At 58.7% G+C, this 88,891-nt stretch carries 75 protein-coding genes, 1 tRNA gene and 1 riboswitch; of the genes, 41 read left to right on the top strand and 35 right to left on the bottom strand.

The window, feature by feature from the left end; all coding sequences use genetic code 11:
• Window positions 1-136: 136 nt before the first annotated feature.
• The 5 genes from ACVWZU_RS04765 to ACVWZU_RS04745 form a co-directional block, all read right to left on the bottom strand.
• Window positions 137-1,024, bottom strand: coding sequence for an ABC transporter substrate-binding protein (locus tag ACVWZU_RS04765; protein ID WP_457443612.1), 888 nt, complete (start codon window positions 1,022-1,024; stop codon window positions 137-139).
• A gap of 32 nt (window positions 1,025-1,056) precedes the next feature.
• On the bottom strand, window positions 1,057-2,376 hold the full coding sequence (locus ACVWZU_RS04760; RefSeq protein ID WP_414408478.1) for an energy transducer TonB: 1,320 nt from the start codon (window positions 2,374-2,376) through the stop codon (window positions 1,057-1,059).
• A gap of 46 nt (window positions 2,377-2,422) precedes the next feature.
• Complete coding sequence (locus ACVWZU_RS04755) at window positions 2,423-4,843, bottom strand: TonB-dependent hemoglobin/transferrin/lactoferrin family receptor (RefSeq protein WP_457443610.1); 2,421 nt, start codon at window positions 4,841-4,843, stop codon at window positions 2,423-2,425.
• 65 nt (window positions 4,844-4,908) lie between these two features.
• A complete protein-coding gene (locus tag ACVWZU_RS04750; RefSeq protein WP_457443608.1) occupies window positions 4,909-5,742 on the bottom strand; it encodes an ABC transporter ATP-binding protein in 834 nt (277 codons plus the stop codon).
• Window positions 5,739-6,782, bottom strand: a complete 1,044-nt coding sequence (locus ACVWZU_RS04745; protein ID WP_011434271.1) for a FecCD family ABC transporter permease — start codon at window positions 6,780-6,782, stop codon at window positions 5,739-5,741. Before ACVWZU_RS04745 ends, ACVWZU_RS04750 begins: the two co-directional genes overlap by 4 nt.
• Window positions 6,783-7,264: 482 nt before the next feature.
• Here ACVWZU_RS04745 and mutS point away from each other — a divergent pair, with 482 nt between their 5' ends.
• Complete coding sequence (gene mutS / locus ACVWZU_RS04740; protein WP_457443606.1) at window positions 7,265-9,964, top strand: DNA mismatch repair protein MutS; 2,700 nt, start codon at window positions 7,265-7,267, stop codon at window positions 9,962-9,964.
• Window positions 9,965-9,976: 12 nt separating this feature from the next.
• Here mutS and ACVWZU_RS04735 read toward each other — a convergent pair whose 3' ends face one another.
• Entirely contained in the window at window positions 9,977-10,516 is a 540-nt protein-coding gene (locus ACVWZU_RS04735; protein WP_414417356.1) for a cofactor assembly of complex C subunit B, read from the bottom strand.
• A gap of 613 nt (window positions 10,517-11,129) precedes the next feature.
• Here ACVWZU_RS04735 and sigC point away from each other — a divergent pair.
• Entirely contained in the window at window positions 11,130-12,230 is a 1,101-nt protein-coding gene (gene sigC, locus ACVWZU_RS04730; RefSeq protein WP_414408483.1) for an RNA polymerase sigma factor SigC, read from the top strand.
• Here the strand turns inward: sigC and murJ are convergent.
• From murJ to ACVWZU_RS04695, 7 genes are all read right to left on the bottom strand, one after another.
• Window positions 12,227-13,873 (bottom strand): murein biosynthesis integral membrane protein MurJ, encoded by a 1,647-nt coding sequence (gene murJ, locus ACVWZU_RS04725; protein ID WP_414408484.1) that lies wholly within the window; start codon window positions 13,871-13,873, stop codon window positions 12,227-12,229. The two genes, sigC and murJ, sit on opposite strands and share 4 nt — an antisense overlap.
• Before the next feature lie 46 nt (window positions 13,874-13,919).
• On the bottom strand, window positions 13,920-15,131 hold the full coding sequence (locus ACVWZU_RS04720) for an RNA-guided endonuclease InsQ/TnpB family protein (protein WP_457443626.1): 1,212 nt from the start codon (window positions 15,129-15,131) through the stop codon (window positions 13,920-13,922).
• A 252-nt stretch (window positions 15,132-15,383) separates the two neighbouring features.
• On the bottom strand, window positions 15,384-16,214 hold the full coding sequence (locus ACVWZU_RS04715) for a HEAT repeat domain-containing protein (RefSeq protein ID WP_457443603.1): 831 nt from the start codon (window positions 16,212-16,214) through the stop codon (window positions 15,384-15,386).
• Between the two features lie 33 nt (window positions 16,215-16,247).
• Window positions 16,248-17,105, bottom strand: coding sequence for a phycobilisome rod-core linker polypeptide (locus ACVWZU_RS04710; protein WP_011434279.1), 858 nt, complete (start codon window positions 17,103-17,105; stop codon window positions 16,248-16,250).
• 469 nt (window positions 17,106-17,574) lie between these two features.
• A complete protein-coding gene (locus ACVWZU_RS04705) occupies window positions 17,575-18,057 on the bottom strand; it encodes a globin family protein (protein WP_011434281.1) in 483 nt (160 codons plus the stop codon).
• 193 nt (window positions 18,058-18,250) lie between these two features.
• Window positions 18,251-18,769, bottom strand: coding sequence for a globin family protein (locus tag ACVWZU_RS04700; protein ID WP_011434282.1), 519 nt, complete (start codon window positions 18,767-18,769; stop codon window positions 18,251-18,253).
• Window positions 18,770-19,005: 236 nt separating this feature from the next.
• Window positions 19,006-19,167: a hypothetical protein gene (locus ACVWZU_RS04695; RefSeq protein WP_187147243.1), complete on the bottom strand. Its 162-nt coding sequence runs from the start codon at window positions 19,165-19,167 to the stop codon at window positions 19,006-19,008.
• A 238-nt stretch (window positions 19,168-19,405) separates the two neighbouring features.
• On the opposite strand from ACVWZU_RS04695, the gene ACVWZU_RS04690 reads away from it, so the two are divergent.
• The 7 genes from ACVWZU_RS04690 (at window position 19,406) to ACVWZU_RS04660 (ending at window position 26,259) form a co-directional block, all read left to right on the top strand.
• Window positions 19,406-20,017 (top strand): chromophore lyase CpcT/CpeT, encoded by a 612-nt coding sequence (locus ACVWZU_RS04690; protein ID WP_041436847.1) that lies wholly within the window; start codon window positions 19,406-19,408, stop codon window positions 20,015-20,017.
• A 339-nt stretch (window positions 20,018-20,356) separates the two neighbouring features.
• Complete coding sequence (locus ACVWZU_RS04685; RefSeq protein WP_457443601.1) at window positions 20,357-21,334, top strand: hypothetical protein; 978 nt, start codon at window positions 20,357-20,359, stop codon at window positions 21,332-21,334.
• Window positions 21,335-21,398: 64 nt separating this feature from the next.
• Complete coding sequence (locus tag ACVWZU_RS04680) at window positions 21,399-21,875, top strand: hypothetical protein (RefSeq protein WP_457443599.1); 477 nt, start codon at window positions 21,399-21,401, stop codon at window positions 21,873-21,875.
• A gap of 64 nt (window positions 21,876-21,939) precedes the next feature.
• On the top strand, window positions 21,940-24,114 hold the full coding sequence (locus ACVWZU_RS04675) for an argonaute PAZ domain-containing protein (protein WP_457443597.1): 2,175 nt from the start codon (window positions 21,940-21,942) through the stop codon (window positions 24,112-24,114).
• A gap of 70 nt (window positions 24,115-24,184) precedes the next feature.
• Window positions 24,185-24,373: a hypothetical protein gene (locus tag ACVWZU_RS04670; RefSeq protein WP_414374286.1), complete on the top strand. Its 189-nt coding sequence runs from the start codon at window positions 24,185-24,187 to the stop codon at window positions 24,371-24,373.
• A gap of 67 nt (window positions 24,374-24,440) precedes the next feature.
• The gene (locus ACVWZU_RS04665; protein WP_457403896.1) at window positions 24,441-25,748 is read left to right on the top strand and encodes a hypothetical protein; all 1,308 of its coding nucleotides are present in this window, start codon (window positions 24,441-24,443) and stop codon (window positions 25,746-25,748) included.
• Window positions 25,749-25,755: 7 nt separating this feature from the next.
• Complete coding sequence (locus ACVWZU_RS04660; RefSeq protein ID WP_457403895.1) at window positions 25,756-26,259, top strand: bis(5'-nucleosyl)-tetraphosphatase; 504 nt, start codon at window positions 25,756-25,758, stop codon at window positions 26,257-26,259.
• Window position 26,260: 1 nt separating this feature from the next.
• On the opposite strand, the gene ACVWZU_RS04655 is transcribed toward ACVWZU_RS04660, so the two are convergent.
• Complete coding sequence (locus ACVWZU_RS04655; protein WP_457403893.1) at window positions 26,261-26,452, bottom strand: hypothetical protein; 192 nt, start codon at window positions 26,450-26,452, stop codon at window positions 26,261-26,263.
• Window positions 26,449-27,000 carry a hypothetical protein gene (locus ACVWZU_RS04650; RefSeq protein WP_414383228.1) on the bottom strand — a complete coding sequence of 184 codons (552 nt, stop codon included), beginning with the start codon at window positions 26,998-27,000 and terminating at the stop codon, window positions 26,449-26,451. The genes ACVWZU_RS04655 and ACVWZU_RS04650 overlap by 4 nt, the downstream gene beginning before the upstream one ends.
• A gap of 136 nt (window positions 27,001-27,136) precedes the next feature.
• On the opposite strand from ACVWZU_RS04650, the gene ACVWZU_RS04645 reads away from it, so the two are divergent.
• On the top strand, window positions 27,137-28,114 hold the full coding sequence (locus tag ACVWZU_RS04645; protein WP_414399575.1) for an acetyl-CoA carboxylase carboxyltransferase subunit alpha: 978 nt from the start codon (window positions 27,137-27,139) through the stop codon (window positions 28,112-28,114).
• 295 nt (window positions 28,115-28,409) lie between these two features.
• Here the strand turns inward: ACVWZU_RS04645 and ACVWZU_RS04640 are convergent, their stop codons facing one another.
• Complete coding sequence (locus ACVWZU_RS04640) at window positions 28,410-30,185, bottom strand: phospholipase D-like domain-containing protein (RefSeq protein WP_457443595.1); 1,776 nt, start codon at window positions 30,183-30,185, stop codon at window positions 28,410-28,412.
• A 159-nt stretch (window positions 30,186-30,344) separates the two neighbouring features.
• On the opposite strand from ACVWZU_RS04640, the gene ACVWZU_RS04635 reads away from it, so the two are divergent.
• From ACVWZU_RS04635 to ACVWZU_RS04620, 4 genes are all read left to right on the top strand, one after another.
• Window positions 30,345-30,896: a fasciclin domain-containing protein gene (locus tag ACVWZU_RS04635; RefSeq protein ID WP_011434299.1), complete on the top strand. Its 552-nt coding sequence runs from the start codon at window positions 30,345-30,347 to the stop codon at window positions 30,894-30,896.
• A 57-nt stretch (window positions 30,897-30,953) separates the two neighbouring features.
• Entirely contained in the window at window positions 30,954-31,151 is a 198-nt protein-coding gene (locus ACVWZU_RS04630) for a hypothetical protein (RefSeq protein ID WP_414356846.1), read from the top strand.
• Between the two features lie 190 nt (window positions 31,152-31,341).
• Window positions 31,342-32,844 carry a DUF697 domain-containing protein gene (locus tag ACVWZU_RS04625; protein WP_457403890.1) on the top strand — a complete coding sequence of 501 codons (1,503 nt, stop codon included), beginning with the start codon at window positions 31,342-31,344 and terminating at the stop codon, window positions 32,842-32,844.
• A 267-nt stretch (window positions 32,845-33,111) separates the two neighbouring features.
• On the top strand, window positions 33,112-33,465 hold the full coding sequence (locus ACVWZU_RS04620; protein WP_414522365.1) for a DUF6464 family protein: 354 nt from the start codon (window positions 33,112-33,114) through the stop codon (window positions 33,463-33,465).
• Here ACVWZU_RS04620 and ACVWZU_RS04615 read toward each other — a convergent pair.
• Entirely contained in the window at window positions 33,462-34,913 is a 1,452-nt protein-coding gene (locus ACVWZU_RS04615; RefSeq protein ID WP_457403888.1) for a BCD family MFS transporter, read from the bottom strand. The two genes, ACVWZU_RS04620 and ACVWZU_RS04615, sit on opposite strands and share 4 nt — an antisense overlap.
• A 169-nt stretch (window positions 34,914-35,082) precedes the next feature.
• Between ACVWZU_RS04615 and ACVWZU_RS04610 the strand changes: the two genes are divergently transcribed.
• The 3 genes from ACVWZU_RS04610 to ACVWZU_RS04600 all read left to right on the top strand — a co-directional run bounded on the left by ACVWZU_RS04610 (window position 35,083) and on the right by ACVWZU_RS04600 (window position 40,858).
• The gene (locus ACVWZU_RS04610; RefSeq protein ID WP_457403887.1) at window positions 35,083-36,426 is read left to right on the top strand and encodes a hypothetical protein; all 1,344 of its coding nucleotides are present in this window, start codon (window positions 35,083-35,085) and stop codon (window positions 36,424-36,426) included.
• A gap of 235 nt (window positions 36,427-36,661) precedes the next feature.
• Window positions 36,662-38,128, top strand: coding sequence for a hypothetical protein (locus tag ACVWZU_RS04605; protein ID WP_011434306.1), 1,467 nt, complete (start codon window positions 36,662-36,664; stop codon window positions 38,126-38,128).
• 297 nt (window positions 38,129-38,425) lie between these two features.
• Window positions 38,426-40,858 (top strand): ExeM/NucH family extracellular endonuclease, encoded by a 2,433-nt coding sequence (locus ACVWZU_RS04600; protein WP_457443593.1) that lies wholly within the window; start codon window positions 38,426-38,428, stop codon window positions 40,856-40,858.
• Window positions 40,859-41,135: 277 nt separating this feature from the next.
• On the opposite strand, the gene cbiD is transcribed toward ACVWZU_RS04600, so the two are convergent.
• The gene (gene cbiD, locus ACVWZU_RS04595) at window positions 41,136-42,242 is read right to left on the bottom strand and encodes a cobalt-precorrin-5B (C(1))-methyltransferase CbiD (protein WP_457443591.1); all 1,107 of its coding nucleotides are present in this window, start codon (window positions 42,240-42,242) and stop codon (window positions 41,136-41,138) included.
• 199 nt (window positions 42,243-42,441) lie between these two features.
• On the opposite strand from cbiD, the gene ACVWZU_RS04590 reads away from it, so the two are divergent.
• Complete coding sequence (locus ACVWZU_RS04590; protein WP_414350209.1) at window positions 42,442-42,795, top strand: hypothetical protein; 354 nt, start codon at window positions 42,442-42,444, stop codon at window positions 42,793-42,795.
• Window positions 42,796-42,831: 36 nt separating this feature from the next.
• Here the strand turns inward: ACVWZU_RS04590 and def are convergent, their stop codons facing one another.
• The 4 genes from def to ACVWZU_RS04570 all read right to left on the bottom strand — a co-directional run bounded on the left by def (window position 42,832) and on the right by ACVWZU_RS04570 (window position 44,380).
• Window positions 42,832-43,422 carry a peptide deformylase gene (def, locus tag ACVWZU_RS04585; protein WP_457443589.1) on the bottom strand — a complete coding sequence of 197 codons (591 nt, stop codon included), beginning with the start codon at window positions 43,420-43,422 and terminating at the stop codon, window positions 42,832-42,834.
• Window positions 43,423-43,559: 137 nt separating this feature from the next.
• Window positions 43,560-43,874 (bottom strand): DUF3593 domain-containing protein, encoded by a 315-nt coding sequence (locus ACVWZU_RS04580; RefSeq protein WP_011434312.1) that lies wholly within the window; start codon window positions 43,872-43,874, stop codon window positions 43,560-43,562.
• Window positions 43,875-43,877: 3 nt separating this feature from the next.
• Window positions 43,878-44,204, bottom strand: a complete 327-nt coding sequence (locus ACVWZU_RS04575; RefSeq protein WP_457443587.1) for a DUF2499 domain-containing protein — start codon at window positions 44,202-44,204, stop codon at window positions 43,878-43,880.
• Complete coding sequence (locus tag ACVWZU_RS04570; RefSeq protein ID WP_041437678.1) at window positions 44,204-44,380, bottom strand: NblA/ycf18 family protein; 177 nt, start codon at window positions 44,378-44,380, stop codon at window positions 44,204-44,206. Before ACVWZU_RS04570 ends, ACVWZU_RS04575 begins: the two co-directional genes overlap by 1 nt.
• A 119-nt stretch (window positions 44,381-44,499) precedes the next feature.
• Between ACVWZU_RS04570 and ACVWZU_RS04565 the strand changes: the two genes are divergently transcribed.
• The 6 genes from ACVWZU_RS04565 (at window position 44,500) to ACVWZU_RS04540 (ending at window position 47,918) form a co-directional block, all read left to right on the top strand.
• Complete coding sequence (locus tag ACVWZU_RS04565) at window positions 44,500-44,688, top strand: hypothetical protein (RefSeq protein WP_414350215.1); 189 nt, start codon at window positions 44,500-44,502, stop codon at window positions 44,686-44,688.
• Between the two features lie 69 nt (window positions 44,689-44,757).
• Window positions 44,758-45,009 carry an RNA recognition motif domain-containing protein gene (locus ACVWZU_RS04560; protein ID WP_011434316.1) on the top strand — a complete coding sequence of 84 codons (252 nt, stop codon included), beginning with the start codon at window positions 44,758-44,760 and terminating at the stop codon, window positions 45,007-45,009.
• A 123-nt stretch (window positions 45,010-45,132) separates the two neighbouring features.
• The gene (locus ACVWZU_RS04555) at window positions 45,133-46,437 is read left to right on the top strand and encodes a metallophosphoesterase family protein (RefSeq protein ID WP_414417917.1); all 1,305 of its coding nucleotides are present in this window, start codon (window positions 45,133-45,135) and stop codon (window positions 46,435-46,437) included.
• Window positions 46,438-46,965: 528 nt separating this feature from the next.
• Window positions 46,966-47,211, top strand: coding sequence for a GlsB/YeaQ/YmgE family stress response membrane protein (locus tag ACVWZU_RS04550; protein WP_414522358.1), 246 nt, complete (start codon window positions 46,966-46,968; stop codon window positions 47,209-47,211).
• Between the two features lie 91 nt (window positions 47,212-47,302).
• Window positions 47,303-47,677 carry a hypothetical protein gene (locus ACVWZU_RS04545; RefSeq protein WP_414522357.1) on the top strand — a complete coding sequence of 125 codons (375 nt, stop codon included), beginning with the start codon at window positions 47,303-47,305 and terminating at the stop codon, window positions 47,675-47,677.
• A 1-nt stretch (window position 47,678) separates the two neighbouring features.
• Window positions 47,679-47,918: a hypothetical protein gene (locus ACVWZU_RS04540; protein WP_414329398.1), complete on the top strand. Its 240-nt coding sequence runs from the start codon at window positions 47,679-47,681 to the stop codon at window positions 47,916-47,918.
• 113 nt (window positions 47,919-48,031) lie between these two features.
• Here the strand turns inward: ACVWZU_RS04540 and speA are convergent, their stop codons facing one another.
• A complete protein-coding gene (gene speA, locus ACVWZU_RS04535; RefSeq protein ID WP_457443584.1) occupies window positions 48,032-49,954 on the bottom strand; it encodes a biosynthetic arginine decarboxylase in 1,923 nt (640 codons plus the stop codon).
• A gap of 448 nt (window positions 49,955-50,402) precedes the next feature.
• Between speA and pstS the strand changes: the two genes are divergently transcribed.
• The 3 genes from pstS (at window position 50,403) to ACVWZU_RS04520 (ending at window position 54,854) form a co-directional block, all read left to right on the top strand.
• Window positions 50,403-51,503, top strand: a complete 1,101-nt coding sequence (gene pstS / locus ACVWZU_RS04530) for a phosphate ABC transporter substrate-binding protein PstS (RefSeq protein ID WP_457443582.1) — start codon at window positions 50,403-50,405, stop codon at window positions 51,501-51,503.
• 290 nt (window positions 51,504-51,793) lie between these two features.
• On the top strand, window positions 51,794-53,686 hold the full coding sequence (dnaK, locus tag ACVWZU_RS04525; protein ID WP_457443580.1) for a molecular chaperone DnaK: 1,893 nt from the start codon (window positions 51,794-51,796) through the stop codon (window positions 53,684-53,686).
• A 208-nt stretch (window positions 53,687-53,894) separates the two neighbouring features.
• Entirely contained in the window at window positions 53,895-54,854 is a 960-nt protein-coding gene (locus ACVWZU_RS04520) for a DnaJ C-terminal domain-containing protein (RefSeq protein ID WP_457443578.1), read from the top strand.
• 140 nt (window positions 54,855-54,994) lie between these two features.
• Here ACVWZU_RS04520 and ACVWZU_RS04515 read toward each other — a convergent pair whose 3' ends face one another.
• The gene (locus ACVWZU_RS04515) at window positions 54,995-55,825 is read right to left on the bottom strand and encodes an RNA methyltransferase (RefSeq protein WP_414349957.1); all 831 of its coding nucleotides are present in this window, start codon (window positions 55,823-55,825) and stop codon (window positions 54,995-54,997) included.
• Window positions 55,826-55,892: 67 nt separating this feature from the next.
• Between ACVWZU_RS04515 and ACVWZU_RS04510 the strand changes: the two genes are divergently transcribed.
• From ACVWZU_RS04510 to lpxB, 5 genes are all read left to right on the top strand, one after another.
• Window positions 55,893-56,480 carry a hypothetical protein gene (locus ACVWZU_RS04510; RefSeq protein ID WP_414329482.1) on the top strand — a complete coding sequence of 196 codons (588 nt, stop codon included), beginning with the start codon at window positions 55,893-55,895 and terminating at the stop codon, window positions 56,478-56,480.
• Between the two features lie 14 nt (window positions 56,481-56,494).
• Window positions 56,495-57,349: a UDP-3-O-acyl-N-acetylglucosamine deacetylase gene (lpxC, locus tag ACVWZU_RS04505; RefSeq protein WP_457393864.1), complete on the top strand. Its 855-nt coding sequence runs from the start codon at window positions 56,495-56,497 to the stop codon at window positions 57,347-57,349.
• Window positions 57,350-57,562: 213 nt separating this feature from the next.
• Window positions 57,563-58,063 (top strand): 3-hydroxyacyl-ACP dehydratase FabZ, encoded by a 501-nt coding sequence (fabZ, locus tag ACVWZU_RS04500; RefSeq protein ID WP_011434327.1) that lies wholly within the window; start codon window positions 57,563-57,565, stop codon window positions 58,061-58,063.
• A 259-nt stretch (window positions 58,064-58,322) separates the two neighbouring features.
• Window positions 58,323-59,300 carry an acyl-ACP--UDP-N-acetylglucosamine O-acyltransferase gene (gene lpxA / locus ACVWZU_RS04495; protein WP_414382304.1) on the top strand — a complete coding sequence of 326 codons (978 nt, stop codon included), beginning with the start codon at window positions 58,323-58,325 and terminating at the stop codon, window positions 59,298-59,300.
• 26 nt (window positions 59,301-59,326) lie between these two features.
• The gene (gene lpxB / locus ACVWZU_RS04490) at window positions 59,327-60,535 is read left to right on the top strand and encodes a lipid-A-disaccharide synthase (RefSeq protein ID WP_414413696.1); all 1,209 of its coding nucleotides are present in this window, start codon (window positions 59,327-59,329) and stop codon (window positions 60,533-60,535) included.
• Here lpxB and ACVWZU_RS04485 read toward each other — a convergent pair.
• Window positions 60,532-62,004, bottom strand: a complete 1,473-nt coding sequence (locus ACVWZU_RS04485) for an NAD(P)/FAD-dependent oxidoreductase (protein ID WP_457443575.1) — start codon at window positions 62,002-62,004, stop codon at window positions 60,532-60,534. The genes lpxB and ACVWZU_RS04485 overlap by 4 nt on opposite strands.
• 247 nt (window positions 62,005-62,251) lie before the next feature.
• On the opposite strand from ACVWZU_RS04485, the gene ACVWZU_RS04480 reads away from it, so the two are divergent.
• On the top strand, window positions 62,252-64,114 hold the full coding sequence (locus ACVWZU_RS04480) for a response regulator (RefSeq protein ID WP_457443624.1): 1,863 nt from the start codon (window positions 62,252-62,254) through the stop codon (window positions 64,112-64,114).
• On the opposite strand, the gene ACVWZU_RS04475 is transcribed toward ACVWZU_RS04480, so the two are convergent.
• Complete coding sequence (locus tag ACVWZU_RS04475) at window positions 64,104-64,595, bottom strand: DUF4168 domain-containing protein (RefSeq protein ID WP_414522018.1); 492 nt, start codon at window positions 64,593-64,595, stop codon at window positions 64,104-64,106. The two genes, ACVWZU_RS04480 and ACVWZU_RS04475, sit on opposite strands and share 11 nt — an antisense overlap.
• Window positions 64,596-65,413: 818 nt before the next feature.
• On the opposite strand from ACVWZU_RS04475, the gene ACVWZU_RS04470 reads away from it, so the two are divergent.
• Window positions 65,414-65,755: a DUF3155 domain-containing protein gene (locus ACVWZU_RS04470; RefSeq protein ID WP_049749658.1), complete on the top strand. Its 342-nt coding sequence runs from the start codon at window positions 65,414-65,416 to the stop codon at window positions 65,753-65,755.
• Window positions 65,756-65,988: 233 nt separating this feature from the next.
• Window positions 65,989-66,246 carry a DUF3146 family protein gene (locus tag ACVWZU_RS04465; RefSeq protein ID WP_414329773.1) on the top strand — a complete coding sequence of 86 codons (258 nt, stop codon included), beginning with the start codon at window positions 65,989-65,991 and terminating at the stop codon, window positions 66,244-66,246.
• 181 nt (window positions 66,247-66,427) lie between these two features.
• On the opposite strand, the gene ACVWZU_RS04460 is transcribed toward ACVWZU_RS04465, so the two are convergent.
• Window positions 66,428-68,371 (bottom strand): primary-amine oxidase, encoded by a 1,944-nt coding sequence (locus ACVWZU_RS04460; protein WP_457443622.1) that lies wholly within the window; start codon window positions 68,369-68,371, stop codon window positions 66,428-66,430.
• A 925-nt stretch (window positions 68,372-69,296) separates the two neighbouring features.
• Between ACVWZU_RS04460 and ACVWZU_RS04455 the strand changes: the two genes are divergently transcribed.
• The gene (locus ACVWZU_RS04455; protein WP_457443620.1) at window positions 69,297-72,038 is read left to right on the top strand and encodes a sensor histidine kinase; all 2,742 of its coding nucleotides are present in this window, start codon (window positions 69,297-69,299) and stop codon (window positions 72,036-72,038) included.
• Here the strand turns inward: ACVWZU_RS04455 and ACVWZU_RS04450 are convergent.
• Window positions 72,000-72,072: transfer RNA gene (locus ACVWZU_RS04450), tRNA-Arg, on the bottom strand. The two genes, ACVWZU_RS04455 and ACVWZU_RS04450, sit on opposite strands and share 39 nt — an antisense overlap.
• A 210-nt stretch (window positions 72,073-72,282) precedes the next feature.
• On the opposite strand from ACVWZU_RS04450, the gene ACVWZU_RS04445 reads away from it, so the two are divergent.
• On the top strand, window positions 72,283-72,720 hold the full coding sequence (locus ACVWZU_RS04445) for a hypothetical protein (protein ID WP_414329770.1): 438 nt from the start codon (window positions 72,283-72,285) through the stop codon (window positions 72,718-72,720).
• A gap of 64 nt (window positions 72,721-72,784) precedes the next feature.
• Here ACVWZU_RS04445 and ACVWZU_RS04440 read toward each other — a convergent pair whose 3' ends face one another.
• Window positions 72,785-74,044: an RNA-guided endonuclease InsQ/TnpB family protein gene (locus ACVWZU_RS04440; protein ID WP_457443618.1), complete on the bottom strand. Its 1,260-nt coding sequence runs from the start codon at window positions 74,042-74,044 to the stop codon at window positions 72,785-72,787.
• Between the two features lie 123 nt (window positions 74,045-74,167).
• Window positions 74,168-74,497 (bottom strand): 30S ribosomal protein S20, encoded by a 330-nt coding sequence (gene rpsT / locus ACVWZU_RS04435; protein ID WP_457443616.1) that lies wholly within the window; start codon window positions 74,495-74,497, stop codon window positions 74,168-74,170.
• 87 nt (window positions 74,498-74,584) lie between these two features.
• Here rpsT and ACVWZU_RS04430 point away from each other — a divergent pair, with 87 nt between their 5' ends.
• On the top strand, window positions 74,585-75,949 hold the full coding sequence (locus ACVWZU_RS04430; RefSeq protein ID WP_457443573.1) for a CRTAC1 family protein: 1,365 nt from the start codon (window positions 74,585-74,587) through the stop codon (window positions 75,947-75,949).
• Here the strand turns inward: ACVWZU_RS04430 and moaA are convergent.
• Both moaA and ACVWZU_RS04420 read right to left on the bottom strand, forming a co-directional pair.
• Complete coding sequence (moaA, locus tag ACVWZU_RS04425; RefSeq protein ID WP_457443571.1) at window positions 75,946-76,923, bottom strand: GTP 3',8-cyclase MoaA; 978 nt, start codon at window positions 76,921-76,923, stop codon at window positions 75,946-75,948. The genes ACVWZU_RS04430 and moaA overlap by 4 nt on opposite strands.
• 198 nt (window positions 76,924-77,121) lie before the next feature.
• A complete protein-coding gene (locus ACVWZU_RS04420) occupies window positions 77,122-79,029 on the bottom strand; it encodes a cation:proton antiporter (RefSeq protein ID WP_457443569.1) in 1,908 nt (635 codons plus the stop codon).
• 265 nt (window positions 79,030-79,294) lie between these two features.
• Window positions 79,295-79,390: riboswitch (Glutamine riboswitch) on the top strand.
• Window positions 79,391-79,470: 80 nt separating this feature from the next.
• Here ACVWZU_RS04420 and ACVWZU_RS04415 point away from each other — a divergent pair.
• Complete coding sequence (locus ACVWZU_RS04415; protein ID WP_414356533.1) at window positions 79,471-79,923, top strand: DUF4278 domain-containing protein; 453 nt, start codon at window positions 79,471-79,473, stop codon at window positions 79,921-79,923.
• 248 nt (window positions 79,924-80,171) lie between these two features.
• Here the strand turns inward: ACVWZU_RS04415 and glnA are convergent, their stop codons facing one another.
• On the bottom strand, window positions 80,172-81,596 hold the full coding sequence (gene glnA / locus ACVWZU_RS04410; protein WP_457383959.1) for a type I glutamate--ammonia ligase: 1,425 nt from the start codon (window positions 81,594-81,596) through the stop codon (window positions 80,172-80,174).
• Between the two features lie 187 nt (window positions 81,597-81,783).
• Between glnA and ACVWZU_RS04405 the strand changes: the two genes are divergently transcribed.
• Together ACVWZU_RS04405 and trxB are read left to right on the top strand one after the other, a co-directional pair.
• On the top strand, window positions 81,784-81,963 hold the full coding sequence (locus ACVWZU_RS04405) for a hypothetical protein (protein ID WP_414356529.1): 180 nt from the start codon (window positions 81,784-81,786) through the stop codon (window positions 81,961-81,963).
• A gap of 120 nt (window positions 81,964-82,083) precedes the next feature.
• Window positions 82,084-83,514 (top strand): thioredoxin-disulfide reductase, encoded by a 1,431-nt coding sequence (gene trxB, locus ACVWZU_RS04400; protein ID WP_011434346.1) that lies wholly within the window; start codon window positions 82,084-82,086, stop codon window positions 83,512-83,514.
• Between the two features lie 86 nt (window positions 83,515-83,600).
• Here trxB and purL read toward each other — a convergent pair whose 3' ends face one another.
• Window positions 83,601-85,907 carry a phosphoribosylformylglycinamidine synthase subunit PurL gene (purL, locus tag ACVWZU_RS04395; protein ID WP_011434347.1) on the bottom strand — a complete coding sequence of 769 codons (2,307 nt, stop codon included), beginning with the start codon at window positions 85,905-85,907 and terminating at the stop codon, window positions 83,601-83,603.
• Window positions 85,908-86,207: 300 nt separating this feature from the next.
• Window positions 86,208-88,721: an ATP-dependent DNA helicase RecG gene (gene recG / locus ACVWZU_RS04390; protein WP_457443614.1), complete on the bottom strand. Its 2,514-nt coding sequence runs from the start codon at window positions 88,719-88,721 to the stop codon at window positions 86,208-86,210.
• Window positions 88,722-88,891: the final 170 nt, after the last annotated feature.

Here is an 88,891-nt window from a genome sequence, read left to right as displayed (position 1 = left end):
TTTGCGGGATACCGCCATTCTGTTTGGACTCCGTCCCGCTAACGCGAATGGAAACAAACAGAATGCTATCGCTGCATAGTTGAACAGTGATGTTCGGCAGTGTTCAGCGTAAATGTATCAGACACTCCAAGTCCGTTCAAAAAATGCGGGCTAACTGCTCGCAGGCAACTCTAATTTTCTCCAAGCTACCGGGATTGACCAAGCCGTAGTAGTCAAATCCATAAACTTTCCCAGTTTGGACGGCTTGCAACCGATTCCAAAAGGGGCGGGAACGGAAAAACGCCAAGGGATCCGCCGCCTCCGGGTTGACCACCAGCAGAACTTCTGGGTTGGCTTCCAGGATGCGCTCTGCCGAAAGGGTGACGTAGCCCCGAAAAGGCCCTTGGCTTTGCAAGGTAGCGGTGAGATTGTCCGCGCCAAAGCGTTCCAGCAGATCCCCGGCCCAGCTTTGCCGGTTGGGAGAAAGAATCGGCTGGGTGCCCACCAAGAGCAAGGTTTTGGGTCGAACGCGGGGCAGTTCCTGGGGCAAAAGGGATCCATACTGCCGCAGCAAGGGATCGGGATCCGCCCCCAAAGCAGCAGCCAGGGTGGCAATCGTCTCTTCCAAAGCAGCCCAACTGTCCACGCGGGTGAGGTAGGTGGGGATCCCCAGCTCCTGCAGCCGTTCTGCCAGAGCCTCGTGAAAGCCACTGGCCCCCACCACCCAGTCCGGTTGTAGGGCCACAAGCTGCTCCAGGTTGGGTTGGTTGCCCAGCCCCAGGCGGGTCAAGCCTTGGAAGCGGGGATCCTCCTCCAACAAAGGACCGGCAGGGATCCCCACCAACCTATCGGGGGCCAAGCGATAGAGGATATCGGCAGTCAAGGTGGTGAGGCTGGCTACCCGACGAAAAGGACTCTGTCTCGCTGACAGGAGTGGCTTCTGAGGGATCCGACCTTGGGCTTGGGCCAAACGCCCCATTCCCCAGGCCCCCACGCTGGCCAGACCAAAGGCGAACAGTTGACGGCGAGAAAGACGAGACAGCATAGACAATCTCCAAAACAATTCCCAAACAGCAATCAATTGAGGGTGAACTGGATGGGCACCACCACCCAAGACTCGATAGGGGCGTTGTTTCTCAAGGCCGGGCTGAATTCCCACCGCTGCACCGCCTCCTGCGCTGCCCTATCCAGGGCGGGAAACCCACTGGAAGAGGCGATCTCCACCTGCTGCACCTGCCCCTGGGCATTGACCTTGGCCCGCAGCAGCACCTGCCCCTGTTGGCCGAGACGGCGAGCTTGAGGAGGGTAGGGGGGCGGAGGATTGCGACCGGGGATCGGGCGGGCCAGGATGTCCGGCTGGGGGTTGGCAGCCACTGTCGGTGGGGAGGAACTGGGGGTGGCAGGTGTTGGGGCAGAGGAATGGGGTTGGGCTGCACCTATACCGCCAGGTGTCCCAGTTTCAGGATCCCTTGGCCCCAATCTGCTCTCGCTGCCGGGGGAAGGCGGAGCGGCGGCAGTCTTTACGCTGGAACGGATCCCTTGGATCAAGGGGGTAAAGCGGGGCAGAGGGGTGCTTGAGGTAACCGGGGCGGAGGTGAGTGGAGTCGCTGTAGAGGTGGGGGTAACCGCCGGAGTTGGGGTGGGCTGTTGTGGCGGAGGAGTGGGTTGCGGGGTAGCTGTCGGTAATGGGGTCAGTGGAGGAGTAGGGGTGGGTTCTGGCTTTGCCGTGGGAATGGGTGTAGGGGTCGGTGGAGGCGTAGGGGTCGGAGTTTGCAGGGCCAGCAAAGATTCAGCCTCCGGGATGGCTGGCATCTCGATCTCTTGGGGCACAGGCTCCGGTGGGGATAGATCGTCTGCAGGGGGCGATTCCGGGGCCGGGCCGGGCGGCTCTGCTGTTGGCTCTGGTGGGAGAGATTCTATGGATTCTGAATCCGGTTCGAGCAACTGTGGCTCGGGATCCTCCAGCAAAAGCGTGACTGGGATCCGGAGTTCTGCGTCTGATAAAGGCCGGGATCCCCACCAAGCCAGCCCCAGCAGCGCCATCAGGTGCAAGAGGAGGGAAATCAACCCCTCCCGGCGCAGCGGTCGGGGATCCCTGGCTCGCAGGTGGAGGACGGTCCCCGGCGGATCTTCCCCCTCCTGGCAAGCTGTCCAGAGGGCAGCCCAGCTATAGCCGGCCACCCAAGCCTCTTGCAGCAGCTCCTCGGCACACTCCAGCCAGCCGCTCTCTCTTGCGCCAGCCCAAAGCCACAACGCCAACCAAGCCAGCCCCGCCTCCCAGGCCATGCCCGCCTGCTGCCAATACCACCCCTGCAGTCGCCACAAAAGCTGGGGACAGGACTTCCGAAGAAGAGAGAGGGATCCCTTGGGGGTGCGGGCAGGTGGCTCGGCAAGCATCGGTTAGAGCAGGATCCAGAGTAAACACGGCCTCAGGTCTTGGCCCCTAAAACCGGGTGGAAAAACTGAGCGCAGCATGCCGTCCCGGCTGGGCCCGCCGTTCCACTTCAGGGCCGACAAAGAGAGAGCGGGTTTCGGAGTAGAGAAAATACTTTTCATCAAAGAGATTGAACACCCCGAAATTCAATTGCCAGTTGTCGTCCAGGTTGTAGTAGCCCAGCAGATCCACCACGGTGTAGCCCTTGGGCACAAACGGAATTTGAGGTGGAGCGTTGGGGTTCGGTTGCACTACCTCCCGTTGCGGGTCGCGGGGATCCGCCACCAGCGTGGCCACCAACCTGGCTCCCCAGATCTGGCTGGGATCGTCGTAGTGCAGTCCCAGTACTGCCGTCAGTGGCTCAATGGAAAGGAGGGGTTTGTTTTCGGTGAGGTTGTCCCCCACCGCCCAGGCAAAGCTGCCATTGAGGCTCCAGCCGGTCAAATCGGGGCTGAAGAAGTACTGCCCGGTGGCTTCTACACCATAGATGCGGGCCCGACTGACGTTCTGGCTCTGAAAGAGAGTCACCGGTGGAGGTGGCGGGCTCCCTGGCGGGCCGGGGGGTGAAGGCTCGGATCCCACCTCCCGGAAAGCCTCGATAAAGTCGTTGTAGGTGTTGTAGTAGGCGGCCAAGCTAAAGCTGGCCTGGGGGTAGATCCCCCGCAACCCCACTTCAAAGCCTTGGCTGGTTTCCGGTCGCAAGTTGGGATTGGAAAGGGTGCGGTAGCGGAAGAAGGGGCTGACCAGGTTGGTGAAGCCGCTGTTGATTTCGTTGTACTGAGGGGCCCGAAAACCGGTGTTGTACTGGGCCGTAAAGGTGAGGTTGGGATTAATCCTCCACACCAGGCCCACCTTGGGAGAAATGGCATCGGCAAACAGGCTGGCGGCTTCTGCCCCACTTTTCAAGAAGGCTTCGTCAGGGCTGGGGGTGAGGCGGTAGGTGTCGTAGCGGATGCCGGGGATGAGGGTAAAGTTGCCGCCCCCAAAGTCGATCTCATCTTGCAAATACAGCCCAAAGCGCACGGTATCGGAGTCGGGAAAATCTTTGGTGGGAAAAGTGTCCGGGGGGATGTTTTGGGTGACTGCCCCGGTCAGCAGGTTGGTTTGGAAGCGGTTGCGGGGACGTTCGTTGCGGGTGGTGGAGATCTCCATTCCATACACCAAGCGGTGGGAGAGATCCCCGGTTTGGAAGCGGCTCTGGGCCTGTACGCTGGCTCCCAGAATGTTGCTGACCAGCTCGTTGAAGGTATCCCGACGCACAGGCACGGGCCGACCTTGTACCGTGAGGGTGCGTTCTTCCACGCTGGGCTCCTGGGTGCGGGCCGGCTGGTAGTAGATCTGGACGGTGGCCAGCTCAAAAGCGGGGGTATCGGGGTTGGCGTAGCGATATTCCAAACTGAGGCGGCTGCGCTCGGTCTCAATGGTCTCCCTGAAAAAGCGGATGCCGGGATCCAGGTTGCGGGGCGAAAAGGTGGTGGTGGTGCGGTTGTTGAAGTATTCCGCCGTCAGGGTGAGGCTGTCAAAGGGACTGAAGCGATAGACCAGCTTGGCCAGAACATTGTCTCCCTCCACCGTCTGCCGATCCTTGAAACTGGGATCCGCCTGGATATCCGGCTCTCTGGCGTCGCGGCGAGTGTAGATGAGCAGGGCCTCTAAGTTATCCTGCCGACCCGCCAAGCTGAGGGTGTTGACGTACCCTTGGTTTTTGCTGTCGTACTGGCTGGACAGGCCCACATGGCTGTCCCGTTCCCCCAGCAGATCGGCTGGATCCAGGGTGGTATAGGTCACCACACCCCCCAGCGCGTCGCTGCCGTAGAGGGTGGAGGCGGGGCCGCGGATAATTTCTACAGTTTTCAGGGTCTCCAGCTCAAAGGTATCCCGGCCAATGGTGAAGGGGCCGAAGGAAAATCGCTCCGGCTGGCGGATCCCATCCACCTGGATCAGCACCCGGTTGGCGTCGAGGCCGCGGATGTTGAAGTCCTGCAGGCCGTAGCGAACGCTGCGCCGCACGCTCACCCCCGGCTCGTAGCGCACCAGATCCTGGATGTTCTGGATAAGCTCCTGCCGCAGGCGCTCCCGGTCGATGACGGTGATGGTGGCCGGGGAGTCGGCCAGGGTGCGCTCGGTGCGGGTGCCGGTGACCGTAACCTGCTGCAGGTTGAAGACGGGGGTGCCCTGCCGCAGCACTTGCAGATCCGCTTGCAGCCGCTCCACCTCCGCCTGATCCCCCCGCCGGCGGGCAGCTTCGATCTGGGCTTCTAGCTCGCGAATCTGCTCCTGGATGGTGGTGGCTCCCCGAGGGGTGGCCTGGGCCAGCAAAGGAGTCTCAGGGATCCGGGCATTGGGCTGAGCCTGGGACAGGGATCCCCAGCCCACTCCCAAACTCAACCCCAAACTCACCACCCCCCACCAACGACCGTTCACGCGCATAACCTCTCATGCTCCTCGAAATCCACAACAGGGAAAATTCACTGCAAAACCGGACAAACCCTCCCTCAGCACCCTGACACCGGCAGGGAGAGGAGCCTTGCTGCCGCTGGAGCTGTGCTGCGCAGGGGGCAAAGCTGTGGCCCTACCGGAGTCGAGATCCACTCCACCTCCAGGCCAAACACCTGTCGCACCTGGCTGGGGGTCAACACCGCCAAGGGAGACCCCAGGGCCTGCATCTGGCCGGATCCCAGCAAGGCAATCTGCTCGCTGTAGCGAATGGCCAAATTCAGGTCGTGCAGCACCGTAACTACCGTCAGGCCCTGCTCCTGCTTCAGCCGTTGCAACAGCTCCAGCAGCTCCAGTTGGTGGCGCAGATCCAAAAAGGTGGTGGGCTCATCCAACAGCAACACCTGCGGCTCCTGCACCAAAGCCAACGCCAGAAAAGCCCGTTGCCGCTCGCCCCCCGAAAGGGTTTCCACCCGCCGCAGCGCCAGGGATCCCAGTCCTGCTTGCTCCAGAGCCCACTCCACCCGCTGCCGATCCGCCGGCGTCAACTGCCACGCCCACCAGGGCTGGTGGGGAGAACGCCCCAGACTCACCAATTGCCGCACCGTCAGCCCTGCCGGGATCCTCGGCTGCTGGGGCAAAAGAGCCAACTGCCGGGCCACCTGCTGGGGAGTGAGTTGAGTGTGCAGATCCCGACCGTCCAGGTACACGCGCCCAGCTTGGGGAATCAGAACCCGACTCAACAGCCGCAGCACCGTCGATTTGCCCGAACCATTGGGGCCGACAATGCTTAGCCATTCCCCCTTTTGCACGCTGAAGCTCACTTGTCGCACCACCGTCCGGGATCCGTAGCCCCCGCTCAAATCCTCGACCTGCAGGATGGGCTCTCTCATCGCCCTGCCCCCTGCTGCCGCAGCAGCCAGCCGAAAAAGGGAGCCCCCATCACAGCGGTGACAATCCCCACCGGCAGCTCTATCGGGCCCAAACGGCTCAGGATATCGGCACCGCTCAGCAGGGTCGCCCCTGCCAAGGCAGAAAGGGGCAACAGCCAGCGGTAATCGGATCCCACCCCCTGCCGCACCATGTGGGGCACCACCAAACCGACAAAGCCGATCAACCCCCCCACACTGACGGCGGTTGCCGCCAGCCAAGCCGCCACCAGACCAATCACCACCCGCGTCCGCGCCAGAGGGATCCCCAAGCTCACCGCCATCTCTTCCCCCAAGCTCAGCAGGTTTAAAGCCCGCGCCTGCCCCCATCCCAATCCCAAGCCGACCAGGATATACGCCCCGGCCACCTGCACCTCTGGCCAGCCCCGCCCGCTCAAGCTGCCGATCAACCAGGTGAGAGCCACCTGCACCCGGTCATCTGCCATCAACAACAAGGTGGAGCTAATGGCCCCAAACAGGGCGCTGACGGCCACCCCCGCCAAGATCAGCCGCTCCACCGCCAGTCCCGAGGGAGTACGCGCCAACCCGTACACCAACACGGTAGTCAGCACCCCGCCCACCCAAGCGGCCAGGGGCACCCAAGCCGTCCACTCTCCCAAGGTGAGCAACCCCACCGCCGCCAGGCCCGCCCCCGCCGAAATGCCCAGCAGGTAGGGATCCGCCAGCCCATTGCCCAGCATCCCCTGCAACAGGGCCCCTGCCATCCCCAGAGCCGCCCCCAGCAACTGGGCCAAGAGCGCCCGCGGCAGCCGCAACTGCCAAACAATCGTCTGCCGAATGGGATCCCCCTGCCCCCACAGGGCTTGCCAGAGTTCTGGGAAAGTCATGGGAACGGATCCCAAAGCAATCGAGACCAAAAGTACTAGGAAAATGAAACTCAATAGCAAACAGGTCAAACCGATTGGCGAGAGCAGCCGCTTTCTTTGCCCCCAGCCTCTGCCCCCCTCAACCTCTGTATACGGACACTCGCGATCGACCAGCACCGGGAAAACCTCTCGAGCTTTGCCCAGGAAGAGAGCCTTCTGAGGCCAAGAAACCCCCTCCGCCCGCAAGGGCGGGATGGAAAACTCAGCCAAGTTGGCCAGGCCTCCCTCCCGAGCTTTATTGAAAGTCAAACTCAACAAAACGTAGTCGCTAGAATAGCAAGGCTTCTTGGATGTTGCAAGTTAGTTTCAATAGCTTGTGCCTAAATTTCTCCCTCTTGCGCTTCAGGGCTTTTGGACAAGACCGGGCAGCGCCTCTGCCCAGCCATTCAGACTTACCTCAGGGGGGATCCAACTACCCTGAGCGAGGTCTACCCTGAGTGAGGTCATGGCAACCAACCGCGAAATGGGAATCAGGGGAGAAGGGCTGGGGAAACGTCTCAAACTTCATCTAGACCTGGATCTAGAATGGCCCAAGCTGGTCGGCCCGAGTTGGCTAGACTCCGAACCTTCAGCCCATTGCTTGCCCACGTTTTGATGCCATGAGTTCTTCCGCCGAGCCTACTTGGGATGCCTTAGAGGTAGATCCCGCCCTGCTCACCCCCATGATGCAGCACTATGTGGAGCTGAAGCGGCAGTATCCCCACGCCATCTTGCTCTACCGCCTGGGGGATTTCTACGAGATGTTCTTCCAGGACGCCCAGCGGGTGTCGCGGGAGCTGGAGCTGGTGCTCACCGGGCGGGAAGCAGGGGCCATAGGGCGGGTGCCCATGTGCGGGATCCCTTACCATGCTTTCGACCGCTACGCTGCCCAGTTGGTGGCCAAAGGCTATGCCCTGGCCGTCTGCGACCAGATGGAGCCGGCAGATCAGGCCAAGGGCTTGGTGCGGCGGGAAGTGACGCGGGTGATCACCCCTGGCACCGTCCTCGAAGAGGAGCTGCTGCAGGCGCGGCAAAACAACTACCTGGCAGCCGTCGTGCGGCTCAAAGGATCGAAGCAGGCTCCCTGCCGCTGGGGCCTAGCCTATGCGGATATCTCCACCGGCGAGTTCTGGGTGTGTCAGAGCGAGGGGCAAGAGCAACTGGAGCAGGAACTGGCCCGGCTGCAGCCGGCAGAGGTTTTGCTGCCCACCGAGGAGGGGCTGGGACTAGGCCTCATCCGTCCAGGGGATCCCCAGAAGCCCCTGGGTCTCCCCAACCAATACGCCTATACCCTGCGCCCAGCCGAACCTTTTGAACTGGCGGTGGCGCGGGAGAACCTCATGCAGACCTACGGCCTGCGCTCTCTGGAAGGATTGGGCTGTGAGGGATTGCCTCTGGCGGTGCGAGCAGCGGGAGGGCTTTTGCACTACTTAGAAGAAACCCATTCGCCTCAGCGGTGCGTAGCACCAAAGACCCTGCTGCAGCCTTCTCCCCAGGGAGGCCACCCGCTCCTGCCTCCCCCGCGCACCTACCAGCTCACGGACTACCTCATCTTGGATCCCCAAACCCGGCGTAACTTGGAGCTCACCCAGACCATCCGAGAGGGGGCTTTTGTGGGATCCCTGCTCTGGGTGCTGGATCACAGCCGTACAGCCATGGGGGGGCGCACTTTGCGGCGCTGGCTAATGCAGCCTTTGCGGGATTCGGAGCAAATCCGCCTTCGCCAAGACACCATCCAAGAGCTTTTGGAAAACCCTTCTCTGCGGGCCCGCCTGGGATCCCTTCTGGACTCTCTGTACGACCTGGAGCGGCTGGCCAACCGCGTCGGATCGGGCACCGCCAACCCGCGCGAGATGGTGGCCTTGGGATCCTCCTTGGGCAAACTGCCCCAGTTGGCCGAGCTGGTGGGGGAAGCCAAGACTCCCCTCTTGCAAAGCCTGCAACAGGTGGATCCCGCCCTGGTTGAGCTGGGCCAACGCATCGAGCACACCCTCCTGCCCTCCCCTCCCCCTGTGCTCACCGAGGGGGGCCTCATCCGAGCCGGCGTGGATCCCGAGCTGGACAGGCTGCGGCAGCAGGTGGAGCAAGACCGCCAGTGGGTTGCCCAGTTGGAAAAAAGCGAGCGCGACCGCACTGGGATCCCCACTCTCAAGGTGGGCTTCAACAAGGCCTTCGGCTACTACCTCAGCATCAGCCGCGCCAAGGCCCACCAAGTCCCCAAAGAGTACATCCGCAAGCAAACCCTGACCAACGAAGAGCGGTTCATTACCCCCGAGCTCAAAGAAAAAGAGGCCCGCATCCTCACAGCCCAAACCGACATCAACCAGCGGGAATACGAGCTGTTTGTGCAGTTGCGCCAAGAGGCAGGATCCCGGGCCGAAGCCATCCGCCAAGTGGCCCAGACCCTGGCTGCCGTCGATGCTCTGTTTGGCCTGGCGGAAGTGGCAGTGCAGCAGGGATACACCCGTCCCCTCCTCACAACAGACCGCCGGCTCATGATCGAGGAGGGTCGCCACCCGGTGGTGGAAAAATCCCTGCCCCAGGGCCTCTTCGTGCCCAATTCGGTGCAGCTGGGATCCCCCCACGGCCCCGATTTGATCGTCCTCACCGGGCCCAACATGTCCGGCAAGTCCACTTACCTGCGGCAAATTGGGCTCATCCAAATCCTGGCCCAGATGGGCAGCTTTGTCCCCGCGCGGCGGGCAGAGTTGGGCCTCTGCGACCGCGTATTTACCCGCATTGGTGCTGTGGACGATCTGGCTACCGGCCAGTCCACCTTCATGGTGGAAATGAACGAGACCGCCAACATCCTCAACCACGCCGGCGAGCGCTCCTTGGTGCTGCTGGACGAGATTGGCCGAGGCACCGCTACCTTCGATGGCCTTTCCATTGCCTGGGCGGTGGCGGAATACCTGGCCACTCAGGTGCGCGCCCGTACGGTCTTTGCCACCCACTACCACGAGCTCAACCAGCTGGAGACCTTGCTGCCCAACGTGGCCAACTTTCAGGTGGTGGTCAAGGAATTGCAAGATCGCATCATCTTCTTGCACCAGGTACAGCCGGGGGGGGCAGATCGCTCCTATGGCATCGAGGTGGGACGCATGGCTGGCCTGCCGCAGCCGGTAATCCAGCGGGCCGAACAGGTGCTGGCCTTGGTGGAAAAACACAGCCGCATCGGCCTGGGCCTGCGCAACCAAGGAAAAAGCCAACCTGCCCAGAAGAACTGCAAAAAAGAGCCCGCTCCCAATCGCAGCCCCGATTCCGCCGTTGGGGATCAACTGTCTTTGATCCCAGCACCTCTCTCTCCCGATTGGCCTTAGACTCCCCTACCCCTAATCCAGATCCCGTTCTTGCAACCCCAGGGCTGCAGCCAGCCCATCCAGCTCATCCCGATGCCCCTCCACCCACAGGTGGGATCCAGAAGCCGTTGGCGTTCGTTCCCAGGACGAGAGCGGGACAGAGTCCTCGTCGGCTTCCTGCAGTTTCAGGCGGATTTGTTCCGGGCGTTGGTTGCGCTGCCGGTAGTACCAACCCGCCCAAGGAGAAGCCAGCACCACCATCCAGGGCCAAGCTCCCCACCCCGGCTCAAGGGTCTGCAGCACCAAGGCCAAACAGGCCAGTCCCGTCCCCGCCAGCCCCGTCAAAAAAAGGGCCAGCCCCACGCTAGCCTGACCCTGCCCTGCAAAGGTGGCGATCCCCTCGGCATCGGCGGACTGGAGACGATAGCCACGCCTTTCCAAGTGCTCCCGTAGAGCGGATCCCATTTCTTCCAGGCTGCGACTGCTAAAGTAGAGGCGACTCTCCACGCGATCCTTGCCCGCAGCTCGCAGAAAAAAGAATAGACCGATGGCCAATAGAGTCGTCAACGCCAAGGTTGAAACCTTTTCCCCCGTCAGCGGCGCTATGGCCAACCCAAGTGCCTGAGCAGAGCCCAGTCCGCCCAGAGGAAGGGGGTTGACCTGTTCGGGGAGTCTGGCTCCCCCACAGCTGGGTGGGATAGGTGAATGGGAACAGTTCATCGAATAGAATCGAATAGATTGGAATAGGCAAAGCAATTTACACGCTACCTTTGAAGTTTAGACCCTCTAGGATGGATGGGTTACTTCCCCCAAGGACGAGCTGCTGGGTTCACCCTGAGGGCAATACGCTTTTTCGCAGTGGCGGTGACGGTTGAACTGGGGGGATCCTACGCTGGCTCTCATGTCTCTGGGCTGAGAAATGCAACTATAATTAAGTTATGATAAGGGGCTCACGCTCTCCGTGTGACCCCTTCGCTGCTACTTCAGCCTTTCCCTATGGGGCATGGGCAGGAGGTCCGGTTGAGGAAGAGGTCAATGTATGATTTCCTCTGACTGCTGTAAGGCGTTGAGCAGGCGCGAAGTTACCGTTGGGGAACACTTAAGCTTAACTTGCTCCACATCACTGACCATTCCTCTCTCAGCCCACTGAACTGCTACCTCTGTCGCTACATCAGCAACACCCTACATGTCTAACTACGAACCTGAACTCAACGACATTTTGTTGGATAGCTCCGCCGATCTCCTCGAGGCCGCCGAAGAAGCAGAGGTGGATCTGGCCGATGGCGAGCTACTGGAAGAGGAGCCAACCCGCCGCTCCACCGATCTGGTGCGTCTCTATTTACAAGAGATCGGTCGTGTTCCTCTGTTGGGGCGCGATGAAGAGGTGGCCCTGGCCCAAAAAGTCCAAGACTACATGAAGCTCTTGGATTTGCGTCTGCGTTTGCAGAAAGAGTTGGGACGGGATCCCACTCTTGCGGAATGGGTGGCTAAGGCCAACCAGTACCCCGAGTGGGCGCAACTGACCCCTGAAAAGCTGCAGCAGGTTCAGCGGATTGGCAAGCGTGCCAAAGAGCACATGATCAAGGCCAACCTGCGCCTGGTGGTGTCGGTGGCGAAAAAATACCAAAACCGCGGCTTGGAGCTGCTGGATCTGATCCAAGAGGGTACGCTGGGCCTAGAGCGGGCGGTGGAAAAGTTCGACCCAAAAAAGGGCTACCGCTTCAGCACCTACGCCTACTGGTGGATCCGGCAGGGCATTACCCGCGCCATTGCCACCCAAAGCCGCACCATCCGCCTGCCCGTCCACATCACCGAGAAGCTGAACAAGATCAAAAAAGCGCAGCGCAAGCTCTCCCAGGAAAAGGGCCGTACCCCCACCATCGAAGACATCGCCTCCGAGTTGGAGATGACGCCGCCTCAAGTACGCGAGCTGTTGGTGCGGGTGCCCCGCTCGGTTTCTCTAGAAACCAAGGTGGGCAAAGACAAGGACACCGAACTGGGGGATTTGCTGGAAACTGACGACATTTCCCCAGAAGAGACCATGATGCGGGAAGCCCTGCACCGGGATCTGCAGCAGTTGCTCTCGGATCTCACCAGCCGCGAGCGGGATGTGATCCGCATGCGTTTCGGCTTGGGGGATGGGCGCACCTATTCGCTGGCGGAAATCGGTCGCGCCTTGGATCTGTCGCGAGAGCGGGTGCGGCAAATTGAGGCCAAAGCCCTGCAGAAGCTGCGTCAGCCGAAGCGGCGCAACCGCGTGCGAGATTACCTGGAAGCTATCAGCTAGTTCCGGCTTGCCCACTGGCTCCCCCAGCGTCCTACCCGTTTCCGCAGTCGGGCTGCTGCCCACTCCACTTCTGGGATCCGCAGGTAGAGAGCTCCGGCGGCGAACAAGCTTAGACCTAAACCCGCGGCCAGCCCGGCCCAAATGATGGCGGTGAGCAGGGGAGACCCCACAATCTCGTAGGAGCGCATTTGCCTCCACAGCCAATGGCTCAGTCCCCCGGCCAAGACGGTGCTCCCCAGCAACGGCAGCAGGGCTTGTCCCATCTCCCGCCAAGGGATCCCTGGCAGGCGCTGGTGGAGGCGGATCCCCAGTCCGATCACGGCTATCAGGTTGACGCCGGCGGTGGCCAGGGCAATGCCCGGCGCTCCAAAAGCCTGCAAAAATAGAAAGTCCAGTAGGGCATTCAGGCCAATGGCCATGCTGCTGATGCGCAGAGGCGTAGCCCCATCCTCCAGGGCATAGAAGATCCGCACCAGCACATCCCGCAGCAGGTAACCGGTCATCCCCAGACCATAGGCCATGAGCAGGGCTGCCACCTCTTGTGTCACCTCCGGCGTAAAGCGCCCCCGCTGGTAGGCCACTTGGACAATGGGCTCGGCCAAAGCCACCAACAGCATCGACAGGGGCAGGGTCACAATTGCCGTAAGCATCAGCCCTTGGCGGATACGCTGGCGCAGCTCCGGCCAACGGGATCCATCCCCTGCCAACTGGGCATAGAGAGGCATCAAGGGCACCAGCACCATGTTGGAGAGGATCCCCAGCGGCGTTTGTACCAGAAGCTGGGCATATCCCAAGTTGCCGATGGTGCGATCCCCAGGTACGAAAGAGGCAAAAAACAGATCCACATAAACATTGATGTGGATCATCCCGGAGGAGATCACCGCCGGCAACATCAGCAAGCCCACCGCCCGTACCTGCGGGGATCCCCACTCAAAGCGCAGGCGCGGTCGCCCCAGCCCTAACCGCATCTGGAGCGGAACTTGGGCCAACCATTGGGCAATGGCCCCGATGAGCACGCCCCAGGCCAGCAAAGTTGGGATCCCCGTCCATCCCAGCGTGACCAGGATCCCGATCACCGCCAAGCTGGAGATCAGCGGGCTAAGGGCAGGCAAGGCGTAGTGTTCGGCAGCATTCAGCGCTCCAAAGCCGATGCCAATCCACCCCGAGAGCAAGGCCAAAGGGGCCATGATCCGCAGTTGCGCAGCGGCCAGAGCATGGACTTCGGGGCTGGCTCCCGGCGCATTCAGGCGCACCACCCAGTCCGCTCCCCACCAAAGGCCCAAGCTGACCAGCAGGAGCAGGCAGCCTACCAAGGTGGAAATGGATTCCAGCCAGGCAGCCGCATCCTCCCTGTCCCGATCCCGCTGCTTTTTGAGGACACTGACGATGGCGCTGTGAAAAGGGCCGTTGATCCCTCCCAGCAGAATCAACAGAAAACCGGGCAGGATGTAGGCTACCCCGAAGGCGCTGTACTCCGGCCCCGAGCCATACACTGCTGCAATCAAAGCTTGGCGAATAAAGCCTATGCCCTTACTGAGCAAGGTCGCCCCGGCCACCAAGCCCGCCACCGACATCAACGAACGGGATGGCCCTGCTGAAGGAGATCCCCCAGGGATCTCTTCCTGAGTGGCAGACTCCTCCATTACCTTGTGTCCTGCACCCCAACCACTGCCTCAACAACAAAGTAAACTACCCGACTCCGACCGCTAAAGCGGTACGGAGCGGGCTTTCAGTAGCCCTGAGCCTGCTCTGCTCTACCAGAGAACAAAACAGGCCCGAACCTCTAGGCCGGTTTACGGCAGCCCCCAAGAGCGCAATTACGTTTGCACCATTCAAATCCGCATCCCCTTCCCATCCACAGTGCCCACACTTGAACGACTTACCACTGCGGTAGGATTGCGCAGGATCGGGATGGATGTGTAAACACTTGTGACAGGTCTGCGAGGTGTAGGCGGGCGGCACAAGAACCAGAGAAACCCCTGCAACCCTCGCCTTGTATTCCAGAAATTGACGTAGTTGGTAGAACGCCCAACTGTTGGTCCTACGCCGTTCGGCCTTGTTGCGCGGCTGTTGATTGACCCTTTCCCGGATCCCTGTCAGGTCTTCCAGAGCGATAGCACTGTTTGTGGCTTTTGCCCTGGAGACAATAGCTTTGGAGATGCGATGATTGACCCACACTTGAAAGCGTCTCTCCTTGCCAGACAGCCGTTGCAGCAGTTGACGGCATCTGCGCCGCGAACTGCGTGTGCCCTTACTGGCTTTGCGTTGGAGTGCCGCCCTCAACCGGGAGTAGTGGTCGCGGACTCTGTTCAGCTGCTGTCCATTCCAGTTGTTCCCCTCTGACGTATGGGCAATATCTGTCCTTCCCAAGTCCACCCCGATCACCTTGTCGGTATCTTGTTGCTTGGGTGGTTTTTTCTCTACGCAAATCTGGATGTAGTAGGAGCCATCTTTCCGCTGGACTAGGGTGGCCGATTTGGGGTTAGAGCCAGCCAGCATTCCCCTCTGGTAGTTACCAATGGCTAGCTCAAAGCGTTCTCTCCCTTCAACCGTGGTGAGCGACACCGTCCAGTCTTTTTGACGGAACGAAAAGATACGGGCGTCGTAGGTAACAAAGCCGCTCTTAAACTCCTTGACGGGACGCTTTTTCTGCTTAGCCACTTTGCGGGAACCCGCTACCCGTCTGCACACCTGTTGAGCCAAGTTACTGGACAAGCCGAACCGGGCTCGAATCTCGTAGTAGCAAAGGGATTGGAGTTTGACTGCGTTGACTACTTTTTCTGGTGTGTTTTGGTTGACCCAGTTCAATGCCTGTACAAAAGCATCCATCGTCGCGTCCAATTTGGCGGCTTGCGACGGGGACACCTTGAGCTTACAGGATATGGTCAGGACTTGGCTCATAAGTTCATTGTACTTCATCAAAGCGCATTCCTCCCGGCACTGACTCTACGGGTACAGTGCGGGGCTCCTGCGATTTCTAGCTGAGGCAGTGCTACAGCCACGGAGCCCAACCGTGGTGCCGAGCGGACAGATTCTGACGGCTTTGAATCGCTGCAGAGGGATGCACAAACTCATGGGCAATGCCTTGATAGGTCAGTTGCAAAGGACTCTGTCCCGCTAATGTGAACAGCAAGAGCCCAGAAGCACCACCGCTCACAGCAGCTCGTCGATCAGCCGGAGCACCTGCTGCAGCTCAGCACCGGGGATCCTTTGATGTTGTTCCAGGTTGATCTCCACCAACTGTTTGAGGGCAAGAAGCTTAAGGTTGGCCTCCACCGCCGCCACCGCAATGGCCTGTGCTGCCGGCAAATAGCCACTGGCCCCCAAATCCAAAAGGGCAGCCCGCCGCAGATGGATGTTGTGGTGATTCAACACCGACAGCAGAGGCTGGGCAAAGGCCGGATCCCCGGTGAGACGATAGCAGGCCCGTGCCGCCGCACATTGCAAACGGATGGAAGTGTGCTCTAGGTAGGGACAGATTGGCTCCAGAGCAGCGGTCACTTGCAGTTGTCCAAGAGCCTCGACAATGGCTTCTAGGGCGGCTTGGGCTTCTGTTTGCAGTCCTCGCTCCACACGGCGCAGCCCTTCCAGCAAAGCGGATCCCAGCTTTTCCACTTCGTCGGGATCCCTATGGAGGTTGTTGGCAAGGGCAATCTCAACCAGCGCCTGGGCAGCCGCTGCCACCACTTGGCCATCAGAGCAAGACAAAGCCGCCTTCAGGGGAGGGATCCCGGCGAGGGATCCCAGTTTACCCAAAGCACGAGCAGCATTGCGCCGCAGCGGATATCCCCCTTGAGCGGTGCGATCCGTTTCATCGGCCAGGGCCTCGATCAGGGCCGGGATCCCTTCGACGATGCGCATGCGTCCCAGCCACCAAGCGGCATAGTAGCGTTCCCCCGGATCCCCGTGGCGCAGCTTGGCGATTTGTCCAGCCGGGGTGAGATCCACCGACGGATTGGGATCCAGAGGAACAGCAGTGGTCATGGAATCAACAACGGAGAGGACACCGAGAAGGGATCAAGCGCTGCGGACACTGACGATCTTGGCGCCCGATTTGAGCAACCGCTGCATTGTAGCCGACAGTTGATCGGCAGAGACGAAGATCTGCTGGTTGGATTTGCGCACTCGGCTGGAAGTGGCCAGGGCCGAAGGCGGATTCAGCAGCCGGGTCACTTCCACACAGAACATGCGATCCGACTGGCCCGTTGGCGGCCCCAGGTGTTTGGAAATGGGGCTGGGCGGCAGCAGCCCCCGCACCCCAATGCGGCGAATGGCCGGGGTAAACCCGGTGGCCAAAGGCATCATCAAACGGGGTCTGGGCCCTTGGGAGCGATCGTTGTTGGCGTAGCCCCCGTAGAGAGCGAAGAGATTGGTAAAGTCGCGGGTGGAATGAGCCTTGCGGTATTCAAACCCACGCGGGTAGGGGACGATGTTGTCTCCAAAAGCTTCTAGGTATTCTGGGCTGTCGATGTAGGAATCGATCTCCGCGCTGTGGCCGCCAGATTGGTAGATGTCCAAATGGCGGGCGATGTCTTTGGGGCTGGTGGGAGCGCGTCCCAGCAGATGCTTGAAATTGAGCTCGATGGCCCGGGTTTGCGAGTTGGGGTAGAAAAACCGCTTTTTGTAGGCTTCGGACTTGGCGATCAATCGCACAAACTCCCGCACCGTCAGGCTGCCCTGGCGCAGCAGCGATTCCGCACTGGCTAGCTCCTTCCTATCGGCCCCAAACAAATGATCGTTGCCCAGCACCTGACGGTAGATGGCCCGCAGCACCGCATTGAGCTGATCCTGGCTGGCGTTGGGGCGCAACTCCAGTGGGGTGGTCTCCGTAATGCCCCGGATCCCCATCCGGCTTGCCGCTGTAATTGCACTCATGCTAATTCCCCCGATTGAACTGAATGGACACAGATTGAGAACAAGCTTGCGTTTAGGGTCATTTCGATTCAAGCTAGGACATTGCACCCACACCTAAAGTGTTGGTTGCGTCGTCGCGTCGGCGTTGCGGAGCAATAATGCAGGGGGCCAAAAGGCTTTTCAAGGACTCCGTCCCGCTGGCGCGATCAATAGCCCAGGCGTCTCACCCTAGCCTGAAACGACTGTAGAAATCGAAAACTAAAATTAGAAATCAAAAATCGGCAGCCCCAAGCTGCAGAAGAGCAACAGTGGCGCCTTCCTATTGGGGAGACTGATCCGCAAACCCACGTGGTCAAACGTATCTCTCCGCAACGTAGCAGGCTCACCACCGTTGCCCTCAACAACCTTTCCTCGCCATCCCCCCTGGTTTATGGGATGAGCCAACTGGCTAGCCGGCGTCGCCCTTTTAGAGGGATCCCAAGCCAAGGGTTTAGCTGAGCGCGTTGATGGCGTAGTCGATGTAGGTGTTGGCCTCGGTGGCCGCTTGCCCGGTCAGGCCGTGGTTGGCTTTGATGTAGCGCAGGGCTTCGATGAACCAACTGGGGGAGAGTTCAAAAGCGGCGTTGATCTCGCGGATCCCGGCCAACTGATACTCGTCCAGAGGACCGGTGCCACCGGCTACCAAGCAGTAGGTGATGTAGCGCAGGTAGTGGCGCACGTCGCGGGCGCACTTGTCCTTGCCAGCTTGGGTGTGGCACTGCCCACCGGGTTGGGTGGTGTAGGGGAACTTGGCGTAAACGGCTTCGGTGGCACCGCGCACCAGCTCGTCGGCACGGCTGCTCAGAACTCGAGCGGCTTCCATGCTGGCGGCAGCCCGCTGAAAACGGCCATTGATGGCCTGCAATTCGCTGTTGCTCAGGTAGCGCCCTTGGCTGTCGGCAGTGGCGATGGCGTCAACAATTGGGGTTTGCATGATTCAAAACGCTCCTTTACTTAACTCAAGCTCAATGCAAAAAACAAAGCAAAAGATTCAAAGTCTCAACTGCAAAATCGCTGCAAAACAGGTTACTTTTCCAGGGATCCCCTGCCAACCCGAGTTGTCTTAGATCCCAGAGAGGTCTTCACAACTGGATCCGGACACAACAGAAACTTCAGTCCACAAGGGATCAAACCACAGCAGCAGCAGCGCGATCGAAGTAGGATTCGATTTCGGCAATCAGAGCGCTGCAGTCCCCCCGGGTGATGCCGTTGGGGTCGTTTACCACAGCCACTGCAGCCTTTTTCATCTTTTGGATACCGTTGGCCACTGAGCTGCCGGGGGTGCCCAAGGCTTGATAGGTTTCCCGCAGGCCGTTCAGGCAGCGCTCGTTCAGCACACTGGCATCTCCGGCTGCCACTGCGTAGGTGATGTAGCGGAGAATAATGTCCATGTCCCGCATACAGGCGGCTACGTTACGGCTGGGGTAGGCAGGCCCACCGGGAGCGTTCAAATTGGGCTCCTCGGCAAACAACTGACGGATGGCATCGGTCACGATCTTGGAGGCATTGCTGGTGAGGCGGTTCACAGCATCCAAACGCTTGTTCCCCTCAGCAATTACCTGCTGGAGAGCGGCAAACTCGTTCTCTCCCAAAAAAGCGCCTTTGGAGTCAGCTTGGGCAACAACTTTGCCAAATACATCGTTCATGGTTTTGAATCTCCCTAGCGAAAGTAAAAGAGGTTATGAATCCACATTCCCTGCAGCGGACAAGAGAGCACCTGCCGGCCAGGAATGCAACACCGCTTGGATCCCCAGTGCCGAGAGGTGCTGTTTAACTCACAGAACCGCCGACGGGATCAAAGCCGATAGAACCAAGATGAGCAAGCGAAGCTCGCTCCCAGATCCAGGCCTTCATCCAAGGGATCGGACTTGGACAAGAAGCCTCAGCCGCTGCTGGCAACCTCAACTGGCAGACGAGAAGAAGTTGGCTCGCCTTGTTTCCAGTCTTTTTCTACCGCGAAGGCAAGAAGCGATGAAATCAAAAAATGTAAATCGGCTTTACCTCGCGCAAAAAGGCTTAGATCGGTTTTCAATCTGTTTCCCATCTGGGATCCCGGCCAATGCTCCCTATCTTTCGTAGCGGCAGTTTTTTACAAAAGAGAACGTTTCTTGACCTAGCTTTACAATGTGAAGAAAGATGTCAGCCTCAATCGCGGCTTTGCGGCTTGGAAGGGAGCCATTTCAGTGTCAGAGCGAACATTCTCATAAAGGATACATAATTTAACACTTGATTCCCTAAGATTTTCGGTACACACCTTTTACAGAAGTTCTGGATGCCCGCTTATGCCTATTGGGTTGGATCGCACTCCTTCCCCAGAGCTGCTGCAGATGGCGCGTTGGCTTGCAGGAGACTTCAGCAACCAAGAGCAAGCCTGGGAAAATCCACCGTTTTTTGCCCAGATCCGGGTGGCCTACCGCCCCTTGCCGGCCCACGTTTTGGGCGGGATCGGCTTTTATGTGGAGCAAGCCTACAGCGGCCATTTGGAAGATCCCTATCGGCAGGCGGTGGTGGAATTGACTCAGGCAAGCGCTGGGATCGTGATTCGCAACTACCGCCCTCTGGAGCCGCAGCGGTGGCGGGGCTGTGCTCGGGAGAGGGCAGACCAACTGAGTCAACTGCAGGCTGCCGATCTGGCCTATCTAGAGGGGTGTGATGTGCATGTGAAGAGGCAGGGATCCCTCTTTGTCGGCGTGACGGAGCCGGGGTGCCGGTGTTGCGTGGTGCGCAACGGCCAAGCCACCTATTTGCAGACCACCTTGCACCTGAGCGAGAGCGAGTTTTGCAGCCATGACCGAGGGATGGATCCCATCACCCACCGACAGGTTTGGGGAGCCCTGGCAGGCGCTTTTCGCTTCCAAAAAGTGGTCGATTGGCAGGCAGAGCTGCTGCTGTAGGCTTCGGCCCAGCCAGCCCTGCAACCCCACAGTTGACGACGGTATTGCGCACTCTCCCTCAGTCGGCCTTGTGTACACTGTCTTTGGCCGGGATCCAATATTGCCGCGCGATGCTTCCGGGTTCGAGCATGCTGGCAATGGGAATGTTCTTTGCCGCTTGCAGACAGGATACGCTCCTTATCGGCTTAGTGTGGGTGTTCAATGCAGGTGAGGTCAAGCCCAAAGAATGAGCCACGGTCTGGGCGGGCTTGGCACAGCCCTTGGGGAATGGCAATCGCCCTAGTTGGGATCTTGGCCTTGCTGCTGCTCGGTGCCGGCTGTTCTGGCCAGGGGGAATCTGTGGCTTCCCCCCCTGCGTTGATCCCTCTCCCACCTCAACCGGGAACCGAGTCGATTCCCATGCCAGTGCGTACCCTGGGCAACAGCCGCTTCAAGCTCCTGGGCCTGACAGTGGGGGTGGCCGGGAGCGGAGCTGAGGTGTTACTGGATACCGGCTCGGCAGGTTTGCGCATCATAGCGACAGCAGCAGGTCGCTTTGGCCTGGAGCGGACGGGGATCCCTTCCACTGTGACGTTTGGAGATGGCACGCAATTTATCGGCGTGTTGGCCCGCGCCCCCTTCAGCATAGGCGGGATCCCCAGTCGGGAGCCGGTAACGATTCAGTTGATCGACCGGATCACCTGTGTGGACGCCCTGGTGGCCAGTTGTTCAGAGAACTTGTTTGGAGAAGAGCGGCCCTTCGCTGGGATCCTAGGCACATCCTTGGATGAGCGCAGCCCCAACCGGGAGCTGTTTAGCCCGCTCACCCGTCTTCCGGGCAATTTCCGCTCTGGGTACATTATTCAAACGGGGGGCTTCAACTCCACCCAGGGCCTGTTCACGGTTGGCCTAACGGCGGCCAACACCGCCGGCTTCAATTTCCGGCAGTTTCCCCAGGTGGGAAGCTTTCCTGATGGCACACCCATCTGGCGGGATGAGGCTTTGCAAGTGGCCTACAGCATTAGCAACACTTCCATTCAAAATGCCCTCAGCCCCACCGTTTTTGACAGTGGTTCTTCCGACATTTTTCTCAACGTCAGGCTGTTGGGGGCAGCTCCCTTCTCCACCTCGACCTTACCCCCTGGGGCAGAGTGGCGAGCGGTATTGGCGGGAGCTTTCGAGTATCGCATTCGAGTTGGCTTTCCCATTACGCCCAGTCGAGATCGGATTTTCGTCAACGGCAACCAGGGGGTGCAACTGTTGGGCATGCCGCTGTTTTTCAATATCGACGTTGCCTTTGATATTGAAGGCGGTCGGATCGGCTTTCGCGTGCGTTGAGACAAAGTTGTTTTGAACCATCCCAAACGTTAACGTTGGGTTCAATTGCGGAGAAAAACTTGCCATGTTCGGTCGAGCCTTGAAAACCGGGAACAGCACGCCGCGCAGATGGCCTTGGGTTTGGGGACTGCTGTTGTTGTGTTGGTTGGGGCTAGGTGGGCCAGGGTGGGCCGTGAGCTTAGGGGATCCCTTGCCCGAATGGGCACAGCCCATGCCGGTGGGGCGACAGCGCTTGCGGGGGGTGGAGCAATACCGCGGCCAGGAACAAATCCGCGCCTATGGCAACGAAGCAGGACGGGTGTTTTGGATTCAAATCAACAGCAGCGCTGACTTGCCCCCGGATTACCGAGACTATTTGGGCGAATACCAACAATTTCTGGTAGAAGCTGTAGAAGTGGTGCCGTTGCGAGCCCGACGGCTGCGCTTCCGCCAGGGGGATCGCAGTGCTGAGTGGCAGGTGGTGGGCATGAGCGGTCGGTTTCAGGCAGAGGCGATCAGCAGAGATTTGGCTCCGCCAGGGTTGTTTGGAGATCCCTCGTGAAGAGCAGGAGAATTAGAGCTTATCCTAGAGATCCTAGAGAGAAACTTGAAACTAGAGTCTGCCAATGAATTTACTCCAGCAAAAAGTTGAGGTTACTCTTAATCGCTTCTTCGTTAAAAGGCTAACTCAGGAGGATCTCACCTTCTACGGATACCATTGCAAGCCAAACCCTCTCCCCGCTCCGGGGGAAGAGCACAAAGCCCTCGCAAGGGTTTGTAATCAGCTAGGTGTAGTGGCTGTTCCTCTAGAGGGCTGCATTATAGCCCGGGAAAAGGTTGACCCCGATAAACTTAAGACAAAGGACGGGGAACTAGAGGAAATTGGACAGAGAGTTCTAAACTGCACCAATGTCCAAGAAAAAGATGCCCTCGAAAGCTTTGAGCGTAGGAGGCTACGGCTGTGTCTCAAATCTTTGTACTCTGGGAAAACCGAAGTTGAAACATCAGGGGGCAGCTTACTTTGGTGGAAGAAGGAAGAAGTTGATTGTGGAGAGGGTTGGAAAATCCACGAAGGAAGAAGAATAGATGTTGTTGTCAACCAGGACAGTGAGCTGTACATAGAGATAGATGTTCAGTACCATTTCTACACGCCATGGACCTTGCATGAGTGGCTTAAGAACTATCCAGATGTCCCGATCCATTGGGTCCAGAACACATACGATAAACGCCAGACTTGGGAATATCTGGGTATCCTTTCCAAACAGTCGCCGTGGGAGATTCAATTGCCAGAGCTGAACATGAGTCTAGCGGAGTATCATTTGCAGAAGCACAGTGCACCTAGAGAGGAAGTGGAAAGCTCCTGGGTAGTCGAAGTATCTTCAGGTCGAGGGTGTTTTCCCCATCTGTCTCGAAGGCTATCGCCTGTCTTAACTTTGGAGATGCTGGCCAGCATAGAAGATGCTAGAAATCCTGGTAAAAAAGTCAGTGCTTCGGTCATCGAGCATTTTAGAAAAAGTTTAGAATATAGACTTCAAGAGTCTAAAAAAGTTGCAGAGACTATCATAAGAAGAATCTACAAATCTCCCATTGCTCAAGAGAGAATTCAGCCTCTGAAAATAGAGGGCTATATCCTGCCAAGGCCAAGACTACTGGGTCGCAACAATCAAGCAATCGAGAACCCAGCCAGAGTTAGGTACAAAGGATGTGCAAGAGTTGGCGAGACAAAGTTTGGACTTCTAAATCTTGACGATAATAAACGTGAGTATCCTACTGAGGTTCGCAAGTGCCTACTTGAAGTAGCTAAAAAGAGCGGAGCAAGAGTTGAAATAGACTTTTACGCAACCCGTCAAGATTTGCCTGAAGGCGACCTTGCTCAACAGAGGTTTTGGCAAAGCTGGGCCGACAAAGGGATCAAAACCGTTCTGGTTGTCATGCCCTTGTCGCCTAATGAGCACAAGCAAAAGATCCGCTTGCAAGCACTTCGAGCAGGAATAGCAACTCAGTTTATGATTCCTGGAGCTGACCCCTACAAAGCTCTAAATGTCGTACTAGGACTTCTGTGTAAAGCTGCGTGGCAACCCGTGTTGCTTGAACCCCTCGATCATCCTGAGTGCTCCGAGCTTACCATTGGTTTTGATGTGGGGACGAATCGAGAGCTTTACTACGGAACCTCTGCCTTCGCGGTACTGGCAAATGGTCAAAGCTTAGGCTGGGAGTTGCCCGATATACAAAGAGGAGAAACTTTTTCCGGCGAGGCAATTTATCAAACCGTGTCCAAGCTCGTCAATAGATTCTACAACAAATTTCATCGCTACCCTAGAAAGGTTCTTTTGATGAGGGATGGCTTAGTTCAAAGAGGCGAATTTGATAAAACAATTGAGGAACTAAGAAAAGAAAAGATTGCTGCGGATATTGTTGGAGTGCGCAAAAGTGGCACAGTCAGAATGGGAAGAGAGGAAAAAGGAAGCTATAGAGACGCTGCAATGGGCACTGTCATTTTTGACCATGAACGAAGGTCATTTATGCTCGTAACAAGCCAGCCCATTAAGAAGTCCTCGGTGCCAATTGGCAGCGCAAGACCGCTGCGAGTTGTCCATGAACACGGCAACACTCCTTTGGAAGTTCTGGCTATACAAACTTACCATCTCTCCCAGCTTCATCCCGCCAGTGGTTTTCAAGCCTGTAGGCTTCCTTGGGTATTGCACTTTGCCGACAAAAGCAGTAAAGAGTTCCAGCGCATTGGCAACAGCATTTTTAGTGTGCTGCAGAACATAAACCGAGAGAAGTTGATTGCCGTCTAGCCAAGGGAGGGGATCCCCACCTGCCGGCCTTGCTAGGATTGGGGGGGTGGTTGGTGTTGCGGCTATGGAGATGAATGAGGTCTGGAAGACCTTTCTGAGCAATCCTGTTCCGTTCTGTGGCGGTTTTCTCAGCGGCCTGCTGCGTTTGGATGTGAAGCAAGATCCGCTGCGCAGTTGGCTGGAGTCCCAGGGGCTGAGGGTGGAGGAGCCCCCGCCTTCCGGTCGCTCCGACGGCCCCCAATCCATTTCCATTGAATAGGCGTACATAGGCGTACTCAATCGGCGGGCAGAGAGTAGGGATCCCTTCCAAAGGGTTACTCACGGTCGTGGGAAGCGCTCCGATCCCGGCAGAAGCAGTGGCAAGAAGGGCAGCAAGAGCGGTGTTGCGAGGTGAGCTGATGTTCCCTGAACCCTCCCAATTTAGGAAGTGGCAGGGATCCCTTCGAGGCTGGGGCTATCTCGGCGGGGTGGTGTTCCTGGCAACGGGACTGGTCGGTCTGCCGTCAGGGGATCCAGCCGTGGCCCAATCGGCTCCCTCTTCTCTTGCCAGCCCTAAGCAGGATCCCCAAGCTTGGCTGGAGCGCTACAACGCCGCTCTAGAGCAATTGCCCCCTTTGCCCAACTTGCAATATCGCCAGCAGGTGCGGGTAGAGGGATCCCAAACCTTCACAGCCACGTTGGATGTGCTCTACCGCCGCGACGGCAGTTGGCAGGCTTGGGTAGCCGAAGGGGATCGCATCCGCCTCTTGGATTCGCGCCAATTGGAAGTGGTGAACCAGTCGGATCTGCTGCAGCTGTACTCGGTGTATGTGAGCCGACCGGAAGCCCTCTTGCCCTCGGTGAGCTTTTACTTGAAGGCGGATCCCAGCCGCTACCGCGTCCTCTCCTCAGAACGGGTGGATTTGGCTGGATCCCCTGTCCAGCACTTGCGCCTAGAGCCCATTCAGGAAGGCCAGTTGCGGGAGCTGTGGCTGGATCCGCAGTCGGGGCTGCCGCGGCAGGTGTTGCTGTTTTTGTCGGGGGTGTGGGGGCAGGCCTATGTCCTGATGGGGTTTACGGCGGTGCCAGCTCCCGAGGGAGGGGAGCGCTACTGGCTGCCGGAGAGCACCCGCATCAATTTGGGCTATGGCTTTTGGACCCTGGAGGGCCTGAACCGCCGCGTGTTCAGGGGATCCCTTTCCATCCAGCACGACTATCAGGACTACCAAATCCTACCGGAAGGTGGGGAGTTGCGCTTTTTGCCTTCGCAGCCGCCGGTGGATGCGCCGCCGGTGGTAGCCGGCCTGCCGGGGAGCGCTCCTCAAGCGGAGTTGGGAGATGTGCGGGCCTTGGGAGTGGATGAGCAGGGCAACCAGCAGTTCAGCATTGGCCTGGGCCGGCGCTCCAGCCCGGACAATTCCTTGGAAGACCGAATCGTTGCTTTCAACCTAACCCGACCCACCAGCCGCAACGCCCTGACCCAAATCGATACTTTAGCTCTTTTGCCTCTGGGGAATGGCCAGTTGCCCATCTATCTCTTCCAATTCGACACCGGTCGCCCCCTCTCGCCCCTGCAGGGGGTAGAGCGCCCGCAGGTGGATCCCAACGAGGTCTTCGCTCCTAAGCCGCCAGCCATCAAACTCTTTGGAGATTAGCTCCCCAATGCTGATAGATGCTGCCTATGGGGTGATCCCCATCCTGCCCCACCCACCCGCCCAGGAAGCTCCCAGACTGGGCTCTTCGCATTTGTATCTGCTCATCCAGCACCAGAAGGGGCATTGGGCTTTCCCAAAAGGGCACAAGGATAGCTCCGAAAGCGACCTGGAGGCGGCGCAGCGAGAATTGCGAGAGGAAACCGGCTTGACCGACTACCAGCTTCTGACCCTGCCCGGCCAGTCTGACCCTTTGACGCTGCAGGAAGCCTACACCTTTACGGATCCAGAGGGGAACCGAGTGGCCAAAACCGTTACCTACTACGTGGCCTTGCTGCCGCCCCAATTTCCTCCCCCTGAGCTACAGGTGCAACCAGAGGAGGTGGCCGCCTACCGCTGGTGCTCCTACTCCGAAGCCTTGGAGCAGATCAGTTTTGAAGAGAGTCGGCAACTGCTGCGCCGCTGCCAGGCTTATCTGCAAGAGCTGTGGGGAGGTCAGTCCACTGGAGTCTGACCTAGGGCAGGCCCGGCCCATCCGACTTGGCCAATACCTGGGAAACGCCCTCACTCGGCAGCCTGCGCCGCCTGACATCCTCCCAGTTGCAGCCCTCCCCAGCCGCTATGCAGCTCAGGCCCGCCAAAGGGGTATTGTGCAGTGGATCCCGCCAGTTGAAGGTCAGCTCCCCCTGTTGGTGTTCGACCCTCATCTCTGGCCTGCCTGTTCTTGAGAAGGGAGAAGGGGCAGTTGCAGCTCTGGATTCTCCACGCGGGTTAGCTCCCAGCGAAAGGGATCCCCACCCCGTCGCTGCCAATTCAATTGGAAGGGTTGCTCCAAGGCGTTCACCTGATCTCGCGTCAGGTTGGCCAAGGGGCCGCCGGAGCCCTCGATAACAAACCAGAGGGTGGCCCGTCCTTGGCGACTGGGATCCCCTAGGTCGAGCTGCACCTGCAGCGCTTGGGGTTGGAGGCGCAAGCGAAAAAATTGGCCGAAGATCTCGCGGCTGTAGGCCAGCGCCCGCTGCTTGTTCAGGCCCCAACCATCGCTATAGGCCTCAGATACCAACATCTCCACCTGATCCCAGTTGCGCTGCTCCACCGCCCGCAGCAATCTCTGGGTGTGGGCCCGGATTTGCCGCTCGGGCCGCCCGTAGTGCCAAAAGGCGCCCCCTGCAATGGCCAGGACGACGGATCCCACCACCCCCCAGCGCAGCCAGGGGGGAAGGGGTGAAGGGGGAGAAGAGACAGAAGCAGACAAGGGATCCCTCTTGGGCAGTAGGGGGATTGCTCCCTCTAGCCTACGGGATCTACATGTGAGAAGATCAAAGCCTGACCCCGAAATCTGTGCAGCCTCTGCCGGTCACAGCACGCTCCCGAAATTTAGCCAACCGGTCATGACCAAGTCCACCGACCGCCTGCTGCTGGAGTTTGAGCAGCCTGTTGCCGCCCTGGAGCAACGAATTCAAGAAATTCGGGCCTTGGCAGAAGAAAACGACATCGATGCTTCTGAGCAGATTCGCCAATTGGAAGCCAAAGCCGAAGAGCTGCGCCGCGAGATCTTCAGCCAGCTCACGCCAGTAGAACGGCTCCAGGTGGCCCGTCACCCCCGCCGCCCCACCACCCTGGATTACGTACAGACCATCTGTGACGACTGGTTTGAGCTGCACGGGGATCGCCACGGCCAGGACGATCCAGCCATTGTGGGCGGGTTGGCCAAGCTGGGGGATCAGCCGGTGATGATCCTCGGCCACCAAAAGGGTCGCGACACCAAAGACAACATCCACCGCAACTTTGGGATGCCCAATCCTGCCGGCTACCGCAAAGCCCTGCGGCTAATGGAACATGCCCACCGCTTCGGCCTGCCCCTGCTCACCTTCATCGATACGCCGGGGGCTTACCCAGGCGTTAAGGCGGAAGCCGAGGGCCAAGGAGAGGCCATTGCCACCAACCTGCAGACCCTTTTCCGGCTGGAGATCCCCATCATCTGCACTGTCATCGGCGAAGGGGGATCGGGCGGAGCCTTGGCCATTGGGGTGGGCAACCGCATCCTGATGTTCGAGCACGCCGTCTACTCCGTGATCTCGCCGGAAGGCTGCGCGGCTATTCTCTGGAAGGATGCCAAGAAGGCTCCCCAAGCGGCGGCAGCCCTGCGCATTACCGCCCAAGACCTGCTGCAACTGGAGGTGATCGACGAGATCCTGCCAGAGCCGGTTGGCGGCGCCCACCGCGCGCCCTTGGAAGCTGCTCAAACCCTCAAAGAGGCTCTTCTCAGGCATCTCAAGGAACTTTCTAGCCTGAGCGGGCGAGAATTGCGCGAGGAGCGCTACCAAAAGTTTCGCCGCATGGGAGCGTTTCTGGAGCTTTCTGAATAGACTTATGCATCCCTGATTTATAGTCGTTTCAGATTAGGGTGAGACACCTGGGCCATTGATCGCGCCAGCGGGACGGAGTCCTTGAAAAGCCTTTTGGCCTCCTGCATTATTGCTCTGCAACGCCGATGCGACCAACATTTTAGGCGTGGGTGCAGTGTCCTGGTTTGAACTGAAATGACTATATTTGGGGTTTAATTTGGGGTTTATTCGAGGGGATAGGCCCTTTAGGAGCTGCTCTGGGATGAACTTCCGAAAGCACTCCGCGCCCTCAACCTGACTAAGAGGGGGCTAACTCCTACCAGGTTACCCGATCCCGCAGCTGCTCAATCCGGGCTGGGCCAATGCCATTGACCCGTTGCAGATCCTCCAAAGAGGAGAAGGGGCGGGCCTCGATAATGCGCTGCGCCAGGGCGGGGCCAATGCCGGGCAACTGTTCCAGCTCCGCCGCCGTGGCCGTATTCAGGTTAACGCGAGGGGATCCCCCAGGAGACGCCACCGGAAAAGCAACCGATGGGGAAGGGGATCCCGCCTCAGGAGGAAGAACGACCTCGACTTCCAGCAGCTCCGGCTCCGGTTCAGGCAAGGAAGCGGCAACGGGGACGGGGTTGGGGCAGCGACGGGATCCCTCTTCTGCCTGCTGTTGCAAGCGGTGGCTGGGGCCAAAGCGGGCATCGGCAATGAGCCGGTCGAACTCCCGCACAAAGTGATCCACCACTCGGCTATTGCGGATGATCAGGAGGTTTTCATCGTTGACGTGATTGGCGGCCATCGACCAGTTGTGGGATCCGGTGATCACCGTGGCCTGAGGAGTGCCGGGATCGATGATGGCAAACCTATGGTGCAGCTTATCGCCGGGGGCGAGGTTGGGTATGCCTACAGACTGGGCCGGCAGCGTCCAGGGCAGGCGCGCCGCCTCCACCTGGCACTTTTCGTCGGGGAGCAACAGCCCCCACATCTCCAGGGTGCGGCTGTAGTCGCGGAAGGCAAAGCCGGGATCGAACACCCCGCGGATCTCCACGTTACGCTCCTGGCGCAGTTGCCTGAGCTGGTTGGCAATGCCCGGATCCGTAAAGACGAACAGAGCCAGATCCACCTGTCGCCGGGCTTGGGCCAGGGCGGCGGCGATGATGCCGTTGGAGGTGGCTTCATAGGGCAAGGAGCGGCTGGCAGGAGAAAAGTGAACCCCCACAATGGCATCGCCAAGGTACACCGTTTCCAGGGGACGCTTGAGCTTCTGCACGCCGAAGCGGCTATCGGGCAGGCCGCCAGGACCATCGCCCCACATGAGATCGAATTCCTCGGTGTAGAGGCGGGCCAGCTCCGGGCTGTCCAGCAGCAGCAGATGGTTGGCATTGCCGACACTGCCAGGCGCATCAAAGTCCCCGTGAATATCAGAGAGGGTGAAATTGGCCGATCCGGTCAAGACTTTCTGCCCGTCGATCACCACAAATTTGTGGTGCATCAGGCCGCTGCCCTTGGAGCCATCGGCGGTATCATCCAGCCAGGGCACCCGCCCCCCATCCAGCAAGGCGTACACATCTCGGCTGGCAATCTCCTCGGGAGAAAACCGTCCATCGCGGTTCACATCCACCAGGTTGCGGTACTCCTCGAACTTGCGACGGCTGCGCTCGTCCAGCGCCCGCACTTCGGCAGGGGTGAGCTGGTGCCAGGCTCGCACGTAGGTGTTTTCAGTAATAAAACGCACAGGGATCCCCGCCTGCCGCCGCTCCACCAGAGCCTGGGCAATCAGGGGTAGGTTCAGCTCCTGCACGGCAATATCCACCGACTGCCGAGCGGAGCGAATCTGGGAAATGATCAACTCTTCCAGGTTGTAGCCGTAGCGGCGGATCTGGCGATAGGGATCCCGATAGGTGCTCTCGCGGCTTTGGTTGAACACCACCCGGATGCGGGGGTGCTGCGGCAGAGGGGCCAGGGTGGGCAGCTCCGGCTCTTGGGGGTAGGCTCTGGGCCGAGGACCCACCCAGTAGCCGATCAAGACCAGAACGAGAAGCAGAGCAACCCAGGGCAGCCAGCGGCGGAGTTGCCGCAACCACGACGGGATCCCGTTCATGGCCTTTCTCCTCTCCAGCAATCACACCCCCAGGATACCGAACTTTATCGCAGCCACTTCTGCGCGAAGGCGATCCCTGCTCTGCTCTACAGCTAACCGTGCGAGAGCGGCTGCTACCCCTAAGATGATGACAGATGTTTTAGAGTATTAACTTTTGTTATGAACTACAAAGCCCTCACCCTTGGGCTGACGGCGGCTGCTTGCTTAGCCTTGGTAGGCTGTGCCAGTTCCAGCAGCGATACGGCCATTGCCCCGCCGACGCCTACCCCAACTCTCTCTCCCAGCCCTACGCCGCTGCCCAACCTCGTCGCCGTTGCCGCCGCCAACCCCGACTTCAGTACCTTGGTGACGGCCCTGCAGGCAGCGGGCTTGGTGGGGACTTTGCAGCGGGAAGGTCCCTTCACGGTATTCGCTCCCACCAATGCTGCTTTTGCCGCTTTGCCCCCTGGCACGGTGGAATCTTTGCTGCGACCTGAGAACCGGGCAGAGCTGGTGCGCATTCTCACTTACCACGTGGTTCCTGGCTTGGCTCCTTCCAGTGCCCTCAGATCCGGCCAGCAGGTAACGACTTTGCAGGGATCCCCCGTCACCGTCACGCTTCTTGAGGGCGGACGGATTCGCATCAACAACGCCAACGTGATCGCCGCGGATATTCAAGCTTCCAACGGCATCATCCACGTCATCGACACCGTCTTGATCCCGCCTCGCTAGGGGTTTCGGGCATCATAGGATAAAGTCAAGTTCGGCGGTTGACCGAGGAGGCCCGGCGTGGAAAGGCCGAAGTGGGTAGCCATTGTTACAGGAATCCTGGCCATTACTCTGGGGGTGGGCTACTTGCTGCTGGTGCAGCTATTGGACTATCGCGGCGGCCAATTTTTGCCGGCACCACTGGATCCGCCAGGGATTCTGGGAGAGGGACTTAGGCTTTTGTTGGGGATCCCTGGCTCATTTGGCCGGTTGAGCTGAGGGTGTTTTTGACTCCCCGCTCCCTTCTCTGGTCTCTTGCTCAGCTACTTCTCAGCAAAGCTCTCGACAAAAAAGCTCTCGACAAAACTGTATGCTCAGCTACAGCAAGCCCTATGCTGGAGAAGCGACTCGGATGGCTCAGCAATTTTGGGTTGCTTGATTTGAAGATTTGGGCAGGCTGTGGGTTGGGATGGTGTTGTCGCGCTCCACTTGGGTGTGGTTATGGGCAGGGCTGGGTTTGGCGGCCCTGAGCCAATATCTGCAGTGGGTTGGCGGGATCTACAGCTTCGTGGCTCCCCACTCCGAGCCTCTTGCGGATCTGGTGGTGGGCGCCATCCTTGGGGGGACAGCAGCAGCAGGTCTGGCAGCGCGCCATTGGTGGCAGCAGGCTCGCCGACGGCAAAGTGCTCCAAGTCAGCGGACACAACCGCTGCGGCGGGTTAAGTTAACGCGGAATCAGGTGCAAGCCGATCTGGAAGATGCCGATCGCCTGATCCAGAAGCTGCAGAATGACATCAGTCGCCGTGCCCTGCGTGCCAAGCTGCAAGAGATCAATCAGCGGCTTAACCAGGAGGAATTGCATCTGGTGGTGTTCGGCACCAGTTCCGCCGGCAAGACCTCGTTGATCAATGCCTTGATGGGCCGACCAGTGGGCGAAACAGCCCCCACCCTGGGCACCACCCAGCAGGGATCCATCCACACCTACCAATTGGAGGGCTGGAACGGCCCCATTTCCCTTACCGACACACCTGGGCTGCTGACGATTGGGGGAGCAGGTGAAGCGGAAGCCCGCGCCCTGGCCCAGAAGGCGGATCTGCTGATCTTGGTGGTGGCCGGAGACCTGCTGGCTTCGGAATATGCCGAAATGCTGGAGTTGGCCCGGCTGGGCAAATCCGCCATCCTGGCCCTCAACAAAACCGATCAGATGCTGCCGGAGGATGTAGAGACCATCTTGGCCCATTTGCGCCGACGCACCGCCGGTGTTATCCCTGCCGAACAGGTGGTGGCCATCGCCGCTGATCCGGAGCCCCTCAAGGTTCGCTACTACTCCGAAGATGGCTCTGTGTGGGAAACTTGGGAGCCGCAGCCCCCCGAGACAGAGGCCCTCATTCAACAAATGGCTCACCTGCTGCAGCAGAAGGGATCCCACCTGCGCTTGGCCAATGCCTTGTTGCAAACCCGAACTCTCAGCGAAGCCGTCCAGCAGGCCCTCCAAGAAGAACGTCGCCAGCAGGGTCGTCAGATCGTGGAACGGATGCAGTGGGCCACCGCTGCTGCCCTGGCGGCAACCCCTCTTCCTGCTTTGGATGTGCTGGCAGGAGTGGCCATTCAGGCACGCATGATTGGGGAACTGCACCAGGTGTTTGACCGACGCATTACCTTACGCCGGGCCCAGCAAATCGCCCAGAGTTTGGCGCAAATGGTGGTGCAACTGGGGGGGCTGGAGCTGGCCACTCAGGCTTTGGGCTCTCTGCTCAAGGCCAGCCCCTTGATGGTGATGGGGATCCCCCTGCAGGCGGTGACAGGGGCCTACCTGACGCGGGTGGCGGGGCTCAGCTACCTAGAGTGGCTGTCTTCCGGGGATCCCTGGCAAGAGGAAATCCTGCAAGAGCGGGTTAGGCAGCAGCTCCAAAACCGTCATCCTCTGGCTTTTCTCACCCAACTGGCCCGCCAAGCCCATTCCAATAGCTAGTCGAAGCATCCATCTTTTCGCCGCCGCAGGCCCAACCTATCCCGTTCTCCGCCCGCCGCAGAAAATCCATTACACTGAGTACAGCTTTTTCTAACTTAACTTTGTAGAAGTTCTGTAGATTAGCAGGCTCCAGGTCACACAAGAGAGAACATTTGTACCAGCCATACTCAGTGTTGCCGGAAAAAGTTGCACAATTTGTTAATCACAAGTCAAGCCCAGTCCATCATTTTGTAGTCTGCTGCCCTAAACTGGCTCCGTTTGCGCCTTATGTCTTCCATCAACCCGACCTTGCCCATTCAGTGGATCGACGCGGATTCGGGAGAGGTGGTGGAAGAATGCCCTTGGGAGAGCAGTCCCCATCCGGGCACCTACGTCCAACTGGCAGAGCAGCACTACCTGGTTCTGGAAAAGCGTCATTCCTACCGGCTCCGGCAAGGCAAATACCACCTGTGTGGGATCCGCGCCCTGGTGCGTTCGGTCACCCCACCTCAGGAAGTGGGAAGGTTCCTGGGGGATCCCTCCTGTCGGTTTAATGCTCACTCGCCCTTGCTGCGTTGTGCCGTCAACCCCAGCGGGCCCTGTCAGGGCTGCCCCCACTACGAGCCAGCTCTGCGTTGCTAGCCCTCCAACTCCAGAGCCATGACCTGGGTGAGCGCACGGTTGGTCTTTTCGCGAAACTCGGCCACGCTCACCCGTCCCAGCAAATACACGGCCAGCAACATCACCGCTGCCTCCACCCCAAAGACGGTGGCATAGGCAAGCACTGAAGAAGTGGGGAAGAGAATGCGCCCCAGATCGAGCAAAGCCCCGCCGAGCAAGGTGGAAACCGCCTGGGACATGGCCTGGGCCAGTCCCCAAGCCCCGATAAAGGTGCCTGCCGTCTCCGCTGCCGTCAAATCCAACATGAGGGTAATGGCGCCATTGGTGGTGATCCCAGAAGCCAAACCAAACAGGATCATGCACAGTTGCAACAGCCGTGAATTGCCTGTAAACCCTGATGCAATGGTCAGCCCAAAAGAGATGGCCACCAGCAGACAGCCCAGACGGGCCGTTGTCTGTTTGCCCAGCTTGGGCACAATGAAAAATCCGGTCAGCACAATCCCTGCCAAAATACCCAGGCTCCAAAAGGCATTGAGCTGGGTGCTCTGGGCCACCGTCATGCCAAACACCTCGCCGCCGTAGGGTTCTAGGATCGGCTGTTGGATAAACAGGCCCATGGTCATCAACACCAAGAAGCCGAAAAAGATCAGGGTTTGGCGGCTGGCGGTCAGCACCTTGATGGCCGTGCCAAGGGTGATTTGGTCTTCCCGTCCGGCCAGGGTGGAACGGGATCCGTAGCGGGAATAGCGCTTTTCCACCCCCCAGGTGGCAACCACCCCCAGCAGGATCACCACGGCTGGAATGATGATGAAGAGGCGATTAATGGTGCTCTGCAGGTTGTCCGGATCCAAGCCCCGCAGCAGAACTGCCGAGCCAATGGCCCCGCCGGCAATCCCCACCATCAACATAGACCAGACGATCCCCACCAACTTAGAGCGGTTGTCCTCCTCTGACACATCCACCAGCAGAGCCGCAAAAGGCGTGGAGCAGGCGCTGAGGCAGAGACCATAAAGGGCAAACATCAAACAGGCCAAGCCTATCCAGCCATAGGTGGCTCCAGACCAGCCCGTAGCCGCAAAGCTATCCCCCAAACCCCACACCACCTGCACCCCCAGGAAGATGCAGACCGCAAACAGCACCGATCCCAGACGCACATAGCCGGTGCGATGCAGGCCAAACAGGGGCTTGGCATCCGAGAGCTGCCCAAACCAAACCCGAGCCGGGGAGACCAACTGGTGCATGGCCAGGGATCCCCCCACCACCGTTGCCGGGATGGCCAGCAGATCCGTGTCGATCATGACGCGGTTCAGCACTCCCAGAGTGAGCAGCGACATCATTCCCAAGCCCATCTGAAACAGGCCCAGGCGGAACATAACATGCAGCGGCAAGGGCTGAACCTGCGCCTGAGGCTCTGGAGAAGTTGAAGTTACAGAAGCGTTGACCTCGGGATCCCGGCGAATACTGGCCATGATCTGGAATGATTCGAAAGGGTGCTACAGCTTTTTATCGTAGCCCAGGCAGCCTGGGATCCCGGCAAAAGCATGGGGTTGCCAAAAGCGAAACCGCCACGTCCTCTCCCCTTTTGGGAGCTATTGTCAGGGTATAGTCCCCCAATTTCCAATCCTCAGGAATATTGCTATGCGCGCCCCCATCCCCTGGCTGCTGAGTTCACTGAGCTGGGTGGGCATTTCCCTGGCCGGAGCAGCCCTCGTCCCTACACTGATGGTGTCCACCTCGCAGGCAACCCCTATGGATTTTCCCCTCCACCAGTCCCTTTCTTCCCCCTCGCCTTCAGAGTGGGCAGAGTACTTGGCCTACAGGCAGGTGATTGACCAGACGATCTCCATGACCTGGGATCCGCAAGCGCGAGCCTTGGCAAAGCAGTATGGGCTGGATATCGTCAACATCACCTGGGAAGATACCGGACGCCACAAGGGATCCGCCCTTGGCCCCAACATCAGCGACATGACCATCCAGGTACAACAGCTCAACCCCAGAACGGGCCGCTACGAGCTGAGCCTGATGCCGGTGATCCGCTACCCCAACTTTGCCGATCTGTCTGCCGACCTGCCCCTCGACAGCCTGCAGGTGCTGGTGGGCAACGAAAAAGGAAAACCCCTGCAACCCGTGTCGTTGCGAGAGCTGCTGGGGAATCTGCGCCGCTACTTGCACGATCCTGGCTCCTGGGCCGGCAACCGCAACTCTCTGCTGGCCCCACGGGATAGCCATGTGTTGGTGAGCGCCCAAGCTGCCTTTTTGCCCATCCCTGCCGGGGGATCCGCTCAATTCAACCCAGTGCTGTTCAACTACCAATCACATCCCGGTAACCCAGCCGTACTGGCCATTTTGGCCACCCGCGAGGGCACCAGCATTACGGTGATCGAGAACCGCACCGAAGATAGGGTGGGCGGGGCTATTTGGGGCCAGCGCCTTTTCTTCAACCAAAATGGTGAACGGGCCAGCCTCACCGGGCAGCGCCTCAGCGATTTTCGGGCTGAGCAAGCCGCCGACCCAACCCCCAGAGATCCCCATTCGGCGGAAGTAGCAGAAGAAGCCCTGAACCTGGTGATGGTGATCCAAGTGCCTCTTCATCAGCGGCAGCCGCCGCGAAGGGAAGTTGAGGATATCTCTGTCAAGTTTTTCGGACCCGCAGCCGACCTGGCCGGCCTCAGCAATGTAGAAGCCGCTGTCATTGGACATGGGCCGGTGGAAGGCCCCTTCACCGAGGTCAACAACCTCGACATCGAGCGGGATCCCCGCTTTCCCATTCGGGTCACGGTCCAGTTCTACAAAGCCACCGACAATGGCGTGGTCTCTGCTGAAGACATGGCCCAAATCCACCATCAAATTGCCCGCGTCTATCGAGAGGCCGACTATGTGGGCAGCTTGGTGATTCAGGGGGATACAGGCCGACCTACGGAGTACGACCGTGATGCAGAGACAGAGCGCCCCTTTCCCTTTCCTGGGTGGCCGTGGCGTTAGGGCCTGCTGCGCATTTTTCCCACAGCCTGCAAGCGAGGGGCAGCATCTTCTCGCCCTAGAGTTTCTCTACTACACTGACAACTGACCTGGTGCCAAGAGGAGGGGGTGTCGGCCCGATATCCTCGGCAAGGTCAGGGTCTGCAGAGACAGTTGCCAAGGTCTCATTTCTTGAGGCCATGGTGCTTGTCTGTGCCAGCTCTTGCCCAAGGCAGTGGGGAGCTTTTCCTGCAACACTATGGCTGACGCAGTTCCCGTTCGGCGCTACGACCTGTTTGTGCAGGCTTCCCGGCTGCTGCAGCGCTACCGGCAGCTCACGCCGGAACTGCGTCCCATAGGGCTGGAGGTGGCCCTGGCCATCCAGTATCACCGCGCTCAGGCCGGATCGGGATCCCTGCTGCCTTGGGTGGGATCCCCTCGCGGATTACCCTTGCAGCAAGTGGCCCAGCGCATTTGCGACCCGTTTTACAGCAAAACCCACCCTCTTTTACCGACCCTACCCGAAACCGGCGAGCCTTTGGTGTGGCCTCTGTTCAACCAGGGGGAAAACGGTTTGATCCGGCCCCTGGCCCCGAGCAAAGTGGGCGGGAAACTGGCGGAACGGCGCTGGCTCAAAGCCTGCAACAGCCAGGAAGGGATCGGCTGTCATGCCTTGGCGGCCCACCTGTGGCAAGACGAGCGCTTTTTGGCCGAAGACCGGGATCTCTGTCCTTTCCGCCTTTATGACGGGCGCTACCCCTTGAGCGTGGATCAAGGGCGACAGACTTGCGGCTTTGACGATCACCCCTGTGGCTGGCAGCCGGGACACCCCAAAATGTTGCAGGTGGTGGGCAAAGGCAAACAGGCCGAGATCCTGCTCCCCCACTGGACGGATGACATGTGGGCGATGCTCATTCCCTCCCATCGTCCGCTGCCGATTTACCCGCTCTTGGTGATGCTTTACTTTGGCCAAGAAACTTTGCAAAAGGGGCGGAGCAGCCTCTCCATCGAGCAATTTCGTCTGGATTTTCAGTTTAGCCAGTCTCAACTGCGCCTGTTGTTCGACACCCACCCTGAGCACCCCTTGAATCGACACCTGCTTACCTGGGCTCAGCAGCCAGAGGTGGAGTGGGGATCCACAGAACTCTTGCCCCAGATGCCGCCCCTCCTGCATCAACCTGCTGGGGGCAAGGTGGTTTTGGATCCCGATGAGCCGCCCCAGTTCCGCAGCAGTGGGATCCCTCACAGCGCCGGGACAGACCCGCTGATGGCAGAACGCCGCCGTCGCCGTCAGTTGGAGCGCAGCGAGCGCCACAACGAGATCTTGCACCAGTTTCGCCGCTGGTTCCGCCTGGCAGGATTGGAAGTCCGGGAGGATCAGCATACCTTTGACTTTTTGGCCGTGGCGGACGGGCACCTGCTTTTGGCCGAAGTGAAGCTCCTGCACCACAAGGATGCGGCAGAGGCTTTGCAGGAAGTGGTGGGACAGTTGCTCTACTACGAGCGCTTTGCCCTTGGCCCCTGGATCGAGCAGGGCTTTTCCGTTCAGAAGGCCGCCGTTTTCGATGGGCCACCGCCGGATCCCTATGTGCGATTTCTAGAAGACCTGGGCATTGCCACCTACTGGATCAACGAGCAGCAGATGATCGATGGGCCAGAAAACTCTTTACGCCTGCTGCGCCAGATGGGGGTGCGGGTACGACCGGATCCCGAATTGGGGGATTAGGGGAAAAAGCCTGCCCATGTTCTCCCCTGAGTTTTGACTCAGGCGGGGGTAACTTCTTGTCTTCTTAAGCGTACCTTAGCTGCCCCTTTACTCAGATTCCTTCCTCAAGATGGTATCCATACAGACGGTAAAAATACGGGATCCTTTGAAGTTTCGGGAGGAGTGAAGCAGATGTGGTCTAGGGTTACTTCGCGTCGTGTTGCCCAATCAATTGCGGTGCTAGTTTTTGGTTTGGTGCTTTTGGTTTCTCTGCAAGGGTTCGGCTCCAGAAGAACTCTTTTGCCAATACTTACACCTGTGCCCACACCGACCCCGACTTCAACACCCACAGCCACGCCAACACCGACGCCCACGCCGGGAGGCTGTGATCCCAACGCCAACCTGATCCCAGTTGGCACTGTCCAGGGCACTGGCTTCACTTCCCCCCTGGTGAACCAAACAGTCACGGTTTCTGGAATCGTAGTAGGAGACTTTGAAAATGAGGGGGTGGCTGGCCAAACCTATCTCCAGGGCTACTACCTACAAGATGATGGTGACGGGAATCCCGCCACATCAGATGGCATCTTCGTTTTCAGTGGCACAGCTAATAACGTCAGGCTTGGGGATAGGGTTCAGGTGACCGGAACGGTTGCTGAGTTCCGCCAGCAAACCCAGCTCTCCAACGTCACCAGCTTTACTGTCTGTAGCTCTGACAATCCGTTGCCGGCCCCAGTGCAGATCTCTCTACCGCTGACTGCGGAGCAAAGGGAAGCTCTGGAAGGAATGCTGGTCACATTTGGAAATCAGCCCCTGTTTGTAACCGACTCCTTCTTGCTGGGACGCCACGGGGAGCTGAGTGTGGCCACAGAGCGGTTGTTCACTCCTACGCAAATTGCGGCTCCCAGCCAGGCAGCTGCCATTCAAGCGGAAAACGACCGAAAGCGGATTCGCATTGATGACCGGCTGCTCACCCAAAACCCAGATCCGGTTATCTACCCCACTCCGGGTGGCCTGAGCGCGGCTAACACTGTGCGCGGCGGCGATCGCGTCAGCAACATCACCGGGATCATGACCCAGTTGCGAGGCCGGAATGTCAGTGGCGATGTGGATGCGACCATCGACTACCGTATCCACCCCAATGATCCCAACAACTTGCCCAGGTTTACAGCCACCAACCCTCGCCCGCAAAACCCACCCTCAGTAGGGGGCTCCCTGAGGGTAGCTAGCTTTAACCTGTTCAACTACTTCAACACCTTCGGCAACGCCTGCTTCCCCAATAACTCCTCCTGTCGGGGAGCCAGCAACGCCACCGAGTTCACCCGCCAGCGGGATAAGCTCATCGAGGCTATTCGCCGCATGGATGCCGATATCGTAGGCCTCAACGAGTTAGAAAACGATGGATACGGTTCGAATAGTTCCATTCAGGATTTGGTGAACGGGCTCAACCAGGTCATGGGGGCAGGAACCTACGCCTTTGTGAATGTTGGAGTGCCCAACCTGGGCGGCGATGCCATCACCAACGGCTTTATCTACAAGCCAGCTACGGTTGAAATTGCCCCCGGCACTAACCCGGCCTTCCTGGACACAGGGGAATTCACCCAAGGCCCCGGACGCTTCCATCGTCCTCCTCTGGCTGTAACCTTCCGGCAGCGGAGCAACAACGCCACCTTCACTGTTGTGGTCAACCACTTCAAGTCCAAGGTTTCTCCCTGCGATCCTATTGACAACGATCCCTTCCAAGGCAATTGCAACGGCAACCGCACCCGGGCCGCTCAGCAACTCTTGAGCTGGCTCGCCACCAATCCAACTGGCTCCACCGATCCGGATGTGTTGATTATGGGGGATCTCAACTCCTACGCTATGGAGGATCCGATCAAAACTCTGGAGGCGGGCGGGTTCATCAACCTCAATGGCTCCAACAGCTACTCCTTTAGCTTCCAAGGACAGTGGGGATCTCTGGATCATGCCCTGGCCAACAGCAGTCTGAGACCCCAAGTTACAGGCTCAGCTAAGTGGCACATCAACGCTGATGAGCCCGTGAGCTTGGACTACACCCTGAGCTTCAAGAGTCCCTCTCAGCAGAGCCTCTTCTACGCCAGCGATCCCTTCCGCTCTTCCGACCACGATCCGGTGCTCGTTGGCTTGAACCTGACTCCGGCCCCAACACCGACGCCGACGCCCACACCGACACCGACGCCCACACCGACACCGACGCCCACACCGACACCAACTCCTCCTTCCGTTAACCTGCTTTTGACCGAAGGCTTTGATAACTGCAACCCTGCTCCAGCCGGCTGGCAGATTGTGGATGTGGACGGCGACACCAGTCGTTCCTGGCGTTGTGTCAACTCCCTTGCCGAGGCCAACGCTTTCAACGGTCAGCAACCGGGTAATGACTGGCTGATCACTCCTCCTCTGAACCTGGCTTCCGTCAGCAACCCAGTTCTGACCTTCCGCAATCAGAGTTCTTTTAGCGATAACGGCCTTCCTCCTTCGCAACAACTAAGCGTTCTTTACTCCACCAACTACAGCGGTGCAGGCACTCCAGCGGCAGTGAATGCAGCCACTTGGACTGCTCTGACGATTCCCACTCTCTCTACGGGCAGCTTCGTCGACTCCGGCCCGATTTCTCTGGCTGGGATCCAGCCTTCCAACCGTGTTTACATTGCCTTCCGCTATCGCTCTTCTGGTACAGCTTCCGGCTCGGCCACTCGCTGGCGGGTGGATAGTGTCAACATCTCCGGGAACTAGGTGTGGGATCCTAGTGCTAACCTGAGTCTGATTGGCAGTGGCTGGGAAAGTGGATCTGCTTCCTCAGCCGTAACGCTCTCCTATGTGGTCTTGGCCGGGATCCACCGTTGCTCAGCGGGTTTCGAGCAGAGGGATTGACTTTTGGAGCACGGACTAAAGGGAGAGGAGCCGGGGGTGGTTGCCTTTGGCGGCACGGAGCGCTTAAGACACTTCGGGAGAAAAATGGTTGAGGATCCGGGGGGATTGCAATGTCCTCGTCTCAATCGAAATGACCTCATTATGGGATCCCCACCTGGGCGCAGATTTGCCCCTGTCGGTCGAACAACGTCACCGCCAACAGCAGGGATCGACCGGCATACTTTTGCACATAGCCTGTGGCTCGCTCCAGGATTTGACGGGCCAACTCCTGCATCACGGGTGCTGCCCAGCCAAGGCCATCCAGATGGTGCACCGCTGCCTCTACTGTCCGCAACTCCAGCACTTGCCGTGCCTGTTCTGCCGTTCCCCCACGCCGGATCAGGGCTGCCGCCAGAATTTCCAAGCGGGCATCGGCCACGTGGCTGGAAGTGGTGAAGATCCCCCCTGCCAGCTTGATCAGCTTGCCGTGGTAGCCGATCAAATGAATGGACTCCGCCCCCCGCAGCGCCGCTTCCACCAGCAACGGCCCTATCCAATTGGCTACTCGCAGGATCTGGTCTTCCGGGATCCCTTGCCCCAGCGCCACCTGCTGCCCATGGCTGCCCACGCAAAAGATCAAATGCTTGTGCCGCTCCAACTTTTGTTGCAGCTCTTGGCGGGCTTGCTCTAAGCTCTCAACACTTGAGGAAGGCTCCACCTCCGCCCGCGTTCCCAACAGGGCCAGCCCTTCCAGCACCCCAAAAGCAGCATTGGAGGTGCGCTCGGCCAGCAGCTTTCCTTCCGGCAAAATGATGCGCACCCGCAGGCGGCAGCCCTCTGGGATCCCGGGCAAAAGATTGATCTCAAACAAACGGCGGGCATAGGCATAAATGGCCGGGCTGCCATCGGTGCGTCGCCCCAGCCCTTCCCCGGCTTCCAAGATCAAGGGGGGATCCTCGGGATCCCTCTCCTCCAACCTCACCCAAGCCCAGACCGGTGTGTCGCGGGTGAGATCCAGGTGGGGGCCGGGATCCGAGCGGGTAATGGCCAGAGCTGTTGTCTTCTCCAAGGCAGCTACCTGCTCCACCGGGATCCGGATCCAAGCCTCAAGGGACTGGGGCTCAGCCTGCACCGCAATCGCCAAGCGCCCCCCTTCCTTCTCCAAAGGGATCCCCAGAAGGTGGTGAAGAGCAGCCCTGGCCGAGGCAACGGCGAAAACGGGCAAGGTATAGCCCCGCGGTCGGGATCCCTGAACAGCATCCTGCATCTGCACAGCTTTTTGCTTCGGAAATGGATGACCGGAAAACCAAAATCTCCGGAAAATGCACACCTCAATTGTGGCTTGTGAGAGAACCCAGGAGTTTCGGGGAACACCTCCCGGAAGCAATCGTTAAATGATCTGGGGGAAGAAGAGGGGATCCGAAATTTGCCTTTTTCAATGAAGGTAGTCGAAAACTGGGGCAGCTATGAGCGAAGCAGTGCAGCACTACCTTGAGCGTCTGGAGTCGCAAATACAGGAGCTAAAAGCTGCCATCGAGCGGATGCCCGAGCAGGTGGTGGCTGTTCTCCTGGCTACCCAAGAAGCCAAAAAAAACACCCCCGCCCCCTCCCGTTACAGCGTTCTAATCTCAGACTTGGTGGAAGATGGCAGCCACAACTTCCTGCTGGATGATGAACCCACCGTGGTGAGCAACCGCAGCATGGGGCATGAGCTGGCCCCCGAAGCCCAAATACAGCGCCTGAGTGCCCAGTTAACCGCTGCCTACAACCGCATTGCCGCTCTGGAAGAGCAGCTCTTGGCCCAGCGCTTGCAACACTAGACTAAACCACTAAACTGACACTCATCTAGCAAGGCTTCAGCGGGGGGCAGCAGAGGGCTTGCCTTTGCGTTGCACATCCTGCATCTGGAAGCCGTGTTTGCGCAGCTCTTGATCCAGCACCAGCTCGTTTTCCACGTGATCCACAAACAACACGCCGTTGAGGTGGTCGATTTCGTGCTGGATCACCCGCGCCAGCAAATCGTCCGCTCGAAGGGTGCGGGGCCGCCCCGTTTCATCCTTAAACGAAACCACAATCCCTTCTGGGCGCACGACCTCGCAAAACACCCCCGGAATGCTTAGACAACCCTCCTGCCCGGCAACGGCCTCGCCAATGTACTCCCGGATCTCCGGGTTGATCAGCACCAGCGGTGACACCTCCGGCTTATCGGGATAAAGATCCACCACAATCATGCGCTTGGGAATGCCAACCTGCGGAGCCGCCAGACCAATCCCATCAAAGCTGTACATGGTCTGCAGCATGTCCCGGGCAAGCTGGCGGATCTCGTCGTTGACCTGGCTGATGCGCTTGGCCGGCTGCCGCAGCACCTTGTCCCCCATGCGATAAATGTGCAGGGGCGGATGCTTCAGCTTCACTTTGGGAACGGCAACAGAAAGGGTAGCCACCATCCGGCAGATCTCTTCAGAATAAACAGCAGGTATCGGGTCTGGATCCCCATTCTACATTCAGTCCTGGTTGTGCTGAAACCATTGTTGCCTAGCTCTCCTCTCCCTTTGGAGAGGGGGTAGGGACCTGTTTGGGATGATCATGGCTCAGGGTTGCCGTCGCCAGCCTCTGGAAGTCGTTGGGCCTGTTGGTCAATTCCCTGCTTAAAGCCCAAGGCCACCAAAATATTGGAGAGGGTGAGAAAAGCCTCTGCCCCTCCATGCAAGGGATCCACATTGGCCAGGGAAGTGCCGTAGTGCATCTGAGCGTACAGCCCTGCCGGGATGCTGACGGCCACAAAAAGCAACAACAGCCAAAATCCAACCAAAGCCAAACGTGGGATCCGGCGCAGCCGCGACAGAAAGAATAAAAAGACCAAGTAAGGGAACAGAGAGAGGGCAAATAAACTGTTCATCGCCTAGTCGGGATCCCCCTTCTGTGCAGGCTCATCCACCCTTTCAGCTCGCCAAATGCAGTAGGCAGCCCAAGCCAGGGTACAGTTGCCCAGCAAGGTGAAGCTGGCCTGTGCAGTGACCACCCAGTCCAACTTGGGGTCGTTGTCAAACCAGTGCCAGGTGATTGCGCACATTGCCCCCGACAAAGCGGGCAGCATCGCCCAGCTCAAACTTCGCCATTCGGGCTGGCCCACCCGCTCCCCAAATTGCCACACGAGCACAATAGCAGCGATCCACTCCAAGACGCTGGCAATGTGAATCCACCAGGTGGGAAGCGAAAGGGCGTGCATCAGGCGCTGAGGGAATGACGCAGCAGTTGGCGGTAAGTGGCCTCCTGCAACAGCATTTGCTTGTGCAGTTTGACCAAAATGTCTTTGGCCTGCTCGGGGCTCATGCGAGAAACCAAGGTCTCGAAAGCCCGCTGGCGAAATTGCTGCTCCAAAGAGAGCTCTAGCGTCTCATCCATCATTATCACCTCAGGGTGCTCAGGTAGAGAGGTCTGCAAAGAGTTCCAACAGCGCAGATCTGGCCAGGTAGTGCAAGCAGGATAATACATATCTTAACAAATCGCAACAACGTGACAAGATGCCGGATCTCGACGTGCCGGAAGGGAGCTTGGCCGAGGCGAGGGCAGAGAACCTCAACCCAGTGGCAGAAAAAGTACAGGCCCGTCAAGTTGGACAAAGGTGCATTTTGGATGGGGAAGGGGGAAGATTTTCCGGCAGGGATCCCTTTACATCCTTTCACGTTGTGCGACTTAGCAAGGCTCCATGATAGAAGTGAAGTACTCTGGAGCTTTGTTGCCACCCTTGCTGATTGGTAACTTACTTTGCTTGAATTGCCATGACCATTTTTGTGGGGAACCTAAACTATAAAGCCTCAACAGAAGAACTGAAAGCTTTCTTCCAGCAGAGGTGGAACGTTAAGTCGGTTACAATCCCGATAGACCGAGAGACAGGTCAGACACGAGGCTTCGCGTTTGTGGATCTGGCAACCGAAGCTGAGGAGGACGAAGCCATCGAGAGCGCGAACGGGCAGGAATTCATGGGCCGGCCTCTGCGTTTGGATCGAGCCAGGCCCCGCCGCCAAGCCTAAGCAAAGATTGTTCAACCCTGGGTTTGCCATTCTGGACAACCAAAGGACTCCGTCCCGCTAACGCGAACGGCAAGGTTTATCCCAACAGATGGGAGAGCTGCAAAGTCTCCAAGAGCGCCCAAGATGGTAAGGTTGCTACATCTTTCCGACATTCATCTGGGCAGTGGTCTTGCCTACGGCCACATTAACCCAGCTACCGGCCTGAATACCCGTTTGGAAGATTTTGTAGCTTCTTTGCGCTTGTGCATTGACCATGCTCTCAACCAAGCGGTGGATCTGGTGTTGTTTGGGGGCGATGCTTTCCCCGATGCGACACCCCCCCCTCTCCATCAAGAGCTTTTTGCCCAACAGTTTCGCCGCCTGGCCGATGCAGGGATCCCAACCGTCCTGTTGGTGGGCAACCACGATCAGTACGGGCAGGGACAGGGAGGCAACAGCCTGGCTATCTACCGCGCTTTGGGGGTCTCAGGCTTTATTGTGGGGGACAGACTGGAAACTCATCGGATCGAAACTCGCGGTGGCCCGGTGCAGGTGACCACTTTACCTTGGCTGAGTCGCTCTGCTCTACTCGCCCAACAGGAAAGCTTGGCGCTTGAAGGGGAAATCCTCGCGCATCAGCTCCTGCAGCGCCTCCGCCTAGCCCTAGAAGGGGAGATCCGCACCCTGCAGCCAGGGATCCCGGCGATTTTGTTGGCTCACGTCATGGTGGAGACAGCCCGCTACGGAGCAGAACGCCATCTTTCGGTGGGCAGAGGATTTACGGTGCCCCTTTCGCTGCTGGCTCGGCCTGCCTATCAATATGTTGCCTTGGGGCATGTACACCGTCACCAGGTGCTGTGTCGGGATCCCTTGATGCTCTATCCCGGCAGCATTGAGCGGGTGGATTTTGGCGAAGAAAAAGAGGAAAAAGGCTGTGTGCTGGTGGAAGTCACCCCTACGGGGGCCAGCTATGAATTTTTGCCCCTGCCAACCCGTACCTTTCACACCATTCGCCTGGATCTGAGCGCAGATCCACCCCAGCAGGCGCAGTCCAAGCTGCTGGCCGCCATCGCCAAGGCCCCCGTGGCCGGCTCCATCCTGCGGTTGATCTACCGCATACGGCCCGACCAGCTAGAGTGCATTGATGAGCGGGCTCTGCACAACGCTCTTGCCCCTGCTTTTAGCTACACCATCGCCCCAGAAGTGGTCAGCCCCAGCCGCATCCGTCTGCCGGGATGGGATCCCAGCCGACTTGAGCCCCTGACGGCTCTGGAGCAGTATCTGGCCGACCGCAGCGATCTGGCCCCCTTGCACAACGATTTGCTGGCCGCGGCCCGTCAGTTGTTGGAGGAATATGTGGATCCTTTACAAGACTGGGCCCCCAACTGGGAGGAGCTGGGATCTTCAAGCCTTGCCCCAGTGGAAGAGGAGCAGTTGCCTTTGTTTTGATTGGTTTTGAGATGCTCTCTTTGTCGCCTCAGGGTTCATAGGGGTGGGGATGGGGGATCCCTGTGGAAGAAATCAGGACAGGAGTGCTTGCCAAGGCTGCGGGCTCCTCAAGCTTCAAGTGATCTAAATCACTTCGAAATGGCAAAAAGCAACACAAACTGGGAATCGGGTTGAAGACGTTGGCAACGACGGCATCAGCTCACTCACAGGGAACTGACTCAGACTGGTAGACCTCACACTGCCAGTCTTTTTTTGTTTAGGGCCTGGGGGCTGTGAAGTCGCAGCGAGCGGGGGATCCCTTTCTAGCATTCATGAAATTCCCATCTTCTTTTCTATAGAGTCAGTCTATTAAATCTATAGAGTCTGTATATTAAAAGACAAATAACGATCTGTTCTCGGCAGAGGCTACCAATTTGTCAAGTGGGCGTCAAGTGTGCCAAGTGTACAGAAGGTTAGTTCTCAGGGAATTTATTTTCTCACAACAATAGGTATGCTGTAGAAACAGCATACTATGGAGAAGTAGGTTCTATGGACAGTATCCTTTGGTTTCTCTTGATCGGAGCCCTGGCGGGTTGGCTGGCAGGGAATATTCGACGCGGTTACGGATTTGGATTGATAGGCAACATAATCGTTGGTGTTTGCGGGGCATTTTTTGGCGGGTTCCTCTTCGATTTGCTTGGCCTGTCGGCTACAGGTCTTTTGGGAAGTTTGTTGATGGCTACCGTTGGGGCTTTGGTTTTGTTGGCGTTAATTGGCTTCGTTCGTCGGGCTTGATCTTTAAACTGCTCGCAAGAGTTTGCGTTTTCGTTGCAATCTTGATTGAACATTTACTGGATTGAACATTTACTGGAGAAGGAGAATTTTTATGAGCATTCGTGTTCTTTCGGCAGCGATGATTGGCTTAGCCATCCCCAGCATGGGTCTGTTGACAATGCCATCTGCTTCTGCCCAGCACTTGTTTGATTTGGGAGTGCGCCAACTGCAGCCGGGCACCATCATTCCCGTCCAGAGCTTCAAGGGAGAAGAGCCCCAGTACTTCAGTCCCAACAGCACCCACCCACTTACCCTGCGGGTAGCCCAGGACATCTACAACGGCAGCGGCCAATTGGCGATTCCAGCAGGCAGCGAGGTGCGAGGCAGCTTGCAACCGACTCAGGGAGGGGCCAGGTTCTTCGGCACGGCTTTGATTGCCAATGGGCGACTTTACTCGGTGCAGATGTCTTCTGATTTGATCCACTGATTTGATCCACACTGAGAAAGACCCGCGCCACTATTCTGCCGAAGCGATTGCTCAAGATGCAGCCATTGGTGCTGTGGGGGGTACGGTGCTGGGCTTGCTCACAGGAGGCGTTTCTGCTTTAGGGGTTATTGGCGGAGCTGGAGCCGGAGTGGCGGTGGGCAATATCACGGCACCTCAAGTCGTGGTGTTGCGCCCTAACCAAACGATTAACTTGGCTTTGGACAGTCCGGTGCGTCTGTGATCGACAAATTTTTGATCTGGTTTTGATTTGGTTTGATCTGGAAGCAAAAAGGATCCCGGTTTTAGGCCGGGATCCCTGTTTGGTTTTAGGGATTTTTTCGAGGAACACCACCTTCAGTGCAAGTAGGTGTAGGCCCGCAGATTGTCTTCAAAGTGCTGCTGCAAGGCGCGGGCTTGATCCAGCGTGATCTGCCCTCGCTGCAGGGCGGTCTCGGTGGCGTGGTGGAGGGTCTCCACCAGATCTTCGCTGTTGTACTGCACCCAGCTCAGCACTTCGCCAATGGTGTCCCCCTTGATGACTTGGGAAACGTGGTAGCCGCCGGGGCGGGAGCGGATATGCACCGCGTTGGTATCGCCAAACAGGTTGTGCAGATCCCCTAGGATCTCCTGGTAGGCACCCCCCAGAAACACCCCCAGTAGGTAGGGATGCCCGTCAGGATCATGCAGCGGCAAAACCGAGGTGATTTGCCCGTCTTCGCCAAAGAAGCGGTTGATCTTGCCGTCGCTGTCGCAGGTCAGATCCGCCAGGGTAGCCCATTGGCGTGGCTCCTCATCCAGACGGTGGATGGGCATGATGGGGAAGACCTGGTCGATGGCCCAGCTATCCGGCAGGGATTGGAACAGGGAGAAATTGCCGTAGTAGATGCTGGCCAGCATCTCGTCCAGATCCAGGAGATCCACTGCCACGGGGTGCCCTGCTTGGTGCTGCTCGTAGGCCAAGGTGCAGATCTTGTCGGAGCAGTTCCAGAACAGCCGCTCCACTTCAGCTCGCTCCTGCAAGCTGAGGGATCCCTCAGTGAACTGGCGCAGGGCGGCCTCCTTCAGCTCCTGACAACGGCGATAGTTGACCACCAGAGTATCGGGCTGGATTTGGTAGTAAAGCTGGTTTAGCTTCTGGATCACCTCCGCATCGGAAGTGAGCTGGGTGGGCATCGGGTAGGGGCTGGCAGCGTTGACATCTTGCACGTCAAACACCAGCACCGACTGGTGGGACATCAGGGCGCGTCCGCTTTCGGTCACCAGTACCGGCGGCTGGATCCCGTGGGGTTCTAGGGCGGTCAGCACGGTCTGCACCACGGTGGCGGCGTAGTCCTCCATGCTGTAGCTCTGGGAAAAAGGATTGGGGGACTGGGATCCGTCGTAATCAACCCCCAAGCCACCGCCGATATCCAGGTAGCCCATGGGGGCCCCCAGCTTGACCAGCTCGATGTAGATTTGGCTGGCCTCCCGCACGGCCCGTCCATGCACGCTCACCATCGAGATCTGGGAGCCGATGTGGTAGTGCAACAGGCGTAGACAATGCAGCTTGCCCGCTTCCCGCAGCCGTTCCACCACTTGCAAAATCTCGGTGGCCGTGAGGCCGAACTTAGCCCGATCCCCAGCCGAGGTGCCCCAGCGCCCGCTCCCTTGGGCCGAGAGTTTGGCCCGCACCCCCAAGATGGGGTCGATGCCCAGTTGGTCGGCAGCCTCCAGCACCAGCTCCAGCTCTTGCAGCCGCTCCAAAACGATGATCGGGGTGCGCCCCAGCCGCTGGGCCAAGAGAGCCGTCTCCATAAAATCCCGGTCTTTGTAGCCGTTGCAGATCAACAAAGCCCCAGGAGTATCCAGCAGAGCCAGGGCAATCAACAGCTCCGGTTTGGATCCCGCCTCCAGGCCAAAGTGGTAGGCGCGACCGTGTTTCACCACTTCTTCTACCAGGTGGCGCTGCTGGTTCACCTTAACGGGGTAAACCCCCCGATAGACGTTGGGGTAGCCAAAGCGCTGGATGGCCTGCTGAAAGCTCTCGCAAATTTGCCGCATGCGGTCGGCCACGATCTCGGGAAAGCGAATCAAGAGGGGCAACTGCAGGCCCCGCGCCACCAGATCCATCACCAAGTGGTACAGGTCAATGCCCGGTTCCTGCTGCTGTAAGCCCTGTGGGGTCACCTCCACATGACCGGCGGCGTTGATACGGAAGTAGGGATCCCCCCAACCTGAGATGCGATAGAGCTTTTCGCTGTCTCGCAGTGTCCAGGGAGAACGAGTCAAAGTCGGCATAGTAGTCCCCCAGATACCGAGATGTGAACAGCGCAGGATTTCTGCACAGAATCCACAATATATTGCCATATTCCAGAATATGTCAAGATTTTTCTGGTGCGGGGGGACTCAGGCCCAAAAACCGCTAAGCCTTGCCAGACAAGGCTTTGGCTTGAGGATCTCTGTGCAACTGCCGCAGAACTCAGCTCGCTCAATCTCTTGTTTTCACTGTTTTTCTTGATTTTTCTCTTGAATTCTCCGTTTTCTGTCTTTCCTTTCTGAGCTTGGGTCGGATCCTGAGTTTTGCTGGGAAGCGTAGCGAGGAATACGGGGATGGCGCAGAGGGAAAAGACAGCCACCTGGGGAAAGTGGGCCACGTAGGGGATCCCAAGAGCTCTCGCCGGCAACCCTTGACAGGGCCCCGCAGGCAAGACAAGGATCGGGGCGGTGACCTCGGAGAACCTGAACCATGGCTCAACTGCCCCGCTTCCGTCGCCGAGAAGTGTTGCTTTCTTTATTGGCCACCGGCGCTACCTTGAGCGCCTGCCAAAGGGGATCCCGTTCTGACCAACCCAGCGGCAGGGATCCCGTTCCTGCCTCCGGCAGCCAGTCCTCCGACAAAGTTTTGCTGATCAACGGGGCCGGGTCCACCTTTCCGGCTCCTCTTTACTTGCGCTGGTTTTCCGATTACCGCCAGGTGGATCCCAAGGTGGAGATCAATTTCCAACCGGTGGGCAGCGCCGCTGGGATCCGGCAATTTATTGACCAGACAGTGGACTTTGCCGCCAGTGATGTGGCCATGACCGATGCCGAGATCGCCGAGGTGAAGCGGGGTGTGGTCATGATCCCGATGACCGCAGGCAGCATTGCCGTAGGCTACAACCTGCCGGGGATCCCTTCTGGACTCAAGCTGTCTCGACCCGTTTTGGTGAAGATCTTTCGCGGCCAAATCGACCAGTGGCGGGATCCGGAGATCCTGGCCCTGAACCCGGAGCTAACCATTCCCGATCTGCCCATCACCGTCTGCTACCGCTCCGATGGCAGCGGCACCACCGATACCTTTACCCGCCACCTGGCGGCCATCGATCCGGCTTGGGCCTCGGAAGTCGGTGCTGGCATGTCGCTGGAGTGGCCGGTGGGCATTGGGGTGAAAGGCAACGAGGGCATGAGCGCCCAAATGCTTCTCAGCGAAGGGGTGATCGGCTACGTGGAGTCGGTCTATGCCCGCGAGCTGGATCTGTCGGTGGCAGCTCTGGAGAACCGCCGCGGCGAGTTCATTCTCCCCTCCCCGGAAGCCTCGGCCCTGGCCTTGAGCGAAATTGAGCTGCCGGAAAACCTGCGGGCTTTTGTGCCGGATCCTGCCGGCTCTGGAGCGTATCCCATCGTCACCTACACCTGGATCCTGACCTACCGCCGGTACTCGGATCCCGCCATGGCCGCCGCCCTGCAAGCTGTGCTCCGCTGGGCCCTTACCGAAGGACAAGCCCTGGCCGAGGAGATGGGCTACCTGCCCCTGGCCGCAACCGTTGTGAACCGCGGCCTGGAGGCGCTGCAGCTTATCCAGAGCTAGCCTGGCAGCAGTCCCCCAAGAGTTGCCAATAGCTGCCAACCCAGGCCATACCCCAAGCGGCACCGAAAGCAAGGCTGCTGCAGGTACGGAGATCCGTAACCGGTCTGCCCTTCAGCCCCGAGAAATGGGCGGCATTCTCGCCCTGGCCTCGCCAACCAGCTGGTTAGGATCGACCCAGGAAGTGACCAAGCATCTGCCGGATTTTCACAGATTGGCTGCCCAAGCTACTTCACACAGGCTGGCGGCGGTAACCGAAGCAATGTACTCAAGAAGAGGAGAATAAGGAGCCGATGGGAAAAGTTGTAGGAATTGACCTGGGCACAACCAACTCGGTTGTCGCCGTAATGGAGGGGGGTGTCCCCACCGTCATCGCCAATGCTGAGGGTACTCGCACCACACCCTCGGTGGTCGCCTTCACCAAAGATGGAGAGCGCCTGGTGGGCCAAATGGCCCGCCGCCAAGCGGTGCTCAACCCGGAAAACACGTTCTACTCCGTTAAGCGGTTCATCGGTCGTAGGTACGATGAGCTGAATGCCGATTCCAAGCGGGTCTCCTACCAGGTGCGGCGGGACGAGCGGGGCAATGTCAAACTGTACGCACCCCGCCTGAACAAGGAATTTGCGCCGGAAGAGATTTCGGCCATGGTGCTGCGCAAGCTAGCGGATGATGCCAGCCGCTACCTGGGCCAGCCGGTCACCCAAGCGGTGATCACGGTTCCTGCTTACTTTAATGACTCGCAGCGGCAGGCCACCAAAGATGCGGGCCGCATTGCCGGTTTGGAAGTGCTGCGCATCATCAACGAGCCGACAGCAGCCTCTTTGGCCTACGGCTTGGACAAGCGCAACAACGAGACCATCCTCGTCTTCGACCTGGGCGGTGGCACTTTCGATGTGTCCATCTTGGAAGTGGGGGATGGCGTTTTCGAGGTGAAATCCACCAGCGGCGATACGCAGTTGGGCGGCGATGACTTCGACAAGAAGATCGTCGATTGGATGGCCGAGCAGTTTAAGCAAATGGAAGGGATCGACCTGCGGCAAGACCGGCAGGCGCTGCAACGGCTAACGGAAGCTGCGGAAAAAGCCAAGATCGAGCTGTCCAGCGTTTCCGAAACCACCATCAACCTGCCCTTCATCACTGCCACTGCCGATGGGCCCAAACACCTGGAGCTGAAGCTCTCCCGCGCTCAATTTGAACACCTCTGTGCCGACCTGCTGGAGCGCTGCAAGGGGCCGGTGGAACAAGCCCTGCGGGATGCCAAGCTCACCAAGGCCGACATCAACGAAGTGGTGCTGGTGGGGGGATCCACCCGCATTCCGGCGGTGCAGCGGCTGGTGAGGGAGCTGCTGGGCAAAGAACCCAACCAAAGTGTCAACCCCGATGAGGTGGTGGCGGTTGGGGCGGCCATCCAAGCGGGTGTGCTGGCGGGCGAAGTCAAAGACGTGCTGCTGCTGGATGTCACCCCCTTGTCCTTGGGGGTGGAAACCCTGGGCGGCGTGGCCACCAAGCTGATCCCGCGCAACACCACCATCCCCACCCGCAAGTCGGAGATCTTCTCCACTGCCGAAGATGGGCAGACCTCCGTGGAAATCCACGTGGTGCAAGGGGAGCGAGAGCTGGCCCGCGACAACAAATCTCTGGGCCGCTTCAAGCTGGACGGGATCCCGCCGGCCCCTCGCGGTGTGCCGCAGATCGAGGTCACCTTCGACATCGACGCCAACGGCATCCTGAAGGTGACGGCCAAAGACAAAGGCAGCGGCAAAGAGCAGAGCATCTCCATCACCGGCGCCTCTACTTTGGATAGCAAAGAGGTGGAGCGCATGATTGCTGAGGCAGAAAAATACGCTGCCGAAGACCGGGCCCGCCGGGAGAAAATCGAGCGCCGCAACAAGGCCGACTCGCTGGCCTACCAAGCCGAGCGGCAGTTGAAGGAGTTGGGCGACAAGATCCCGTCCAGCAAACGCAGCCAAATCGAGACTCTGGTGCGAGAACTGCGGGAGGCCATCCAGCGGGAGGACGACAGCGCCATCCAGAGCAAAGAGCGGGAGCTGCAAGAGGCTCTCTACGCCATGAGCAGCGAGCTGTATCAACAGCCGGGGGCCTCCTCTGGCCCCACTCCCGGCTCCGGGAAAACCTCCGGCGGCAGCGATGATGTGATCGATGCCGACTTCACCGAGAGCAAGTGACTGCTCAGGGATCCCTCCGTGGGCCGCGGGCCCAGGGCGGATCCCGCCCTTACTTGTAGCGCCGATAATGAGGAGGGACGGGATGGGCGATGGCGTCTAGCCCGCCTCCTCATTTTCTTCAGTAGGTCGGAGGGAAGGAGCCCTTGTCGGGGACGCCTAGCCTCGTGGTTTTCTGCCCACTCTCAGCGATTTGCCTGCGGACGCCTCCATGCAAAACTTTAAGGACTACTACAAGATTTTGGGGGTCAGCAAAACGGCCACTGCCGATGAGGTGAAACAAGCCTATCGGCGCCTAGCCCGCAAGTATCACCCAGATGTCAACCCAAATGACAAAACTGCCGAAGAGAAGTTCAAAGACATCAACGAAGCCTACGAAGTTCTCTCGGATCCCAGCAAGCGCAGGCAATACGACCAATTTGGCCAATACTATCAGCAGGGCGGGTTTCGCTCCAGCCGCGATGCCTACACCTACAGCAGCAGCCCCTTCAGCCAAGACTTTGGGGGGAGCGGATTTGGGGGGAGTGGCGTCGATTTCAGCCAATTTGATGATTTTCAAGACTTCATCGATCAACTGCTGGGCCGGGTGCGCAGCCAAACCACAGACCGCAGCAGCGGATTTTCGGGATCCACTGGCAACACCAGTTACGATGCTGAGGCCACCATCCAGATCAGCATTCCAGAAGCTTTTGAAGGGGGCAAGCGTCGCCTGCGGGTGGGCGGGGATCGCGTGCTCGAGGTAAACATCCCGCCGGGAATTACGCCAGGGAAGCGGATTCGCCTGCGCGGCCAAGGCCACCCCAACCCCAACGGCGGTGCCGGTGATCTGTACCTTAAAATTGAGCTGAAAGACCACCCCTTCTATCGCCTAGAGGGATTCGACGTTTACTGCGATCTGCCCATCAGCCCCAGCGAAGCGGTTTTGGGCGCCCAGGTGGAGGTGCCCACCTTGGATGGGGTGGTGAAGCTGCGGATCCCACCTGGCATGCAGCCGGGGCGAAAGTTGCGGCTGGCGGAAAGGGGATTTCCCAAAGGCAACGGAGAACGGGGGGATTTTTACGTGGTGGTGCAGATCCATTTGCCCACCCAGATCTCCGAAGAAGAGCGAGAACTTTACGAAAGGCTGCAGCGGGTTCAATCCTACGATCCCCGCGCCACCCTTAAGCTCTAGCATTGATATTCTCCGATATTCTCCCACGGCCAAAGCCTCAAGATTCTTGACAAGCGCTCCGCGCCGCCTGAAAGCAGGAAGCCGCCCTTCTAGCTTGCTTCCGGTAGCGGTAGGGCGGGGCTGGAGGCCCAGCCTTGGGGTCAAGATGGGGTCCTGCTGGAATCTGGTTGCGTCGGCGGGACGGGAGCTGCATTTGCTTCCAGAGGTTCCTGACGAGAGCATCCCTGGCTCCATTGCAGTTGCCGCAGGATCCCGCGCAACAAGGCCACCTCGGCTACGGTCAGGCCGGCTCGCTGGAACAGGGCGCGAAACTTGAGCATTTTGCGGCGGGCTGTGTGGGGGTGCAGGTAGCCAATTTGCAGCAACAGCGCTTCTAAGTGGTCGAAAAATCCCTCCAGCAGCTCGAAGGGGGCAAGCCTTTGAGGCGAGGGCATAGGAGGAGCAGGGGAAGGGCTCTGGCAGACGAGGGTGTACAGCTCATAGCAACAAATGGCCACGGCTTGGGCCAAGTTTAAAGAGGGATAGGTCGCATCGGTGGGGATCTGGATCTGGCGATGGCAAAGGGCCAGCTCCTCGTTGCTCAAGCCGCGATCTTCGGGGCCAAACACGAGGGCGGCAGGGCCGGCGGCCAGCAGAGCGGGAAAGGCTTGGCGGGGGGACTGAATTTGCCATTCGGGTGGGTAGGTTTGGCTGCGCCCCGTTGTCCCGAAAACCTGCACACACCCTTGCAGGGCTTCGGGCAAAGTTTGCACCTTCCGGGCTTGATGGAGCAGGTCTGCCCCATGCACGGCTGTGGTGATCGCTTCCATATCGAGGGGATCGCATTGGGGATCCACCAGCACCCACTGCCTGAAGCCCATGTTTTTCATCACGCGGGCAATGGCGCCGAGGTTGCGCGGCCCAGCCGGCTGCACCAATACAAGCCGTACCTGCGCCAGTTGTTCAGGGCCAGAGTGGGGTAATATCGGCATCAGGTTGGGATCCCCCAGAGTGCCTAGAGTAGAGAAGAGGAGCTTGATTTTGTCATAGATTGCATCCATGGGATCCGCATACCGTTGTTGGCTGAGCTTGATTTGTCTGGTGTTGGTGGGATGCTGCTGGGGATCCCCGGCGCTGGCTGCCCCTTCATCGCTGGCAGGGCCGGCTCAGGTATCGCCCCAGCTCGTTCGCGATAGCGACTCAGAGCGGTTTTCTCTGGCCGAGGCGCGGCAGCGGCTGGAAGCCATTGCCGAGGTCATGCGCTCGATTCGCCTGTGCAACCGGCCCAACTGCCGCTACCGAGATATCGCTGTGGACGTGTGGCCTGTGGACATATCCATCCCCAATGGTGGTGCCGAGCCGTTCTACGAGGGCAGCATCGACGCCATTATCGACCGTCCTTCCGGCAGCTTGGATAAAGCCCACTACCGGCTGCAGTTTCGCCAGGGGCGCTGGCAGTTGCTGGGGGGCGAAGAGGTGTCCGATGTCTCTTCCTTTTTCTTTGAGGGAGATACCTACGAGGTGTTCAGCGCCTACGGCACCCGCAGCCACAAAGCCAAGTTGGCAGATGCCAGCAGCAACCTGCGCGTGGGCTATCGGGAGCTGTATTACCGCGTTTTCGACCAGGGCCAAGAGCGTTTGCACTAGCGCTGCGGAGCACGATGAGAGGCCGGCAACACACCTTAGCCAGCTCTATTGCCCTAGAAGGCGTTGGCCTGCACACCGGCCTGCCGATTCGCTGCAGTCTGCATCCAGCTCCTGCCGGCAGCGGTCGGGTTTTTGTGCGGGTGGATCAACCGGGATCCCCTGAGATCCCGGCTCGGTTGGGATCCCTGGCCCCTGCCCATCTCTGCACCCTGTTGCAGCAGGGATCCCCCTCTGTTCAAGTGCAGACGGTGGAACACCTGCTGGCCGCCCTTTACATCCTGGGCATTGACAACTGCCGCATCGAGGTGGAGGGGCCGGAGCTGCCGATTCTGGATGGCTCTGCCCTGCCCTTTGTAGAGGCCATTGCCCAGGCCGGGATCCAGGCCCAAGATCAGCCAGCCCTGCTGGGGGTGATCCAAGAACCGGTCACTGTCTGGGCGGGGGAAGCCTTTGTCAGCGCCCTCCCCCATCCTACAGCCCGCTTTACCTATGGCATCGATTTTGCCGATTGCCCGATTGGAGAACAGTGGCTGAGCTGGAGGGAGAACAGGCCGGATTTTGTCCAGTCCATTGCGCCGGCCCGCACCTTCGCCCGCCAGCAGGATGTGGAGCTGGCCCGGGAACGGGGGCTAATCCAGGGGGGCAGCCTGGAAAATGCCATTGTCTGTAGCCAAACCGAGTGGTTGGGGCCATTGCGCTACCCAGATGAGCCGGTGCGCCATAAGCTGATAGATTTACTAGGAGATCTCAGCCTCCTGGGCTGCCGACTGCAGGGGCACATTGTGGCCTACAAGGCGGGCCATGCCCTGCACCACCGTTTGGCCGAGCAGTTGCTCAAGAGTGGATCCCTGCTGATCCATGAAGAGTGAGGGGGAGCAAGGGATCCGGTTGCGTAGCAACAACCCTGCCATCCTCAGTTGCGAGAGCGGTGCCGAGCACTTGTCTTCAAGGGGATCCCCAGGGTGGGATCCGCTTCATTCCCCTCCTTTCCGCAGCTCCCTGGGTGCTCTTTTGGCTGAGTTCTGGCCTGCCGTCCTCCCCGTCCGGGATTTGGTTTTGTCCTCTGCCTCTGTGGGTTCACCATGTCCTCTGATGTCTCTCCTCCTCCCCTTCTCTCGGCTGAAGCAGCCGCTCAATTGGCAACTGCTCCCCCTGTCTTCACAACGGAGCAGATTTTGGAGATCTTGCCCCATCGCTATCCTTTTTTGCTGGTGGATCGGGTTGTGGAGTATCAACCGGGGCAACGGGCGGTGGGCCTGAAAAACGTCACCTTCAACGAGCCCTTTTTTCAGGGGCATTTCCCCAACCGACCCATCATGCCCGGCGTCCTAATCGTCGAGGCCATGGCCCAGATAGGGGGGATCGTGTTGACCAAGTTGCCGGACGTGGCCGGGCGTTTGGCCCTGTTTGCCGGGATCGATGGCGTTCGCTTTCGCCGCCCGGTGCTGCCGGGGGATCAGCTGCTGCTCTCCGCCGATTTGCTCACCATTCGCCAGAGGCGCATTGGCAAGATGTTCTGCCGCGCTCAGGTGGGAGGGCAACTGGTAACCGAGGGGGAGCTGATGTTCTCCCTGGTGGATTGATGGGCCAACAGCGGCCATCCAGGAGGCGCTCTGCTGTGGGTCTTCTCACCAATTGAGATAAAGTGTTGGCATAGGGAGATGGCTCGGGGACTGCTTGCGCCTTTCTGTCGGGATACGGTAGACATATTGCTGCGTTGGGGTGGCAGCCTATTGGTCACGATGGCGGAGCGTAGCTCTAAGGTTGATCTCCCCCGGAGTCAAGCCTTGGTGATCCTTCGCGGGGTTGGGAGCGTAACCACAGTTGCTGGCTAGGTCGGAAATGAGTTCGTTCGCTTCAGCGGGATCCACTCCCAACATCTCTGCAAGTGCGCCGCACCGCTCACGGGAGCGGATTCATCCCACTGCGGTGATCCATCCGAAAGCTGAGCTGCACGAAACGGTGCAGGTTGGCCCCTATGCGGTGATCGGCGAGCATGTTCGCATTGCTGCCCATACGGTGGTGGGGGCCCATGTGGTGATCGATGGCTGGACGGAAATCGGCGAGGGCAACCACATTTTTCCGGGAGCAGTTGTGGGCACCGAGCCTCAGGATCTGAAGTACAGCGGCGCCCCCTCTCAAGTGGTAATCGGCAGAGGCAATCGCATCCGCGAGTTCGTCACCATCAACCGGGCTACCAATGAAGGGGAAGCCACCCTGATTGGAGATTACAACCTGCTGATGGCCTACACCCATGTCGCCCACAACTGCGTCATCGAAAATCAGGTGGTGATTACCAATGCTGTTTCCTTGGCCGGCCATATCCACATCGAGTCTCAAGCCCGCATTGGCGGCATGGTCGGGATCCACCAGTTCACCCGCATTGGGCGCTTGGCCATGGTGGGGGCGATGAGCCGGGTTGACCGCGACGTTCCCCCCTACATGTTGGTGGAAGGACATCCGGCTCGCATCCGCGGTCTGAACTTGGTGGGGCTGCGGCGAGCCCAAGGGATGGAGGGATCCCTGCCCTTGCTGCGGCAGGTCTACCGATTTTTGTACCGCTCAGGGTTGCCTTTGGAAAAAGCGCTGCAAACGCTGCGCAGCAGCCTGTGTGTCGTTTGTAACAGCGGTGCGGAGGGAGAGCGCCATGTCCTTTCCCTACAGGGGAAAGAGTGGGTGGACGAGACGGGATCCCTGCAACATCTGCTGCAATTTTTGGAAGACTCCCTCTCCCAGCCCCAACGACGTGGCCCTCTGCCGGCCCTGCGCGGGAGGGGGGAAGATCCGCCGGTGCAGAGCACTTCAGAGCTGGATGACTAAAGATTGGGGTCGGGAGCGTAGCTCTAGTGAGCCACCTGTTCATCTGCACGGGCGAGGTCTCAGGGGATCTGCAGGCCGGCCATCTGATCGAAGAATTGCTGCGCCAACGCCCTCAGCTGCGCATCACCGCCGTGGGAGGGGAGCGCATGGCTGCTGCCGGGGCCCGTTTATTGCACCGCACCACCGAGATCAGCTCTGTTGGCATTTTAGAGGCTCTTCCCTTTGTCGGCCCCGCCCTCTGGACGGAGTGGAAGATTCGCCGCTTTTTAGCCCAAGACCCGCCAGATGTGGCCGTGCTGGTGGACTACATCGGCGTCAACAGCCGCATTGCCCGTCTGCTGCAACGGCGGCAGATCCCTGCCGTCTATTACATTGCCCCCCAAGAGTGGGTGTGGTCGCAGGATGCCCGCCTCACCTACCAACTGGCCCAGCAGATGCGGCTGATGTTGGCGATTTTCCCTGAGGAAGCTCGCTACTACGCGGCGGCAGGAGCCCATGTCCAGTATGTGGGCCATCCCCTGTTGGATATTTTGGCCGCTGTGCCCAGCCGTGCTGCCGCCAGAGCCCAGTTGGGGATCCCTGCCGAAGCCACGGTGGTGGTGGTGGTGCCGGCTTCGCGTCGGCAAGAGCTGCGCTCGGTTCTGCCTGTCTTGCTCAAGGCGGCTCAGTTGTTGCAAGCTCACCTGCCTCAGGCACAGTTTTGGGTGCCCCTGGCCTCGCCCCGTTTTGCTGCCCCGATTGCGCGGGCTGCCCGCCGCCTTGGGCTCAACCTCACCCTTTTGGATCCCCAAGCTCTGCCCTTCTTCTCCCCCCACAAAGCTCATCACCTCGCCTTGGCAGCGGCTGATTTGGTGTTGGCCAAGTCGGGCACGGTGAACTTGGAGACGGCCATCTTGGGGATCCCCCAGGTGGTGATCTATCGCCTCAACCCCATCACCTTCTGGATCGCCCGCCATTGGCTGAGGGTGTCGGTGCCCTTCATGTCTCCGCCCAACCTCGTGCAGATGCGCCCCATTGTGCCGGAGTTGCTGCAGGAGCAGGCCCAGCCGGAGAAGATCGCCCAACTGGCACTGGAGTTGCTAACTCGGCCCGAACGCCAAGCCCAACTGCAAGCCGACTACGTCGCGATGCGGGCGGCCCTGGGAGAACCCGGCGTTCTGGCTCGCGCTGCCAAGGCCATCCTAGAGGTGTTGGATGGCGAAGCTGGATCGAAGCAGGATCCCTTCCGCCGCTAACTCCGGCGACCCAGCACCTGGGGCACGGCCCGTCCTCCCGCCAAGGCCGCTGTCGAATCCTCCTCTTCCAGATACTCAGCATCTTGGTTGACCCGCCACCCATCGTAGCGCCGTTCCCCCGCCACAATGTTGCGAGCGGCCAAAAGGCCCGTCATCATGGCGTGATCCTGGTTATTGTAGCGGTGCATGCCGTTGCGGCCTGCCACCTGCAAATTGGGCAGTGCTTCTTCCAAAAAGGTTCGAATGGTCTGGATGTGAGCTTGATAGCCGTGATTGTAAACCGGGTAGGCTTTCGGGGCGCGAATGACTGTGCCGCCCAAAACCTTTGCCTTCCCCAGCAGGCCCAACCGCTGCAATTCCAGCGTTGCCAAGGCCATCAAATCCTCATCGGTTTGTCCCCAAAAGGGATCCGTCGCTGAGCAAAAATACTCCAAACCCAAGCAGGTGACCGAGGGATCCGGAACCATGTCCGCGCTCCAATTCTTGAAGTTTTGGATACGCCCCACCCGCACCGAGGGATCGTGAATATAGATCCAGTGATCTGGAAATAGGTTGGGCTCATCCACCAGCAAAGCCACCGTCAAAAAATCCCGATACCGCAGTTGTTCGGCAGCCTCTCGCACCGGCTCCGGTGCTGCAGGTACCAAAGCCCGCACCAGAGAGCGCAGCGGCATGGTGGAAATGAACTGCTCGCCGGTCACCCAAAAGGTCTCTCCCCCTTGAGAACAGGCTTGTACAGCTTGAACTCCGGCCCGGTTCCAGTGGATTGCCGTAACCTTGCGATCCAGTTGTACCGGCTGCCCGGCTTCTGCCAGCAAGGTTTGAACGCGCTCCCACATCTGGCCTGGCCCTAGGCGAGGATAGCGAAAGCGATCGATCAGGGTTTTGATCACCCCCTCTCGGTTGGGGAAAAAGGTTTTACGGATCAAAGAAGCCATCGACAGACCCTTGATCCGCTGGGCTGCCCAGTCGGCGCTGATCTCGTGACAAGGGATCCCCCACACTTTCTCGGTGTAGGTCTTAAAAAAAGTGCGATACAGCCGTTCCCCAAATTGGTTAATGACCCAATCTTCAAAAGATACAGGATTGGGCCTGGGAAAGAGGCGCGCCTTTAGGTAACTGAGCAGACAGAGGGTGGTAAACCCTGGCCCCAGTTTGGCAAAGACATCCGCAGGTCGAATCGGATAGTCGAAGAAAACACCTCGATAAAAAATGCGGGAAAGCCGCCGACAAACCTGCATTTCCGAGCCCAAAATCTCCGTCCACAGAGCCTCAATTTCCGCCGACTTGGAGAAAAAGCGGTGTCCACCGATATCAAAGCGATAGCCTTGGTAGGTTACAGTGCAGGATAGCCCCCCTACCTGCACCGGATCCGCTTCCAAAACCGTTACCGGGTAGCCCTGCTTGTTCAGCTCGTAGGCGGCACTCAATCCAGCTGGCCCCGCCCCGATCACCACTGTGGACTGCACTCTGGATAGCTGCCTTGAGGTACCATCTGGTAGTGGGGTCATTTCCTCAGAAATGTTCTCAGAAACAGTCATGGCAACTTCTCACACCACCTCGTCAATCCTAACGGAAATAGGTCTGTTCAAGGGATCCCCGGCCTGGGCGCGAAAGTGCTATGCCTACGGCACCCCGTCGGGAACCGCACCGCTAACGCGAAAGATTAAGCTGGAGACAGATTAGAGATCCCTTTTGTGTGCAAAGAAAGCCTTGGTGCTTCGCACCGCCGTCGCGAATGGCCGACTCTGTGGAGTGAATTTTGTGCAATCTCCCCCCATCCCCAATCCTGGACATCTGCTGACAAATGCTTCGCCGACAGTACTGTTGGCCGATGACGACCCATGCATACGCGGGTACTTGACCCACCTGTTGGTTCATGAAGGCTATCAAGTGGCAGAGGCTGAAGACGGCGACCAAGCCTTGCTGCTCTTCGGTCAAACTCAGCCTCAAATTGCCCTGCTGGACGCCCTCATGCCCGGCACGGATGGGTTCGAGTGTTGTCGCCGCCTGCGGGCTTTGGATGCGAATCTGCCCTGCTTGATGATTACCTCGCTCGAGGATCAAGCTTCCGTAGACAAAGCCTTTGCTGCCGGAGCCAGCGACTACATGACCAAGCCCATTCACTGGCCGATAATGCGTCAGCGCATCCAACACCTGATCAAGGCCCGCCAGAACTTGTTGAACCTACGCCAACAGGCGGCCCGCGAGCAAGCCCTGAACCGCATCGTCCGAGCCATTCCCACTTCTTTGCAGTTGGATCAAATCCTTGCTGCCGTCACCCGCGAGATAGGCCATTTGCTAGAGGCGGATCGGGTAAGCATCAGCATCTATCAGCCTCAGCAACAGCATTGGCGTATTGTCTCCGAGTACAGCACTCAACAGGATGGCTACCTGGGCTGTCTCATTCCCGATTCCGAAAGCCCCATTGCCCAGCAACTGAAGCAGGGGAAAGTGATGTTGCTGGAGGCAGCCGACCAAGCCAAAGACTGGGTCTACATCTCTGCCATGGCCAAAGCCTATCCTGGCAGTTGGCTGCTGGTACCGCTCTACGGTGGCGAAAACCCCGAATCTGGCCCGACCCACCCCACCCTTTGGGGCAGCCTGTGCCTACAACTGAAAACAGCACGTCCCGGTTGGCTGGCCACCAATCAGGATCTGATCTTGGCCCTGGCCGATCACCTCTCCATCGCCATTCGGCAGGCGGAATTGCTCCAACAGGTTCAGGAGCTGAACCGCACCCTGGAAGAAAAGGTACAGGCCCGCACCGCCCAACTGGATCGCCAAGTACAGGAATTGCAGCGGCTGGATCGCCTGAAAAATGACTTCCTTAGCACGGTGTCCCACGAGCTGCGCACCCCTCTTTCCAACATGAAAATGGCCATCCGCCTGCTCAGCTCCGTCCTGCTGCCTGCCCAGGGCGCTCCCAGATCCCCGGATCCGGCCAAAATCTCTCAGTACTTGAAGGTGTTGGACAACGAATGTGAGCGGGAGATCAGACTGGTCGAGGATCTGCTGGAACTGCAGCAGTTAGAGGTGCTCAAGGGACTCCGTCCCGCTAACGCGAACGGTTCACAGCGGCCCTGCTGGTTGGAGCTGCAAGAGTGGTTGCCCCAGATCGCGGAGCCCTTTGCTCAGGAGGCCCATAGCCGCCATCAGCGCTTCAGCCTTGGGATCCCTCCAGGACTGCCTGCCATTTTTACCCTGCCGGGAGTGCTAAAGTCGGTGCTGGCGGAATTGCTGAAAAATGCATGTAAATTCACCCCTGCTGGGCACCTGATCAGCCTTCAGGCCACCTGCCATTCCGACCACCTGGACATCCAAGTCCTCAACACCGGCGTAACCATTCCCCTGGAAGAGCAAAAGCGGGTATTTGAGAAGTTCTATCGGGTGCCCAGCGCGGATCCCTGGCGGCAAGGGGGGACAGGGTTGGGGTTGGCCCTTGTGCGGCAGCGGGTAAGCCTGTTGCAAGGAAGCATTCACCTCAACAGCGAGGCCAACCACACCTGCTTTACCTTGCGGCTGCCTCGGGTTCTCCCTGTCTTTGGCCAAGGCAAGCCAGCTCAGCCTAGGGTGTAGGCGTCGGGGTGGCCGGCTTTGGAGAGTTGGAAGCTTCCCCTTCCTGCAAAACTTCTTGCAAGCGGGCCCGAACCCGCTGGTTGAGAACAGGATTTTCGTTCGCCAAGGTCATCAATTCGCGGTATTGAAGCACTGTCAGCCCTTGCTCCTCGACAATGCGGCTGGCTTGGGTTTCTGTGCGCTGCATAATTTGCTCGTACTCCTCCTCGTTCTGGGTTTCCCGCAGTTGGGCGCTCGCTTCCCGAATCAGGGGATCCAACTCCAACAGAATCCGCACCAACTGTTCCACCTGGGCATCGGTGACTTGCTCTGGGGTCAGAGTTGGAGATGCCACAGGGCTGGGAGTTGCTGTGGCCGGAGCCCCCCCCGAAGTCGGAGAAGCAGTTGCAGCAGGGCCGGGCGACGGGGTTGCTCCCTGTGCCCAAGCCGGCAGGGATCCCAAGCTGAGTCCCAGACCCATCAGCAACGCGAATTTCATCATGCCCAAAACTCCCCAAACCCAGACAAGATAGACCTAAGCCCTTGAGGTGCAGCCAAACCTGAAGCCAGACTAGCAAGATGCCTGAATTCCGTCTAATCGGTTCAACGCAGTCCTGGCAGCCCATCAAGCTCATTCCAGCTTGCCAGCACCTGAGGCGGGATCCATCCAATCCCTACGGTACCAGAACTCCTCACTCCAGGGCTCCCAGGATGAACTCGCGAAAGGGCTGTGTGGACATGCTGGGGATCTGCAGTGGATCTCTTGTAGAAACAAGAAGTTGGTTGTACAGTCTTACATGCGCTGTTCAACGGTAGCCCGGCACCGGAGTGCCCCTTTCTCTCCTCGGTTGAGCAGCTCCAGACTTGCAGCATTGGCAATTGACTTAGCACTTCAGCCCAAAGGGGGTTGTCTTGAAGCTGAGCTTAGGTATATGTTCTGTTGAGTATCGTTTTTGTTAATGTTAGGCTAGGGGCCAGATTTGATGCGGATCTCCCACATCGGCATCTGACTTTCTTCGCAGGTGTCAGAGCCCGTGGATCCCCTATCAATATCAGCAGTCAACCTAGCAAACGCCCAATCGCCAGCTCTCTTTGCAGGCGATTGTTGGAGGATTTTTTGTTCGGAGAAAGGTTCCCGATTAGATTTTTTTGGGCGCGTCCATAAGTAACCCTTCAAGGGCTTTGAGGGCGACTGCTGTCTTTATTGCCTTTGTAAAAGATGATAACAAAAATGGGTAAAAGTTATTGCTTTTCTTAAGCAGCGCTGATATATTCTTTGCGGTTGCGGTTGTTCGGTCATCCTTCTACAGGAGGCTTACATTGGTTAGGAGAAGAAAGCGTAAGAGTCGCCGTCGTCTGGAAGGGCGCAAAATTTTAGATCACATTCCTCAATTTAATTTGGACAGTGGTGAAGAGAAGTCTGTAACCGCTGCTCGAAAATATATTCAGGAAAAGTCTATTCAGCCCCCCGCACTTATTTTGGTGCGACGAAATGAACATACAGTTGATCGGTTTTTCTGGGCGGAGAAGGGGTTGTTCGGCGCGCAATATGTCGAGGAGAACCACTTCCTTTTTCCCAGCCTGCGAGCTTTGTTAGCAGAGGTTGCGGCTGAAAAGCCAGAGAAAAAATCCTCGAAGACCCTTGCAACTGCCGCTCGCTAGCTTCTGGCCAGCTTTTCCTACAGCAGGAGCCCAGGAAACAGCCCCCCTACCCTGGGGGGTTTGTTGCAGCCGCTCTCAGAAAATCAAGAAAATCAAAAGAACTGACCCTATTTAGGGGATCCCTTTCACTCAATGGGTTGAGCTTCTGATACCTCACTCCCCATGCTGGATCTGCTGGCGGCAGCGAGGGAGCCACGCGCTACCCTACAAGGGATCCCGTCGGGAGATGCCGGATGAGCCGACTGCCTCAGACCACTGCCCACATCCAAATTACCCGCCGCTCTTGGCAAGAGGGTGCCATTGAGGGGGAAGTCAATGCCAATGGTTGGGTTTGGCGCTTTTGCTGGCGCTTTCGGGCCGGGGAACTCAGAGTGGAGCCTTCTGTGGGGCGAGCTTTGATTTGCGAGCCCTTGAGCCGCTTTCTGGAAAAATCCGACTATCTGCTGGAACCGGGCAGCAACTACTCGTTTGTGATTCGCAGCAGCTTGTGAACTCTCAATCTGAGCAGATCTGAGCAGAGCTTTTGCCCAGCACCAAAGACCGGGGCTGAGCAATGGAAGGCACCTGCTACGGTGACCCAGAAACCAGGTCTCAAGCCCCGTGGGCGAAGAGTGCCTCCCCTCTCACTCCTGTCGCGCCCAAGCTGTTCGCACTTGAAAGAATCCTCGCCCTCTAGGCAGGGGGGTAGTCAATAAAGCTGCAGCAGCCTTTGGTCTTCGGCGGGGGAGGAGGCACATCCAGAGCTGGGTTGCACTCAAAGAAGCCCAGGGGCTTGAGCATAAAGCCGATGTAGCTAACCGGCATCACCGGCCAGTCTTCGGTGCGGGGGAAGTGATTGCAGCCAAAGCTATACCAGAGCACCAGACGGGTGTTTTCCAGGGATCGGTTCGCTTGCGTCCATTTCACCAGCCCTTCGCCACCGGGGTGTTGGTTGGGGTAGTCCCCTGCTGGGAACTTCTCGCCGGGATGGTAGGGCGTGGCCCAGAGGTGGTGGGCCAGATAGCCCGCCCGTCGGTGCAGCCAAGAGTTGGGGTGGGCCAAAAGCTGGACGTTTTCCCCCGGCATCAGTTTGTAGGCCACCGGCTGTCCCAGGCGGTTGTGGCGATTGGGGTTGACAATCTTCCAATAGCGGCCCCGCAAGGGATCCACCGTTTGCTTAGCCTCCTGCTCGGTTTTGAGCAGGGTGGAGCGGGCGCGAAAGGCGTTGCCGTGAGGGTTATCCGGCCCCAGAGGCAGAGGTTCTGCATGCACTTCATAGAGGGAGTTGCACGGCCCATCCACCGCCATATCGAGGCGGACAGTGAAAAAGTGCTGGTGGTTGAGGCCAGACAATTGGGGTGCCACCAAGACGCCAAACTCCGGCTCTTCCCCCGGCAACGTGGCGCAAGTGTTGATGATGCCGGTGAGCTTGGCTTCAAACTCCAGCGTGCCATCCTGGTAGAAGTACCAGAAAAAGCCGTAGTCGTAGTTGCCAATGGTGGTGAAAAAGGAAAGCACCAACCGCCGCGAGCGCCGCACCTGCGCCCGTTCCGTGCGCCAGTCGGTGTGCTTCCAGAGCACCCCAAAGTCCTCCTCGTGCATACAGACGGCATTTTTCAAAAGCATGGGCTCGCCGCTGTTGGTGGGCAACCAGGCATCGAAGTAGTAGATCTCTCCCAAGCAGTCGCAGCCCAGCTGCAGGGAATTGGCCTGCATGCCAATGCCGTATTCCCCCACATCAAAGGCATTTTTGCGACAGTGGGGATCTCGCGGATCCCCGTAGGGCACCACCATCTCGGCTACCGAGGCGCGGTAGAGAATGGGGCGAAGGCGGCCTTGATCCTCGTAGCTCACCTGGTGGAGGACGAGCCCCTCTCGCGGGTTAAAGCTGATGCGCAGATCCCACTTCTGCCAGCGGATGTGGTGGCCGTCCACCTGGAAGCTCACCCCTTGGGGCTGAGTGATTTCTAGTGGCTTCAAGTCTTGGCGAAAATCTTTGAAAAACAGCTCGTCGAAGTTACCGGACTCCGGCGGCAAGGGCCACAGACCCCGATCCTCCACCTTGACAACTTGCATGCGGTTGAGGTCAATCCAGGGGTAGAGCCCCTCGATGGGGCGGGCATAGCCGTTGTCGCAAGGGGAAGTACGTAGGAAACAAAAGCCTCGCACCAGCCGCCGCCCTTCTTCTTCCGGGATCCCGAAGTAGCCCACCGTCCAGTAGTCCACCATCACCAAATCCACATCGGCAATCCCCCGCCGCTGCAGAGCCGCCAAAAATTGGGGATCCTCCTTGAGCAGGCGGTCGCAGGCGTACACCTCATCGTCGAGCAGAGGGGGCTGCACGCCCGGAACGAGCTGCCAAGAGCGCACCTGCTGTGTTGACAGAGAGACCACGGCTTCGTAGGTGTTGCCACTGGCCGGATCCAACAGCACCACGAAAGCCTGCCGATCCCACGGCTGCCCCGGCTGCCACGCTTCCATCCAAGGCCGCTCCGGCTCTTGTAGCTGGATGGTTACAAAGCGCCCCTGAGAACTGAGGGGCCGTTGCCGGCGCAGGATCTGCACCACTTGCCGCATCTCCTCAGCACTAAGGGGATCCAAGGGGTGGCCTTGGGGCAATGAAGCCTGGCCAAGCAAAGCAGATTCACTCGACTGGCTATGTCGATCCAAACTGGGAGAAACTTCACAAACCACAGCAATAACCTTGAATTCTTCAGTTGGAAAATGATTGAGTTGAGCTAGGAAAAAATAGGGAGAAGTCTGCTGAGAAAGGTCAAAGGGATCCCTTCGCTCGCCATGCCGCGGGCCAGCCCATCAACCCAACTCAGAGAATCCAGAAAACCTAACAGCAGGCTAAACAGACTATCCTGTTGCCATCGCCAACATCGGGCAACTTTGCAAGAGATACCCGGGGAAAGGAAAACTTAAGCCAAAGCCCAAGGAAGTGAAGACAACCTCGGCCCTGCTAATTGTCCAGATCTAGCAATCTTCTGTTTCCCCGTCCGCTAACCAAATGAAGAGGGCAACGGCACCTTGAGAAGCCGCGCCAGGGCGAACAGGAAACCGTCAACCCATCGGGAAAATCTGAATACAGGTCTTACTACAGATAAACCCAAACTCGAGAGCAGGAGAAGTTTTCTGTGATTAAACGTCAGGCTTAACGTTGCACAGGAAAGCATAAAAAAGAAGAAACGCTTCACGCAGGCTAAGGGCAAGCTCACACCGAGAAGGCACAACCCAACGTCGACCTCTCCCGAAAACGCAAAAATGTCTCGAAACCTGCCCCGACCCTACCTGCCAGGGGGATCCCACTGCTTGGGATCCGAAACGCAACCGACCATCACTATAGCAGAGGCACCCCCCCTTCCCACAAGCCCGGCCCAGAGTTCCCCGGTCGCATCAGCAGGGTAGCCTTCTCCCCGTGGGTTTGAAGCCTAGCTCAGGCTGAAGGGTTGGTGTCAAAGAATACATTTCCAAAGTCATTCTGAAGCCATGCTTAAGGTTAGGAATTTCTGGCAATTCGAATAGTAGGATCCCTCACGTCTCCTGAAAATCGTCCACAATGAGGCAGGGCTTGCGGCAAATTAACCGTCTGGTGAGGGAGATGGCTTCAACTCGATACCGCCTGGTGCCGGTGCGGCCAGGAGACGGCAGCTTTTATCCGGAGCATCTCTATTTGGCCTTAGAAGCCACCCAACTGGGCTATTGGCAACTGGATCTGTGCACCTGGGAGTTGAGTGCTTCTCCCCAGTGCAAGGCCAAATACGGGCTGGATCCCGGCCAAGATTTCACCCTGGAAGTGTTTTTGCAGCACGTTCACCCGGAAGATCGCCAAAGGGTGAAAGAAGCTTTGCAGACGGCTGGGCCCAGGGCGGTAGAGGGGGATCCCAACTTTTCGGTGGAATATCGGGTTTACCAGGCCGACGGCCAGATGCGCTGGCAGCTTTCCCAGGGGATTGTGCTCTTGGGGCCGAAAGGGGATCCCGGCCAGGTTGTCGGGGTGACCCTGGATATCAGCGAGCGCAAGCAACTAGAGGCCACCTTGGCCGAGCGAGAGCGCCACTATCGCCAGCTCCTGGAAGCCCTGCCCGACATGCTGCTTTGTCTGGATCGCCAGGGCCGATGTCTGGAGTTCAAGCCGCCCAGCCATTTTTCTGTCCCCCATCCCCCTGCCTACTACCTGGGCAAAACTCCTGAAGAGCTGTTTCCTGATACCGGTTGCACCGGTGGGGCGGAACCCATAGCCCAAGCCATTCGCGAGCATCTGGAGCTGGCCTTGGCAACCCGGCAAGCTCAAGAGATCGAATACCCCTGCCCAGAGGGATCCCCTCAGCCCCAATATCGGCAGGCTCGCATCGTCCCCTATGGGGAAGATCAAGTCCTGATGATCATTAGAAACATCACCCCTCGTAAGCAAGCCGAGCTGAAGCTGCAGCGGCAATTGCAGCGAGAAAGGCTGTTCAGCCAGCTCATTCAGGCCATCAACGCCTCGCTCGACTTGCCCACCCTGTTTGATGTGGCAGTCCGGGAAGTGAGGGCAGTGTTACAGGCAGCACGGGTTACCCTTTACCAGTACCTGCCGGCTGAGGCTGTATGGTTAGGTGTTGCCAGCTACGTCCAATCGCCTGATCTGCCCACTGCCCTTCACCTGCACATCCCGGATAGTCCAGACATTGTGGCCATCCAATACTTGAAGCAGCTGCAAGTTTTTCATGCGCCGGATCCCGAGCAAGTTTTGGATCCCTTTGCTATCCATGAAAAGCGAGAATACCACCTGGGCCCTTGGTTGGTGATCCCAGTGGCTTGCCAGGGAAAAGTGTGGGGTGCCCTGTCCCTGCGGCGCCTGACCTCAGATCCGGATTGGCAAACCGATGAGATCGAGTTGGCCAAGGCCATTGGGGAGCACCTGGCAGTGGCCATTCAGCAGGCAGAGCTTTATCAAAAGCTGCAACAGACCAATGCTGAATTGGATTACCAAGTACGGGTGCGCAATGCAGAGCTCGAACAAGCTTACAACGACGAAGCGCTACTCCAGCTCATCACCGAAGAAATTCGCTCCACTTTGGATGAACAAAAAATCTTGGAAACGGTAGCCCGAGAACTGGCCCTGAGCTTGAACCTATCCAATTGCACCATTGCCCTTCATGACCCAGAGCGGCAGGTCAGCGTTTTGGCGGTGGACTATTTGGCCGGAGAAGGGATCCGGCGCTTCCCCCTGGAGGTTTCGTTTGCGGATTTCGCCCATGTGCTTCGTCAGCTCCAGCGCGGACAGCTTTGCCAATTGAGCAACTTCCATCACCCCTGCTGGCCCAACCACGACCGCTACACCCTGATCATCGCTCCCATTTGCGACAAAAGGGATCTGACAGCTCAACACGAGGAACTGCTTGTTTTGGGAGATATTTGTGGATCCCGTCCACCGGGGCAGATATTTACCGAGCGGGAACAACGGCTTATCCAACGGGTAGCCGGCCAATGTGCCATCGCCATTCGCCAAGCACGTCTTTATCAAACGATCCAGCGTCAGGTGCAACAGTTGCAGGAGCTCAACCAACTCAAAGATGAGTTTCTGCACATGGTCTCCCACGAAATGCGCACACCTCTCACCAACATGAAGCTGGCTATTGGGTTTCTATCTAAAGCCAACCTAACTGAGCGGGAAAGGCGCTACTTGCAGATTTTGGAGATGGAGACCAACCGCGAGCTGGAGTTAATCAACGACCTGTTGGAATTGCAAGCCCTCGAATCCGGAAACAAAGTCCTCAGACTTACCTGTTTATCTCCCCAGGAATGGATCCCCAATCTTGCCGAGCCCTTCCGGCTGCGGGCTGCGCAGCAAGGCCAACAGTTCCAGGTGGAATGGGATCCCGACCTTTGGCCCCTCTACACAGATGAGAGCCTCTTGTCGCGGGTGGTCAGCGAGCTTTTAAACAATGCGTGTAAGTACACCCCCACTGGGGAAAGCATCTATTTGAGTGTGAGCCAGGCTAACTCCAATGGCCGTCCCGGCTGGCTGATCACGGTGCGCAATACAGGGGTGGAAATTCCTGCAGAAGCGTTGCCCCGCCTTTTTGAAAAGTTCTATCGCCTCCCCCAGTTGGATTGCCGCAACGCCGGGGGAACGGGCTTGGGTCTATCGCTGGTTCAAAAGGCAGTGAAGCTGATGGGCGGATCCCTGCGGGTAGAAAGCCACTCCCGGCAGGTGATTGCTCAGGTGTGGTGCCCCCACCAGGGCAGCCTGCCGGAAACCCAAAACAGAGCCCAGCGCCTTGCGCAGGACTCGAACCTGCAACCATCGACTTAGAAGGTCGGTGCTCTATCCTTTGAGCTAGCAAGGCCGAAGAAAAGGGTGCAGAGCCATTATATCCCCGACCCAGTTCCCATTCTCTGACCCCGACCAACCTGCCTCTGACCTTGAGTTCTGCATTGTTGCTTGGGCAAATTGCGCGGTTTGACTTAGGGAGCCGGGTCGGGATCCCATGTGACCGAGCTTTCCCGGCGCAGACCCGGCCAAAATGGGTTTTGAGGTGTTGAACATCGGGATCCCCATGCCATTGCTCCCTGATCCTGGCTCAGTTGGGCGAAAGAAAGCTTCTTCCGGCACTCAATCCCTGTCTCCGGCAGCCAAGCGCCTGTTGCGCCTCTACCACGGCGGTAGCTTCATCTTTCTGGGCCTGCTGTGGCTGGTAGTCGGGATCCCTAGCCTTTGGGCTTTGCGAGCGGATATAGCCCGCCTGTGGGATTACTTTACTTGGACGGGCCTGCGATATGCCTTGTTTCACCGCCCAGGATGGCCGACTTTGGGGTTGTTGCTCTGTGTCAGCTTCACGATGGGGATCCTGATTGCCCAAAGCCGCTATGAGCTGTTCGGCCTGTATCCGGTGGAGCGTCTCATGCTGGAGCAGCAATCCCGCTGGATCCTATCCTTGCCGGTGTGGCATCCGCTGCGGCGCTGGTTGGTGCGCAGGTTGGATACTCAAGATTAGGCTTTGGCTGCCACTTGGGATCCCTGCCGGCACCGAGGCAAAATCTCGTTTGCGTGCGGGTAAACTACCCGACTCCGACCGCTAAAGCGTTACGGAGCGGGCTTTCAGTAGCCCTGAGCCTGCTCTGCTCTACCAGAGAACAAAACAGGCCCGAACCTCTAGGCTGGTTTACGACAGCCCCCAAAAGCGCAATCACATTCGCACCATTCAAATCCGCATCCCCTTCCCATCCACAGTGCCCACACTTGAACGACTTGCCACTGCGGTAGGACTTGCCCTGCTCAGGGTGGATGTGTAAGCACCGGTGACAGGTCTGCGACGTGTAAGCAGGCGGCACAAGAACCAGAGAAACCCCTGCAACCCTCGCCTTGTATTCCAGAAACTGGCGTAGTTGGTAGAACGCCCAACTGTTGGCCCTGCGCCGCTCGGCTTTGCTGCGCGGCTGTTGATTGACTCTTTTCCGGATCCCTGTCAGGTCTTCCAGAGCAATAGCGCTGTTGGTAGCTTTTGCCCTAGAGACAATAGCTTTGGAGATGCGATGATTGACCCACGTTTTTGCTACGCAACGCTGACGCGACTGAAAGCGTCTTTCCTTGCCAGACAGCCGTTGCAGCAGTTCTCTGCATCTGCGCCGCGAACTGCGTGTGCCCTTACTGGCTTTGCGTTGAAGTACCGCCCTCAACCGGGAGTAGTGGTCTCGGACTCTGTTCAACTGCTGTCCATTCCAATTGTCCCCCTCTGACGTATGGGCAATATCCGTCCTGCCCAAGTCCACCCCGATCACCTTGTCGGTATCTTGTTGCTTGGGCGGGTTTTTCTCTACGCAAATCTGGATGTAGTAGGAGCCATCCTTCCGCTGGACTAGGGTGGCCGATTTGGGGTTAGAGCCAGCCAGCATTCCCCTCTGGTAGTTACCAATGGCTAGCTCAAAGCGTTCTCTCCCTTCAACCGTGGTCAGCGACACCGTCCAGTCTTTCTCGCGGAATGAAAAGATACGCGCGTCGTAGGTAACGAACCTACGCTTGAACTCTTTAACCGGACGGTTGCGCTGTCTCGCCACTTTGCGAGCGCCTGCCACCCGTCTGCACACCTGTTGGTCGCGTAAGCGGGACGTAGTCCTTGCCAAGTTACTGGACAAGCCGAACCGAGCTCGAATCTCGTAGTAGCAAAGGGATTGCAGTTTGACCGCGTTGACGATCTTCTCCGGCGTGTTCTGGTTGACCCAGTTCAAGGCTTGGCCAAAAGCCTCCATCGTCGCGTCCAATTTGGCGGCTTGTGACGGGAACGCCTTGAGCTTACAGGAGACAGTCAGGACTTGGCTCATAAGTTCATTGTACTTCATCAAAGCGCATTCCTTCCGGCACTGACCCTACGGGTACAGTGCGGGGCTCCTGCGATTTCTAGCTGAAATCCCGCACAAGCACCACTTCCGAAGCAGCAGGAGAAGTCAATCACGCCCACCCAAAGCCTCAACCTGGGATTTTTCCGAGGAAGCCACAGATAGCTTCACAATCCGGGCCAGCCGAGCCTTACGACGAGCGGCTGTGTTTTTGTGCAGGACGCCGGTTTTGGCAGCTTTATCAATGCGGCTGAAAGCAGCACTCATCGCCGCCTGGATTTCCTGCAGAGTTTCTTGCTGTGGGTTGGCGGCATAGGCAGTTGAGAGGGAGATCACTTTCTTCATCAGAGCGCGCACCATGGCTTTGGTGGCTTTATTGCGCAGCCGATTACGCTCTGCGATCTGAACGCGCTTGATGGCAGATTTGATGCGTGGCATGGTTGAAGGGGAAGTTCCAGCGAAGATCCAGCATACCATCAGAGCTGGAAGCTCCACCAGTTCCTATTGTTCTCCGATGGGATCCCCATGTTCCAAGATTGCAGCTCGCAGATCCGCTTTAACCCACCTGCCCTTTTCTACGGGGTTGCCGCTTGCGATTTGGATCGGGATGGGGCCTTTGAGCTGTTTGTGTGCGGGTTCCGCGGCTCCAATCGAGTCTTGAAGTGGGATGGGCAAACCCTGGTGGATCAAGCAGACGACATCCTGGCCGATGCAGGGCGCATGGCAATTGGGGTGGCTGCCGCCGACTTTGACGGGGACGGGCAAGAGGAACTCTACGTTTTGAATACCGATACCTTCGGGGGGCGCAAGCGCTTTGGGGATCGCCTGTTCGACTGGCAGGGATCCGCCTGGGTGGATCTGTTCTCCCTGCCGCAAAACCAAGATGCCCTCAACTTGACCGCAGGTCGCTCTGTAGCCTGTGTGGATCGTCTTGGCCAGGGGAGCTATGGATTTTTCGTAGCCAACTACGGCGGCCCTATGCGCCTCTACGAGTTGGGCCCTAACCAAATGATCGCCGACGTGGCGCCAGAAGCGGGATTGAATCGGGTGACGGGCGGGCGGGGTCTGGTGGCCTTGCCCTTGGTCTCGCAGCGGATGGACATTTTTGCCGTCAATGAGCAGGGGCCCAACTTTCTGTTTCGCAACCGGGGGGATGGCACCTTTGAAGAGATTGCCGCTGAGGTGGGCCTGGCGGATCCGGACGAGCACGGACGTGGCGTGGCGGCGGTGGATCTGGATGGGGATGGACGGCTGGATTTGCTCTACGGCAACTGGGAAGGCCCCCATCGCCTCTGGATCCAGGCCCCCGGCGGTTTTTTTAAGGATGTAGCCCCCCCTGAGCTGGCCAGGCCCTCTCGCATTCGCACAGTCATCGCTGCCGACTTCGACAACGACGGCTATCCGGAGCTGTTTTTCAACAACATCGGCGAGCCCAACCGTCTGTTTGCTTGGCGCTCAGGCCGTTGGCAAGCCATCGACATTGGAGATGCTGCCGAGCCGCAGGGATTGGGGACAGGAGCAGCGGTGGCCGATGTGGATGGGGATGGTCGTCTGGAATTGTTGATTGCCCATGGGGAGTCTGGCGCCCAGCCTCTGAGCTTCTATCGCCCTCAGGCCAATGCCAACAACTGGCTGAGGGTTCTGCCCCTCACCCGCCAGGGAGCCCCGGCCCGCGGCGCGTTGGTAAGGCTGCTCACCTCCACCCGTACCCAGATCCAGGCCATCGACGCCGGCAGTGGCTACCTCTGTCAGATGGAGCCGGTGGCCCACTTTGGCCTGGGATCCGAAACAGGGGTCAAGGAAATCCAGATCCAGTGGCCGGATGGGAAACAGTTGCAGGTGGCCCACCCACCGGTCAACCAGCTTTTGCGGATCCCTTATCCCCGCTAGCCGCCAATCTGAGACATGGTGCGCCGGTAGGATCCCTGGCTGCCGGTGTCCCGTCCTTTGAAGTTGATGTCCGGCTTGATGTCTAGCAGTTCTCGCACCTGCTGTCTTAGCCTTTCGGCAGGGATCCCAGCTCGCAGCGGATCCCGCAGGTTGATTTGGCCGGATTCGTTGAGCAGGCAAGGGCGCAGCCAACCGTCGCTGGACAGCCGCATGCGGTTGCATCGATTACAAAAGCACTCCGACATCTGGCTGATAAAGCCCAAGGTGCCTTTTGCCCCCGGGATGCGAAACACATCCGCCGGCCCATTGCCGGCCACAAACCCAGGTTCCAGGCCAAAGCGAGCGCGAATTCGCTGTCGCAGCACCTCAGACTCTACCCAGCCGGCCTGCTGGAAGAGGGCAGCATTGCCGATGGGCATAAACTCGATGAAGCGCACATGCCATTGTCGCTCCAGAGTAAGGGCAGCCAGATCTTCCACTTCCGATTCGTTGAGCCCAGGGATCACCACCACATTCAACTTGAGGGGATCAAACCCCACTTGGTGAGCAACTTGGATCCCGGCCCAGACCTGCCGCCAGCGATCCCGCCCCGTGATCAGTCGAAAGGTCTCGGGGTTGAGGGAATCAAAGCTGATGTTGATGCGGCGCAACCCCGCTTCATAGAGGAGTTGAGCTTTTTGGCTGAGGTTGAAGCCGTTGGTGGTAAGGGCCACATCTCTCACCCCAGGCAGGCTGCACAGGGCCCGGATGAGATACTCCAGCCCCGGCCTCAGCAGGGGTTCGCCGCCGGTGAGGCGAAAGCAATCGATCCCCAACGGCAAAAACACCTCTCGAACCAACGTGAGGATTTCCTCATCCGTTAAACGCTCTGGGGCTTGCAGCCACGTCAACTCCGCCTCGTCAGGCATGCAGTACTGGCAGCGGAAATTGCAGCGATCGATCAAGCTGATGCGCAGATAGTTAACGGTCGGCATGGCAACCTATGCCAGAAACAGATGGGGCACCCCTCCCCCCAGAGTGCCGAGCAACGCCGAGGACCCTTTCCGTTGCCTCTGGAAAACCTCCCAGCGTCTCCATCCGCAAAGGCAGCGGGGGAACTGTCCCGAGGCTTGCAACTTGCAGTGGCCACACCTCCAGTTTGCAGGATACTACGAAGATTGAGGTGCAAATCTCTACTCGGCAGAGCCAGGGATCCCTGCCCATTCGGGTTGAACAGGCCGCTGCCAGCGTTCCCACCAGGCCAGCACAGACTCAGGTGGGTGGCTGTCGTGGCTGCCGTTGGCATTGGCGGGGAGGGGGGGAGAGGGAGGTGGGGCCGGCGGTGTCAGCCAACTGACAGGCGCGGGGATCAGACAACTGGGGTGGAGAGGGCGCAGATCGCGGTAGTGGCTGCTGCGAATGGCCAGGATCTCCTGCTGAATGATGTCTGGGGGTTCTCCCAACTCCAGCAACACATGGCTGCACAGCCCCAGGCTGGCCTCAAATTCGGGGTGGACGACTTCTCTGGCCCCCAACTGATAGAGCTGTTCGATGTCTTCCTTGTCGGTAGCTCGCACCACCACATCCAATTGCGGCGCCAACTCCAGAGCTCGTTTCAGGCAGAGGCGGATGCTCATGCGATCCGGCAGAGCAATGACCAGGGCGCGGGCCTGGGGCAGGCAAGCTTTCTCCAGCACCAACGGGCTGGCCGCATTTCCGTAGAGGTAAGGGATCCCACGGGAACGCAGGTGTTGGATCACCCGTTCTGATTGATCAATGACCAAGAGGGGGTGACGACGGGCTTCGAGAATGCGCACAATGTCTTGCCCCACCTGCCCATAGCCGCACACCACCACGTGCCCCTGTTGAGGAGCATCGGGGGCCAAAGCGCGGGGCCGCTCGCCCGATTCCAACCAGCGGGCCAAGAAGGGGATCCCGTGTAGCCCGGAAAACAGTCGAGGAGCGCCCCTCAGCAGAAAGGGAGTGAGCAGAAGGGTAACGGCTGTGGTGCTGACAATCAACAAATAGATCTGCCGCGACACCAATCCCAAAGCCTGCCCCTCGCTGGCCAGCACAAAGGAGAATTCGCCGATTTGCGATAGGCCCAGCCCCACCACCACCGCTGCCGGCAGAGCGTAGCCAAACAGCCGCGCCAAGGGAGCCACGATGCAAAACTTGCCCACCATCACCAGACCCACCAGCCCCAGGATCAGCAACAGATGGCCGAGGATAAAGCTGGGATCGATGAGCATGCCGATGGCCGCAAAAAAGAGAGCAGCAAACACATCTCGCAAAGGCTCTACATAGTCCAGGGTTTGGTCGGCGTATTCCACCTCCGAGATCATCAGCCCGGCAATGAAGGCCCCAATCTCGCTGGAAATGCCCAGCCGCTCCGTCAACAGGGCAATCCCCACGCAGAGGCTGATCACCCCCAGCAAAAACACCTCTTTGCTCTCCTGCTGAGCCAAAAGCCGCAAGAAGGCCGGAACGAGCCAAATGCCACTCACCACTGCCCCCAGCCCCACCAGGCCAATTTCCGCTACCGACTTGACCAGGGATCCCGCCAGCTCCGGCAGGGGAGAGTCCAAAGCCGGCAACACCGCCAACATCAGCCCCACCGCCAAATCTTGCACAATCAGGATCCCCAGCATGGCCTGGGCTTGGGGAGTGCCCATTTGGTTGGTCTCAGTGAGACTTTTCAGCACCACGGCAGTCGAGGACAAGGAGAGCACGGCCCCCAAAAAGATCCCTTGCACCGGCGTCAACCAGCCGCTGACCACCGCCAGCACCGCCGTGATCAAAATCGTCAGGCCAATTTGCAAAATGCCTCCGCCAACGGCGATCCCCCGCACTTTGCGCAATTCTTTCAGGGAAAACTCCACCCCCAAGGTGAACAGCAAAAAGGTCACCCCAAACTGGGCCAAGGTTTCCACCTGAACCAACTCTTTGATCCACCCCAACCCGGTTGGCCCCACCAAGATCCCGGCCAGTAAGTAGCCGAGCAACACCGGCTGCCTCAGCAGCGAAGCCAAGAATCCACCTGCTGCCGCTGCCGCCAATACCGTCACAATGTCCAAAATCAGACGAAAGTCTTCCTGCACAGGGCACTCACCGAGGAATGTGAACTTTTGTAGCCAATCCTGAGGATTCTTCCACGATAATGCTTCCTCTGGCATCTCGGACAGAGCGAAGAACTCGGCTTCAAGCTCTGCACCCTGCTGCCCCCGAGGATCCCGGCTGGCCCAGCCCGGATTCAGATCCAGCCTGGATTCAGAGGAAGCTGGACGGAAACTCAGTGGAAATTTTTGTTAAAAGTTGCTGACAACACCCCAAAACCGTAGCTTATAATACAGAACGTAGATAGAAATCGTTCATCCTCTCGCGTGCTGGGCGGCTCATCATGGGTAGAGCGACATCGCAGCCAGAGGACGGAAGTAGGGAGAGATCCCGAAGGAACGCGCCTCAACTCTTCTGGTAACCGTGGGGCTTCTCTTGGGAGAAGGCGAACGGATGAAAACTCAACTCATTTGGAGGCGAAGATCATGGAACTCTTTTACCGTGGCGTCGATTACACCCCCTCTTCTGCAACAGCGGCGGTTTCTCCCGGCAAAGTGGGGGGTCGTTACCGGGGGCTGGACTGGCGGTTCCGCCATCTGACCAAGCCGGTGGTTTTGCCCACCAACCTTGACCTGCTCTATCGAGGTGTGGCTTATCATCCCAAGGCGGTCGAAGGATCGGCTCAACCCGTTCAGACGGCAGAGGCATCTGCCCCGGTGGCTGCTGCTGGCCGTTCTCACCTCTTGGACGACCTGTCTCGCCGCTTGATGATGAGCCATCAACGTTTGATTCGGATTCGTCAGCAATCCATGCTGATCCGCGGTACAGAGCAGATTGGCCTGCATGTCAACGTGCGCAACTTCTGGAACCGCATCCAAGGAAAAGTGCATCCCACCTTCCGGCTCAACTACGACCGTAGCCGTGTCAGCATGAGCTGATCTGCCCGTAACTGTTGATGCTCTGGCATGAGCTCAGCGAGAAGGGATCCCGGCTGGGGATCCCTTTTTGGTTTCTGGGTTGAGCTTCCTCAGGTCGATGGACGGCACAGGACGCTTCAACGCTGGCACGAGGTGCTGTTGACCAAAAGTAGCTAAGTTGCCCAAGGGATCCACAATTGAGGGGTGCTATTTCCTCGGAAAAAAACGGGATCCCATCAGGGATCCCGCTGCAGAATCGGCCACACCGCTTAGGCGTCGAAGTAAAGGGCGAACTCGTAGGGGTGAGGCCGCAGATTCATGGGGTTGATCTCGTTGTCGATCTTGTACTCGATGTAGGTCTGGATCAGATCTTCGGTGAAGACGCCTCCCTCCAGCAAGAAGGCATGATCCTTCTGCAGGTTTTCCAGGGCATCCAGCAGGGATCCAGGCGTGGAAGGGATCTTGGCCAGCTCTTCCGGCTCCAGATCGTAGATATCTTTGTCCAAGGGCTCGCCGGGATGGATCTTATTCTTGATCCCGTCCAGGCCAGCCATCAGCATGGCCGAAAAGGCGATGTAGGGGTTGCAGGTGGCATCCGGGCAGCGGAACTCCAGACGCTTGGCCTTGGGATTGTTGCCGGTCACCGGAATGCGAATGGCGGCGGAACGGTTGCCCTGGGAGTAAGCCAGGTTCACCGGCGCCTCAAAACCGGGCACCAAGCGCTTGTAGGAGTTGGTGGTGGGGTTGGTGAAGGCCAGGATCGCCGGGGCATGCTTGAGCAGGCCACCGATGTAGTAGAGAGCCGTCTCGCTCAGGTTGGCATAGGTGCCTTCGCTATAGAACAAAGGCTGACCATCCTTCCAGAGGGACTGGTGGGTGTGCATGCCAGTGCCGTTGTCGTTAAATAGGGGCTTGGGCATGAAGGTGACGGTTTTGCCGTGCTTGCGGGCCACGTTCCGGAGCACGTATTTGTAAACCATCATGTAGTCGGCAGCCGTGATCAGATCGGCAAAGCGATAGCCCAACTCCCCTTGCCCGCCGGTAGCCACCTCGTGGTGATGCTTCTCGATGGGCACCCCCAACTTGCCCATGGTCAGCAGCATCTCGGTGCGGATGTTTTGATGGGCATCGGTGGGCGGGGCCGGGAAATAGCCCTCTTTGTAGCGAGGCTTGTAGCCCAGGTTGCCACCTTTCTCCTCGCGGCCCGAGTTCCAGCGACCTTCGATGGAATCCACGAAGTAGTAGGCCGAGTTTTGGGTTTGGTCGAAACGAACATCCTCAAAGATGAAAAACTCTGCCTCCGGCCCGAAGTAGGCAGTATCGGCAATGCCCGTCGATTGCAGATAGGCAACGGCACGGGCGGCAAGGCTGCGGGGACAACGGCTATAAGGCTGGCCGGTGCGCGGCTCAACAATGCTGCAAGTTATGCTGAGGGTGGGCACCTCCAGAAAGGGATCGATCCAAGCCGTCTTGGGATCCGGCACCATGTACATGTCCGACTCGTTGATCGCTTTCCAGCCCCGGATACTGGATCCGTCAAAGGGAAGCCCCTCGGTGAAGGTTTCTTCCTTGATCATCGAGGTGTGGAAGGAAACATGCTGCCAGGTGCCAAAGATATCCACAAACTTGAGATCCACTATCTGGACGTTGTTGTCCTGGATCATCTGAAGCACTTCTTGGGGCGTGGATGCCATTACTCTCTCCTGATTGGGTTGCGGTTAAGACTGGGGGAACTGTGGCTGAAACAAATGGGATCCCAGCAGGTGATCCCCACGCTTCGACCCAGACAGGCCAAAAACGCTCACTCATCCTAGAAAGGCCAACACGGGCATTTTGTAGTTTCTGATACAAAATTGCTTTGAGCCTGGCCTTCTGACCCACTTGCTGGCTATCTCGGACACCGCTTTTTCGCTCATCGGAGTCGCTCCCCTTTCCCTGTTGGTTTTGGTCAATCCAGATGGGGTGTTGGGGATCCAGAACTTGAGCAATGGCCGCCACCCTGCCAACCTCTGGGCAGAAATAACCGGATGGGGCGGGCAAAACCCTGCCCCGGTTGCCTGAGGCGAGCGAAAATTAGGATCAGCAGGCCCCCAGCTCGCCCGGTTTGCCAAAGGGTGTTAAGCTAAAGCGTAGTCGTTATGAGTTTGACTTTTAGTCCTGTTGCAGAAGGAGAGACATCGGATGACAGAGCAAAGTCGGGTTGAGAATGTGGTGATTATCGGCTCCGGCCCTGCTGGGTTTACAGCAGCCATTTACGCTGGGCGTGCCAACCTGAAGCCGGTTGTGTTTGAGGGGTTCCAGGCGGGCGGGATCCCGGGCGGGCAACTGATGACCACCACCGAGGTGGAGAACTTTCCGGGCTTTCCCGAGGGCATCACCGGCCCCCAACTGATGAAGAACATGCGGGCTCAAGCGCAGCGGTGGGGGGCAGAACTTTACACCGAAGATGTCACCTTTGTGGATTTAAGCCAGCGGCCCTTTGTCGTCTGTTCTGACGAGCGGGAATTGCGCACCCACAGCCTGATCATCGCCACCGGGGCCACAGCCAAGCGCCTACACCTGCCGGGGGAGGAGACCTACTGGAACCGGGGCATGTCAGCTTGTGCTGTCTGCGATGGGGCTATGCCCATGTTCAGAGGGGTGGAATTGGTGGTGATCGGCGGCGGCGATACTGCCTGTGAGGAGGCCACCTACCTGACCAAGTTTGGATCCCACGTGCACATGCTGGTGCGCAGCGACAAAATGCGGGCCAGCAAGGCCATGCAGGATCGTGTTCTCAACAACCCCAAGATCACTGTGCACTGGAACACCGAGGCGGTGGAAGTGATGGGCGACGGCCTGCGCCTGACCGGGGTGAAAGTGCGGAACAACCAAACCGGCGAAATACGCGAGATGTCAGTGGGTGGCCTATTTTATGCCATTGGCCACAAGCCCAACACCGACTTGTTCAAAGGACAACTGGAACTGGATGAAGTCGGCTACATCGTCACCCGCCCGGGATCCGTGGCCACCAGTGTGGAGGGGGTGTTTGCCGCCGGCGACGTGCAGGATCACGAGTTTCGTCAGGCGATTACCGCTGCCGGCACTGGCTGTATGGCGGCCATGTTGGCAGAGCGTTGGCTCTCGGAACACGGCTTGGCCCAGGAGTATCACGTCCTTCCCCAAAGCCATCCTGAACCCAGCCCTGCTGCGACTTCTGCGGCAGAGTCTGCTGGGGATCCTGCTGTTGAGGAGGCCAGCTTTGAGGAGAATGGACAGGATGACTTAGACTTCAGCAAGACTTGCCATGAGGGGAGCTATGCCCTGCGGCGACTCTACCACGAAAGCGATCGCCTGCTCATGGTCAAGTACACCGCCCCCACCTGTGCCCCTTGTCATGCCCTCAAGCCGATCTTGAACAAGATCATCGATGAGTTCTCGGACAAGCTGCACGTGGTGGAGATCGATATTGAGAAAGATCCGGAGATTGCAGAGGCAGGGGGGGTGGCGGGCACCCCGACGGTGCAATTTTTCAAAAACAAGACGCTGGTGGCCCAGTTGGTGGGCGTTAAGCCCAAGTCCCAATATCGAGAGGTGATCCAGGCCAATTTGTGTGAGGAAAAATCCCCCTAAGGATGTTGTCCTCTCCAACCTCTGGCCCCTCTCCCCAAGGGAGAAGGGAGCTGGGCGCAGAAAACGGTTTCCCAACCGAGGCTCAGCTAGTCCGAAAAGGCACCGTGGTAGGCGGCCTGCATGGCTGCCAAAGACACCACCAGTAAGGGATCCTCTTCTGCCGTCCTTAAGAGCAGGGGATCCGCAGGGGATCCCACCTCTCCCAAAAGCTGCCACTGGCCGGCAAGCTGCGCTTCTAAGTAGGCTTCCCAAGCAGAGCGCTGGGCCGGATCCACAGAAACCAGGATGCGGCTGGATCCCTCTCCAAACAGGGCTTGATCCCAGCGCAAGGATCCAGGAGCCAGGGAGAGGGTTGCGCCGCGGCCTCCGCTCAAGCAGGCTTCTGCCAAAGCCACAGCCAATCCCCCCTCGCTGCAGTCGTGGGCAGAGCGCACCCAGCCCTGGCGGATTCCATGGCGACAGGCAGCTTGCACCCGCTTTTCCAATTCCAGATCCACTGGCGCGGGCCGGCCCGTAACTTGCTGGTGGATGACCGCCAAATACTCGCTGCCCCCCAAGCTGGTGAGGGCCTGGGATCCCAGGAGGTAAATGAGATCCCCTTCTTGCTGCCACCCCTGGCCACAGATGCATTTCAAGTCGGGAATAAGACCCACCATGCCAATGACAGGGGTAGGGTAGATAGCCTGCGATCCCTGGGGGGTGAGGGTCTCGTTGTAGAGAGAAACGTTTCCCCCCGTTACCGGCGTACCGAGGGCACGGCAGGCATCTCCAATCCCCCGACAGGCCAGGGCCAGCTGCCAGTACACCACCGGGTTTTCGGGATTGCCAAAGTTAAGGTTATCGGTAACAGCTAGGGGATCGGCCCCCACACAGGTGAGGTTGCGGGCAGCTTCCGCCACGGCTGCCTTGGCCCCCTCGTAGGGATCCAAATACACCCAGCGGCCATTGCCATCCAGGGTGGCAGCGATGGCCTTGCGGGAAGCTCGCAGGGGCGGCACCTCGCCCACGCCAAACCTTTGGGAACGGATGCGGATAACCGCCGCATCTCCCTGGCCCGGCCAAAGGACGGTGTTGTTTTGCACCTGGTGGTCGTATTGGCGATAGATCCAGGCTTTGCTGGCTAGGGTGGGGCTGGCCAAAAGCTGCAGCAGCACCTCTTTCCATGCCAGCGTTGCCTGAGCGAGGTGGATCCCCTGGCAATCACAAGGGGGTAGAGTGGCGGGATCCCATTGCCACGCTGCCTGCACGTAGGCTGGCGGCTCTGGCAACACCGGACGGACATAGACGGGGGTGTCTTCGGCCAAAGCCCGCACCGGCACCTGCACCACGCAGGATCCCTGGTGCCAGATCTCCACCAGCGGCTCGGCAATGACTTCCCCGGCCACACTAGCTTGCAAACCCCAGCGGTGGAAGATCTCCATCACCTCCGCCTCGCGGCCTTTTTGCACCACCAGCAGCATCCGCTCCTGGGATTCCGAGAGCAGGTATTCCCAGGCAGCCATGCCGCTTTCCCGCGCCGGCACTCGGTCGAGGTCAAAGCGGATCCCCACCCCTCCCTTGGCGGCCATCTCCGCGGTGGAGCAGGTGATCCCGGCTGCCCCCATATCCTGGGCAGCCACCACAGCTCCTGTGGCAAAGGCCTCCAGACAGGCCTCGATGAGGCACTTGCCCAGGAAGGGATCCCCCACCTGCACTGCCGGCCGATCCTGCTGCGCATCCTCCTTGAGCTCGGCGCTGGCAAAGCTGGCCCCGCGGATGCCATCCCGCCCGGTGGTGGCGCCCACGTACAAGACCGGGTTCCCCACCCCCCGCGCTGCCGATTTCACCACTGCCGGCGTCTCCAGCAGCCCCAGGGCCATGACGTTGACCAAGGGATTGCCGCTGTAGCAGGGATCCACGGCCACCTCGCCGCCTACGGTGGGCACCCCAACACAGTTGCCGTAGTGGGCGATCCCTTCCACCACCCTGGCCATGAGGCGGCGGTTGCGGGGATCGGTCAGCGGCCCAAAGCGCAGCGAGTTGAGGAGGGCAATGGGACGGGCGCCCAGGGTAAAGATATCCCGCAGGATCCCTCCCACGCCGGTAGCTGCCCCCTGGAAGGGCTCCACTGCCGAAGGATGGTTGTGGGACTCGATCTTAAACGCCAGCCAATCCCCCTCCCCCAGATCCACTACGCCGGCATTTTCCCCCGGCCCCACCACTACCCGCTCGCCCGTGGTGGGAAAGTTTTTCAGCAGAGGGCGGGAGTTTTTGTAGCAGCAGTGCTCTGACCACATCACCCCAAACATGGCCAGCTCGTTGGGGTTGGGATCCCGGCCCAGCTGCTGCTGGATCTGTTGATATTCCGCCGGGGAAAGGCCGTGGGCTTTTAAGTCTTCGAGAGTATAGGGCATAGTGCTGATACATTTACGCTGAACACTGCTGAACATCACTGTTCAACTATGCAGCGATAGCATTCTGTTTGTTTCCAAACAGAATGGCGGTATCCCGCAAAGCTTTGAGTAGAATACCCAAAGCGCAGTTTCCGTGTCGTCTTACTACCAATTTTCTGCTTTGCTTTGGCTACCATGTTGGCAGACTCGAAAGTAAACAGAAAGATCAACTGGTAGTAATCCGTACTGAACATACTATACATTATTTTCAGTATAGTTGAGCTTATTATTGACTAGAGTCATGCTCCAATTGCCCCTAGCTTAGGTCAACAACCCAGGGCCCAAGAGACAGGCCTGACGCTCTTCCAGTATGCGGCTTAAGGGGGGCCAGCGCTTCAGGTCGGGGTCTTGGACAATAAGCTGCTCTGCCGCTTGGCGGGCCAGCTGCAGCACCTCTTGATCCTCCATGAGGCTGGCCAGGGCAAAATCGGGTAGCCCCGACTGGCGGGTGCCCATCACCTCCCCTGGGCCGCGGAAGCGCAGATCCATCTCGGCAATGAAAAACCCGTCGTGGGACTGCTCCAGCACCTTGAGCCGCCGCAGGGCCTCCTCGCTTTTGGATCCTGTCATCAGGATGCAGTAGGCCTGGTCAGATCCCCGCCCTACCCGCCCCCGCAGTTGGTGCAGTTGGGAGAGCCCAAAGCGCTCCGCATGCTCCACCAGCATCACCGAGGCATTGGGCACATCTACCCCCACCTCCACCACCGTGGTAGAGACCAGAATATCCAGCTCCCGCCGGCGAAAGGCCGCAATGACAGCTTCCTTCTCGCTACTGGTCAAGCGCCCGTGCAGCAGGCCCACCCGAAATTGGGGGAAGACCTTTTCCTGCAGACGCTGGTGTTCCTCGATGGCAGATTTGAGATCCAGCTTCTCCGACTCTTCAATCAACGGCAGCACCACGTAGGCCTGCCGCCCTTGGGCAATTTCCCGCTCGATAAGCCGCATCACCTGCAGGCGATCCCCTGGCCGGGCCACCAGGGTGTGCACGGGCTTGCGCCCCGGCGGCAGCTCGTCAATTTGGGTAACATCCAGATCCCCATGCAGGGCCAGGGTGAGGGTGCGGGGGATGGGGGTGGCGGTCATAGTGAGCACATCGGGGTGATCCCCTTTCTGTTGCAGAGCGGCCCGCTGCTCCACGCCAAAGCGGTGCTGCTCGTCGATGACCACCAAGCCCAGGTTGCGAAACTGCACTGCCGGCTGGATGAGAGCATGGGTGCCCACCACCAAGGGCAATTCCCCGGTCTGCAACTGCCGCAGGATCTCCCGGCGCTTAGCAGGGGGCGTGGATCCAGTCAACAGTTCAACGGGCACCTGCAGCTGGCTGAGCCATTCCACCAACTTGCGGTAGTGTTGCTCGGCCAAAACCTCGGTGGGAGCCATGAGGGCCGCCTGCCAACCGGATTGAATGGCTGCCAGCACAGCTGCCACCGCCACCACGGTTTTGCCGGATCCCACATCTCCCTGCAAGAGGCGGTTCATGGGCAAGGGATCCCGCAGATCCGCTAGGATCTCGTCGATGGCCCGCTGCTGGGCAGCGGTAAGCTGAAAGGGCAGGATTTGGTAGAAGCGATCCAACAGCTCCCCTCTAGCCGGCTGGTAACGAGGTATGGCCTGAGCTTGGGCACGATAGCGGTGTCGCCGCTGCAATAGGCTTAGTTGTAGGTAGAAAAACTCATCGAACACCAGCCGCCGCCGGGCCTGGGCCAGCAGCTCTCGGGTCTCAGGAAAGTGGATCTGCTGCAGGGCAACAGGCAAGTCCAAAAGCTGCAACTGCCGCTTGAGATCCGCCGGCAAGGGATCCTCCACCAAGGCCGCCGCCGGCAAAGCCAGTTGCACCGCCTTGCGCACCAGATCGGCGGGGATCCCTTCTGAGAGAGGGTAAACTGGCAAGATCTTGCCCAGCCTGTCCAGCTCCTCGCCCTCTCCCCCCAGCACCTCCAGTTGCGGGTTATCCAGCGTTAGGCCCAACCGGCCCTTTTTGACCAGGCCGCTGGCAGCCACCAGGGCCCCCTTGGGGTATTGCCGCTCCAGGGAAGCTTGCCAACTGCGCTGGGCAAACTGCCGCCCGCTGTAGAAGCGGCTGAGGGTAATTACACCACTTTTGTCGGCAATCTTTAGGTTGAAGATGGTCAGCGAGGGATTCTTGGGGCTGGTAAAGCAACTGCAACTTTTCACCGTCCCTACAAGGGTAACGGTCTCCCCCACCTTGGCTTGGCGGATGAGCACCCGCCGGGAATAGTCCAGGTAGTCGCGGGGGAAGTAGTAGAGGGCATCCCGCACGCTGTGTAGGCCCAGTTGTGCCAGTTTCTCCGCCGACTTGGGACCAATCCCTTTGAGAAACTGCAGCGGCTGCTCCAGGCTGAGGCCGGCGGGGAGAGATGGGGAAATCGTGCTCCGCCCTGCCTCTGGGGGGGTTGTTGCTACGCCTACGGCAGGGAAACCAGAGCGCTGTGGCAACGAGGCTGCAAACGAGCCAGGTTGGTGGGAACTCGGTCGGGACAGCTCTTGCTGACGTCGGACTCGCTCCAGCCAGCGGCGGGTTTCGGCCACCAGGTGCTGGCGTTCGGGCAGCTCCAGCTCGGAATACAGGGTATAGCGGGATCCCAGTTCTTTCCATCGCCGCCGGTCATCTCCATTCAGCACCCAGTCAGAGGGGGGATCCTGTCCGAACACGCTCCCCAAAAATTGGGAGAAGGTCTGCTCTCGCCCCCGCAGGTCGGTAAACCCCACCTCTGCTTCTAGGGAAAGGGCGCGCTGAAGCCGCTGTAGATCCACCTGGCTCAAGTTGCTTGGCTGCCGGGAGTGCTCCTTATCAATCCAACTTTAGCCAACAACGGCAGGACAACCGAAGGAGCATGCCTCTAACCCCCAAAACCCTGAACTTTGCTGAATTTACTGAGCTTTAGGCGGTTTGGCAAAAGTCATTGAGAGGGATATAGTAGACC

The sequence above is a fragment of the Thermostichus sp. MS-CIW-26 genome, from assembly GCF_054059115.1.
This window is presented reverse-complemented; position numbering and strand designations above follow the sequence as displayed.

What these genes read in the sequence shown, in the direction of transcription:
- ACVWZU_RS04765 (WP_457443612.1), bottom strand. Translation starts at nt 1,024, where the DNA reads ATGCTGTCTCGTCTTTCTCGCCGTCAACTGTTCGCCTTTGGTCTGGCC.
- ACVWZU_RS04760 (WP_414408478.1), bottom strand. Translation starts at nt 2,376, where the DNA reads ATGCTTGCCGAGCCACCTGCCCGCACCCCCAAGGGATCCCTCTCTCTT.
- ACVWZU_RS04755 (WP_457443610.1), bottom strand. Translation starts at nt 4,843, where the DNA reads ATGCGCGTGAACGGTCGTTGGTGGGGGGTGGTGAGTTTGGGGTTGAGT.
- ACVWZU_RS04750 (WP_457443608.1), bottom strand. Translation starts at nt 5,742, where the DNA reads ATGAGAGAGCCCATCCTGCAGGTCGAGGATTTGAGCGGGGGCTACGGA.
- mutS (WP_457443606.1), top strand. Translation starts at nt 7,265, where the DNA reads ATGAGTTCTTCCGCCGAGCCTACTTGGGATGCCTTAGAGGTAGATCCC.
- sigC (WP_414408483.1), top strand. Translation starts at nt 11,130, where the DNA reads ATGTCTAACTACGAACCTGAACTCAACGACATTTTGTTGGATAGCTCC.
- murJ (WP_414408484.1), bottom strand. Translation starts at nt 13,873, where the DNA reads ATGGAGGAGTCTGCCACTCAGGAAGAGATCCCTGGGGGATCTCCTTCA.
- ACVWZU_RS04720 (WP_457443626.1), bottom strand. Translation starts at nt 15,131, where the DNA reads ATGAGCCAAGTCCTGACCATATCCTGTAAGCTCAAGGTGTCCCCGTCG.
- ACVWZU_RS04715 (WP_457443603.1), bottom strand. Translation starts at nt 16,214, where the DNA reads ATGACCACTGCTGTTCCTCTGGATCCCAATCCGTCGGTGGATCTCACC.
- ACVWZU_RS04710 (WP_011434279.1), bottom strand. Translation starts at nt 17,105, where the DNA reads ATGAGTGCAATTACAGCGGCAAGCCGGATGGGGATCCGGGGCATTACG.
- ACVWZU_RS04705 (WP_011434281.1), bottom strand. Translation starts at nt 18,057, where the DNA reads ATGCAAACCCCAATTGTTGACGCCATCGCCACTGCCGACAGCCAAGGG.
- ACVWZU_RS04700 (WP_011434282.1), bottom strand. Translation starts at nt 18,769, where the DNA reads ATGAACGATGTATTTGGCAAAGTTGTTGCCCAAGCTGACTCCAAAGGC.
- ACVWZU_RS04695 (WP_187147243.1), bottom strand. Translation starts at nt 19,167, where the DNA reads ATGGGAAACAGATTGAAAACCGATCTAAGCCTTTTTGCGCGAGGTAAA.
- ACVWZU_RS04690 (WP_041436847.1), top strand. Translation starts at nt 19,406, where the DNA reads ATGCCTATTGGGTTGGATCGCACTCCTTCCCCAGAGCTGCTGCAGATG.
- ACVWZU_RS04680 (WP_457443599.1), top strand. Translation starts at nt 21,399, where the DNA reads ATGTTCGGTCGAGCCTTGAAAACCGGGAACAGCACGCCGCGCAGATGG.
- ACVWZU_RS04675 (WP_457443597.1), top strand. Translation starts at nt 21,940, where the DNA reads ATGAATTTACTCCAGCAAAAAGTTGAGGTTACTCTTAATCGCTTCTTC.
- ACVWZU_RS04670 (WP_414374286.1), top strand. Translation starts at nt 24,185, where the DNA reads ATGAATGAGGTCTGGAAGACCTTTCTGAGCAATCCTGTTCCGTTCTGT.
- ACVWZU_RS04660 (WP_457403895.1), top strand. Translation starts at nt 25,756, where the DNA reads ATGCTGATAGATGCTGCCTATGGGGTGATCCCCATCCTGCCCCACCCA.
- ACVWZU_RS04655 (WP_457403893.1), bottom strand. Translation starts at nt 26,452, where the DNA reads ATGAGGGTCGAACACCAACAGGGGGAGCTGACCTTCAACTGGCGGGAT.
- ACVWZU_RS04645 (WP_414399575.1), top strand. Translation starts at nt 27,137, where the DNA reads ATGACCAAGTCCACCGACCGCCTGCTGCTGGAGTTTGAGCAGCCTGTT.
- ACVWZU_RS04640 (WP_457443595.1), bottom strand. Translation starts at nt 30,185, where the DNA reads ATGAACGGGATCCCGTCGTGGTTGCGGCAACTCCGCCGCTGGCTGCCC.
- ACVWZU_RS04635 (WP_011434299.1), top strand. Translation starts at nt 30,345, where the DNA reads ATGAACTACAAAGCCCTCACCCTTGGGCTGACGGCGGCTGCTTGCTTA.
- ACVWZU_RS04625 (WP_457403890.1), top strand. Translation starts at nt 31,342, where the DNA reads ATGGTGTTGTCGCGCTCCACTTGGGTGTGGTTATGGGCAGGGCTGGGT.
- ACVWZU_RS04620 (WP_414522365.1), top strand. Translation starts at nt 33,112, where the DNA reads ATGTCTTCCATCAACCCGACCTTGCCCATTCAGTGGATCGACGCGGAT.
- ACVWZU_RS04615 (WP_457403888.1), bottom strand. Translation starts at nt 34,913, where the DNA reads ATGGCCAGTATTCGCCGGGATCCCGAGGTCAACGCTTCTGTAACTTCA.
- ACVWZU_RS04610 (WP_457403887.1), top strand. Translation starts at nt 35,083, where the DNA reads ATGCGCGCCCCCATCCCCTGGCTGCTGAGTTCACTGAGCTGGGTGGGC.
- ACVWZU_RS04605 (WP_011434306.1), top strand. Translation starts at nt 36,662, where the DNA reads ATGGCTGACGCAGTTCCCGTTCGGCGCTACGACCTGTTTGTGCAGGCT.
- cbiD (WP_457443591.1), bottom strand. Translation starts at nt 42,242, where the DNA reads ATGCAGGATGCTGTTCAGGGATCCCGACCGCGGGGCTATACCTTGCCC.
- ACVWZU_RS04590 (WP_414350209.1), top strand. Translation starts at nt 42,442, where the DNA reads ATGAGCGAAGCAGTGCAGCACTACCTTGAGCGTCTGGAGTCGCAAATA.
- def (WP_457443589.1), bottom strand. Translation starts at nt 43,422, where the DNA reads ATGGTGGCTACCCTTTCTGTTGCCGTTCCCAAAGTGAAGCTGAAGCAT.
- ACVWZU_RS04580 (WP_011434312.1), bottom strand. Translation starts at nt 43,874, where the DNA reads ATGAACAGTTTATTTGCCCTCTCTCTGTTCCCTTACTTGGTCTTTTTA.
- ACVWZU_RS04575 (WP_457443587.1), bottom strand. Translation starts at nt 44,204, where the DNA reads ATGCACGCCCTTTCGCTTCCCACCTGGTGGATTCACATTGCCAGCGTC.
- ACVWZU_RS04570 (WP_041437678.1), bottom strand. Translation starts at nt 44,380, where the DNA reads ATGGATGAGACGCTAGAGCTCTCTTTGGAGCAGCAATTTCGCCAGCGG.
- ACVWZU_RS04565 (WP_414350215.1), top strand. Translation starts at nt 44,500, where the DNA reads ATGCCGGATCTCGACGTGCCGGAAGGGAGCTTGGCCGAGGCGAGGGCA.
- ACVWZU_RS04560 (WP_011434316.1), top strand. Translation starts at nt 44,758, where the DNA reads ATGACCATTTTTGTGGGGAACCTAAACTATAAAGCCTCAACAGAAGAA.
- ACVWZU_RS04555 (WP_414417917.1), top strand. Translation starts at nt 45,133, where the DNA reads ATGGTAAGGTTGCTACATCTTTCCGACATTCATCTGGGCAGTGGTCTT.
- ACVWZU_RS04550 (WP_414522358.1), top strand. Translation starts at nt 46,966, where the DNA reads ATGGACAGTATCCTTTGGTTTCTCTTGATCGGAGCCCTGGCGGGTTGG.
- ACVWZU_RS04545 (WP_414522357.1), top strand. Translation starts at nt 47,303, where the DNA reads ATGAGCATTCGTGTTCTTTCGGCAGCGATGATTGGCTTAGCCATCCCC.
- speA (WP_457443584.1), bottom strand. Translation starts at nt 49,954, where the DNA reads ATGCCGACTTTGACTCGTTCTCCCTGGACACTGCGAGACAGCGAAAAG.
- pstS (WP_457443582.1), top strand. Translation starts at nt 50,403, where the DNA reads ATGGCTCAACTGCCCCGCTTCCGTCGCCGAGAAGTGTTGCTTTCTTTA.
- dnaK (WP_457443580.1), top strand. Translation starts at nt 51,794, where the DNA reads ATGGGAAAAGTTGTAGGAATTGACCTGGGCACAACCAACTCGGTTGTC.
- ACVWZU_RS04520 (WP_457443578.1), top strand. Translation starts at nt 53,895, where the DNA reads ATGCAAAACTTTAAGGACTACTACAAGATTTTGGGGGTCAGCAAAACG.
- ACVWZU_RS04515 (WP_414349957.1), bottom strand. Translation starts at nt 55,825, where the DNA reads ATGCCGATATTACCCCACTCTGGCCCTGAACAACTGGCGCAGGTACGG.
- ACVWZU_RS04510 (WP_414329482.1), top strand. Translation starts at nt 55,893, where the DNA reads ATGGGATCCGCATACCGTTGTTGGCTGAGCTTGATTTGTCTGGTGTTG.
- lpxC (WP_457393864.1), top strand. Translation starts at nt 56,495, where the DNA reads ATGAGAGGCCGGCAACACACCTTAGCCAGCTCTATTGCCCTAGAAGGC.
- fabZ (WP_011434327.1), top strand. Translation starts at nt 57,563, where the DNA reads ATGTCCTCTGATGTCTCTCCTCCTCCCCTTCTCTCGGCTGAAGCAGCC.
- lpxA (WP_414382304.1), top strand. Translation starts at nt 58,323, where the DNA reads ATGAGTTCGTTCGCTTCAGCGGGATCCACTCCCAACATCTCTGCAAGT.
- ACVWZU_RS04475 (WP_414522018.1), bottom strand. Translation starts at nt 64,595, where the DNA reads ATGATGAAATTCGCGTTGCTGATGGGTCTGGGACTCAGCTTGGGATCC.
- ACVWZU_RS04465 (WP_414329773.1), top strand. Translation starts at nt 65,989, where the DNA reads ATGAGCCGACTGCCTCAGACCACTGCCCACATCCAAATTACCCGCCGC.
- ACVWZU_RS04455 (WP_457443620.1), top strand. Translation starts at nt 69,297, where the DNA reads ATGAGGCAGGGCTTGCGGCAAATTAACCGTCTGGTGAGGGAGATGGCT.
- ACVWZU_RS04445 (WP_414329770.1), top strand. Translation starts at nt 72,283, where the DNA reads ATGCCATTGCTCCCTGATCCTGGCTCAGTTGGGCGAAAGAAAGCTTCT.
- ACVWZU_RS04440 (WP_457443618.1), bottom strand. Translation starts at nt 74,044, where the DNA reads ATGAGCCAAGTCCTGACTGTCTCCTGTAAGCTCAAGGCGTTCCCGTCA.
- rpsT (WP_457443616.1), bottom strand. Translation starts at nt 74,497, where the DNA reads ATGCCACGCATCAAATCTGCCATCAAGCGCGTTCAGATCGCAGAGCGT.
- ACVWZU_RS04430 (WP_457443573.1), top strand. Translation starts at nt 74,585, where the DNA reads ATGTTCCAAGATTGCAGCTCGCAGATCCGCTTTAACCCACCTGCCCTT.
- moaA (WP_457443571.1), bottom strand. Translation starts at nt 76,923, where the DNA reads ATGCCGACCGTTAACTATCTGCGCATCAGCTTGATCGATCGCTGCAAT.
- ACVWZU_RS04415 (WP_414356533.1), top strand. Translation starts at nt 79,471, where the DNA reads ATGGAACTCTTTTACCGTGGCGTCGATTACACCCCCTCTTCTGCAACA.
- glnA (WP_457383959.1), bottom strand. Translation starts at nt 81,596, where the DNA reads ATGGCATCCACGCCCCAAGAAGTGCTTCAGATGATCCAGGACAACAAC.
- trxB (WP_011434346.1), top strand. Translation starts at nt 82,084, where the DNA reads ATGACAGAGCAAAGTCGGGTTGAGAATGTGGTGATTATCGGCTCCGGC.
- purL (WP_011434347.1), bottom strand. Translation starts at nt 85,907, where the DNA reads ATGCCCTATACTCTCGAAGACTTAAAAGCCCACGGCCTTTCCCCGGCG.